Annotated in this window: 95 protein-coding genes, 2 tRNA genes and 1 pseudogene; 40 read left to right on the top strand and 58 right to left on the bottom strand. The window is 57.0% G+C overall.

Going from position 1 to position 108256, the window contains the following annotated elements:
* Positions 1 to 102: 102 nt before the first annotated feature.
* The 4 genes from purT to Q675_RS26375 are packed head-to-tail and all read right to left on the bottom strand — an operon-like array spanning position 103 to position 2611.
* A complete protein-coding gene (gene purT / locus Q675_RS26385) occupies positions 103 to 1305 on the bottom strand; it encodes a formate-dependent phosphoribosylglycinamide formyltransferase (RefSeq protein WP_023011033.1) in 1203 nt (400 codons plus the stop codon).
* 1 nt (position 1306) lies between these two features.
* The gene (locus Q675_RS0119135) at positions 1307 to 1489 is read right to left on the bottom strand and encodes a DUF1289 domain-containing protein (protein WP_011785938.1); all 183 of its coding nucleotides are present in this window, start codon (positions 1487 to 1489) and stop codon (positions 1307 to 1309) included.
* A complete protein-coding gene (locus tag Q675_RS26380) occupies positions 1486 to 2022 on the bottom strand; it encodes a gamma carbonic anhydrase family protein (protein ID WP_014421943.1) in 537 nt (178 codons plus the stop codon). The genes Q675_RS0119135 and Q675_RS26380 overlap by 4 nt, the downstream gene beginning before the upstream one ends.
* Before the next feature lies 1 nt (position 2023).
* Entirely contained in the window at positions 2024 to 2611 is a 588-nt protein-coding gene (locus Q675_RS26375) for an NUDIX hydrolase (RefSeq protein ID WP_011785940.1), read from the bottom strand.
* Positions 2612 to 2706: 95 nt separating this feature from the next.
* On the opposite strand from Q675_RS26375, the gene Q675_RS26370 reads away from it, so the two are divergent.
* A complete protein-coding gene (locus Q675_RS26370) occupies positions 2707 to 3255 on the top strand; it encodes an NUDIX hydrolase (protein WP_014421944.1) in 549 nt (182 codons plus the stop codon).
* 7 nt (positions 3256 to 3262) lie between these two features.
* Here the strand turns inward: Q675_RS26370 and Q675_RS26365 are convergent, their stop codons facing one another.
* On the bottom strand, positions 3263 to 3574 hold the full coding sequence (locus tag Q675_RS26365) for a YqfO family protein (RefSeq protein ID WP_014421945.1): 312 nt from the start codon (positions 3572 to 3574) through the stop codon (positions 3263 to 3265).
* Positions 3575 to 4025: 451 nt separating this feature from the next.
* Complete coding sequence (purL, locus tag Q675_RS26360; protein ID WP_023011032.1) at positions 4026 to 7931, bottom strand: phosphoribosylformylglycinamidine synthase; 3906 nt, start codon at positions 7929 to 7931, stop codon at positions 4026 to 4028.
* 270 nt (positions 7932 to 8201) lie between these two features.
* Here purL and mltF point away from each other — a divergent pair, with 270 nt between their 5' ends.
* Positions 8202 to 9710 carry a membrane-bound lytic murein transglycosylase MltF gene (gene mltF / locus Q675_RS26355; RefSeq protein WP_031211261.1) on the top strand — a complete coding sequence of 503 codons (1509 nt, stop codon included), beginning with the start codon at positions 8202 to 8204 and terminating at the stop codon, positions 9708 to 9710.
* Between the two features lies 1 nt (position 9711).
* Here the strand turns inward: mltF and Q675_RS0119130 are convergent, their stop codons facing one another.
* Positions 9712 to 10188: a regulatory protein RecX gene (locus tag Q675_RS0119130; protein WP_014421948.1), complete on the bottom strand. Its 477-nt coding sequence runs from the start codon at positions 10186 to 10188 to the stop codon at positions 9712 to 9714.
* Between the two features lie 154 nt (positions 10189 to 10342).
* Between Q675_RS0119130 and Q675_RS26350 the strand changes: the two genes are divergently transcribed.
* On the top strand, positions 10343 to 12790 hold the full coding sequence (locus Q675_RS26350; protein ID WP_023011030.1) for a DUF349 domain-containing protein: 2448 nt from the start codon (positions 10343 to 10345) through the stop codon (positions 12788 to 12790).
* A gap of 4 nt (positions 12791 to 12794) precedes the next feature.
* Here Q675_RS26350 and Q675_RS26345 read toward each other — a convergent pair whose 3' ends face one another.
* Positions 12795 to 13058, bottom strand: a complete 264-nt coding sequence (locus Q675_RS26345) for a late competence development ComFB family protein (protein WP_014421950.1) — start codon at positions 13056 to 13058, stop codon at positions 12795 to 12797.
* Between the two features lie 186 nt (positions 13059 to 13244).
* On the opposite strand from Q675_RS26345, the gene Q675_RS26340 reads away from it, so the two are divergent.
* From Q675_RS26340 to Q675_RS26325, 4 genes are all read left to right on the top strand, one after another.
* Positions 13245 to 14453, top strand: a complete 1209-nt coding sequence (locus tag Q675_RS26340; protein WP_014421951.1) for an acetyl-CoA C-acetyltransferase — start codon at positions 13245 to 13247, stop codon at positions 14451 to 14453.
* 29 nt (positions 14454 to 14482) lie between these two features.
* Positions 14483 to 16633: a 3-hydroxyacyl-CoA dehydrogenase NAD-binding domain-containing protein gene (locus Q675_RS26335; RefSeq protein ID WP_023011029.1), complete on the top strand. Its 2151-nt coding sequence runs from the start codon at positions 14483 to 14485 to the stop codon at positions 16631 to 16633.
* Positions 16634 to 16877: 244 nt separating this feature from the next.
* Positions 16878 to 19043, top strand: a complete 2166-nt coding sequence (locus Q675_RS26330; protein WP_023011028.1) for a carboxy terminal-processing peptidase — start codon at positions 16878 to 16880, stop codon at positions 19041 to 19043.
* A 3-nt stretch (positions 19044 to 19046) separates the two neighbouring features.
* A complete protein-coding gene (locus tag Q675_RS26325; RefSeq protein WP_011785951.1) occupies positions 19047 to 19829 on the top strand; it encodes a helix-turn-helix domain-containing protein in 783 nt (260 codons plus the stop codon).
* Here Q675_RS26325 and mtnA read toward each other — a convergent pair.
* Complete coding sequence (gene mtnA / locus Q675_RS26320) at positions 19822 to 20877, bottom strand: S-methyl-5-thioribose-1-phosphate isomerase (protein WP_011785952.1); 1056 nt, start codon at positions 20875 to 20877, stop codon at positions 19822 to 19824. The genes Q675_RS26325 and mtnA overlap by 8 nt on opposite strands.
* A 203-nt stretch (positions 20878 to 21080) precedes the next feature.
* On the opposite strand from mtnA, the gene Q675_RS26315 reads away from it, so the two are divergent.
* From Q675_RS26315 to rdgC, 8 genes are all read left to right on the top strand, one after another.
* Positions 21081 to 22409 carry a TRZ/ATZ family hydrolase gene (locus tag Q675_RS26315; RefSeq protein ID WP_023011026.1) on the top strand — a complete coding sequence of 443 codons (1329 nt, stop codon included), beginning with the start codon at positions 21081 to 21083 and terminating at the stop codon, positions 22407 to 22409.
* A 21-nt stretch (positions 22410 to 22430) separates the two neighbouring features.
* Positions 22431 to 23147 (top strand): bifunctional 2-polyprenyl-6-hydroxyphenol methylase/3-demethylubiquinol 3-O-methyltransferase UbiG, encoded by a 717-nt coding sequence (gene ubiG, locus Q675_RS26310; RefSeq protein ID WP_023011025.1) that lies wholly within the window; start codon positions 22431 to 22433, stop codon positions 23145 to 23147.
* Positions 23137 to 23802: a phosphoglycolate phosphatase gene (gene gph, locus Q675_RS26305; RefSeq protein ID WP_023011024.1), complete on the top strand. Its 666-nt coding sequence runs from the start codon at positions 23137 to 23139 to the stop codon at positions 23800 to 23802. Before ubiG ends, gph begins: the two co-directional genes overlap by 11 nt.
* Before the next feature lie 63 nt (positions 23803 to 23865).
* The gene (locus tag Q675_RS26300; RefSeq protein WP_022992897.1) at positions 23866 to 24618 is read left to right on the top strand and encodes a YciK family oxidoreductase; all 753 of its coding nucleotides are present in this window, start codon (positions 23866 to 23868) and stop codon (positions 24616 to 24618) included.
* Positions 24618 to 24851, top strand: coding sequence for a glutaredoxin family protein (locus Q675_RS26295; protein ID WP_022992896.1), 234 nt, complete (start codon positions 24618 to 24620; stop codon positions 24849 to 24851). Before Q675_RS26300 ends, Q675_RS26295 begins: the two co-directional genes overlap by 1 nt.
* Before the next feature lie 12 nt (positions 24852 to 24863).
* Positions 24864 to 25634 (top strand): peroxide stress protein YaaA, encoded by a 771-nt coding sequence (gene yaaA / locus Q675_RS26290; RefSeq protein ID WP_022992895.1) that lies wholly within the window; start codon positions 24864 to 24866, stop codon positions 25632 to 25634.
* A 60-nt stretch (positions 25635 to 25694) separates the two neighbouring features.
* Positions 25695 to 25895, top strand: a complete 201-nt coding sequence (locus Q675_RS26285; protein WP_011785959.1) for a DUF2788 domain-containing protein — start codon at positions 25695 to 25697, stop codon at positions 25893 to 25895.
* Positions 25896 to 25994: 99 nt separating this feature from the next.
* Positions 25995 to 26921, top strand: coding sequence for a recombination-associated protein RdgC (gene rdgC / locus Q675_RS26280; RefSeq protein WP_022992894.1), 927 nt, complete (start codon positions 25995 to 25997; stop codon positions 26919 to 26921).
* A gap of 12 nt (positions 26922 to 26933) precedes the next feature.
* Here rdgC and Q675_RS26275 read toward each other — a convergent pair whose 3' ends face one another.
* Entirely contained in the window at positions 26934 to 29681 is a 2748-nt protein-coding gene (locus Q675_RS26275) for a GNAT family N-acetyltransferase (RefSeq protein WP_014421963.1), read from the bottom strand.
* 203 nt (positions 29682 to 29884) lie between these two features.
* Here Q675_RS26275 and Q675_RS26270 point away from each other — a divergent pair, with 203 nt between their 5' ends.
* On the top strand, positions 29885 to 30811 hold the full coding sequence (locus Q675_RS26270) for a histone deacetylase family protein (protein ID WP_022992893.1): 927 nt from the start codon (positions 29885 to 29887) through the stop codon (positions 30809 to 30811).
* A gap of 22 nt (positions 30812 to 30833) precedes the next feature.
* Here Q675_RS26270 and Q675_RS26265 read toward each other — a convergent pair whose 3' ends face one another.
* A complete protein-coding gene (locus Q675_RS26265; protein ID WP_011785963.1) occupies positions 30834 to 31763 on the bottom strand; it encodes a flagellar protein MotY in 930 nt (309 codons plus the stop codon).
* A gap of 158 nt (positions 31764 to 31921) precedes the next feature.
* Here Q675_RS26265 and pyrC point away from each other — a divergent pair, with 158 nt between their 5' ends.
* Both pyrC and rnt read left to right on the top strand, forming a co-directional pair.
* On the top strand, positions 31922 to 32953 hold the full coding sequence (gene pyrC, locus Q675_RS26260) for a dihydroorotase (protein WP_022992892.1): 1032 nt from the start codon (positions 31922 to 31924) through the stop codon (positions 32951 to 32953).
* A gap of 37 nt (positions 32954 to 32990) precedes the next feature.
* Positions 32991 to 33656: a ribonuclease T gene (gene rnt / locus Q675_RS26255; protein ID WP_011785965.1), complete on the top strand. Its 666-nt coding sequence runs from the start codon at positions 32991 to 32993 to the stop codon at positions 33654 to 33656.
* A 60-nt stretch (positions 33657 to 33716) separates the two neighbouring features.
* On the opposite strand, the gene Q675_RS26250 is transcribed toward rnt, so the two are convergent.
* Positions 33717 to 35702 (bottom strand): SDR family oxidoreductase, encoded by a 1986-nt coding sequence (locus tag Q675_RS26250; RefSeq protein ID WP_014421967.1) that lies wholly within the window; start codon positions 35700 to 35702, stop codon positions 33717 to 33719.
* A 376-nt stretch (positions 35703 to 36078) separates the two neighbouring features.
* Between Q675_RS26250 and Q675_RS26245 the strand changes: the two genes are divergently transcribed.
* Together Q675_RS26245 and Q675_RS26240 are read left to right on the top strand one after the other, a co-directional pair.
* Complete coding sequence (locus Q675_RS26245) at positions 36079 to 36378, top strand: hypothetical protein (RefSeq protein ID WP_011785967.1); 300 nt, start codon at positions 36079 to 36081, stop codon at positions 36376 to 36378.
* A gap of 42 nt (positions 36379 to 36420) precedes the next feature.
* A complete protein-coding gene (locus Q675_RS26240) occupies positions 36421 to 39264 on the top strand; it encodes an insulinase family protein (protein ID WP_023011023.1) in 2844 nt (947 codons plus the stop codon).
* A 69-nt stretch (positions 39265 to 39333) separates the two neighbouring features.
* Here Q675_RS26240 and Q675_RS26235 read toward each other — a convergent pair whose 3' ends face one another.
* Positions 39334 to 39906 (bottom strand): hypothetical protein, encoded by a 573-nt coding sequence (locus Q675_RS26235; RefSeq protein ID WP_023011022.1) that lies wholly within the window; start codon positions 39904 to 39906, stop codon positions 39334 to 39336.
* Between the two features lie 193 nt (positions 39907 to 40099).
* On the opposite strand from Q675_RS26235, the gene Q675_RS26230 reads away from it, so the two are divergent.
* Positions 40100 to 40176, top strand: a tRNA-Arg gene (locus tag Q675_RS26230).
* Between the two features lie 25 nt (positions 40177 to 40201).
* Here the strand turns inward: Q675_RS26230 and Q675_RS26225 are convergent.
* The 3 genes from Q675_RS26225 to Q675_RS26215 all read right to left on the bottom strand — a co-directional run bounded on the left by Q675_RS26225 (position 40202) and on the right by Q675_RS26215 (position 42983).
* Positions 40202 to 41434, bottom strand: coding sequence for a permease (locus Q675_RS26225; protein WP_023011021.1), 1233 nt, complete (start codon positions 41432 to 41434; stop codon positions 40202 to 40204).
* Between the two features lie 168 nt (positions 41435 to 41602).
* A complete protein-coding gene (locus tag Q675_RS26220) occupies positions 41603 to 42172 on the bottom strand; it encodes a glutathione S-transferase family protein (protein ID WP_031211258.1) in 570 nt (189 codons plus the stop codon).
* Positions 42173 to 42194: 22 nt separating this feature from the next.
* Positions 42195 to 42983: an SDR family oxidoreductase gene (locus Q675_RS26215; RefSeq protein ID WP_031211255.1), complete on the bottom strand. Its 789-nt coding sequence runs from the start codon at positions 42981 to 42983 to the stop codon at positions 42195 to 42197.
* A gap of 131 nt (positions 42984 to 43114) precedes the next feature.
* Here Q675_RS26215 and Q675_RS26210 point away from each other — a divergent pair, with 131 nt between their 5' ends.
* Together Q675_RS26210 and Q675_RS26205 are read left to right on the top strand one after the other, a co-directional pair.
* On the top strand, positions 43115 to 43789 hold the full coding sequence (locus tag Q675_RS26210; protein ID WP_022992884.1) for a spermidine synthase: 675 nt from the start codon (positions 43115 to 43117) through the stop codon (positions 43787 to 43789).
* Between the two features lie 144 nt (positions 43790 to 43933).
* A complete protein-coding gene (locus tag Q675_RS26205; protein WP_022992883.1) occupies positions 43934 to 44467 on the top strand; it encodes a hypothetical protein in 534 nt (177 codons plus the stop codon).
* Here Q675_RS26205 and Q675_RS26200 read toward each other — a convergent pair.
* The gene (locus Q675_RS26200) at positions 44460 to 45503 is read right to left on the bottom strand and encodes a hypothetical protein (protein ID WP_023011018.1); all 1044 of its coding nucleotides are present in this window, start codon (positions 45501 to 45503) and stop codon (positions 44460 to 44462) included. The genes Q675_RS26205 and Q675_RS26200 overlap by 8 nt on opposite strands.
* A 161-nt stretch (positions 45504 to 45664) precedes the next feature.
* On the opposite strand from Q675_RS26200, the gene Q675_RS26195 reads away from it, so the two are divergent.
* The gene (locus Q675_RS26195) at positions 45665 to 47509 is read left to right on the top strand and encodes a sensor domain-containing diguanylate cyclase (protein ID WP_023011017.1); all 1845 of its coding nucleotides are present in this window, start codon (positions 45665 to 45667) and stop codon (positions 47507 to 47509) included.
* A 7-nt stretch (positions 47510 to 47516) separates the two neighbouring features.
* On the opposite strand, the gene Q675_RS26190 is transcribed toward Q675_RS26195, so the two are convergent.
* Genes Q675_RS26190 through Q675_RS26175 form a run of 4 tightly spaced genes read right to left on the bottom strand, consistent with a single transcriptional unit; the run spans position 47517 to position 53270 of the window.
* Positions 47517 to 48140, bottom strand: coding sequence for a condensin complex protein MksE (locus Q675_RS26190; protein WP_023011016.1), 624 nt, complete (start codon positions 48138 to 48140; stop codon positions 47517 to 47519).
* Entirely contained in the window at positions 48133 to 49560 is a 1428-nt protein-coding gene (locus Q675_RS26185) for a hypothetical protein (protein ID WP_023011015.1), read from the bottom strand. Before Q675_RS26185 ends, Q675_RS26190 begins: the two co-directional genes overlap by 8 nt.
* On the bottom strand, positions 49553 to 52495 hold the full coding sequence (locus tag Q675_RS26180; RefSeq protein WP_023011014.1) for a hypothetical protein: 2943 nt from the start codon (positions 52493 to 52495) through the stop codon (positions 49553 to 49555). Before Q675_RS26180 ends, Q675_RS26185 begins: the two co-directional genes overlap by 8 nt.
* Positions 52488 to 53270, bottom strand: a complete 783-nt coding sequence (locus Q675_RS26175; protein WP_023008801.1) for a Wadjet anti-phage system protein JetD domain-containing protein — start codon at positions 53268 to 53270, stop codon at positions 52488 to 52490. Before Q675_RS26175 ends, Q675_RS26180 begins: the two co-directional genes overlap by 8 nt.
* Positions 53271 to 53341: 71 nt before the next feature.
* Here Q675_RS26175 and Q675_RS26170 point away from each other — a divergent pair, with 71 nt between their 5' ends.
* From Q675_RS26170 to Q675_RS26160, 3 genes are read left to right on the top strand one after another with little or no spacing between them, the layout of a single operon-like run.
* Positions 53342 to 53602, top strand: coding sequence for a DUF4160 domain-containing protein (locus tag Q675_RS26170; RefSeq protein WP_022992877.1), 261 nt, complete (start codon positions 53342 to 53344; stop codon positions 53600 to 53602).
* Between the two features lie 5 nt (positions 53603 to 53607).
* Positions 53608 to 53865, top strand: coding sequence for a DUF2442 domain-containing protein (locus Q675_RS26165; protein WP_014421980.1), 258 nt, complete (start codon positions 53608 to 53610; stop codon positions 53863 to 53865).
* Positions 53856 to 54503: an MBL fold metallo-hydrolase gene (locus Q675_RS26160; RefSeq protein WP_014421981.1), complete on the top strand. Its 648-nt coding sequence runs from the start codon at positions 53856 to 53858 to the stop codon at positions 54501 to 54503. The genes Q675_RS26165 and Q675_RS26160 overlap by 10 nt, the downstream gene beginning before the upstream one ends.
* 22 nt (positions 54504 to 54525) lie before the next feature.
* On the opposite strand, the gene Q675_RS26155 is transcribed toward Q675_RS26160, so the two are convergent.
* Positions 54526 to 56142 (bottom strand): methyl-accepting chemotaxis protein, encoded by a 1617-nt coding sequence (locus tag Q675_RS26155; protein ID WP_023011013.1) that lies wholly within the window; start codon positions 56140 to 56142, stop codon positions 54526 to 54528.
* Positions 56143 to 56406: 264 nt separating this feature from the next.
* On the opposite strand from Q675_RS26155, the gene Q675_RS26145 reads away from it, so the two are divergent.
* The gene (locus Q675_RS26145; protein WP_023011011.1) at positions 56407 to 57063 is read left to right on the top strand and encodes a hypothetical protein; all 657 of its coding nucleotides are present in this window, start codon (positions 56407 to 56409) and stop codon (positions 57061 to 57063) included.
* A gap of 25 nt (positions 57064 to 57088) precedes the next feature.
* Here the strand turns inward: Q675_RS26145 and Q675_RS26140 are convergent, their stop codons facing one another.
* Both Q675_RS26140 and Q675_RS26135 read right to left on the bottom strand, forming a co-directional pair.
* Positions 57089 to 57712 carry an L-threonylcarbamoyladenylate synthase gene (locus Q675_RS26140; RefSeq protein WP_011785986.1) on the bottom strand — a complete coding sequence of 208 codons (624 nt, stop codon included), beginning with the start codon at positions 57710 to 57712 and terminating at the stop codon, positions 57089 to 57091.
* Positions 57709 to 58065 carry a BolA family protein gene (locus Q675_RS26135; RefSeq protein ID WP_023011010.1) on the bottom strand — a complete coding sequence of 119 codons (357 nt, stop codon included), beginning with the start codon at positions 58063 to 58065 and terminating at the stop codon, positions 57709 to 57711. Before Q675_RS26135 ends, Q675_RS26140 begins: the two co-directional genes overlap by 4 nt.
* 146 nt (positions 58066 to 58211) lie before the next feature.
* Here Q675_RS26135 and Q675_RS26130 point away from each other — a divergent pair, with 146 nt between their 5' ends.
* From Q675_RS26130 to Q675_RS26115, 4 genes are all read left to right on the top strand, one after another.
* A complete protein-coding gene (locus Q675_RS26130) occupies positions 58212 to 60380 on the top strand; it encodes a DNA topoisomerase 3 (protein WP_023011009.1) in 2169 nt (722 codons plus the stop codon).
* A 112-nt stretch (positions 60381 to 60492) separates the two neighbouring features.
* Complete coding sequence (locus Q675_RS26125) at positions 60493 to 61221, top strand: response regulator transcription factor (protein WP_011785989.1); 729 nt, start codon at positions 60493 to 60495, stop codon at positions 61219 to 61221.
* The gene (locus Q675_RS26120) at positions 61214 to 62848 is read left to right on the top strand and encodes a FecR domain-containing protein (RefSeq protein ID WP_023011008.1); all 1635 of its coding nucleotides are present in this window, start codon (positions 61214 to 61216) and stop codon (positions 62846 to 62848) included. The genes Q675_RS26125 and Q675_RS26120 overlap by 8 nt, the downstream gene beginning before the upstream one ends.
* A gap of 21 nt (positions 62849 to 62869) precedes the next feature.
* The gene (locus Q675_RS26115; RefSeq protein ID WP_031211249.1) at positions 62870 to 65434 is read left to right on the top strand and encodes a CHASE2 domain-containing protein; all 2565 of its coding nucleotides are present in this window, start codon (positions 62870 to 62872) and stop codon (positions 65432 to 65434) included.
* A 14-nt stretch (positions 65435 to 65448) separates the two neighbouring features.
* On the opposite strand, the gene Q675_RS38620 is transcribed toward Q675_RS26115, so the two are convergent.
* The 17 genes from Q675_RS38620 to rpsB all read right to left on the bottom strand — a co-directional run bounded on the left by Q675_RS38620 (position 65449) and on the right by rpsB (position 80944).
* Positions 65449 to 65838 carry a fibronectin type III domain-containing protein gene (locus Q675_RS38620; RefSeq protein ID WP_413771516.1) on the bottom strand — a complete coding sequence of 130 codons (390 nt, stop codon included), beginning with the start codon at positions 65836 to 65838 and terminating at the stop codon, positions 65449 to 65451.
* Positions 65839 to 66175: 337 nt separating this feature from the next.
* Positions 66176 to 66252, bottom strand: a tRNA-Met gene (locus Q675_RS26105).
* A 69-nt stretch (positions 66253 to 66321) separates the two neighbouring features.
* Positions 66322 to 67005: a ribonuclease HII gene (gene rnhB / locus Q675_RS26100; RefSeq protein WP_022991551.1), complete on the bottom strand. Its 684-nt coding sequence runs from the start codon at positions 67003 to 67005 to the stop codon at positions 66322 to 66324.
* Positions 67005 to 68183, bottom strand: coding sequence for a lipid-A-disaccharide synthase (gene lpxB / locus Q675_RS26095; RefSeq protein ID WP_022991550.1), 1179 nt, complete (start codon positions 68181 to 68183; stop codon positions 67005 to 67007). The genes rnhB and lpxB overlap by 1 nt, the downstream gene beginning before the upstream one ends.
* A gap of 18 nt (positions 68184 to 68201) precedes the next feature.
* Complete coding sequence (lpxA, locus tag Q675_RS26090; protein ID WP_011785995.1) at positions 68202 to 68993, bottom strand: acyl-ACP--UDP-N-acetylglucosamine O-acyltransferase; 792 nt, start codon at positions 68991 to 68993, stop codon at positions 68202 to 68204.
* Positions 68993 to 69430 (bottom strand): 3-hydroxyacyl-ACP dehydratase FabZ, encoded by a 438-nt coding sequence (gene fabZ, locus Q675_RS26085; RefSeq protein ID WP_011785996.1) that lies wholly within the window; start codon positions 69428 to 69430, stop codon positions 68993 to 68995. The genes lpxA and fabZ overlap by 1 nt, the downstream gene beginning before the upstream one ends.
* 11 nt (positions 69431 to 69441) lie before the next feature.
* Positions 69442 to 70467 carry a UDP-3-O-(3-hydroxymyristoyl)glucosamine N-acyltransferase gene (gene lpxD, locus Q675_RS26080; RefSeq protein ID WP_031211247.1) on the bottom strand — a complete coding sequence of 342 codons (1026 nt, stop codon included), beginning with the start codon at positions 70465 to 70467 and terminating at the stop codon, positions 69442 to 69444.
* A gap of 41 nt (positions 70468 to 70508) precedes the next feature.
* Positions 70509 to 71006: an OmpH family outer membrane protein gene (locus Q675_RS26075; RefSeq protein WP_023011004.1), complete on the bottom strand. Its 498-nt coding sequence runs from the start codon at positions 71004 to 71006 to the stop codon at positions 70509 to 70511.
* A gap of 43 nt (positions 71007 to 71049) precedes the next feature.
* Positions 71050 to 73368 (bottom strand): outer membrane protein assembly factor BamA, encoded by a 2319-nt coding sequence (gene bamA, locus Q675_RS26070; RefSeq protein ID WP_023011003.1) that lies wholly within the window; start codon positions 73366 to 73368, stop codon positions 71050 to 71052.
* Positions 73369 to 73413: 45 nt separating this feature from the next.
* Positions 73414 to 74763, bottom strand: a complete 1350-nt coding sequence (gene rseP / locus Q675_RS26065; RefSeq protein ID WP_022991548.1) for an RIP metalloprotease RseP — start codon at positions 74761 to 74763, stop codon at positions 73414 to 73416.
* Between the two features lie 49 nt (positions 74764 to 74812).
* A complete protein-coding gene (gene ispC, locus Q675_RS26060; RefSeq protein ID WP_023011002.1) occupies positions 74813 to 75997 on the bottom strand; it encodes a 1-deoxy-D-xylulose-5-phosphate reductoisomerase in 1185 nt (394 codons plus the stop codon).
* The gene (locus tag Q675_RS26055; RefSeq protein ID WP_031211245.1) at positions 75994 to 76839 is read right to left on the bottom strand and encodes a phosphatidate cytidylyltransferase; all 846 of its coding nucleotides are present in this window, start codon (positions 76837 to 76839) and stop codon (positions 75994 to 75996) included. Before Q675_RS26055 ends, ispC begins: the two co-directional genes overlap by 4 nt.
* Positions 76840 to 76858: 19 nt before the next feature.
* Positions 76859 to 77629, bottom strand: a complete 771-nt coding sequence (uppS, locus tag Q675_RS26050) for a polyprenyl diphosphate synthase (protein ID WP_023011000.1) — start codon at positions 77627 to 77629, stop codon at positions 76859 to 76861.
* 62 nt (positions 77630 to 77691) lie between these two features.
* Entirely contained in the window at positions 77692 to 78249 is a 558-nt protein-coding gene (gene frr, locus Q675_RS26045; RefSeq protein ID WP_031210096.1) for a ribosome recycling factor, read from the bottom strand.
* 69 nt (positions 78250 to 78318) lie between these two features.
* The gene (pyrH, locus tag Q675_RS26040) at positions 78319 to 79047 is read right to left on the bottom strand and encodes a UMP kinase (RefSeq protein WP_011786005.1); all 729 of its coding nucleotides are present in this window, start codon (positions 79045 to 79047) and stop codon (positions 78319 to 78321) included.
* 181 nt (positions 79048 to 79228) lie between these two features.
* A complete protein-coding gene (gene tsf / locus Q675_RS26035; protein WP_014421998.1) occupies positions 79229 to 80098 on the bottom strand; it encodes a translation elongation factor Ts in 870 nt (289 codons plus the stop codon).
* Between the two features lie 93 nt (positions 80099 to 80191).
* Positions 80192 to 80944, bottom strand: coding sequence for a 30S ribosomal protein S2 (gene rpsB / locus Q675_RS26030; RefSeq protein ID WP_011786007.1), 753 nt, complete (start codon positions 80942 to 80944; stop codon positions 80192 to 80194).
* Between the two features lie 273 nt (positions 80945 to 81217).
* Between rpsB and map the strand changes: the two genes are divergently transcribed.
* From map to dapE, 6 genes are all read left to right on the top strand, one after another.
* Positions 81218 to 81988: a type I methionyl aminopeptidase gene (map, locus tag Q675_RS26025; protein ID WP_011786008.1), complete on the top strand. Its 771-nt coding sequence runs from the start codon at positions 81218 to 81220 to the stop codon at positions 81986 to 81988.
* Positions 81989 to 84634: a [protein-PII] uridylyltransferase gene (locus tag Q675_RS26020; RefSeq protein ID WP_023010999.1), complete on the top strand. Its 2646-nt coding sequence runs from the start codon at positions 81989 to 81991 to the stop codon at positions 84632 to 84634.
* On the top strand, positions 84631 to 85833 hold the full coding sequence (gene dapC / locus Q675_RS26015; protein ID WP_023010998.1) for a succinyldiaminopimelate transaminase: 1203 nt from the start codon (positions 84631 to 84633) through the stop codon (positions 85831 to 85833). The genes Q675_RS26020 and dapC overlap by 4 nt, the downstream gene beginning before the upstream one ends.
* Entirely contained in the window at positions 85830 to 86171 is a 342-nt protein-coding gene (locus Q675_RS26010) for an ArsC family reductase (protein ID WP_011786011.1), read from the top strand. Before dapC ends, Q675_RS26010 begins: the two co-directional genes overlap by 4 nt.
* Before the next feature lie 40 nt (positions 86172 to 86211).
* The gene (gene dapD / locus Q675_RS26005; protein WP_014422003.1) at positions 86212 to 87240 is read left to right on the top strand and encodes a 2,3,4,5-tetrahydropyridine-2,6-dicarboxylate N-succinyltransferase; all 1029 of its coding nucleotides are present in this window, start codon (positions 86212 to 86214) and stop codon (positions 87238 to 87240) included.
* Positions 87241 to 87326: 86 nt separating this feature from the next.
* Entirely contained in the window at positions 87327 to 88457 is a 1131-nt protein-coding gene (gene dapE, locus Q675_RS26000; protein WP_023008783.1) for a succinyl-diaminopimelate desuccinylase, read from the top strand.
* Positions 88458 to 88491: 34 nt separating this feature from the next.
* Here the strand turns inward: dapE and Q675_RS25995 are convergent, their stop codons facing one another.
* On the bottom strand, positions 88492 to 88710 hold the full coding sequence (locus Q675_RS25995) for a SlyX family protein (protein WP_011786014.1): 219 nt from the start codon (positions 88708 to 88710) through the stop codon (positions 88492 to 88494).
* A gap of 168 nt (positions 88711 to 88878) precedes the next feature.
* Here Q675_RS25995 and Q675_RS38565 point away from each other — a divergent pair, with 168 nt between their 5' ends.
* Positions 88879 to 89418: a cold-shock protein gene (locus Q675_RS38565; protein WP_011786015.1), complete on the top strand. Its 540-nt coding sequence runs from the start codon at positions 88879 to 88881 to the stop codon at positions 89416 to 89418.
* 78 nt (positions 89419 to 89496) lie between these two features.
* Here Q675_RS38565 and Q675_RS25985 read toward each other — a convergent pair whose 3' ends face one another.
* From Q675_RS25985 to Q675_RS25975, 3 genes are all read right to left on the bottom strand, one after another.
* Positions 89497 to 89871, bottom strand: a complete 375-nt coding sequence (locus tag Q675_RS25985) for a hypothetical protein (RefSeq protein ID WP_011786016.1) — start codon at positions 89869 to 89871, stop codon at positions 89497 to 89499.
* Positions 89843 to 91246, bottom strand: a complete 1404-nt coding sequence (locus Q675_RS25980) for a hypothetical protein (RefSeq protein ID WP_023010997.1) — start codon at positions 91244 to 91246, stop codon at positions 89843 to 89845. Before Q675_RS25980 ends, Q675_RS25985 begins: the two co-directional genes overlap by 29 nt.
* Positions 91247 to 91379: 133 nt before the next feature.
* On the bottom strand, positions 91380 to 92291 hold the full coding sequence (locus Q675_RS25975; RefSeq protein WP_023010996.1) for a DUF1853 family protein: 912 nt from the start codon (positions 92289 to 92291) through the stop codon (positions 91380 to 91382).
* A 64-nt stretch (positions 92292 to 92355) separates the two neighbouring features.
* Between Q675_RS25975 and Q675_RS25970 the strand changes: the two genes are divergently transcribed.
* A complete protein-coding gene (locus Q675_RS25970) occupies positions 92356 to 92796 on the top strand; it encodes a VOC family protein (protein ID WP_023010995.1) in 441 nt (146 codons plus the stop codon).
* Between the two features lie 257 nt (positions 92797 to 93053).
* On the opposite strand, the gene Q675_RS25965 is transcribed toward Q675_RS25970, so the two are convergent.
* The 13 genes and pseudogenes from Q675_RS25965 to Q675_RS25910 all read right to left on the bottom strand — a co-directional run.
* Positions 93054 to 93275, bottom strand: a complete 222-nt coding sequence (locus tag Q675_RS25965) for a hypothetical protein (protein WP_023008779.1) — start codon at positions 93273 to 93275, stop codon at positions 93054 to 93056.
* A gap of 463 nt (positions 93276 to 93738) precedes the next feature.
* Positions 93739 to 95052, bottom strand: a pseudogene (locus tag Q675_RS25960) (RHS repeat domain-containing protein); the annotation flags it as partial.
* Between the two features lie 101 nt (positions 95053 to 95153).
* A complete protein-coding gene (locus Q675_RS25955; protein ID WP_023010993.1) occupies positions 95154 to 95531 on the bottom strand; it encodes a hypothetical protein in 378 nt (125 codons plus the stop codon).
* Complete coding sequence (locus tag Q675_RS25950) at positions 95524 to 96498, bottom strand: type VI immunity family protein (RefSeq protein WP_023010992.1); 975 nt, start codon at positions 96496 to 96498, stop codon at positions 95524 to 95526. Before Q675_RS25950 ends, Q675_RS25955 begins: the two co-directional genes overlap by 8 nt.
* 18 nt (positions 96499 to 96516) lie before the next feature.
* Positions 96517 to 96894 (bottom strand): hypothetical protein, encoded by a 378-nt coding sequence (locus Q675_RS25945; protein ID WP_023010991.1) that lies wholly within the window; start codon positions 96892 to 96894, stop codon positions 96517 to 96519.
* A complete protein-coding gene (locus Q675_RS25940; protein ID WP_023010990.1) occupies positions 96887 to 97852 on the bottom strand; it encodes a type VI immunity family protein in 966 nt (321 codons plus the stop codon). Before Q675_RS25940 ends, Q675_RS25945 begins: the two co-directional genes overlap by 8 nt.
* Positions 97853 to 97943: 91 nt before the next feature.
* Positions 97944 to 98156 carry a hypothetical protein gene (locus Q675_RS38100; protein WP_152525358.1) on the bottom strand — a complete coding sequence of 71 codons (213 nt, stop codon included), beginning with the start codon at positions 98154 to 98156 and terminating at the stop codon, positions 97944 to 97946.
* 72 nt (positions 98157 to 98228) lie between these two features.
* Entirely contained in the window at positions 98229 to 99179 is a 951-nt protein-coding gene (locus Q675_RS25935) for a hypothetical protein (RefSeq protein ID WP_200861834.1), read from the bottom strand.
* Between the two features lie 73 nt (positions 99180 to 99252).
* Positions 99253 to 101031, bottom strand: coding sequence for a hypothetical protein (locus tag Q675_RS25930; RefSeq protein WP_023010988.1), 1779 nt, complete (start codon positions 101029 to 101031; stop codon positions 99253 to 99255).
* 256 nt (positions 101032 to 101287) lie between these two features.
* Positions 101288 to 101554, bottom strand: coding sequence for a hypothetical protein (locus Q675_RS25925; protein WP_023010987.1), 267 nt, complete (start codon positions 101552 to 101554; stop codon positions 101288 to 101290).
* Positions 101551 to 106350 (bottom strand): RHS repeat-associated core domain-containing protein, encoded by a 4800-nt coding sequence (locus tag Q675_RS25920; RefSeq protein WP_227499522.1) that lies wholly within the window; start codon positions 106348 to 106350, stop codon positions 101551 to 101553. The genes Q675_RS25925 and Q675_RS25920 overlap by 4 nt, the downstream gene beginning before the upstream one ends.
* Before the next feature lie 11 nt (positions 106351 to 106361).
* Positions 106362 to 107147 (bottom strand): DUF4123 domain-containing protein, encoded by a 786-nt coding sequence (locus Q675_RS25915; RefSeq protein ID WP_023010985.1) that lies wholly within the window; start codon positions 107145 to 107147, stop codon positions 106362 to 106364.
* Positions 107140 to 108256, bottom strand: a 1117-nt coding sequence (locus Q675_RS25910; RefSeq protein WP_023010984.1) for a type VI secretion system Vgr family protein, incomplete at its 5' end; no start/stop codon positions are given. The genes Q675_RS25910 and Q675_RS25915, both read right to left, overlap by 8 nt.

The following is a 108256-nucleotide window of genomic DNA, read 5'->3' as shown; positions in this document are numbered from 1 at the left end:
CCGGGCTTCGGTTTCCACCTATCGAGCTGTTCAGAATACAACCAGAACGACCAAAAATCACCCGGATTTTCACCCCTCACCATGGATTCAGGGATCAGGCTTTCAGAATTCGACCTTTATAGAGCTTGCTGCAGTGCGGGCTTTCTCCCGGGCATCCTCTATGGAACTACCCACCGCCAGCGCTACCCCCATTCGCCTCCTGCCTTGTAATTCCGGTTTTCCGAACAGGCGTAGCTGGGTTCCCGGTTGTGCCAGGGCTTCTTCCAGGCCGGTATAGGAAACTTCTGTGGAGCTTCCCTCCGGCAGAATGACCGCCGACGCACTGGGACCATTCTGTCGAACAACAGGAACGGGAATACCCAGTATGGCCCTGGCGTGGATAGCAAACTCGGACAGGTCCTGGGATACAAGCGTGACTAGTCCCGTGTCATGAGGGCGAGGTGAGACCTCCGAGAACCAGACGTTCTCACCCTTCACAAACAGCTCAACACCATAGATGCCATAACCGCCGAGATCTTCCACCACAGCACGGGCGATCTCTTTTGAACGCTGTAATGCCAGGTCATTCATCGGCTGCGGCTGCCAGGATTCGCGATAATCACCATCTTCCTGCCTGTGACCAATGGGCTCGCAGAAGGTTACCCCCTCTTTATGCCCCACCGTCAGCAAAGTAATCTCATAGTCAAAATCGACAAAGCCTTCGACGATTACCCTGCCCTTTCCTGCTCGGCCTCCGGTTTGTGCGTACTCCCAGGCTCTTTCAATATCGGCTTCGGTCTTTACTGTACTTTGCCCCTTGCCAGACGAACTCATCACTGGTTTTACCACCAAGGGAATCCCGACTTCCGCAACCGCCTGCAAATATTCTTCCCGCGTACCCGCAAACCGATACGGTGACGTTGGCAACCCGAGCTCTTCCGCAGCCAACCGACGAATACCCTCACGATTCATCGTCAGGTTCACCGCCCGCGCACTGGGTATCACCCGATAACCTTCCTGCTCGAGCTTGACCAACTCCGGGGTGGCAATAGCTTCTATCTCCGGAACAATCAGGTTCGGGCGCTCTTTCTCGATGACGCTCCGCAAAGCCACAGGGTCAAGCATGTCGACAACATGGGAACGATGGGCCACCTGCATTGCCGGTGCATCGGCATATCGATCAATGGCGATCACCTCAACGCCGAAGCGCTGGAGCTCAATCACAACTTCCTTGCCCAATTCCCCGGAACCACAAAAAAGTACCCGGAACGAGTTGCTTTTAAGAGGTGTACCCAATCTGACGCTGGTCTTGGTGTTATCGGTCATCTTATAGAGCTACCTTTTGTTCACGTATTGCCACCAGTTTCAAAACTTCTCGGCGTTCATCGTCTGTCATGCGAGTCCAGTGAAGAATCTCGTCACTGGTACGATGGCACCCTATGCAAACATCGTTCTCGTCTAAGGCGCACACGCTTACGCAGGGTGAGCGCACCCGATCAGCCCTGTTCATTTCTGCTCCGGATCACACGCTTTAAGTTTCTCCAGGTAACGCGTGGCATTCTGAACATAATGCGCCGCGCTCATTTCCAACATTTTCTTCTGATTGTCGTTCAGTTCACGCTTGATCTTGCCAGGAGAGCCCACAACCATCGAACCATCCGGTACTTCCATACCTTCAGGAATCAGCGTATTGGCGCCAATCAGGCAATGTTTGCCGATCTTTGCCCCATTAAGCACCACCGCATTTATGCCAATCAGTGAATAATCGCCGATGTCACATCCGTGCAGCATCACCTTATGACCGACAGTAACACCCCGGCCGATGGTCAAAGGCAGCCCCGGATCGGTGTGCAACACCGATCCATCCTGAACGTTGGATTCAGGACCAACCGTGATGCACTCGTTGTCGCCCCGAATAACCACGTTAAACCAGACGCTACTTTTCTCCAGCAACCGGACATTGCCAATGATAACGGCGTTTTCAGCAACAAACTGACCATCGCCAACTACCTGGGGGCGCTTGTCTTCGAGCTCGTAAAACATATCAGCCTCCTTGAGGGGGTTCGAGCAGATCGATTCCGGCATCGTACACGGCGTTCATAAAGTCGACCAGAACAACCGCGGACAGCCCCCAGATCTGGTAACGCTCCCAGCGATAACAGGGCACATAAAAGGTGTGGTTCAGAAAACTGAGGGCATCGGTGCGCTCCCTCCTGTCTTCCAGAAAGAAGGAAAGCGGTACCCGGAACACGCTTTCTATTTCATAGGGATTGGGCACCACCGGATGATCGCCTGGAACAACCCCTACGTAGGGTGTTACAAGAATGCCGTAGCGTGACATGACCTGGCTTAATGGTGCGATGACGTCCACCTGGTCGGGAGGCAACCCGATTTCTTCATGGGTCTCTCTCAACGCAGTGGCCGCAAGCGACGAATCTTCGGGATCCCGCTTGCCGCCCGGATAAGACACCTGGCCACGATGGGTTTTCAGGTTGGCAGACCTCAGGGTGAAAATCATTTCCGGATTATTTTCATCATCCGTTACCGGCACCAGAATACCGGCTTCCGGATAATCCAGTGCCAGCTGTCGAGGGGCATAATTGGATAATTTTTTAGTTAATAGGTCTCGCACTCGCTACTCCAGTGGCATCCCGATTTTGCATGAGACACAGACAGCCGGGATCGTTAAACTGATCATCAACAGACACTCAGTATACGGGGAAACTAATGAAGTATTGCAGCACATGCGGCCATCCGGTCGAACAACGCATTCCGGAGGGTGACAACAGGCACCGCTACGTATGTGTCAGCTGCGAGACCATACATTACCAGAACCCGAGGATTGTGGCGGGTACAGTTCCGGTCTGGGAAGGCCAGATACTTTTATGCCGGCGCGCGATCGAGCCCCGTTACGGCTATTGGACCCTGCCCGCCGGTTTCATGGAAAATGCCGAGACAACCATTGAGGCTGCAGCGAGGGAAACGCTGGAAGAGGCCCTTGCCGACGTCACCATCGAAGGCCTTTACTCCATCATCGATGTGCCGCATATCAACCAGGTTCACATGTTCTATCGCGCCAGCCTTATAGACGGGCAATTCGGCGCCGGAGAAGAATCCCTGGAGTCCCGCCTTTTCTCCCCCGGCGAGATCCCATGGGACGAGATATCGTTTCCAACCGTACGCAAAACCCTTGAGCTTTTTCTTATCGATATGGAGACAGAGCGGTTTGGCGTTCACGTCAGTGATATCCGCCACCCAATGGGAAAAAAAGCCTGACCGGCCGTCAAAGATCAACCAGCCGAAAGATCTCATAAGCCGGCTCTTCATAAGGATGTGCTTCCTTCAATGCGGCTAGCGCATCTCTTATAAGGCTGTCGTCGCACACTAACTCCACTTTATATTCCCGCACCGTTTCTAATTGCCCCTGCTGCCCCAGAAACGGATCGCTTCCCGCCAGCGGTCGGAACTGTCCCTGGCCTTCACATTGCCAGGCGCAACTGTCGTATTCTCCAATTTTTCCGGCACCAACATCGAACAGTGCCTGCTTGGTTTGTTCCAGATGACTCTCGGGTACGAAGTAGCAAAATTTATACACGGACACCTCCCTGACTGATCAAATATCACCCAGCATTAGAGAATTCAAACTTACTCACAGATTCTGTGGATAACTCTGGGGAAAGTTTTTGGGAATCGCCCCCCAAGCCCCATGAATACTGGACTTCTCTTAAATTGCCGACATTTTCACCCATGATTTTATTTCCTTTAATATCAACAGGTTAAAGGTTTCGCACAAAAACTAAACTTAGTTCTCAATGTTTGCTCACAGAACGGTCATGGCGGCACCGGAAATGTGCATAAAGTTGTCTAGTCAAGCCCTGAGACAGCAAATTTACAGACTATTTTAGGGCATCAGGGGTTGAATTTGGGGTTGACATCAAAGGTACCGGCTTAACCAACCTACAATAAAAAAAGCCAGCCTCGACTCTCTTGGAAACAGAGACCGGAGGCTGGCTTTTCACTTCTCTTTTCAGCTGCGATTCAGCGAATCATCCAAACCACTTTCTGGCGTTGCGGAACATGCGTAACCAGGGACCATCTTCTTGCCAGCCATCCGGGCGCCAGGAGTGCTGAACGGCCCGGAACACCCGCTCCGGATGGGGCATCATGATGGTCACGCGACCATCCCTTGTGGTAATACCGGTAATACCAGACTCTGAACCGTTGGGGTTATAGGGGTAACGGGTCGTTTCCTGGCCACGGTTGTCGACATATCGGAGAGCAACCAATTCGTTATCCGACAGCGCCTTGGCTGACGTGCCGGAAGCGAACTCAACCCTCCCCTCACCGTGGGCAACCGCGATCGGCATACGGGAGCCAGTCATGCCATCCAGGAAGGCGGATGGTGAAGAAGTAACCTCAACCATTACCAGGCGCGCTTCAAACTGTTCGGACTGGTTTCGAACAAAGCGCGGCCAGCCTTCACTGCCCGGAATCAGCTCGTGCAGGTTGGAAAGCATCTGACAACCATTACAGACACCAAGGGCGAGGGTATCCTGGCGATTAAAGAACGCAGCAAACTGATCACGCACCCGGTCGTTGAACAGGATGGACTTGGCCCAGCCTTCACCAGCACCCAGCACATCACCGTAGGAGAAACCACCACAAGCCACCAGACTCTGGAACTTCTCCAGGCTGATGCGACCGGATAGCAGGTCACTCATGTGAACGTCCGTCGCTTCAAAGCCTGCGCGATCGAAGGCGGCCGCCATCTCAACCTGCCCGTTTACGCCCTGCTCCCGCAACACCGCCACTTTCGGCCGTTTGCCGGTATTGATAAATGGCGCCGCGACGTCTTCATTCAGATCAAAGGTCAGATCAGCACTCAGCCCCGGATCCTCGGCATCGAGCAGGTTCTCGAATTCTTCCCGGGCACAGTCGGCATTGTCGCGAAGAGACTGAATGCGGTAGCTGGTTTCTGCCCAGAGGCGCTGCAGATCTGTGCGCGCCTCATCCAGAACCGGCTCTCCGGCAAACAACAACCGAACCCGATCCTTGTCATTCAGAGTACCAATGACACTGGTGTGATCTCCCAGCCCGGCACCGGAGAATTGCTGGAGAACGAAATCAGTGTCTTCACGGCGCACCTGGATAACCGCACCCAGTTCCTCATTGAAGAGTTCGCGGGCAAATTGGGATTCGTCTTCCGCGAGGCCATCCAGCTTGATATCGACACCGGTTCTGCCAGCAAAGCTCATTTCCGCAAGGGTGACGAACAGACCACCATCGGAACGGTCATGATAGGCCAGCAACTTGCCATCGGCGTTGAGGCCCTGAATAACCGCGAAAAATGCCTTGATATCCTCGGGGTCGTCCAGATCCGGCGCCACAGCACCCACCTGACGATAAACCTGCGCCAGCGCAGATCCGCCAAGACGGTTCTGACCAGCGGCCAGGTCAACAAGAATAAGATCCGTTTCACCGGCATCCGTGCGCAGCTGAGGTGTCTGGGTGCGGGCAACGTCGGTCACCGGAGCAAAACCGCTGACGATCAGCGACAGCGGCGCAGTGACGCTCTTCTGCTCGCCATTATCTTCTTCCCAGGCGGTTTTCATGGACATGGAGTCCTTGCCCACTGGAATGGTAATACCCAGCGCCGGGCACAACTCCATACCCACAGCGCGAACGGTCTCGTAAAGGTTCTCGTCCTCGCCCGGATGACCTGCAGCAGCCATCCAGTTGGCGGAAAGCCGGATATCCGACAGCTTTGCGATCGGCGCCGCCGCGAGGTTGGTGATGGTTTCGCCCACAGCCATTCGGCCAGACGCCGGCGCATCAATCACCGCAAGCGGTGTGCGCTCACCCATCGCCATGGCTTCACCGGTGCGCACATCAAAAGATGCTGCGGTTACCGCCACATCACTGACAGGAACCTGCCAGGGGCCCACCATCTGGTCCCGGGCCACCAGCCCGGTGATAGTCCGGTCACCGATGGTAATCAGGAAACTCTTGGAACCAACCGAGGGCAGACGCAGAATCCGCCGAACGGCATCGTGAAGATCAATTTTCGTGGAATCGAAAATCGGCTTGGTAAAGGAGGAACGGCTAACACTGCGATGCATGCGTGGGGGCTTGCCGAAAAGCACTTCCATCGGCAGATCCACGGGCTTGTCGTTGAAGTAGGAATCACCCAGCTCCAGATGATGTTCCTCGGTCGCCTCACCAATCACTGCATACGGGCAGCGCTCGCGACGACACAGAGCATCGAAAAGATCCAGGTTTTCAGGCGCAACCGCCATAACGTAACGTTCCTGAGACTCGTTACACCAGATCTCCAGGGGCGACATGCCCGGTTCGTCACTGGGAATATCCCTAAGCTCAAATTTGCCGCCACGGCCACCGTCCTTGACCAGCTCCGGCATGGCATTGGACAAGCCGCCGGCCCCGACATCGTGAATGAAGCAGATCGGGTTTTTGTCGCCCATCTGCCAGCAACGGTCGATAACTTCCTGGCAACGCCGTTCCATTTCAGGGTTGTCGCGCTGTACCGAAGCGAAATCCAGATTCTCATTACTGGAACCGGAGTCCATGGAAGAGGCTGCGCCCCCGCCAAGGCCAATCAGCATGGACGGACCACCCAGCACGATCAGCTTGGCGCCGACCGGAATATTGCCCTTCTCTACGTCCTGCTCGCGAATGTTGCCCAGACCACCGGCAATCATGATCGGCTTATGATACCCACGGACCTCTTCACCGGCGGCGCCAGGCACCTTCTCTTCAAAGGTCCGGAAGTAACCGGCCAGGTTAGGACGGCCGAATTCGTTGTTAAAGGCCGCCCCACCAATGGGGCCTTCAATCATGATATCCAGGGGAGAGGCAATCCGATCCGGCTTGCCATAACCGATTTCCCAGGGTTGCTCGTCGCCGGGAATATTCAGGTTGGAAACGGTGAAACCGGTGAGACCGGCTTTCGGCTTGGAACCACGACCGGTCGCGCCTTCATCCCGGATTTCGCCACCAGAGCCTGTGGCCGCGCCGGAAAAGGGGGCAATCGCAGTCGGGTGGTTGTGGGTTTCCACCTTCATCAGGATATGCACCGGCTCCCGGTTATAGCCGTAGACACCCGTGTCCGGATTCGGGAAGAAGCGACCGGCTTCGCTGCCGGCGATCACCGCGGCGTTGTCCTTGTAGGCCGACAGCACGCCCTCGCTGTTCATCTCGAAGGTATTGCGAATCATCGCGAACAGGGACTTTTCCTGGCCTTCCCCATCGATATCCCAGGACGCGTTGAAAATCTTGTGGCGGCAGTGCTCAGAGTTGGCCTGAGCAAACATCATCAGCTCAACATCCGTCGGATCCCGCTCCAGGCCGACAAAGGATTTGACCAGGTAATCAATCTCATCGTCCGCCAGCGCCAGGCCCAACCGGCCATTGGCTTCCACCAGGGCATCCCGGCCACCAGACAACACCGGTACCCGTCCCAGAGAGCGAGGCTCTTCGTGGCTGAACAGAAGTTCTGCGCCGCCCATCTCGTGGAACACTTTCTGAGTCATACGATCGTGGAGAAGTGCTGCGATCTGCTCGCGCTGCTCCAGGCCAAGTTTCTTGCTGGCCTTTACATAGTAGGCAATGCCGCGCTCAATTCGGCGAATCTGCCGGAGGCCACAATTACGGGCGATATCCGTCGCCTTGCTGGACCATGGCGATAACGTGCCCGGCCTCGGAACCACCAGGAATAAAATCCCATCCGGCTGCTCAACCTGGACACTGGGACCATAGGTAAGCAGGCGATCCAGGATGGCCTGTTCCGAATCGGAAAGGTCGGCATCAAGATCCACAAAGTGCATGAACTCGGCATACACATGTTCTACACCCGGCACCATTTCCTGTATACGGGAATGCAGTTTGCGGGAACGAAAAGGCGAGAGCGCTGGCGCGCCGCGAAGTTCAAGCATGATATCAACCTGTATCGCGCGAATCGGGGGACGTCTGAAAGGCCGCAATGATACTTGAAACCGACTTCAGGTTACAGCGGAAGCTGGCCTCTTTCCGCAGTGTAAAATTGACATTCTTTTGCACAGTTATTAACCAGACCAATTGACCATTTCGCCCTCAGCAGTGATCATTGAGACTATGCATGGAAAGCAAGAAGCATCAAAAAGCAGGAGCATGGGAGCACCTCCCGGACCATCCTGACCATTGAGCGTGTAGCGGAGAGCAGGGATTTGTCACGATTTATCAGCACTTTCCGACGCAGTAGTGCGCAGTTGAGCATTGTATTGGCAGTTCTCCTTGCCACAGGCTGCTCGCAGCCCACAACGCTGCAGGAAATTCGGGAAGAAGGCGTTTTGCACGTCATCACCCGGGTTGCGCCTTCTATCTATTACCAGGATCGGGAACAGGACACCGGCTACGATTACGAGCTGGCCAGACTGTTTGCCGACGAACTCGGGGTTGAACTGCGGGTTCGGGTCGCCGACGATAATTCTGAGATCCTCTCTGTCCTGTCCAGAAACTACGCGCACATCGGTCTGGCCGGCCTGACACAACGGCCCGACTTTGGCGAGCAGTACCACTCGGTGCCCATAGGTGTCGCCGCGCAATCGGTTATCGTCTATAACAAAGAAGTTCCTGCACCGGAATCACTGGAAGATCTCGCTTCCGAAACCATCCATATGCTGGCCGACAGCAACCATGAGCACCTTGTTGCTGATCCCGGGAACGAGGCTGGCCCCATCATTCAGAAACACCCGGGGCTGGATGCTGCCGGTCTTCTGGCCCGGGTGGGAAGCGGGGAATTCGGCTATGCGGCGGTGGCTTCCAATGAGCTGGATCTGAACCACGTCTTCTTCCCAAAGGTTTACGAAGCGTTCGCACTGAACGAGCCCACTGATCTTGTCTGGCTGTTTCCAACCGCTCAGGACGATACCCTGGTGCAGGCCGCCGAAGCCTTCATGGAAAGGATGAACAACAACGGCACCATGGCCCAGCTCGCGGAACGGTTCTACGGCCACCTGGACAGACTGAATTACGTCGGCGCCCGAACCTTCATGCACCATGTTGAGAACCGCCTGCCCCGCTATCAGTCACTGTTCCAGGATTATGCCGAGGAATCCGGCATGGACTGGCGCCTGCTGGCCGCCATCGGATACCAGGAATCCCACTGGCGCCCCAACGCCGTCTCCCCCACCGGGGTTCGCGGTCTGATGATGCTCACCCGCACTACCGCCAATTACATCGGTATTAATAACCGACTGGATGCCGAGGAAAGTATTGAGGGCGGGGCCCGGTATTTCCGGATGGTGCACGGGCGCATCCCGGAACGAATTCCGGAGCCGGATCGCACCTGGTTTGCGCTTGCGTCCTACAACGTCGGCTTTGGACATCTTGAAGATGCCCGACGCCTGGCTGAATCCGCCGGAAAAGACCCGGACCGATGGATGGATGTGAAGGAATTTCTGCCGCTGCTGGCACAGAAAGAGTGGTACACCAAAACCCGGTTCGGGTACGCACGCGGGCACGAACCGGTGGTTTACGTGCAGAATATCCGACGGTATTACGACGTTCTGGTCCGGATTACCGAACCGGACGCACCTTCAGCGCCCGGGCTTGAAGATCAACTGGCCTGGCTTGGCGACAACGAAGCTGGCTCCGATGCCCCGGCCAGCGAGTCTCAGCCGGATCTTCGCGCTGATCTGCCTCCGGAACTACGGTTGATACCGCCGACACTCTGAATCAGTCATCATCCGGTCCCGCGCTCAAGGCATGCTCGGATTGAGATGATGAAAATCCACGCCGGGCCAGAAATCGGGCCTGGCGGAGCTTTTCAGGCAGATCCCCCTGCACATCAGCCAGTCCGAACCGTTTATCACGGGCCCGGACCGCTCTCCGGCACCACTCTTCTTCTGCGACGGACGACAGACACGCCGGAGTCTGATTCACTCCACGCTGCTGCAGTTCGGCCAGTATTCGCAGCGGCCCGTAACCCGCCTCGATGCGTTGGCGGGTATAGATCTCCGCGAACCGGTCGTCATCCAACCAGCCTTCACACTCATACTCATCCAGCACCGGGTCAAAAACATCCGGTGGAATCCTGCGCTGCCGCAGCTTGAGCGCCAGTTCATACCGGCTGTGCTCCCGGCGGGCCAGCAGGCGCAGCGCTACCGAACGAGCCTGGTATTCCGGATCGTCATGTTTTTGATCTTTTGCCATACAGGCCCTTTCCGCGATGACTTGCAAAACGATAGACTTAGCGTCCCGGGGCACCCCCGCAAACACACTACCCGAAACAGACACCTGATCGGGCCGGAAGGCGGAGATACTCTGCCGCCACCGCAAACTGGTTGCAATCCCAAGGATACCGTTTATGGCTGCATTCATTCAGAAATTGTTCAAGAACCGCAAAACCCTCTCATCCGTAAGCGACAAGGCATCCGAAAAACAGCAAAGCAACCAGCCAACCGAAGAAGACAACCGACAGCAGTTGCGCCAACAGCAGGAACGCCAGCTTGATGCCAGCCCTGAACAATCGGAACTCGCGGCTCTGGCAATAGAAGGTGTGACCTCCGCCATTCGATTGCAGGCAGCGAGCCAGATTAACCAGGAAGAGCACCTACAGGCGGTGCTGAAACAGGCAAAAGGCCGCGATAAAAGTGTTTACCAGACTGTCAAACAGTCACTTCAAACCCTGAAGGAACAACAGGCCAGCGAAGCGGCCATCCAGCATCGCATCACTGAACTGGTCAGCCAGGCACAGGAGCAGGCCAGAAGCGAAGACACCAAGCTCTACGAGGCCCGACTGAACGCTCTCCAGGACCACTGGCAAAGCGTTGAAAACAAGGCCAGCGCAGAGCAGACCCAACAATTCCTGCAAGCGGTCCACCAGATTCGTGAACGCCAGAAGCAACTGGATGAGACGCGCCAGGAAGAGCAGCGGCACCTTGATCAGAAGCAGCAACGGCAGGAAACGCTGGAACTGCTGCAGCAAACCCTGAACCAGCTTAAAGCCGCAGCGCCCTCTGGACTTCCCTCAGAATCTGCCCTCGATGCGTTGCAGAAAACCCAGGAAAACCGATGGCTCGAAGCCACGCGGGACACCCAGGTGGACAAACAGGAGCAGAAGCAATACGAACAGGCCATGCTGGCTCTGCGCAACTACCTTGGTGCGGTGCGGCGCCTGAATCTGGCACGACCACAAATCGGTGAGCTGGAAAGCAACGATATCGACAGCCCTCAGGCTGTCGCAAAAGCACTGCTTCAGGAAGTGGCCTGGCCGCAGGATTTCCCGCTACCCCAGGCCCTTGCAGAACTGCGGGCCCTGGCCGGCAAGCCGCGCGCCCAGCCCACGTCAGACGGAACCCGGGAACAGCAGCAAGCAAATGCGGCCGCTCTCAATACCACACTGCCCAAACTGGAAGCCGCCCTGGAAGCAAAACAGTTCCGTGAATCCCGCCAGCTCCTTAAAACAGCCCAGAACCAGTTTCAGGCGCTTGATGATCGCCACCGCAAGAACGTCCAGGCCAAGATGCAGTTACTTGCCGGCCAGTTCCGGGAACTGAGCGATTGGCAGGGATTCGCCACCGAGCCCAAGCAGGTCTCTCTGTGCGAACAGATGGAATATCTGGCGGAACAACCGATGGAGCCGGAGGCCAAGGCAGAGCGAATAAAAGAACTGCAGAACGAATGGCGAGAACTTGGTGGCTCGTCCGACCGAACCCTCTGGAATCGTTTCAAAGCGGCGTCCGATCAGGCCTATGAGCCCTGCAAAGCCTACTTCGAGGCAAAAGCCGATCTCAAACAGGCCAACCTGCACAAACGGGAAGCCATCTGCGAGGAACTCGAACGATTCCTCGCGAAGGCAGACTGGACCAGTATTGACTGGAAAGGTGCCGAACGGATTCATCAGACCGCCCGTCAGGAATGGAAAGCAGCCTGGCCGGTAGACTTCCGGGATAACCGGCAGGTACAGAAGCGGTTTGACGACCTGCTGAAGAACCTGGAGCGGCCCCTGGACGAGGAGCGACAGAAGAACGAGGCCGCCAAACAGGCGATTGTCGAGCGGGCTCAGGCGTTGATTGACCATGAGCCTCTTCAGGAGGCCATGGATCAGGCCAAAGCCCTGCAATCGGAATGGAAGCGTATCGGCATCACCCGGCACCGCGAAGATCGCAAGCTCTGGCAGGCGTTCCGCCAAGCCTGCGACCAGATCTTCGAGCGACGCGATGCCCAGCGGTCTGCACAGCAACAAGCGACTGAGAAGGCTGACGCCGACGCTCGCGCAGTGGTTGCCAAGTACCGCGATCTCGGAACAGAGGCTGACGATGCGTTGATCCATGAAGCCAAGACCGAGCTCAAGCCGTTAGCCGATATGCCGCTCTCACGACCGGTTAGGGGCGAAGTACAAGACCTCCGTCAGCATCTGACAGAGCTGGGGCAGCGCAAAAAGCTGAAAGCCAGACTCGATAACTGGAAGACACTGATCAAAGAGCGTGTGGGTGGCGCCCTTGCCCCGGAACAGGTTCCTTCAAACTGGCAGAATCTGGTTAACGGCGCGACCTCTCTTACAGGTAGAGACCTGGTGATCAGGGCGGAGATCGTTGCCGGCCAGGAGACTCCGGACTCAGACCAGGGACGGCGTATGGAAATCCAGGTTCAGCGTCTGGCCGAAGGTCTGGGTGGTGGCGATCAAACCACACCTGAGCAGGAACTGGAAAGGCTGATCGCACTCTGGTGCCTGCACCCGGAGATGAACGACCAGAGCGCAGAACATGCTGGTCGACTGGTTCAAGCTTTGGAAAGCCGCCTGCAGCACTAAAGCATCATTCTCTCTGATGCTGCCTTACAAAATCCCTGGCTTGCCTGACCGCAGCCAGGGATTTTTCTTTCATCTCCTTTAATTCCTCATCGGCAAGGTAGAACATCATATCGATGGTGTGCCGATAGTACCTGGCCGGCAAACGATTCAGAGCCACACACATCACGTCGGTCAGATAATCCGCTGTGTCCGACTCCTCCCGGGTTGCATCGATCGCATCCAGCACCAGCCTTTCGTAGAAATTATCGATAGCATCTCTCAGAGACATGGTTACACCTGCCTGCTTTATAGGATCAATCTTTATTCAAGATAGAAGTCACAAGCGTTTGTGTCATTGTCCCTGAGCAATTTCGCCAATGGGATTGGCAGCGGCTGTCATTACCGGGGACTACACTGAACCGCTATGGTTATCACTCTTTGAAAACAAGCCCGGATAACAATCAGAGGAACAGATATGACCACCGAGGCGTACATTTTCGATGCCGTTCGCACCCCCCGCGGCCGCGGCAAGAAAGATGGTTCACTGCACAGCGTTAAGCCGATCACGCTGCTCACTACCGTGCTCAAGGCTCTGGAAGAGCGTAACCGGCTCGACACTTCTCAGGTAGATGATGTCGTCATGGGCTGCGTCACCGCCGTGGGTGACCAGGGCGCGGATATCGCCAAGACGGCGGCACTGGCCGCTGATTGGGATGAGAAAGTCGCCGGCGTAACCCTGAACCGCTTCTGCGCCTCCGGCCTGGAAGCCGTGAACCTGGCCGCCATGAAAGTGCGCTCCGGGTGGGAAGACATGGTGGTTGCCGGTGGTGTAGAGGCAATGTCGCGCGTACCCATGGGTTCCGATGGAGGCGCCTGGGCGACCGACCCGGAAACCAACCTGCATACAGGTTTTATGCCTCAAGGTATCGGCGCCGACCTGATCGCTACTCTGGAAGGCTTCACTCGTGAAGATGTCGATGGCTTTGCCGTGAAGTCCCAGCAAAAAGCCGCCAACGCCTGGGAAAAGGGTTATTTCGCCAAATCCATCGTGCCGGTTACTGATCAGAACGGCGTGGTCATACTGGACCGGGACGAGCACGTGCGTGGCAACACGACCGTGGAATCCCTGGCAGGCCTCAAGCCCTCGTTCCAGATGATGGGCGAGATGGGCTTTGACGGAGTCGCCCGGGAAAAATACCACTACGTGGAGAAGATCAACCACGTGCACCACGCCGGCAACTCCTCCGGCATTGTCGACGGTGCCACCGCCATGCTGATTGGCAGCGAAGCCAAGGGCAAGGAGCTCGGCCTCAAGCCACGCGCCCGCATCGTTGCCACTGCGGTTACCAGCACAGACCCCACCATTATGCTCACCGGCCCTGCCCCGGCTGCCCGCAAGGCACTGGAGAAAGCCGGTATGACGGTGGACCAGATCGACCTGTTTGAAGTGAACGAAGCCTTCGCGTCAGTGGTGATGCGCTTCCAGAAAGAGTTGTCCGTTCCGGACGAGAAAGTGAATGTAAACGGCGGCGCCATCGCCATGGGCCACCCACTGGGTGCCACCGGCGCCATCATCCTCGGCACCCTGCTGGATGAACTGGAACGCCGTGAACTGCGCTACGGCCTGGCCACGTTGTGCGTGGGCGGCGGCATGGGCATTGCCACCATCATCGAGCGCGTCTGAACACCACTTTCATATAAAAGGAACCGACCATGAGTGCCATCAAATACGACCTGGGTTCAGACCAGATTCTGACCCTGACCATCGACATGCCGGGCCAGTCCGCCAACACCATGAATGGCGAGTTTCGAACTGCACTGACCGAAGCCGTCAATAAGGTCAAAAGCGACCTGGATAATGTCAAAGGCATTATCATTGCCTCCGCCAAGAAAAGCTTCTTTGCCGGCGGCGACCTGAATGAGCTATACACAGTGACCCGCGAACAGGCCAAAGAGTTTGAAGACATGGTCAACGGCCTGAAGGCCGACATGCGGGTGCTGGAAACCTGTGGCAAACCTGTGGTGGCGGCTATCAACGGCACCGCTCTGGGTGGTGGCCTGGAACTCGCCCTGGCCTGCCATCATCGCGTTGCCATTGATGATGACCGGACCCAACTGGGCTTGCCGGAAGTCACCCTGGGCCTGCTGCCCGGCGGTGGCGGTACCCAGCGACTGCCCCGGATGATTGGCCTGGAAGCCGCCTTCCCGTTCCTGATGGAGGGTAAGAAGGTAAATCCAAAAGCCGCTCTGAAGGCCGGTATCGTGGATGAGCTGGCCAGCTCACCGGAAGACATGATCGCCAAGGCCCGGGCCTTCATCGAAGCCAATCCCAGGTGCCAGCAACCCTGGGATCAGAAAGGCTTCCGCTTCCCCGGCGGAGCTCCGCATCATCCGGCCATGGCCCAGAAACTGGCCATTGCACCGGCCATGCTCAAACAGAAGACCAAAGGCTGCTATCCGGCACCGGAACGGATTCTGGCAGCAGCGGTGGAAGGCGCCCAGGTGGATTTCGACAATGGCAGCCTGATTGAAACCCGTTACTTTGCCGAGCTGGCCACCGGCCAGGTGGCCAAAAACATGACGGGCACTTTCTGGTTCCAGCTCAACGCCATCAAGGCCGGCGGCAGTCGCCCGGATGGCGTAGAAAAGGAAAGCTTCAAGAAAGTCGGCGTACTGGGTGCAGGCATGATGGGCGCTGGTATCGCCTACTCCACTGCCAGCCGCGGCATTGAGGTGGTGCTGAAGGATGTCTCGGTTGAAAACGCCGAGAAAGGCAAAAGCTATTCCGAAAATCTCCTGGCGAAGAAAGTCAGTCGCGGCCGCATGACCGAAGCCCAGAAAGACGAAGTGTTGGCCCGCATCAACGCCACCGCCTCTGCCGACGACCTGGAAGGTTGCGACCTGATCATCGAGGCAGTCTTTGAAGACAGCGATCTGAAGGCAAAGGTTACCCAGGAATCCGAGCCGAAAATGGTCGCTAACGGCATTTTTGCCTCCAACACCTCCACCATCCCCATCACCCAGTTGGCCCAGGCCTCTGCCAAGCCGGACAACTTTATCGGCCTGCACTTCTTCTCCCCGGTGGACAAGATGCAACTGGTGGAAATCATCGTCGGCGAGAAAACCTCCGATGACACCCTGGCCCGGGCGTTCGATTACGTGCAGCAGATAGGCAAGATTCCCATTGTGGTGAACGACAGCCGCGGCTTCTTTACCTCTCGGGTATTTGGCACCTTCGTGAACGAAGGTATCAGCATGCTGGCCGAGGGCATTCACCCCTCAAGCATCGAGAATGCCGGACTGCTGGCCGGCATGCCGGTAGGACCGCTGGCCATCTCTGACGAAGTCAGCATGACCCTGATGCAGCACATCCGCGCCCAAAGCAAGAAAGACACGGAAGCCGCCGGCGGCACCTGGCAGCCGCATCCAGCCGAAGCCGTCATCGATGCCATGGTGGATACCCACGGACGCAAGGGTAAAGCCGCCGGTGCCGGTTTCTACGAGTATCCGGAAAAGGGCAAAAAATACCTGTGGCCGGAACTGGAAAACCTGTTCGTGGACCAGGACAAGGCACGCCGTGTGAAGCTGCAGGATCTGAAAGATCGCATCCTGTTCATGCAGGCCATCGAGACCATCCGCTGTCTTGAGGAGGGAGTGCTGAGAACCGTAGAAGACGCCAACATTGGCAGCATCTTCGGTATTGGCTACGCGCCCTGGACCGGCGGTGCCACCCAGTTCGTCAACCAGTATGGCGTTCGGGCCTTTGCGGAGCGGGCAAAGCAGCTGGCAGATCAGTACGGTGAGCGATTCACACCACCATCCCTGTTGCTTCAGAAAGCCGAACGCAACGAAAACTTCAGCTGACCGTGCCGGCCGGAGGGCCCAAACCCTCCGGCCACCTCTACCCTCACACTGCCGACAGTTTACTTCCGGTCACACGCCCCCATAGTTAGCCTCAGGCTGAAACGTATATGGACATATTGTCACGAAGCTATACCCCTGGCCTATGGCAACAGGTGTAGCGGTTGCCTACAATAAATTGAACAGTCACGGGTATTCACCCCCATTGTCATTGGTGGCGATTCCCAGCAGCTTCAGGTATGCATTTATGACCATTGCGGAAAACTCCATGCAGCGCCCTTCCCTGACTTCCCTCACCCGGAAAGCAGGCGCGGTCACGGCTCTGGCCCTGGGCCTCCTTGTCTCCGGCGCCTACGCAAAGATTGATGACTCCGCCAGGTATGAGCCGGTTGCGCCCACTATTGACCAGGCCCGCGCCAACATTCTGATTGCCCGGCAGCTGCAGTTCACGCATTTCCGCAATCTCGGCATCAGCGACGAACTGTCCGGCGATGTTTTCGATGCCTACCTGAATTACCTGGACAGCCAGAGAATCTACCTGACCCAGGAAGACATTGACGCCCTCTCCCGGGTCAAGAAACACTTGGGGTCAGCGCTCAAAACCGGCCAACTCCAGCCGGGCTTTGATATTTACAACCTGGTTCAACAGCGGGTTATCGAACGCCTGAAGTTCGCCCTGGGGCTCATTGACAACGGTATTGAGCAACTGGACTTCGCTGCCGATGACAGGATTCGCGTCGACCGTTCCGAGGCGCCCTGGGAGGCAAACCAGGCCGCTCTGGACGAGCTCTGGACGAAGCGTATTAAAAACGCGGTTCTGGCCCAGAGACTGAACGGCGCTGACGATGAAGCGATCGAAGAGACGCTGCGCCGCCGCTATGAAGGGCAACTCAAACGCGCGTACCAGGCCCGCAGCGAAGATGCATTCCAGGCTTACATGAATGCCTTTACCGGTATGTGGGACCCTCACACGTCCTACTTTTCGCCCCGAACCTCTGAGAACTTCAATATCAACATGAGCCTCTCGCTGGAGGGCATCGGCGCGGTACTGCAATCCGATAACGAGTACACCAAGGTAGTGCGTCTGGTACCCGGTGGCCCGGCCTCCAAGCAAGGTCAGCTGCAGCCAGCCGACCGCATCGTCTCGGTTGCCCAGGGTGATGAAAAGCCTGTAAACGTGATCGGCTGGCGCCTGGACGAGGTGGTGGATCTGATCCGCGGCCCCCGTAATTCCACCGTAACCCTGGAAGTAATCCCGGCCAACGCCAGCGACGAGACCATCACGCGCACCATCGCCATCAAGCGCGACGAGGTGAAGCTGGAGGAGCAAAGCGCCAGCAAAGACGTGATTGAACTGGACCGAAACGGCGAGACCTATCGTATCGGAGTCATCAATATCCCCACCTTCTACGCCGATTTCCAGGCCATGCAGGCTGGCGATCCAAATTACAAAAGCACCACCCGCGACGTGCGTAAACTGATTGAGGAACTCAAGGCCAGCGGCGTGGATGGCGTGGTCATGGATCTTCGTAATAACGGCGGTGGCGCACTGCACGAAGCCAACGACCTGGTTGGCCTGTTTATCGACGAAGGCCCCACGGTCCAGATCCGTAACGCCAACAACGATGTTCAGGTACTGGAAGACGAGGATCCGTCCGTGGTCTACGACGGCCCTCTGGTGGTGCTGGTCAACCGGATGAGTGCCTCCGCCTCTGAAATTTTCGCCGGCGCTATCCAGGATTATGGTCGAGGCCTGGTGGTTGGCTCCCAAACCTTCGGCAAAGGCACGGTTCAGGCCGTTCGGCCACTGAACCACGGTCAATTGAAAATCACCCAGTCCAAGTTTTACCGGGTTTCCGGCGGTTCCACCCAGCACAAAGGGGTGATTCCAGACATCGAAATCCCGTCGCGCATCGATAAAACCCGAATTGGTGAGGACGCTCTGGACCACGCCCTGCCGTGGGACCAGATTGAGGCCGTTCCCCATACCCGCTATTTCGACTTTACCGGCGTGATTGACGAACTGCGGAATCGCCACGAAGAGCGGTTCGCCACCAACCCGGAGTTCAAGCTGCTGCAGAAGGAAATCGAGTTCCTTAATCGCCAGCGACAGATGGATTACGTCAGCCTTAACGTGGACGAGCGCAAGAACCAGCACAACCAGATCGAGCAGACCCGCCTGACCATCGCCAATGCCCGCAGGGAACTGAAAGGCGAAGAACCGTTTGAAGACCTGGAAGCTCTGGAAGACTGGCAGGATCAACAGGCGGCAGATCTGGACAACACCGACGAAGAACTGGATTTCGTCATCCAGGAAGGCGGACACATCATGGCCGACTTGCTGGAGCTGGATCAACGTATGGCGTCCATTCTGATGCCCACCCAGTTTGCGGCCAAGACTGAGGCACCATAAATCATGGCTGGGCAGCCGTCCGGGGAAAGCGGTCAGAGTACCCAACAGCGTGCCCGGGTGTTCAGGGACATGCTACTGGACGCCCTGCACGCCATGTATTCCATGGACGAAGCTGAGGGCCTGGAATCCTCTGGCCCGAAAGATAAAACCCCAGACGGTATGCTGGAACGTATAGCCGGGTTGACGGGTTCGGCACTTCGTCTGGGCGCCCGGGCAACCGACACCTCCCTGCGGGTCGGTCGGGCCCTGATTAACTCTCAGGATCAGTTGCGGGCCATGCTGACAGCCGGCCAATCGCTGAAAGACATACGGGAAGTTGCGGGCCTCACGCTCTCGGAAATGAGTGAAGCCCTGAACCTCAAAGACAAGTCTTTGCTGGAAGCCATTGAAAATGGCACCTCCACCCTCTCCTTCGAGCTGATCCTGAGACTCGCCGCCCTGGTGGCCCGCAACGATCCGATCCCGTTTATCATGCGCACCACCCGTAACTACAACCCCGAGGTGTGGCAGATACTCAACGATTGGGGCATAGGCCGGATTCCGCTCCAGTTCGAGCGGGAACGGGAATTCATTAACATCTTCCGCCGGCACGACGATGCCAGAAACCTGTCGGATGAAGGCTTCCGCAGAGTGCTGGAATTCACCCGCCAGAGCTTTGAAATGTCACTGCATTTTATAGAACAGCAGGAAAAGGAAGTGGCAGAACTGAAAGCTGGCATGAAGACCGCCGGGCCAGCGCCGGACAAGCCGGCAACCAGCTCCGGGGCAAAACGGAATATCAGGTAAACAGCGCGCGCATTCCGGTAATGTTGGGGTTACGCACTGCGCCCTTCTCGGTCACGATGGCATCAATCAGGCTGGCCGGTGTCACGTCGAACACCGGATTGAAGACCTGAACGCCGGCGGGCGCCAGGGGAATCCCGCGGATTTCACGAACCTCGGTGCCCTCCCGCTCTTCGATCGGAATATCCTTGCCGGACTCCAGCGACATATCGACAGTACTGGAGGGAGCCACCACCATAAACCCGATCTTGTGATGCCGCGCCAGAACCGCCAGGTTATAGGTACCAATCTTGTTCGCCACATCACCGTTGGCGGTTATCCGGTCGGCGCCCACCACAATCCATTTAACCTTGCCGGAAGCCATAATGGCCGCTGCCGCGCCATCGGCATTGAGCGTAACGGGAATATGGTCACGGGTCAGCTCCCAGGCGGTTAATCGGCTGCCCTGAAGCCAGGGCCGGGTTTCGTCGGCATAGACCCGCTTCAACAGTTTTTCCTCGTGCAAACGGCGAATCACCCCCAACGCGGTACCGTATCCTCCGGTGGCAAGTGCACCGGTGTTACAGTGAGTCAGCACTGCGATAGGCTTGTCGGGATTCATCACCTCCAGCGCATAATCCGCCATGGCCAGGTTGGCCGCCAGGTCATCCTCATGCAGACGAACAGCCTCTGCCGCCAGCCGATCAGTGGCTTCGTCCAGAGAATGGCAGGCGTGGAACACCTTTTCCATGCGCTCCAGCGCCCAGAACAGGTTCACCGCCGTAGGCCGGGATTTCGCCAACACTCGAATAGCCTGTTTGATCTCGGCCTGCCAATCGCCTCCGCCTGCGTGGCGGGCTGCCAGGGCCACCCCGTAGGCAGCACTGATGCCAATGGCTGGTGCCCCGCGCACCACCATATCCGTTATGCACTGGGCCACCGCCGACGCGCCATCCGCAACAATCCAGTGCTCCTCCGCCGGGAGCAGGCGTTGATCCAGCAATTCAAGCCGGTCTCCGTGCCAGCGCATTGCTACCGTCCCGATGGAACGATTGGAAGATCGACCTGCCATAAACAACTCCCGAACCAAAGAAAAACAGCGAGTATAGCCCTATCAAACCAGATTGACTGCCCTGATTTGAAGAGGCTTGATGAATGTCTGGAAAATCGCAGCGCAGCGGCCGCCACCGGGGTAGTTCTGCCTGACCGCGCTGGTTATACTTGCCCATTGAATTTCAAGGCGCCTCCGGTGCCCCGAACCCGCAAGGCAGGTTAATGACGGCAGAAACCATCACCGCAGCCGATACCCGAATCAACGCCCGCTGGCTGATTCCCGTCGAACCCTTCGGGGTTATCCTTGAACACCAGGCCGTGATCCTTCAAGGCAGCCGGATACTGGCGATCGTGCCACAGGCTGAGGCAGACCAGAGTTATCGCACCCGGGAAACCCTCGACCTGAACAATCATGTTGTCCTGCCCGGGCTGATCAACCTGCACGGCCACACCGCCATGTCCCTGTTCCGGGGCCTGGCTGACGACCTGCCATTAATGACCTGGCTGAATGATCATATCTGGCCTGCAGAGGGCAAGTTTGTCAGCGAGCAGTTCGTGGCAGACGGCACGCGCCTGGCCATGGCAGAGATGCTCCGCACCGGCACCACCACGTTTTCGGATATGTACTTCTTCCCGGAAGTGACTGCCCAGGCAGCCCACGACACCGGCATGCGTGCACAGATCTGCTTTCCTCTGATGGATATGCCAACGGTATGGGGTTCAGGGCCAGAAGAATACCTGCGCAAAGGTGCGGACCTAATTCAACAATGGCTGCGGGATGACTACATCATGCCAGCCATTGGGCCCCACGCCCCTTACACCGTTTCCGACGGTCCTCTGGGCGCCGCCGTGGAATTAGCGGAGCAAACCGGTACTGCCATTCAACTGCATTTGCACGAAACCGCCTTTGAAGTTGGGGAAGCGGTAAAAGCCAGCGGGCAGCGACCACTGGCGCGTATGGCAGACCTGGGTGTTCTCCGAGCCAATACGCAGTGTGTACACATGACCCAGATCGACGAATCCGACCTGACTCATCTGAAAAAGACCGGCGCCCATGTTGTCCATTGCCCGGAGTCCAACCTGAAACTGGCGAGCGGGTTCTGTCCGGTACAGAAACTGCTGGATCACGATATCAATGTCACCATCGGTACCGATGGGGCCGCCAGCAACAACGATCTGGATCTGTTTGGCGAGCTGAAAACCGCCGCAATGGTAGCCAAGGCTGTGGCCAACGATGCGGCTGCCCTGTCGGCTCACAAAGCGCTGGAGATGGCGACCCTCAGTGGTGCCCGTGCCCTGGGGCGAGATCATGACATCGGCTCCCTGGTGGCGGGCAAACTGGCAGATCTGATCGCCGTCGACTTGAGCGACCCCTATCTGCAGCCTGTCTACGATCCCGCTTCGCACCTGGTCTACAGCAACCACGGCCGGGCAGTAAGCCACAGCTGGATTCATGGCGTACCACAATTACAGGATGGCAGACTAACCCGCATCGACGTACCAGATCTGGTTCTGCGGGTGAACGAATGGCGCAAACAGATTCTCAGCTGATTATCCGGAGTAACCCCGAACATGAACAACCACAACGTAGACCAGAACGAGATTGCCAAATTCGAGGCGCTCGCCAGCCGCTGGTGGGACCCCACCAGCGAGTTCAAGCCACTGCACGACATCAACCCGTTGCGACTGAATTACATCGACGAGCGCGTCTCGCTGGCCGGCAAACGGGCTCTGGACGTTGGCTGCGGCGGCGGTCTGCTGTCCGAAGGCATGGCACTTCGGGGCGCCCATGTTACCGGTATCGACATGGGCGAGGCGCCATTATCGGTGGCCAAGCTCCATGGCCTGGAATCCGGCGTGAAGGTGGACTATCGCCAGACCACCATTGAGGAACTCGCGCGGGATACTGAACATGCCGGCCAGTATGACGTGGTTACCTGCCTGGAAATGCTCGAACATGTACCCGACCCGGCATCGGTTATTCGAGCCTGCGCCAGTATGCTGAAACCCGGCGGCCACCTGTTCGTGTCGACCATCAATCGCAACCCCAAGTCGTTCCTCTTTGCCATCGTCGGTGCCGAATACGTTCTGAACTTATTGCCCAAGGGCACCCATGAGTGGAAGAAGTTTATCCGCCCATCGGAGATGTCCGACCATCTTCGCCATGCCGGGCTGGAAGTCCGCGAGCTCACCGGCATGACCTACAACCCTATCACCAAGGTGTACAAGCTTGGGCGGGATGTCGACGTCAATTACCTGATGCATGCCCGGGATATCCGTGAAGACTGAACAGACACCGGCGGCGGTGCTCTTCGATCTGGACGGCACCCTGATTGACACCGCCCCGGATTTCATCCGCTGCCTGAACCAGCTCCGACAGCAACACGGCATGCCGGCACTGCCCGCAGAACAGATCCGGCGCTCGGTTTCCAATGGCGCCCGGGCGATGATTCGGGTGGGATTCGGGCTGGAACCCGAACACGAGGGTTATCCTGAAAAGCACACGGCCTTTCTCGATCTCTATGAAACCGGTGTGGCCGTTGAAACCAGCCTGTTCCCGGGCATGGACGTGTTGCTGAGCAGCCTTGAGAGCCGGGGCATTCCCTGGGGGATTGTCACTAACAAGCCCGCACGCTTCGCGGTGCCCCTGATCGAAGCCCTGGGCCTGGCGCAACGCTGTGCCGCCCTGATTTGCCCGGACCATGTGGCTGAACGCAAGCCGCACCCGGAGTCACTGCTACTGGCCTGCCGTCAGATTCAGGTGGAACCGATAAAATCTGTTTATGTCGGTGATCATGAACGGGACATTGAAGCCGGCCGGAACGCCGGAATGCACACCATCGCGGTGCGTTACGGCTACATAGAGCAACCTGAGACGGTTGACCTGTGGCAAGCCGACCGGATTGCCGATTCCGTCAGCGACCTCACAAAGCTGTTACAATAGCGCCCAATTATTTTCGACCGACCCGGCCAAGGCCTGGTCTGGCCTGATTTACGGAGACAGGTTATGCAAGATTACCAGGCACCCGCCGATCTTCTGAAAGACCGCATTGTCATGGTAACCGGTGCCGGCAGTGGTATCGGACGCGCTGCCGCCAAAGCCTATGCTGCCCATGGCGCCACCGTCATCCTGGTTGGGCGCACAGTCTCGCGGCTGGAGGAAGTCTACGACGAGATTGAAGCCGCCGGCCACCCCAAACCCGCGATCGTGCCTATGAACTTTGAAGGGGCGGCGGTCAAGGATTATGAAGAACTGGCCATGACCCTGGAAGACAATTTCGGTCGCCTGGATGGCCTCCTGCACAATGCCGGGATTCTGGGTGCTCGCAGCCCGGTTGAGCTGTACGATCCGGAAACCTGGAACAAGGTCATGCACGTGAACGCCACAGCGCCATTCCTGCTGAGCCGGGCGATGATTCCGCTGCTGCGCAAATCCGATGACGCCTCCATGATCTTCACCTCGTCCGGCGTTGGCCGGCAGGCACGGGCATACTGGGGCGCCTACGCCGTATCCAAGTTTGCCGTTGAGGGCCTGGCCCAGTTACTCGCCGACGAACTGGACGACGAGCGCCACAATATCCGGGTAAACAGCCTGAACCCGGGCGCGACTCGCACAGGCATGCGGGTGCTGGCCTACCCGGCGGAAGATCCGAAGAAAAACCCGGACCCGGAGCAGCTCATGCCCGTTTACCTGTATCTGATGGGCCGGGACAGCAAAGGCGTTAATGGCCAGCAAATTGACGCGCAGCCGAAAAAATAATGGAACTGCTTTTTTACACCACAGCCCAGTGCCATTTGTGCGAACTGGCAGAGGCGCTGCTGGTCAGCACCCCGATGCCCGAGCCCATTCCGGTGGATGTGGTGGACATCGCCCAGTCCGAAGCCCTGGTGGAGCGCTACGGCACCCGCATCCCGGTGCTGCGCCGCAACGACACCGGGGCGGAGCTGGACTGGCCGTTCACCAGGGACCAGTTACTCACGTTTCTGCAATGAGGATCCTCTGACATGCTGATGATCATCTCCCCTGCCAAGACTCTGGATTATGAGAGCCCCCTGGCAACGGAAACCCATACCCAACCGGACTTCCTGGACGATGCCTGTGAACTGATTGACCAGCTCAAGGAGCTGGAACCACATCAGGTCAGCAACCTGATGAGCATCAGCGACAAACTCGGGCAACTGAACGCCGAGCGCTTCCAGAGCTGGCGCACACCGTTTACGCCGGATAATGCCCGGCAGGCCGTTCTGGCGTTCAAGGGCGACGTCTATACCGGTCTGGATGCCGAGAGTTTCAGTAGTGAGGATTTCAGTTTTGCCCAGAAACACCTGCGGATTCTCTCCGGCCTCTACGGACTGCTGAAACCGCTGGACCTGATGCAGCCCTACCGACTGGAAATGGGCACCCGGTTTGAAAATACCCGGGGCAAAGACCTGTACGCGTTCTGGGGCAGCAAGATTACCGATGCCCTGAACCAGCTACTGGCCAGCGACGACAAGGTGCTGGTGAATCTGGCCTCCAACGAATACTTCAAGAGCGTGCAGAAAAAACACCTGGACGCCCGCCTCGTTACCCCCCAGTTCAAGGACTGGAAAAACGGCCAGTACAAGATGATCAGCTTCTACGCCAAGAAAGCCCGGGGGCTGATGTGCCGTTACGCCATCCAGAATCGAATTACCCAGGCTGATGATCTCAAAGGCTTCAACCTGGAGGGGTACTATTTCAGCGAAGACCAATCCGATAACAACAACTGGGTTTTCCTGCGGGACGAGCAGTAGTCAGGCGGTTTTCCGACCTGTGTTTAACACCTTCAGACATCTGTTGATATCGGAGTAGCAATGAACGAAGCAGTATTTTCCCAGATCGCCATGCTGGTGTTTCTGACCGGCCTTATTGCCTGGATGGGCTTCATTGTTTGGGATCTGGCCAAGAAATCCCAGGCCGGCAAATTTGGCACTATCGCGCTGTTTACCGTACTTGGCGCCGGCGTTGTCGGCTTTATCGTGAAAACCGTGTTGGTGGAGGTTATGCAGATCTGACCGGCCTGCCGTCACTTTACGGCTACCGCCTGGTAGCCGTATCATCCCTCCCCCTTTTTCGATTCGACAAGCTCCGACCTGACGCAAGGATTCAGACCCATGTGGTTTCGTAATGCCCGTGTTTTCCGTTTCACCAAACCTTTCGATATTTCCGCAGAAGCGCTGGAAGAGAAACTCCAGGCGGACGCGTTCAAACCCTGCGGCCCTCAGGAAACCAACCGCCAGGGCTGGGTTCCGCCCCTGGGTAAACACGGCGACCAACTGGTGCACAGCGCCAACGGTTATCACCTGATTGCCCTGAGAAAGGAAGAGAAGATCCTGCCCGGGCCGGTGGTGAAGGAGGCTGTGGAAGAGCGTGCCGAAGCCATTGAGCTGGAGCAGGGCCGAAAGGTGCGCCGGAAGGAAAAAGACGAACTGAAAGAACAGGTGATGCTGGAAATGCTGCCACAGGCATTTTCCCGCAACCGCCGTTGCTTTGCTTACCTGGCCCCTCAGGACGGCGTGCTGGTGGTTGATGCCGGCTCTGCGAAACAGGCCGAAGATCTAGCCTCGACCCTGCGCAAGAGCCTGGGATCACTGCCTGTGCGACCGCCGGCGGTTGAGCAATCCCCCGCCTTCACCTTCACCGGCTGGCTGAACGAAAGCATTGATCACCCTGCCAACATTACCCTGGGCAGCGAATGCGAACTGAAAGACCCGTCAGAAGATGGCGGCGTGGTACGCTGTAAAGGTCTTGATCTCAAAGCCGACGAGATCCGCAACCACCTGGAAGCTGGCATGCAGGTGACCAAGCTGGCCCTGACCTGGGACGACAATGTCTCGTTCGTACTGGACGAAGAGCTGGGCATACGCCGGCTGAAATTCGGTGAAACCCTGCAAGAGCAATTGGACGACGTCGATGTCGACGACGCCCTGGCCAAGTTTGATGCAGCTTTCACCATCATGACTCTGGAGCTGTCACGGCTGATTCCCGGGCTGCTGGAAGCCCTGGGCGGAGAAGATCGCTCCGCCATCGTCGAGGAGTAAAGGAACGGGGGGCTACAGATGCCCCCCTTTGCCCAGCCGTTCCTTCTGCCAGTCTTTCTGCGGCTCGTTCAGTACCAGTCGCAGATCCATCACTTCTTCCTCCGGGTTGTATTTGATTTCAAACCCCAGATGCTCGGCCAGCTGCAACATCGGCCGGTTGTCCGGCAACACATTGCCGATCATTTCCATGGTGCCCCGGGCACGGCAATAATCAATCATCTTCTGCATAAGGGCCACGCCCAGGCCTTCGCCTTTCATCCGGTCATCTACCATAACGGCGAACTCGCAACGCAGATTGTCGGCATCGGTCCAGGTACGCACCGTACCCAGGGTCTCCTCGCCTTCACCATCTTCACGGGGCGCATTGGCGATGAACACCATTTCCCGGTCATAGTCGATTTGCACCATCTGGGCCACGTCTTCCCGGGAAAAATGCTTGCGGTACTGGAAGAATCGGTAACGGATGGATTCCGGAGACTGATGCTCGTGAAACAGCCGATGAGCAGGCTCATCCTCCGCCAGCACCGGGCGAATAATCACGCGGCGACCGGATTTGGGCAATACCAGCCACTCCTCCAGCTCTCGCGGGTAGGGCTGGATAATGGGCTTGATCGGATGTTCATCCAGGTCAATAGCGATGTTTACAGCAACGGCGCCCTGCTCATTGAATAGCAATGGCGAGATTTCCAGGCCCTTGATCTCTGGTATATCGATCACAATCTGTGACAGCGTCACCAGGGTTTCGGACACCGCCCGGATATCCTCTTCCGGCTTCAGGCTGTGTTCTTTAAGCAGTTTGTACATGTAAGTACGCCGCAGCAGCTCGCGGGCCAGCACCATGTTCAGGGGCGGCAACGCAATCTGGCGATCGGTCATGATATTGATCTGGGCACCGGCTGCCCCGCAAACCACCAGCGGCCCGAACACCTCATCACGAGTGATCCCCACACTGAACTCGATGCCGCCAACATGCTGGTAGGAACGCTGGACGGCAAAACCCAGGAACCCGCTTTTCGGGAAATGCTCCCGATATTCGTCCATCAGGAAGCGGCAGCTGTCGATGATCACCTGTTCGCTGTTGAGCTTTTTGACCGTGCCCTTATAGCGGCGCTGGGTCGGGCTCAGATCCAGGAACGGATAACACACATCTTCGTGGATAACAGTTACATCAATGGGGCGGCGCTCGACTGCGAAGACCTCCAGCACCTCTTCCACGTCATCACAGTAGACGGTTTCAATGGTATTGATGCCATAGTCGCAAATCACCCGCCGGGCTTCCCGGTTGGACAGATGCCGCCGGCCATCCCGCAAGGCCCTGGCGACCAGTTTGCGGGTGTTGGCCCGGTCGGCGAAGTGGTCTGTAAACGATTCGGGCGTCTCGGTCAGCAGCCGCTGAATGCGCTGATGCCGAACATGCTGCATGAACGCCATCACCGCTTTTTCCGGGTTAAAGAACGATGGCAACCCCGCCCGGTAAAACTCTTCCCGGGAATCCATCACCGTGCTCTGCCCCAACCAGCAGGTAAAGATGTTCAAGCGGGTGCCCTTGGACGCCTGCACCACGGAATCGGCAATCTGCAGGCTGTCTTCGATCAGTGTGGGTGCGTACATCACCAGTACGTTAGCCACGTTAGGGTCCTTCGCCAGAATCTTGATAGCCTTGCCATATAGCTCGGGCGTGGCATCATAGTTAAGGTCAATGGGGTTCTTGCGGGTCCAGTACGGCGGCAGCAGTTCTCCCAGCTCCCTGACCGTATCTTCCGACAGCTCCGCCAGTTCACCGCCGAGATCCGCCAGCCGATCCACCGCCAATACGCCGGGGCCCACGCCGTTGGCCATGATGGCCAGGGATTCCCGACGCAGCGGGCGCATCCGGGTCAGGGTTTCCAGGGCATCAAACATCTGGCCAAGCCCGTCCACCCTCAACACACCGGCGCGCTGAAGCATGGCATCGTAGACCGGGTCACTGCGTTTGATACCAGCGGGCAAGGCATGGGTAAACCACTCGGATTCGGGCACCCGTCCGGATTTCACCGCAATCACGGGCTTGGTCCGGGAGGCCACCCGGACTGCCGACATGAAGCGCCTGGGGTTGGGGATGTTTTCAATGTGCAGCAGAATGGCTCGGGTCTGGGTGTCCTGGGCCAGATAATCGATCAGGTCGTCGTGATCGATGTCCATACCATCACCCAGGGTCAGGAAGTAGGAGAATCCCACCCCCCTGGCAAAGGCCCAGTCCAGCACCGAACTGGCAATGGTGCCGGACTGCCCCACGAAGGCCACCCGGCCGGGAATGGCCCCCATATGGGCATAGGTGGCGTTCAGATGCCGCGCCGGCACCATCAAACCGATAGTGTTGGGGCCCAGTACGCGGATGCCGGTCTCCCGGGCGGCATCGCGTACTGAATACATCAATGGCTGGCCGGTTTTACTGTGAGTCCGGGACATGCCCCCGGTCATTACAATGGCGGTACGCACGCCACATTCACCCAGCTTGCGGATCATTTTCGGCACCGTGTCCGGCGGGGTACAGATGATCGCCAGGTCCGGACTGAAATCCAGTTTGGACACTTTGCGCACACAGGGCACCCCGTGCACGTTTTCGTAGTCGCTCTGGTTGACCACCACGAGCCGGCCCGGATAGCCGCCGCCCAGCAGGTTCCGCAACACCATACCCCCGAGGTTGTCAGCGCGTTCCGAGGCGCCAATAACGGCAATGGATTCAGGATTGAACAGGCTTTCCAGATAGCGGGTACTCAACGCGGCTCTCCCAGTGGTGTGCGCGACAGGAATGTACAAACTTCAATAAAACGGCTTGCTTATCAGTGTATACCTTATCTTAGGTGGCGATTTCATGATGTAAATCGACTAACGAGTTATTAGACCAAAGAAATACGACAGGCTTCGGTTATCCCTGATAACATGAAAGCGATAATAAGCATACTCAGGTTCAGGCATTACCCATGACCACGGCATTTTTTTCCCACGACGACTGCAAGAAACACAACATGGGCCCGGAGCACCCGGAAAGCCCTGAGCGTCTTTCAAGCATTCTCGCCTACCTCGCGGATACCAACCTACAACAGGAACTGGACTGGGTTCGTCCGGAAGAAATCACCCGGGACCAACTGCTGACCGTGCATCCGGAAAGCTATCTGCACCAGCTGGACCTGATGCAGCCAACCCGGGGCCGGGTGTTCACCGACCCGGACACCGCGATGATGCCGGACACCCTGAGAGCGGCGAAGCTGGCCGCGGGGGGCAATGTGCAGGCTGTCGATATGGTGATGAGCAGCCAGGTAACCAACGCTTTTGTCTGCGCCCGGCCACCGGGACACCACGCCGAACGTGCCAAGTCGATGGGGTTCTGTTTCTATAACAATATCGCCCTGGCGGCGATGCGGGCGCTCACCTTCCATCACCTTGAGCGGGTGGCCATTGTCGATTTCGATGTGCATCAGGGTAACGGCACGGTAGATATTGTCAGTGGTGATGAACGCATACTGATGTGTTCCAGCTTTCAGCATCCGTTTTATCCGCATTCCCATGTGCACCGGCAGGCCGACAATATTGTCAATGCGCCGATTGCAGCCGACTGTTCAGCGGCTGAGTACCGCAAGACGGTTGAAGCCGCCTGGCTCAAGAAACTGCAGGATTTTCGTCCGCAACTGGTGTTGATCTCGGCAGGCTTTGACGGGCATCGGCTGGACCCCATGGCGGAGCTGAATCTGGAAACCGAGGATTATCGATGGTTAACGGAAATGCTGGTGAGTGTCGCCCATGACCACTCCAACGATCGCATCATCTCCACGCTGGAAGGCGGGTATCACCTGAAAGCCCTGGCAGAGGGTGTGGCCGCGCACCTGGAAGTCCTGAACGCAGTATATTGAAACTCGGGATGGCGTGTTCCGGCTATCCCGAAAACTCGCTCCCCATACCGTTAGCCTGCAGCAGTTCCGGGCGCTCACCCTGGCGTTGCAAACGAATGGTGGTGCGGCGGTTATCAGCCGGCCGGCGGGAAACCGGATACTGATCACCGTGGGCCCGGACCGTCAGCATAGTCTCATCGATTCCCCTGGATTTGAGATACTCGGCCACCACGTTGGCTCTTTCCTCCGACAGCGCGCGGTTATCAATCCGGCTACCAATACTGTCGGAATGGCCGTCCACGAAGATTCTTTCTACCGTGCTGTCGGCCATCACGTAGGTCACAATATTGTCGAGCAAGTTCATGTCTGCCTGTGACAGGCTGGTACTCCCGCTGGCAAACGGAACCCGGCTGCGCCGAACCTGGTCGAAGTTAACCGGCAGCAGACTGGCAACGCATTCACGATAGCCGGCGTACGGGCCGGAAAAATTCACATTCGACAACTGCACCCGCACGGGCTGGCCGCTGTATACCGCGGCTCGGGTTACTGTCGGCTGCATACCTCGGGACAACCCCTGGGCAATCAACACCGCTTCCCGATTCCCCAGGTTCACCGAGCGCGGACTATCCGTTACCTGCACAGCACCAATGGGGCTCGGTGGAACTCCTGGCCGCCAGGGCGGCGCTTCAACCACTAACTGGCCCTGGCCGGGGCGCATCACACTCAGATCCGATTCGAGATAGAAACGCAGGTCTTCCCCTGCCCGGTGCCTGAGCACGGCGCGGCCAAAGCCAGGAACCTCATGGACAAGGGAACACTCAAAGACCGACTCGGAGAGATACCACTGGCTGTTTTCAATACCGGCACCATAACTGGATGACAGCACAGGCGCAGAGGGCAATGACATCAACCCTGCCGTCGCCAGCAATTTCAGCAATCTGCTCTGCCTGAAGAACCAATTGGGTGAAACCATAGGAATGCCCCGTGGAGCCTTTAAACCAGTGAACTAACCGGTTAACGGCGACCCGACCGGGAACTTGAGCCGGATAACTTACGATCAGGTTAAAAACATCTGCTTTTCGCTTCTGATATAATCCGCGAAATTTTGCGCTCGCTTTCGGATACCTTCTCATGACCCGACAGATAACCATCACACGCCCGGACGACTGGCACCTGCACGTGCGCGACGGCGACATTCTGAACGATGTGGTGCCCGCCACCGCCGCCTGCTTCGGCCGCGCTATCATCATGCCTAACCTGGTGCCGCCGGTAACCGATGCCAGCGCAGCCATGGCGTACAGGGATCGCATTCTGGCCGCGGCCCGGGGAACGGACTTCCAGCCCCTGATGACCCTGTATCTGACCGAGAGCACCACTGCCGAGACCATTCGTGAAGCCAAAGCCGCCGGCGTAGTGGCAGCGAAACTGTACCCGGCTGGCGCCACCACCAACTCTGCCTCCGGCGTAACGGACATTCGCAATATCTACCCGGTGCTGGAGGCGATGGCGGATTGCGGCATGCTGTTGCTGGTACACGGCGAGGTGACCGACAGCGACATCGATATTTTCGATCGGGAAAAGGTGTTTCTGGAGCGGGTTCTGGCGCCCACGCTGACTGCGTTCCCGTCGCTCCGGGTGGTTCTTGAGCATATCACCACTGCCGATTCGGCCGAGTTTGTCCGTAACCATCAGGGCAATAACCTAGGGGCAACTCTCACACCGCAGCATCTGATGTATAACCGCAATCACATGCTGGTCGGCGGTATTCGCCCACACCTTTACTGCCTGCCCATCCTCAAGCGCAACAAGCATCAGGAAGCGCTAAGAGAGGTCGTGGCCAGCGGCGATCCCCGCTTCTTCCTGGGCACGGATTCTGCCCCACACGCGAAAGACAAGAAGGAAGCCGCCTGCGGCTGTGCTGGCTGTTACTCCGCCTACGGCGCCATCGGCCTGTATGCCGATATCTTCGAGGAACTGGGCATTCTGGACAAGCTGGAAGCCTTTGCCAGCTTCAACGGCGCCGATTTCTATGGCCTGCCCCGGAACACCGACACCGTGACGCTGGTGCGGGAACCCTGGACCATGCCGGAGAACCTGCCTCTGGCCGGCGGCGGAATTGTTCCGTTGAAGGCTGGCGAAACCGTTAACTGGCGCCTGGCGTAAACCCTATTCATTCACTACCACGAACATCGGAGTTCGAGTGTCAGACGAAAACAAACAGCCCCACCCCATGTCCCAGCGCTTTCGCGGCTTTCTGCCGGTGGTGGTCGACGTGGAAACCGCCGGCTTCAACCCGGAACGTGATGCTCTGCTGGAAATCGCTGCCGTAATGCTGACCATGGATGAGGATGGCTGGCTGCGCCGGGGCGAAACCCACGTGCAGCAGATCGACCCGTTCGAAGGCGCCAATCTGGAGCAGTCGGCCCTGGATTTCACCGGTATCGATCCCTGGAATCCGGAGCGGGAGGCGGTACCGGAACGGGAAGGCCTGAGCGAGATTTTTTCTCCCATCCGCAAGGCGGTAAAAGAACACGACTGCAAGCGAGCGGTACTGGTGGGCCACAATGCCACGTTTGACCATAATTTCGTTTTCGCGGCAGCGCTGCGGGCCGATATCAAACGCAACCCGTTCCATCCATTCTCGACATTTGATACCGCTACCCTGGCGGGCCTCGCCTACGGCCACACCGTGCTGGCCCAGGCCTGTAAACTGGCGGGCATTCCCTTCAGCAACAAGGAAGCCCACTCGGCGGCCTACGACGCGGAAAAGACAGCAGACCTGTTCTGCGGCATCGTCAATCGCTGGCGTGAACTGGGCGGGTTTCCGCCGCCGCCAATCGAAATTGCAGAAGAACCCCAGGAATGAAATCTCCAACCTGAAACGAAAAAACCCGCCGAGGCGGGTTTTTTTGGCTTATAACGACGATTACCAGTATATCCCCCGCATAATCGCCGCAAAGGCTACCTGCTCGGTAGAGACTTTCGGCTTTTCGCCGGACTTGCTGCCAGCGGCTGCTGGAGAATCCGGGAACATCCGGTAGCCAGTGTTCATAATGATCTCACCCATCTTCGGTGCCAGCGCATGCAGAACCTGCGCGAACACGCCAAGACGGGTGGCAATGCGCTTGGGCCGGTACACAATCGCATCCGCCACCATCTGCGCGGCTTCATCCGGTGTCAGCGTCGGCACGGAATCGTAGATCTTGGTGGGCGCGATCATCGGCGTTTTCACCAGCGGCATGTTGATGGTGGTGAAGGTCACGTTGCGATCCGACCATTCCGCAGCGGCACAGCGGCTGAACGCGTCCAGTGCGGATTTCGAGGCGACATAGGCCGAGAAACGCGGAGCGTTGGTAAGTACCCCGATGGAAGAAATATTCACCACGTGCCCGCGGCGACGCTCCAGCATGGCTGGCGCAAAGCCCATGATCAGCCGAACGGAGCCAAAGTAGTTCAGCTGCATGGTCCGCTCAAAATCGTGGAACCGGTCAAAAGACAACGCCAGCGAGCGGCGGATGGAGCGACCCGCGTTATTCACCAGTACATCCACGTGGCCGTGATTGTCGAGCACCGTCTTCACAAAGCGGTCGCAGTCGTCCATGTCCGAAAAGTCGCACTGGTACGCATGCACGTTGCCACCCTTGGCCTCCAGACTGGCCGCCACTTCATCCAGAGTTTCCTTGGTACGCGCACCAATGACCAGAATGGCACCGGCCTCTGCCAGTTTCTCTGCCGTTGCCAGGCCAATACCCGAAGTTGCTCCGGTGACCACGCAAACCTTACCTTCAACCGTGCCCTTGAGGGTGCGGTCCTTGAACAGGTCCGGGTCCAGATTGCGCTCCCAGTAGTCCCAGATCACCGGGGCATAGGACGGCAGACGCGGCACCTCAATGTCTGTGCCCTTCAGAACCCGCTCCAGCTCCCGGGTATCAAAACGGGTCGGGTAATTAATGAAGGACATCACCGAGGGCGGAATGCCCATGTCATCCAGAAGCGCACCAGTAATGCGCTTGACCGGAGGCAGATTCTTGATGCTCTGGCGAATAAACGGCGGAATAAAACCGAACATCCGGGAATCGATGCGCATACCCATGCGGGGGGCATGGCCGGCCTCGCAGAAAATATTGAGGATCTCACCCACCTTATACGGATCTGAGTCCACCAGATGGAAACAGTTGCCATCTTCGCCTTCCAGATGGGCAATGTGATCCAGTGCATCGACCACGAAATCCACCGGCACAATGTTCAGCCGGCCACCTTCAATACCGATGGTGGGTACCCACTGGGGCAACGCATGACGGATCTTCTGAATCATCTTGAAGAAGTAATAGGGCCCGTCCACCTTGTCCATTTCGCCGGTTTCCGAATGGCCAATGACCATGCCAGGGCGGTAGATGCGGAACGGAACCTTGCACTCTTCACGCACAACTTTTTCGGATTCGTGTTTGGTGCGCAGGTAAGGATGATCAAGCTTCTCGGCTTCTTCGAACATATCCTCCCGGAAGATACCCTTGAACAGACCCGCTGCCGCGATGGATGACACGTGATGGAAATGCTTGGCACCCATGGCTTCTGCAGCCTGAACAGCCGCCCTGGTGCCTTCGATATTGGTGGCGGCCTGGGCTTCTTCGTCTGCGCCCATGTCGTAGACCGCGGCAAGATGGAATACGTGGTCGATATTTCCTTTCAGTGATTTCAGCGTTTTCGCGTCAATACCAAGGTTTTTGCTGGTGAGGTCGCCGATCACAGCCTTCACTTGCTTGTCGTCTGCACCCCAGCGCTCCCGGAGCCGCTCCAGCTTGTCCTGGGACTGCTCGCGAACCAGAACATACACGGTGCCGCCGCGCGCCAAGAGTTTCTCAACCAGAAAACGACCGATAAAACCGGTGCCGCCTGTCAGGAAATAATTCATAGGTACTCCATTCTGCCTGTTGTGTTTTTTGTCTTTGACCGACACAGATACGACTAAAGTCGTAGCTGATTCCATCGGTCGGCAATTCTACTTAATTGCAACCCTCATGTATCGAACTTTTTTAGAGTTTTTACTCTGTAACCCATTGTTTTTGTTAGAGCCATTACTCTAAAAGCAGCCAACTCCACCTCACTCCCTGTCCGGTTTATCGACACAATGTGATTGAGATTAGCACAAGAAACCGCGACCACCGCATTGGGTCATTTAATTACGACCAGGCAATGCAAGAGGTTCTTACCAATGACATAATCGGGAACTTCCAGCGCCATCCGGCGTCACTAACCGAGCCAGACATCAAGGTTTAAAAGAAACTGCCATGCCGAAAAACAATCCGAACACCGAACGCTATATTGCCATCGCCCGTGCCTGCCTGAAGGCCATCAACGACACCGCCGCCGACAGTGGTTCCCGGGAAGACAAGATCCAGGCCGTATACCAGGCCATCGACAAGGCGTTTCAGGCCGAGTTTGCCGATTATCGACAGTCCGTTGCGATCATGGCGACGGTGCTGGAGCGGATCGCCTCTGGTGAACTCGACGCTGACCAGGCGGCCAAACTCGCGCGCCAAACCATAGAACAGAAGCCTGACAGCGCCAAAAACAACCAGATGCACTGATCCCTTTTCCGACCTGAACGCCATTCCGGAACCCGAGGCCCCATGACTTCGAAACATCCGTTACCTGTTCGATCTCGCTACGCTCTGCTGCAGAGGCTGTTGCTGGTCGTCACCGTGTTACTGGCTCCACTGGCGACAGCCAGTGTGTCACCCACCCAAAGTCCCAATGATCCGAACCAGTATCGGTTCATCGAACTCGACAATGGCTTGCGGGTGATCCTCGCTTCGGACCCGGAAACAGACAAAGCCGCCGCCTCCATGAACGTTGCCGTGGGCAGCGGAAACGACCCGAAAGAGCGGGCTGGCCTGGCGCACTTTCTCGAGCACATGCTGTTTTTGGGCACCGAGAAGTACCCGGAGGCAGGCGAATACCAGCAATTTATTCGCAGCCACGGCGGCACTCATAACGCGTTCACAGCGTTTGAGGACACCAACTATTTCTTTGATGTCGAAGCAGAGTTTCTGGAGCCGGCACTGGACCGGTTCGCCCAACAGTTTTCTCATCCGCTGTTCACGCCGGAACTGGTGGATCGTGAGCGCAATGCCGTCCACTCCGAGTACAGCTCCAAGCTTAAAGATGACGGCCGGCGCCTGCTTTCTGTCAGGAAGGCGGCGGGCAATCAGAAGCATGCCTTCAGCCAGTTTGCGGTCGGCAACCTGGAGACCCTGGAAAATACCGAAGGCAACCCGCTTCGGCCTGACCTGATTCGTTTCTGGGAAGAAAACTATTCGGCGAACATCATGACCCTGGCAGTCTACGGCCCACAGCCGCTGGATGAGCTGGAACGCATGGTGCAGGAGCGCTTTGGCGCCATCGCCAACCGTAACCTTGAACCCAAGGTTCACCCTCACCCGCTGTACGACACCTCCCGGTTGCCAGAGAAAGTGACAGCCGAGACGCTGAAAGACAATCGCAGCATGACGCTGTCTTTCCCGATCCCCTCTCAGCAGCGTTACTATAAAAGCAAACCCGCAGCCTACGTTGCCAACCTGCTGGGCCACGAAGGCCCCGGCAGCCTGTTTGACGTTCTGAAACGCGCAGGCATGGTAGAAAGCCTTTCCGCAGGCACAGGGATGGACACCGGCGAACACGCCACTCTCGACATCAGCATGTCGCTCACCCGGGAAGGCCTGGAACACCAGGATGAGATCATTGCCCTCACCTTTGAATATATAGATCGTATTCGTGACAACGGCATCAGCCAGCAACGCTTCAACGAGATGCGACAGCTGGCCATGATTGATTTCCGTTTCCGGGAACGCGCTGAAGCGCAAAGCGAGGCCATGCGACTGTCCAGACTCCTCAAGGACTATCCGCCTGAAGATGTTCTAAGCGCCCCCTGGCTGCTTGAGCGGTATGCCCCAGAGCAATACAGGGCGATCCTCGATCAGCTGAAACCAGCCAACCTTAAAGTCTGGATTGCTGCGCCCAACCTGGACGCGAGCGAGCCGAATCTCACGCGGTGGTATCAGACGCCCTGGTTCAGGACACCCCTGAACCTCGATAATCCGGCAGCTCCCAGCCTGGCTGAACAGCTTGCCCTGCCCGAATCCAACCCCTTTGTTCCAGAAGATCTCGAACTGGTGGGGGGGGGTAGCATGGCTCACCCGGAGAAAATTGCCGAACTGGACGGACTGGATATCTGGTACGCCCGGGATACCCGTTTCGCCACTCCGAAAGCCAATCTGTTTGTCAGCCTGAGAACGCCGGCAGCGCGGGAATCCGCCCGGAGTTCAGTGCTCACACAACTGCTGGTGGACGCCATTAACACCAACCTCAACGCCTGGGCCTATTCTGCCCGGCTGGCCGGGCTGGACTACAGCGTCTACCCCCATCTTCGTGGTGTTACCATACGTGTCGGCGGCTACAGCGACAAGCTGCACAAGCTGGCTAACCAGATACTGCTGGAGTTCGCCAATCCCGCCCTTACCGAACAGCGATTCAGGATCGCGCGACAGAACCTGATGGATGCTCTGGAAAACAAGAGCAAAGAACGGCCGGTGCAGCAGACTTCGGAATTTGTCCAAACCGCCTTGCTGGAAGGCACGTTTCCCGTGGAGGAGCGCCTGGCCGCTGCGCGCGACGTCACACTGAATGAGCTGAGGGGGTTTGCCGGCAGTTTCCTCGCCCGCACTGATCCCGTCTTGCTCGCCCATGGCAACCTGACACAGGCCAGTGCCCTGAATATGGCCAGACAGGTACAGGCTCTGGTGCTGAACGATCACCAGCGTACCAACGTGGATCGGGCGCGAATTCGCCAGCTGCCGTCGGGCCAGACCGCCGCGCATCTGGCGGTTGAGCACCCCGATACTGGTTACACCTTATACCTGCAGGGCAACAACACTTCCTACGCGGAGCGAGCCCGGTATCGGTTGCTGGCACAAATCATCAGTAGCCCGTTCTATGAGGAAATCCGGACCACGCGCCAGCTCGGATACATCGTCTACGCGACCGCGTTCGAGATTCTGGAAACGCCCGCGCTCGGGCTGGTTGTGCAATCCCCATCCGCTGATGCATCTGCCATCGACTCGGCCGTCAAGGAATTCAGCCAAATCTTTGCGCAACAACTGGCGGAGATGGATGACACCCGGCTTAAGCGGGAAAAACAGGCGGTGATCAGCCAACTGCTGGAGCGTGACCGGCAACTGAGCGAAGTCTCCAGCCGATACTGGCGGGAGATCGACCGGGAAAATGCCGAGTTTAACAGCCGACAAGCCCTGGCCGACGCTATTCGGAACGTATCGCTGGAGGAACTGAAAGAGACCTTCGAACAGGCCATGCTTGAACGACAACGTGCTCTGCTGGTCACCACCGGAGGCGATGCCGTGAATGATGAGGCGATCCTTCAGATCCTGCGGGACCTGGGCCCTGTACCGAAGGATTGACGAGAGATACTACGAACCTGCCCGGCGATCATTCGCCTGCCGGGCAGGTTGTCGGGTTAACAAAGCCGGTTACAGATCCACCGCAAACTGATTGAAATACACCACAGACCCAGTGCCGGCCCCCACATTCAGAATGCTGAATGCCACCTTGCCCTTCTCCTGAATAAAAGCAAACTTGTCGCTTTCATTCTTTACTTCGTAGTTCTCTGTGTCGTTTTTCTTCTCGTTATACACAGACAAGGCTCCGTCCTGGCTGCCATGACGAATCTGGGCCATGGAGACAATAATCTGGGGAATATCCTTTGCCTTGTTGAACGTCAAAATCCAGATGCCCGAGTCGTTGGTGGGCAACATCACCTGCACAAAGCCTTTCTCGGCGCCATCCTGGTATTTAGAGCTGGCCAGGTCGTTCATGCCAACCCAGTAGGAGTACCAGTTGCCTTCCAAAGCAACGTCAATGGTGTCAAATACCTTGACCTTCACACTGTTGTCGGGATCACTGACACCCAGCTGTTTCACAACGGTAGTCAGCAGGGATTTCGTGCCCTCGCCGTAGGAGTCAAAGCCACCAAAACTCTGAGCCAGACTGGCCTGGGAGAAAGACACGACCAGCAACAGCGCAAGCAACTTATAGAACTTCATGCAGATTTCCTTTTTATCCGGTACTTGATCCGACGGCTCCGCGCCATCCCCTGCCTGAAAACAGGCCGAGCCTATGATAGTCAGCGACTACCCACGTGATCTACCCGGAAACGGCAAGACAGTGTGAACAAATGAAAAATGACGCCCTTGAGCCCGCTGCCTCAGGCCGTTATCATACCGCCTCCTTTACGAAGCCCCCGTAGCTCATCTGGATAGAGCGTCCCCCTCCTAAGGGGAAGGTAGCAGGTTCGAGTCCTGCCGGGGGTACCATAAAGGCAGCCACCGAATGGCCCCGTCAGAACAATGGCACCACAACACCGCCCGCGAGCCATAGCAGCGCAACCACTACCAGAACACTCAGCACCTTATCTGTCAGCGAAGATCCGCCATGATCGTGATGATGGTGGTGGTCATGTGAATGCTGCTTCTGCCCTTGTCGCAAGAACCATAGCAGTATCGCTGTGGCGGTCAGAAACAGGATGTTCAAGACAGCCTGGTAATTCCACTTGAAGAACTCCCGCTCTCCCATTGAGGTCTGGCCGCTGAAGTCCGGCAACATACCCAGTAGGGCCAGGCTGTAGTGCATCAGCAATGACACAGTCACAATGCCGACCAGCATCAGTACGAGGATGTACAGCGCCATCTTCCAGCCATAATAGGAGGCGTTGATTCTGAGCACTGGCAGCACAACCAGATCGGAAAAGATAAAGGCCATGACGCCCGCAAAACTCACTCCCTGAGCAAACAACACGGCCGCGAGAGGAATATTCCCCATGGAACCGATGAAGGTGAAAAAGGCTGCAATTGGCCCAACAAGTGTCTGCGATAGTACAGCGAGGAAGCCAGGGTTGGCCGCGTTCTCGCCACCGGCGCCGATAAAGAGAGCTTCAAAGAAACTCTGAGGCACCATGGCGGAGATGATGCCGGCTACGGTGAAGCCGATAAGGACATCTTTCCAGACCATTTGCCACTCCATCACATAGGTCTGGGCGATCGCCTGCCATCCTTCTTTACTGGTTATTTTTTCCTTCCAGCTTTTGTCAGAGTTGCCGCCGTCCCCGTCGCCGTCATCCATCTTTCGGCGAGCCTGAGCTTCAAGCCGGCGCGGCCGGGTAAGTCGGATCAGCAGCCAGGTCACGAGAATCAGGAGTACACCACCCACATACTCGCCAACCACAAATTGCCAACCCAGAAAAACCGCGATCACGATACCGAGCTCAATCACCAGATTTGTGGAGGCCAGCATAAACGCCAGAGACGGCGCCAGACCGGCGCCCTTATTGAAGATTGCACGGGTGGTGGCCAGTGCGGAGAAGCTGCAAGAACTGGAAATGAAACCAAAAAACGTGCCCAGTGCGATACTGCGCGGTCCATCCTCCCCCATGGCCTGCTGCATCTTTCTGCGGGTAACCAGAACCTGAATCAGACTGCTTATGACGTAACCCAGAATAAACGCCCAAAGCGCCATCCAGAAAAAACCCAGGCTCGTGGTTGCCGCTTCATTCCATAGCGATAGAAAGTTGCTCAAAGCGTTCCTCCTTATCTGCCGAAGCATGCGAAGAGTCACCACCTACCCTAGCGCATAATACGACCAGTTGCTGAAACGCTTACTTGATGCCCGAACCCCTCGGCTATGCAGAGGGGTTTTGGCGGAGGGGGAGAAAAATGCAGATTGAGTTCCGGGCGTGGGGGAACCCTATTTGCGCGGATCGGTTACCGAAACCCACGAGTTGTCTGCGTGAGCATCCCGGAAAGCCAACAGGCTATCGACCCCGGAAAAATCCACCAGCTCACGGAAATCCAGCCAGTCCACCAGACAATAGAGACAGATGGCAGGATAGTTCCACTGCTTAAACTGCCCCGCTTCCACCATGGCGGACAGGGTTCGCAGCGTTGTCATGATGCGTTCGCGCTGAAGGTTATAGAACATTGCATCCTGGCTGGTATCGATTCCGGACCGCTCAGAAAGCAGCATGGTTACCGCAGAATCGTTGGCGCCATCAATCAGCGTTAACTGGTTTTCCTGGTCCCAGGTGAGTGTTTCCAGCCCAAGCTTCTGACCAAGATAACGGGCGATAACCCGCGAGTCATAGAGCTCCTGATCGCCATCAATCAGTACTGGGATTTTCAGGGTGGGATTGGTGCGCCGAAGCTCATCACGGCCTTCGCCATAAATGTCGAGATTTATGAACTCGTAAGGTTCGTCGTTCAGCAGAAGCCGAATGCGGCGTACGTAGGGCGACGTGGTAGATCCAACCAGTTTCATGATCTCCCCCATAATCAGGTTTTCATTCATGGTAAATCATCTTGCGCGTCATGCCTCCGTCCACCACAAAATTCTGCCCGGTGACGAAGCCAGCCTCGGAGGAAATAAGGTAAGCCACCAGTGAAGCGATGTCTTCGGGCCTGCCAACGCGACCGGCCGGATGCTGCTGGTGATCCGCTTCTGACAGAGGCTCGACAGCCTGCTCGCTTCCCTGCCAGTCACGGGTATCTATCCAGCCCGGGCTGATACAGTTCACCCGGATGTCTGGCCCCAGGCTAATGGCCAACGCATGGGTCAGTGCCACTAGGCCGCCCTTGGTGGCGGCGTAGGCTTCGGTATCCGGCTCTGATTGCAGCGCCCTTGTGGAAGCCATATTGACAATCACCCCGCGGGTTTTCCGAAGATGCGGTATCGCGTGCTTGCTCACCAGAAACGGCCCGGTCAGGTTGACATCCATCCGCCGCTGCCACTGTTCAAGGCCCAACGCCTCTATCGGGCCTGTGTGAGGGTCCGCAATGCCAGCGTTGTTAATAACGGCATTCAGGCCACCACCCCAGTGCACCGTTTGGGAAATGATATTCTCAACATCCGCTTCGCTGGCAACGTCGCCTGCCAGAAACACGACTTCACCCTCTGCGTTGGCAACCAACTGTTCACCTACGGCTTGGTCAGTATCACAGAATGCCACTTTCCAGCCCGCCGCCGCCAGGTGCAGCACTATGCCTCGGCCAATTCCCTTCGCGCCTCCTGTCACCAGGACTACCTTTTGCATTCGTTCCAAGTCTGCCTCCAACGGTTTCGGTTCCGTCATTACTATTCGGCGGGCTTTGCGCCGGACGGATTGATTGCTGCAGTTTAGCAGCAACTGATTGATACGGTTTTCGCCGAAGGCTGTATCAACAGGTTAGAATGCCCGCCTGCCCACACTACCGGAAACCAACCATGGCCCGCTTTAACGAAATTGGCACCGCAACCATCCCCGGCAACGGCACCTGCTTGCGACTGCTGCAACGTAATGACGAGTTTTCCATCAAGATTGCAGGCGCCCCGGGTGAACTGATGAACAGCCGCTTACATGGTTCGGAGGATGCACTCGCCACCCTCGCCTGTGAACGCCTGAGCCATCTGCCCGCGCCACGGATCCTGATTGGCGGGCTGGGTATGGGCTTTACCCTGGCGGCAGCGCTTTCGGCTACAGGCGATCAGGCTCAGGTGACGGTGGCAGAGCTGGTTCCCGAGGTAGAAACCTGGAATCGCGGACCATTGGGCGCAGCCGCCAGCTACCCTCTGGACGATCCCCGAGCCGCCGTTCACATTGGCGATGTGGCAGAACTTTTGCGGCAGGGCGATGGCAACTGGGACGCCATCTTGCTGGATGTGGATAACGGTCCGGAAGGTCTTACCCGTAAAGAAAACAACTGGATCTACTCTCCGGAAGGCATCGCCGCCGCCCAGAAATCCCTGAGCAACGACGGCATTCTCGCCTACTGGTCGGCCGGTCCGGAACAGGCCTTTACCGAACGCTTGCGGCGCGCTGGCTTTTCGGTGGAACCCGTTGTTGTGAGAGCCCTGCGTCCGGGTAAAGGCGCCCGTCACACAATCTGGCTGGCGTGGTAATTTAGGGGATGGCGGGCGATTCCCGATCGGTTTGTTGCCATACGGTCATTCGAAATACAGGTTCAGGTGTACTAGGGTTACTGATGAAGCCGCTATGTTTTGACGAGGATCTGGTCCTCGGCGAAACACTCAGGAGGTCTTTCCATGAAACCCTCAGTGAGTATTACCGGTGAACAGGAAGCCCATAAAGTAGCCGCAATATTCGAGACAGAAACCGATGCCAACGGCGTTGCAAGGGTGCTGTCGCAGGAAACCAGTCTGGATCACGAGCAAGTCATTGTTGTAAGCCCCCAGGACCAACACTCGGGTGAAGAGCTGGAGCCAGAGAATCAGGGCATATGGCAAACGCTGGTGCGTTCGCATCTCTGGCTCGGTATCGGCGGTGCAGTCGCAGGCTTTATTGTGTTCCTGATACTGAGCGCTATCGGCGTGGGGTTTATTGCCCAGAATGGCGTGGTTGCCGCAGCCGTTCTTGCGGCGCTCGGCCTGATACTTGGCCTGTTGGTGGCTGGAGGCGTTACGCTCCGGCCTGACCACACTCCCTATGTTGCCAAAGCGCAGTCGGCTCTGAAGGAGGGCAAGTATGTACTGACCGTGCATGCCTCCAGTTCTGAGCAACTCAAGGAGGCCACGACGGTCCTGAAAAACCGCAACGTCCGGTTAGTGCGCACTATCTGAGCCTCCGCCCCCGGAGCCACGTTATTGGGAGCAACCAGAGCACAGTGGCCAGTAGCCAGCGCGTAAGCAACAGCAGTGGCAGCATTACCAGGAACCATCCTGGTATCTGCACCATCCAGGCCGGCACGCCCAGTACCCGGGCAGCGCCGGCGAATACGTCGTTCAGTAAGGCGGGGTGTTTGACAACGACATAGACCAGAGCCACCGCAGCGGGCCACTTTGCGTTGCTAACCATGACCGAAGCCATTCGCCCGGCCCGCGCGAGGCGGGAAGAATAGGCCGCGGAACGGGCGGCGACACTCGAGGCTCTTGCAGTACCTGCTGCCGCCCGACCGGCTTTCAGGAATTTCACCGCACTGCCAATAATCAGCGCGTCTACGGCGGCCCAGCCGACATCTTCCATGCGGATCGGCTGATCGGTACGGTACCGGGATTCCAGAGTCCGGATGCCACTGGTGAAGAACTGCGTAATGCCCTCTGTAATCCGCTCCGTCCAGATCCACTCTATGTTATTGCCATCGGCCCCCACCACGAACTGGCCCGTGAAATCCTGCCCTTCTTTATTGGCGAAGTTGACGGCATACCAGGCACGCTGTTCCGGCGTCAGGACTTTACCGGTGCCGGCAACCCGGTTCATCATCTCAATCGAGCCAACCGGATTCTGATAAAAATGCATCACAGGAGGCATCAGATACTCGCCATGGGCTCGCAGGGCCTGCCGAAATTCCGGTTCTTCACCAAACAGATCCATTACAAACCTGGTCCACTCGGGGTATACCTGCAACGCGGCCTGAGCTTTCAGCAACAGCAGGCGGTCGTCCCGGTAATCCAGCAGGAGCGCCTGCAGAGCCAAGGCTTCGCCCAGCAGCGGTGATTCCGTACCGAATTCATTCTGGGCATGCAGGCGCACAAGCCGTTCTTCAACCGGTTGCGGTTGCAAGCGTACTGACACCAGAACGGCCACCACCAACGAGAAAAGCGCCAGCCACAATATCCGCCGTCTGGGCCGGGACTGGAACAGTGCGGGCTCTGTCATTCAGTACTCCTGCTATAAAAACCTCAGTCTACATGGAAAATCTCAAACATGAAGGCTGACACATGTCAACATCGGTTACAGAAAACAACTCTAGGTGGGTATACCCGTTGCAAAAAACGGATACCATGTCCTTATAACCTCGCTTTCGTCCGACGGCACCTATGGATATCTTCGAGCAGAAACGCCGCATTATCACCACTGCCATCGTTGCAGTTGTTCTCACTGGAATCAGTATTGCCGTGGTGGTCTCCACCCCCCTGATCAATCAGATCCATACCCAGGCCGCAGACACTGCGAGCCTGGTGGCCGATGCCAAGGCCGAGAGCGTTCGGGCGGTATTCGATCAGCATCAGGATCTGGCGCGACAAACCGCCAGTCGCTCTGAGCTCGCGCGGGTTATGGTCGAATACAACAGGGGAAACCTGGCACTCGCTGACTTGCGGACCTTTTCTCGCCCCAGGCTTGACGATGCCGCAAAAAACATCGACAACCTTGCCGCCATCGTCCGGTTTGATGCCAGTGGCGCCGAAGTTGTGCGCGTCGGGCCTCTGGACGATCAGCTTCCCGCTGACCTGCCTATGCCCTCCGGGCTTGATATCCAGTCTTACCCGGTAGGGGTAAGTAACGAAGCGAGGCCGTTACTGCACGTCATCGCTGCGATACGCGTGGATGAACAGATCGTAGGCTATGATCTTCTGCTGTTCGAACTCTCCTCACTGATTCCCATCTTTCGCGTGGATGCGGACTCCAGTCTGTGCCTGCTTGATGTCGAGAGAACGCGGCGACTGATCTGGACCGAGGGCAGTCATCAGTTTCAATTGACAACACCCAATGGTTGCCTGGCCGAACAGGAAGGTATCGATTACAAACCAGACCTCGACTTTTTCCAGGCTTCGCTTCCAGACGGCACCCGTGTGCTGGCATTCATAAGACTAGTGGAAGGATATGGCTGGGAAATCCATATGAATGCCAGGACTTCCAGTGTGTTCGGTAAAGTGATTGAAGACATTGTTATCAGTGTTGTGCTGATACTCATGCTCTCCGCCCTTGCCGGCACAATGGTCTGGCGTTCACTGATGCCGATTGTGCAAGCACTGGCCAACCAGGCCTCCCAGATTGCCCGGTCTACCGATGAGCTTCGGCTGGCCCAGCAGGTCTTTAACCACACCCACGAAGCCATCGTGATTTGTGACACCGGTTTACAGGTTATTCGTGCTAACCCGGCCTTCAACGAGATTACCGGCGCAACAACGAAGACACTTCGCAATACAAACCTGATGGCATTTATCGACAGTGACAGATGCAAGGAGATAGACCGGGAAGAAATCCACCGGCATCTTGTCGCGGAAAATGCCTGGCAAGGCGAGGTCTGGCTGACCGGGCCCGATAATGATCCGTTCCCCAACCTGCTGACGGTTTCGCCGGTACGCAATGCCCGGGGACAAATCCAGCAACTGATCCTGACCTTCAGCGATATTACCGCACGGGTACAGGCAGAAAAGCAGATGTTCCGGCTGGCACATTTCGACAAACTCACTGGCCTGCCAAATCGCACGGCCCTGGAAACCCACCTAGAACAAGCCATCGAGCAGGCACGGCGCCAGCATCATCACTTCGCCCTGATGTTCCTGGATCTGGACAAATTCAAACCGGTAAACGACACCATGGGCCACCAGGCTGGCGATGAGCTGCTACGGAATGTCGCGAGAAGGCTCAAGCACAGTATTCGGGCCAATGATGTGGTGGGGCGCCGGGGTGGGGATGAGTTCGTGATCATAACCGGGCCATTGACCAACGATGCCGATGCCCAACCCATTGCTCGCAAAATGATCCAGGTGCTGAATGAGCCGTTTCACATTCAGGGCCAGACTGTGCACATTGGTGCCTCGGTGGGAATCGCCTTGTACCCGGACAACGGCCAGACCGCTGAGCTTCTACTGGTCACCGCCGACAAGGCCATGTATTCCGTGAAAACCAGCGGCAGGAACAACCTGGCGTTTGCCTGACCGGCAACTAACTCTGCTCATACTCCTGTACCAACTGGTGCAGGAAATAGCTGCCGGCGGAACTGAGGAAATAGCGCCCCGCCCCGGAGCGAAACAGCAGGTTCCGTTTTTCCAGGTAATCCAGCGCTTCGCTCAACCCTTTCTCGAAACGGGCGGCCCGAAGGATGTCCTGATACTCCTCATCCGCCCCCAGATTTGCCAGATCCTGCTCGTTTAAACCGGCTTCCGGCCGCCCCAGGTAATCCAGATCTCTGCCGCTTCGGGCAAAGTAACGGCCGATCAGAAGCAATACCACCTGCACCCGGAAAGCGTTTTCATCGTGCTCTTCGCTTTCGTCGTCACTGCTATCTTTCAGGAAGAAAAAGGCGCCGGTTTCATTGAACACCAGGTCGCTACCCAGATGCTCATAGAAAGTACGGAAGTGAGACAGGTGGTTATACAGCAGGTTGTAGAGGGGGTTGGCACGAAGTTCCGAGCGGTTGTTGTCCCACACATCCCGGACAATCACCCGGCCAGCCTGGAACTCCCGGTAGATGGCGGCACTGTGAGCCGGCAGGATCTGCTCGAAGCTGGTCGCGCCCTGCTCGTTCAGGGGGCCCTCTGTATCCCGGGTTTCCACGAAATCAGGCATGGTCTGGCTCTTGTTCTGTATCAGTCGTATTGGTTTCAAGGCGTCGTTTGCGGTACACAAACTGTTCACAGTCCGGCGCCTGTTCCAGGGTGCGGAAACGGTTAGTGGTTGTCACCTGCATACCCTCCGGCGGCGAATTGACCAGCCGGTTCAGGGCTGCCAGCAGGTCCGCAAAACGGTAGCCCGGGATGAAGCCATCCAGCCGGCCGTGAAGCTCCCGCACCAGATCCGCCGTGGGCCGCAATTCCAGGGTTTCCAGCCACTTATACAATTGGTTGATGCGCTGAAGGTCTACCCGGCTTTCGCGGCCGCTTCCGGCCACTTCCTGCAGTACCGGCACTTCGGATTGGCGGCGCAGATCGCTCAGGCGCAGCTCCAGTTCGCTGAACAACAACTGGTAGTAGCTCGACGACTGGCCAAAGGCATAATGCTTGGGCCGCTGCTGTGCCCGCAGGCCCACCAGGAAGCCGGTGCTGCGGGCAAAATCGCCGCCTTCGAGCCATTTTCGGCGCAGGCTGAGGGTTTCGGTGTCGTCTTTGAGCGCACGCAGCTTGCCGTAGAAATGCTCCATGGCGTTGTACTGAGCCATACCCCGGCGGGTTTTGCGAAGGAAGTGTTCGACCTCCTGGGCCACCGCCTGAATGGGCTTGTACAGGGCGTTCAGGCTGATAGAGGAACGGAACAGCTGATCCGCCAGGCTGTGGTCATCGTGGCCCTCCAGCAGGCGGACCATGGCTTCCAGGGTTTCGAACAGATTGCTGCCGTCAGGCAGCCGGGTGTCCGGGTTCAGGAACACCAGCGTGGGTTTGATATGGCGTTCATAAAGGGTCACGATCTGCTCAAACAGATTCTGGCGGAACTCCAGGTACTTCTCCGGCGCCCGGCTGGCATCACCGGACAGGTCCGCCAGCTGGGCACTGATGGTCTGCATGCGCAATACGTTCTGGCGCAACAGGCCGATCAGTTGGCTGACCCGCTCGTTCAGATCGTCCCGCAGCTCGGTGTAATCCGGATCAGCATCACTGAAACTGCTGGTTTCCAGGCGATTGCGCACATCCCGAAGAGTCACCAGATGGCCGCGCAGGCGGGCGTCAGTAAGCTCCTGGTAGAGCGAGGCGTTACAGGCCCGCATCAGATTGATCAGTGCGTCCTGAAATACCAGCCGGCGTTCGCCGTCGGCCTTGATGATGTCGATGATCAGCCCACTGCGAAACAGATTGTCGGTGTTCAGGGCCAGCCGCACGCGCTCCCGATCGGCCTTGCCCAGGCCTCGAGTGTAATCCATCACCTCGGCCACCAGGTCGCTTTCCCGGATGAACCGGGCTTCATTGCGGTCCATGCGCTCGATCATCCGGAACAGGATTTTCGGGTGCTCAAACAGCAGCCGGGTGGTGTCCAGGGTGCTGAAGCGTTTACTCATCCACCGGCTCCAGCAAGCTGTTCTGGGTCTGGTCTGCCCAGTGGCTCAGCGGTTCACCACCAGTAAAACCTTCCGCGCCGCCCCAGAACACCAGAGTGCGTTCCTTGCTGTAGGGCCGCGCGGTGCGCATCTGCCCCACTTCCAGGTGCCGGCCAATCAGGTAGATCACTTCGGCGCTGGCGCTGTGGGTAGCGGCAGAGAACAGGTTGAATCCCTGCTTGCGCAGCCGTTCCAGCAACGACGGCATCTGGCTAATATCCACGCTGGCCAGTTCGTCGAGCACCATAGGGAATGACAGCTGCACGCCAGGGTACAGCACCCGCTTGAGCAGGCGGTAAACCAGCTCCAGGTTGATCAGCGCGGTAGTAGAGGTGGATTGGCCTTTCTTGTCCAGATTGGCGGCGTTCTCCTTGCGGGTGCGGTAGGAAATGCCGGTGATGACTTTATCCATGGTGAGGCGCTTGCTGCCGCCCTGCTCCCCGAAAAAGTCCGCTACAAACACCCTAAGGCGGTCGTAGAAAGCATCGGACTGAAGCTTATTGCCATACGGATCAATGTTGTTGGCTTCTTCCACCAAGTTACGGAATTTCGGATCGGTGTGAATATCCACCCGGATTTCCACCAGATCGTTGATGCGAACGCCGTCCAGCTCCCGATTGAGCTGGGCCTCAAAGCGGGCGATGTGTTCATGATTGGATTTCAGGGCCTGACGATAACTGGCCACAGTTTCGTTATGGATACCAACCTGCTGCTCCAGTACACTCCAGCGCTCGGCCATGCCGGCGAACAGATCTGAAAGGCTCTTGAAGGTGCTTCGGATAACAGATGATGCCGGGCTGTCTTTCTGCAATTCGCCTTCGGTGTCTTCATGGATACCCAGGTACACAAACTGGCGAAGGTGGTCGAGAATGTTGCGGCGCCGCTCTTCCAGATCATCCAGTTGGCTTTGCAGGTTGTCGAAGGCGGCCGCCGATACGCGATCAATGTTCAGCGGCTGCTCCGCTTCCACCGCTCTCAGGTGCGGGAAGCGGTGTTCCACAGTGCCGACACTTTTACTCAGGGCCGCCAGCTCGCGCTCCCGCTCTTCGATGCGATCTTTCTCCGCTTTTGCTTTCGTGGCTTTCGCCTGAACCGCGTCCTGTTTTTCCTGCTCCAGTCCGGCCTGCTCGTCGAGCTTGGCAAGCTGTTCTTCCGCCGCCTGTTTCTCCTCGGTGGCATCCCGCAGGGTGGTGGCCGCCGCCGGGTAGCGCTGGAGCGTTTCCAGATCTTTCTCGATAGACCGGATTTCTTTCTCCGTGCGCTCGATCAACTGAGGTCGGTCGTGTTCCTGGTTGGCGGTGTCGGCCAGCTCTGAGCGTTCTTTCTCCAGACCATGAAGTTCACCTTCAATATATTGGCGTTGCTCGGCAAAATTGGTGTGCCGGGCAGGCTGGCTCTGGTATTCAGTATCAAACCAGTCAAAGCCGCGATCGTTGGGGGCAAACAGGCGAGCGAAGGCTTCAATGGTGGCTTTGCTATCGGCATCCAGATCCTGTCCGGGGCTTGCCATCATCAGCCGGGGATCAACCGCCCGCAAAGGCGCGGCGGTCGTTTCGTCCAGCTGGTTCTGCAACTGCCACTGCTGCTTGCTTTCCCGGTCTTTCAGGGTTTCCAGCTTGCGCTCCAGATCCTGCTTTTTGCGCTGAATCTGCTCAAGTCGGATTTCCGCGTGGGCGGCGCTTTTCAGGGCAGCAAGATGGCCTTTCTTGCTTTCCAGCTCCTCTGTCTGGATCTCTGCAATTTCCTGCAGGGTCATATCGCCATACTGCGAGATCAGCAGCTCACCGTCTTTCTGGCTCTGTTCGGCCTGCTTGATACGCCGATCGGCGGAGCGAATCTCGCCCTTCAGGCCGCTGGCCTCCTGCTCCAGTTTTTTCAGGGTTTGCAGCACGTGGCGCAGGGTGTCGTTCTGTTCGTTGAAAGCCTCAAGCGCCGCCCCGCGTTTGGCAGCAATATCGGCCAAGGCGTTGGTCACCCCGTCCCGGAAGGCGGCAAACTCGTGCTGGCTGCGCAGCAGGGTCTGGTAGGCCTGGTAGTCCCGGTTCAGCTTCTCAAACCGGTGTCGCTCTTTCTCGATACGGTTGAGCTGGCTTTGCTGCTGCTTGAGCTGATCGTGGCGATTGAGGAAATCATCGATGTTGAAGTCAAAGGCATCGTCAGCAAACTTCTTGTCCGCTTCGATAATGCTGGCCACGGCGTTGGCCATGGCCTGATCGTCCGCCTTCATCTCGAACAGCAGCAGGATCAGGGTGCGCAGTGATTGCACCCGGCGTTCGTCCGATTCGCCCAGGGGCAGCACGGAGTAACGCACCGCGTCGGCGTTCATCAACTCACTGCTGTAGAGCATGGTTTTCAGTTTGGCCGGGTCGTTGACCAGCCTGGTCTCTTTCGAGAGCTTTTTCAGCGCCTCCGACAGCCGGGTGAATGAGAGCTCCGGCACCGCCTGGCCAATGCCATCTTCATCGTCGCCGTTCCAGAACAAAGGTCGCAACTGGTCGTAACTGACCGGTACAAAGGCCCGGCCGTAGCTAAGCTGGCTTGCGTTGTCGCGATACAGGATCTGGCAATGGCTGCCCGCCGGGTTTTCCGCTTCCATAATCAGGAAGCTGAACTGGCTGGGGAAGTAGTGCTGGAAGCTTTCTTCGTTGGTGTAGAAGCTGCCGGCGCTGGCGTTGCGGAAGGCAAATTTCTTGCGGCTGTTCTTGAAGTTATTCTCTGGCAACAGGAACAGGCGCAGGGAGTTCAGCAAGCTGGATTTACCCAGGTTGCCCGGCCCCAGAATCAGGCCGTGGTTGTCTACCGGAATTTCCACGTAACAGAAGCCGGCGGAGTCCACCAGCACCAGGCGGCGAATGCCGAAGGTGAACGTGCTCGCGCTCGCCTGTGAATCACTCATCCAGAATCATCTCCTGTTCCATGAATTTGCCGGTGGCCCGGAAGGCCTGCGCCAGCGACACAAACTCCAGATCTTCCGCCAGCGACAGGGCTTTTGTAAACCTTTCGGTGGAGTCCGGGGTTTTGCGGAAACGGCTCAGCCAAGGTTGCCAGTCAGCCGGCTGCAGATAGCAGGCCTTGTCGCCCAGTGCCGATCGCACCGATGAAAACATCTGCAGGCCGCCGGCATCGTAATCAAAGGCGCAGAGCACCTCATCGTAACCGGTCAGCCAGTTCAAATCCGCAGTACCGGTAATCCGATTGCCGCCACCGAGCACGACATCGCTGTTTGTGAGATCAACTGTCTGGCCCAGGCAGTCACCGGCAAAGGCCAGCATCTGTCGGTAGTAATAAAAATTTCGCTCATTCTCCACCACCAGCACCCGGGGCGCTGGCCGAAAACCGATATCCACCGAATCTCCGGTAATCACCACCGAATCCGGCCGGTTGCCTGTCAGGGCGTGATGATATACCAGCAGAAAACTCACATCGGTGCCGTGGCGGTGGGAATCGCCCTTCTTCGCCGCATCTACTCTGCTAACGGGTGAAGCGGCCTGTCGATGTAACTCCGCAAACGCAGCTTCATCAAGAATGGTTACCTGCCAGCGATTGGCGCCAACCTTCTCCGTTGCGAACAGCTCCCGATGCCGCCGACGCTGGGAATCCGGCAGCTTCTTCAGAAAGGCCTCGTAGTTAATCGCCTGGCCCTGAAGGATTTTCTGGAGGTAGTTCTTCAATAGCTCACCTGTCCGCAGATTGTTATTATCGGTCTACCAAAATATGACACCTTATGAGCCACGGAGGGCCCATGCCAACCATCAGTGAATTCTTCGGCATTCTGATACGGATGTATTACGATGACCATAATCCTCCCCATTTTCACGCTTATTATGGGGAACACGAGGCCATCATTCTGATCGAAACGCTGGAGATTGTTGAGGGCAAACTGCCCAAAAGAGCCAAAGCGATGGTTATCGAATGGGCCTTTGAACACCGGCAGGACCTTATCGCAGACTGGCGCCTTGCCGAGCTGCACCAGCCACTGAAGAAGATAGAGCCATTGGAATGAACAGCATGCCCAGAGTCACCCATGTGGAAGCCAAGGCCGATTACGTACTGGCCGTCACCTTCGATGATGGTACTCACGGCGAGATCAGCCTTGCAGATCGTTTGTTTGGCCCGATGTTCGAGCCCCTGAAAGACCCGGCATTCTTTGCTCAAGCAAAAGTTGATGAGTTCGGAGCCATCTGCTGGCCCAACGAAGCAGACATTGCCCCGGATGCTCTCTACCGCAAAATCAAATCTGAACAAACTGGAACAGTATGTCGCTGAAGTACAAGATCGTACCCGTCACACCCTTTGAACAAAACTGCACCCTGCTCTGGTGTACCGAAACCCACAAAGCAGCGGTGGTCGACCCTGGCGGGGACCTGGATCGCATTCTGGCGGCAGCCGAGGACGAAGGCGTGATTCTGGAAAAGATCCTTCTCACCCACGCCCACATAGATCACGCCGGCGGCACGGCGGAGCTAGCCAAATCAGCGGGGCTGCCCATTGAAGGCCCGCACAAGGACGACAACTTCTGGATTCAGGGCCTGGCCATGCAGGCACAGATGTTCGGGTTTCCGGCGCCGGAGGTGTTCACGCCCAATCGATGGCTGGAAGACGGGGATACAGTGACCGTTGGCAATGAAACCCTGGAAGTACTGCACACGCCGGGCCACACCCCTGGCCATGTGGTGTTTTTCCATCGAGGCTCAAAACTGGCCCAGGTGGGTGACGTGCTGTTCAATGGTTCCATTGGCCGCACGGATTTCCCGAAAGGCGATTACAACACCCTGATTCACTCTATCCGAGAAAAGCTGTTCCCGCTCGGGGATGACGTTAGCTTTATCTGTGGCCACGGCCCCATGTCTACGTTTGGCCAGGAACGCGCCACCAATCCGTTTGTGTCTGATCACCGGGGCTGAGTGCCCCGGTATATCGCCCATTTCAGCTCTGGGACAGGCGGAACTGCTCGATGGTTTTGCGCAGGGTTTCCGCCATGGCCAGCAGATCCCCTGCAATTCGCGCGGTCTCCTGGGCATCGCTGGAGGTCTGCTCGGCAGAGCGGCTGATTTCAATCACGTTCTGATTGATGGAGTCCGACACTTCGCTCTGCTCGTTAGCCGCACTCTCCATTTCCTCATTCAGCCCCGTGATTTCACGCACCGCTGCAGCAATGGTTTGCAGCTCGGTTTCCACTTTCAGAATTGAATCCACCTGATGCTGGGCAAGTTCCGAGGCATGGCGCATGGTACCGACACAATCCACCACCTCTTTTTTCAGCCCCTCAATGGTTTGGCGAATCTCCTCAGTGGACGCCTGAGTGCGCGAGGCAAGCGCCCGGACTTCGTCTGCGACCACGGCAAATCCCCGGCCATGCTCACCAGCTCTGGCCGCTTCAATCGCCGCGTTCAGGGCCAACAGGTTGGTCTGGTCGGCAATCTCGGAAATCAGCTCCAGCCGTGAGGCCATTTCCGTTGTCCGCTGATCCAACTGCTCAATGCGCTGCGCACCGTTCTGGACTTCCGCGTTCAGAGACTCAATACCCTGAACCGCATTTCTAGCCAGATGCTCTCCGGTTTCTGCCGATTTGGTGGTATCGGCCGATTTCCGTGCGGTAGTCACCGCATTCTCTCGAACCTGCACCGCGGAAGCGGCCATCTCGGTGGTGGCACTGGCCACCTGGTCGGTATTGTCTTTCTGGGCCAGCACTTCCTGCTCGGTGGTCTCTGCCTTACCGGCAATGGTGCGGGCCGCCGCTTCAACCTGTTCTGCGTTGTCCATCACCGTATGCATGCTGGCGCGGATCTTGGCGACCATCCGATTGAACGCACGAGAGACCGAGCCGATCTCGTCGTTTCGGGTTACGTCTAGTTCAATGGAGAGATCCGAATTACGGGAAATTTCATCCATTCGGTCGTGCAGCCGACGTAAGCGGGAAAACACCAGGCGCCCCAACACTACGGTAGTCAGTATGAAAATAACCACAAAGATCAGAATCTGGATACCGCCACTCACCATTAACTGCTGCTGCAGGCGCGCGTCGCTCTCCGCCAAAGAATAGTCGACCCGAATAGCGCCAAGCACGTCCCCTTCCTGGGCCTGGTGACAGCCGAGGCAGTTCACGCCCTGATAGTTTTCGCTGGCAATAACCGGCTCGATCAACGTGTAGACACGACCCGCGTCGTTCTCCGAATAGTGCTCTACCCGTTCACCATCCAGCGCTTTCATGTCCAGCGGCTCACGGCGTTGTTCGGCAGCATTCCCAGCACCGTACATGGCATTCAGCTGATCGCTGCGGATCACCCGAACATCCAGTACGTCCTCGGGAGCCATCACCTTCTCGCGCAGAACATCACGGTTATTAATGGTGCCCGTCACCATCATGGTGTTCAGGCCATCGAAAAAGGACTTTGCCAGACCATCCACGTATTTGTGGCTGTATTCTTCGAGGTGGGCTCGCTGGGACTGCGCGCTGTAAACAACCGTAAACACGAGAATGACGGTGAAAGCCGCAGCCAGTGCTGCCAATAACAGGAAACGGATTGAGTATTGTTTTTTCATGTGACCCCGACAACGGAAGATGATCTGGACATCCAAGAGTAATGACGGCGAATTGGCGCATAACTTTATAGATATGCATCAATTTTTTTATGACGCAGATCATCCGGACGCGCCCGCTATGTCATTCCTTGCAATGTTTTACATTCGTCCCGGCACACTCAAACCAGAAGGCAAGGCATGTTGGCCCGAAACCTGCAGGGTCTGGTGCGACACGGACTAATTCCGTGGTATCCGGCAGAGATTTTCCGTACAGGGGAGATAACCATGTCATTGCTGACATCACTGTTACAGGCCAGCACGCGCTTTCAGCAAGCCATGGACAACCGTGCGCCACGCACTGACGTACCCGCCGGTAAAAGCAATGAAGGCGCCACCGCAAACGAACCCCAGAGCAGCACTGACGACCGCTTCACACCATCCCAATGGCAGAATCGCAACCCGGCCAGCCAGAAAACCCGGCAATTGCCACTGACCCAGTACAAACAGACGGTAGCCCAGGATTTGTCCTACGTTCGCGAAACTCTGCGGCACAAACTTGCCGAATACAACGTACACCCGGCAACGGCGCTGTGCGTGAGCAAAACCGAGCAAGGCAGCATTCAGCTGGACGGCAAAATTCCCGACCAGGTGCGGGAGAGGATACAACAGGATCTCAACAACAACCGGGGATTTGGTGAGGCGTTAAGCCGCTTGAGCGTGACCGAACCCACCCTGCACTTTATGGATAATGCGCTCAAGCTTAATCAGGCTTATGGCGTGAATAATTCCCTGCTGGATTCACTGCTCAGCGAAAACCAGCAGTTCAATGGACTGCAAGATGTCATCCACCGCTATGACAGCCTTCGACGCACCGCCACACCCGCCGAGACGGGTATCACAGCGCAGCAACGCTACGCCTTCAGCCTGAATACCCGGGCCTGAAGCCCGGGGGTAACTGCTAATCAGATCAAACCTGAAACGGGGCCGGATCACCCTTACCCACCCGCGTAACTTCAGGCACATCACCGGTAAAGTTGACCACCGTGGTAGCCTCCATACCGCAGAAGCCGCCATCAATAATCAGATCAAGCTCATGCCCGAGGGTCTCGCGAATATCGTAAGGATCGGTCAACGGCTCGGTTTCACCCGGCAGAATCAAAGTGCTGCTCATAATCGGCTCACCCAGCTCACCCAGCAATTCCCGAACAATCTCGTTGTCCGGAACCCGGATGCCGATAGACCGCCGTTTGGGATGCAGCAACCGGCGAGGCACCTCGCTGGTCGCGTCCAGAATAAAGGTGTACGGGCCCGGCGTGAAATTCTTCAGTAACCGATACTGGGTATTGTCCACCTTGGCATAAACCCCGATGTCTGACAGGTCACGACACACCAGGGTGAAGTTGTGCTTGTCGTCCAGGCGCCGAATTCGCTTGATACGGTCTGCCGCCTGCTTGTCACCAAGGTGACAGCCCAGTGCGTAGCCTGAATCTGTGGGATAGACAATCACCCCACCCTTGCGCAAAATCTCCACCGCCTGCTTGATCAGACGCTTTTGCGGCGTTTCCGGGTGAATCTGAAAAAACTGGCTCATCCATTAGCTCCTTGTTGAAGCTTCTTGTCCATTGATGCATCACCTTTCGACCCGCCCATACAGTTGGGCGAAGCCGGAGATGCCTGACCACTGGCCGTCCACTCTTCCGGCGTATACAGATGCAATGCCAGAGCATGCACCGGCCCCGCCAGTTCATCCGCCAGAACCTTGTAAATTGCCTGGTGGCGGCGCACCTTCATCTGCCCTTCAAAATCCGCTGATACCAGCGTTACCTTGAAATGAGTTTCAGAGTTGGGTGGCACCGAATGCATATGGCTTTCGTTCTCCACAGAAATCACGCTGGCGTTAAAGCCCGCGACCAGCTTTTCCTCTATGCTTTTCTGTACTTTCATAAAACACCTACTCCGGACTTTAAGCATCAATGTCCCGACCTGCTGTGTAAACAGTCTACTACAGTACGCCTCGGAACCCCGAAGCCCTTGACACAAAAGCGCCAAAGCGACACATTCCCCTGCCAGCAACCAACCCCCAGATACCCATGCACCTGTACATCGCCGAAAAGCCAAGCCTGGCCCGAGCCATTGCCGCCGCACTTCCCGGCCCCCACGAGAAAGGCCAGGGCTGGATACGCTGCGGTAAAGGACCGGACGCTGCCACGGTAAGCTGGTGTATAGGCCACCTGCTGGAGCCCGCCGAGCCGGCCCGCTATAACCCGGCCTGGAAAAAATGGCGCATTGAAGACCTGCCCATGTTCCCCGAACCCTGGCAACTGGTGCCCAAAGACAGCGTGCGCCTGCAATTCAAAGTGCTCGAAGCTCTGATTCGCAAGGCCGATCTCATTACCCACGCCGGTGATCCCGACCGTGAAGGCCAGCTACTGGTCGACGAAGTCCTGCGCTATCTCGGCACCAAGGCACCGGTAAAACGGATACTGATCAACGACCTTACCCCCAAGGCGGTAGCCCGCGCCATACAGAACCCCCGAGACAACCGGGAGTTCCGCCCACTGTCCCATTCTGCGCTGGCGAGACAGCGGGCCGACTGGCTCTATGGCATCAATCTCACCCGATTCTATACCCTCAGATATCAAACCCGGGGCGAACAGGGCGTCTTCTCCGTGGGTCGGGTGCAAACTCCGGTGTTGGGCCTGGTGGTGGATCGAGACAACACCATCGAGCACTTCCAGCCCAGGCCCTGGTACCGGGTCGAAGCCACCTTCCGGGCCAGCGAGCCGGAGGCCGACCAGCGACCATTCATTGCTCGCTGGTTACCCGGTGACGAATTTCAGGATCATCTGGATGAAGAAAACCGGCTGCTGGACAAGTCGGTAGCCGAACAGATTGTCGCCGCCAGCAACGGTCGACCCGGCAGAATTGATGAAGCCCGGTTTCGCGATCGCCCGGAACCGCCGCCGTTACCTCTGTCGTTGTCTGCACTCCAGATAGAGGCCGGCCGACTATACCGGATGGGCGCGAAAGACGTGCTCGACACCGCCCAAAACCTGTACGAACGCCATCAGCTGATTACCTACCCAAGGTCAGACAGCCGCTACCTGCCAGAGGAGCATTTCAGCCAACGGGAGGCGGTGATTCGTGCCATCGCCCGTGTCGCCCCGGATTTGTCCGGATTCTGCGAGAAAACCGGGACAGACCGCCGCTCTGCCGCCTGGAATGACCAAAAAGTGGATGCTCACCACGCAATCATTCCCACAGTGCGGCCCGCACCAAACGGCAAGCTGTCTTCGGCCGAACAGAAAATCTACGATCTGATCAGTCGATTCTATCTGATGCAGTTTGCACCTGACGCCGTGCATCGGGAAGGCCGGCTGACGGTCGCGATTCAGGACTATCGCTTTCGCGCCACCGAGACAGCCGTGATCGAGCCAGGCTGGAAAACGCTGGAAATCCGCAAGCGGGAACCCGGGCAAGAGCCGGAAAAAGCTCCGTTGCCAAGACTGGAAAAAAACGAGCCGGTCCTTTGCACTGATCCCCAGACTAACGAGCGCAAAACCCAGCCGCCACAATACTTCACCGATGCCACGCTGCTATCGGCCATGACCAATATCGCCCGTTTTGTCGCCGACAACGAGCTGAGAAAAACGCTGCGGGAAACCGATGGCCTTGGCACCGAAGCGACTCGCGCAGCCATTATCGATACGCTGTTCCGGCGCGATTACCTGTTCCGGGAAAAACGCTTCATCCGCGCCACCGACAAGGGGAAATCCCTGATCGCTGCGCTACCGGAATCGATTCGTACGCCGGATCGCACGGCTGTCTGGGAGGCCACTCTCGAAGGCGTTCGCCGGGGCGAAGAGGACCCAAGAGCGTTTCTGGAATCCCTCAAAGATGAAATCCGCGGATTCATGGCGCAAGCGCCCGCTGCGGGTTTGGCGAATACAGAGACACCAGACACCGCCATTCATTGCCCGAAATGCCGGGCACCGATGGTTGAACGGGAGGGCAAGTTCGGTGCGTTTTTTGCGTGCACCCGATACCCCGCCTGCAAGGGCACCCGCCCCCTGGAAGACGATCAACCCGAGGACGGAACCAGCCAGAAACCGGTACCCTGCCCCCACTGTTTCTCGCCCCTGGTGCGGCGCAAAAGCAAAAAAGGCTGGTTCTGGGGCTGCAGCAATTTCCCCGGCTGCCGACAAACAGTTGATGACCACAACGGCCGGCCTGCGGTGGACTTACGGAATTCTACATAACGATACTGAACGGGAACTCATTTTTTGGGATAATCCCCGACACTGCAGGGTCTGACCAAGGGCTCTGCGCTACGGTATATAAACCAGGCAACACGATCGAGGGCCAGGCTTAATGCGCATTGCTCTGCTGGAAGACGAACACGAACAGGCGCAGCACATCCAGTCCATCCTTTCAGAGAAAGGACATCACTGTGACAGCTTTCCGACCGGCCAATCGTTTCTCGGTGCCGTTTTGCACCGCAGTTATGATCTGATCATTCTGGACTGGCAGATCCCGGACATGACCGGAATTGAGGTACTGGAGAACATCCGGGCACAGCTGAACTGGCCTGTGCCGGCCGTTTTCCTGACCCAGCGTGACAGTGAAACCGACATCGTTCGTGCCCTGGATGCCGGCGCCGACGACTATATCGCCAAACCGGCACGAGCGGCTGAACTGGTCGCACGCATCAATGCACTGGCCCGCCGCAGCAACCCGGAAATCGAAAAGGAGGTTCTGGTCTACGGACCCTTCGAGATCAACACCAACCAACGCATAATTCTCCTGCACGGGGAGCCACTAACGCTCACCGACAAGGACTTCGACCTGACCCTGTTCCTGTTCCAGAACCAGGGCCGCCTGCTCACCCGCGAAATGCTGCTGGAGCGGGTGTGGGGATTGACCAGGGACATCAATACCCGCACGGTGGATACGCATATGAGCCGCCTTCGCAGAAGGCTCGGGCTCAACCCTGAAAACGGATTTCGCATCAAGACCATCTACCAGCGAGGCTATCGTCTCGAAGCCATCAAGCCCGGTGACGCAAACGAAATTCGGAACGATGACACTGCAAATGCCTGACGCTCTGAGCAAGCACCTGAAAACCCTGGCCTTCCTTGCACTGGCATTCATGGTACCAGCGACCACTGTCGCGGAGCTGTCAATCGCACGGGGTTCTGCGGTATCCGGCAGCCAACAACGGGACAATGCCCCGGAGTGGGTTTATACCTTACGCCAGGGTGATACGGTTGCGAGCATAACCCAGACGCTGCTTTCCCAGCAGACCACACAGCAACGACTGCTGGAGCATAATGGCCTGGCCAGCAACGCCAAACTCGGCGCCGGGGATACCCTGCGCATTCCCGTAAACTGGCTGAAACGTCAGCCCGAACCGGCCCGGGTGATTGCGGTCACCGGCAACGTGCAACAGATCTCCGGAATGGATGGGCGAAAACTCCCTCTGTCCGAAGATTCGATTGTCCGGGTTGGCGACGAAATTCTCTCCGGTGCCGGATCGGCAACCATTGAACTGGCCGACGGCTCGGAACTCCGGATCTCCCCGAACTCCCGCCTCATGCTCAATCGCCTGACCCAGTTTGGCAAATCGGGCATGGTCGACACCCGGCTTCGCCTGCAACGGGGCGAGGTTCACACCCGTGTTCGCCCGGTCATTGAGGGCGGAGCCCGTTTCGAAATCGAAACACCATCCGCTGTCGCCGCGGTCCGGGGTACGGTATTTGCCATTCAAGCCACCACCAACGGCAGCAGCGTGCAGGTTACCGAAGGTGTGGTGGACTTCGGCCAGCCAGGCAACACCCGCCGCATTCCAGCCGGCTATGGCGCGAGTGTTTCCACCGCCAACGGAGGCGCCCTGAATATTCGACAGCTTCCGCCAGCGCCAACCATGAATCCCTTGCCATCGGTGCTTACTCAGCTTCCGGCCGAACTGTCCTGGCAGGCAGGCGGTTACCCGGCCTACCGGCTGGACATTTTTGACCAGGCATCAGGCACCTGGGTACAGAGTCGTGATGTGTCTGGCACCCGTTTCGACATCGCCCAACTTGACAATGGCCGCTACGAAATCCAGCTCGCCGCGATTGATCAGCGCGGTATTGCCGGAATGCCCGGTACCGCGGAACTTGAGGTAGACCTTCAGGCAAAAAAGCCGGACCTCACCGCACCGGCTGATGGCGAGAGCGTGAACGACGACATGCCGGAATTCCGCTGGCAGCTTAATGGCGCCAACGAAGTTGCCCGGGTGGAGATCGCCGAGGATGACAGTTTCCGGCAGTTGGTGACAACCAGCGAGTGGGCGCCGGAAAGCCAGGCGCTTCCTTCGCGCCCCCTGAGCCCCGGCCAGTATTACTGGCGCGTGGTTACGGAGGCAGGAGGCAGCTCTGTTGCCACCTCCGAGCCGCGCAAGATCGTTGTTAACGGCACTCTGCCGCCAGTTCGGATTATCAGCGTGAACTATCTGGACAGCCAGGTTCGGGTGTTCTGGGAAAACATCGACACCGCCACGGATTACCGTCTGCAACTGGCTGAAGAGCCGGCGTTTCGCAATATCATCAAGGAAGCCGATATCGCCGATACCACTGCGGCCTTGCGCCTGATTCCCGGAAGAAGGTATTTTGTCCGCGTCAAAGCGCTTTCTGACGGCCCTCTTGCCAGTCGCTGGGGCCCGGGCAGGGAGCTGTATCTCGACTAACCTTCTACGACAAAAAGGCCGATGCGAAGGGACTGGTTACCGATAACAACAACACCGTGGTCCTTGGGCCTGCTACTCGTCACCACCCTGCTACTGATTCAGGCAACGGAGCTGCCGAGTCGAATCAACGACTGGATGTATGACAGGGCGATCACAACCTGGCCAGCGCCCATGGATGATTCGGTGGCCATCATCGCCATTGATGAGTTCAGCCTGGAACAGGTTGGCCGATGGCCCTGGGACCGAAGTCTTCATGCCTCGCTGATCGACACCTTGCGGCAAGCCGGCGCAGAAACCATTGTGCTCGACATCCTGTTTCCGGAAGCCGGGCCGGGCGATGAGGAACTGGCTAGCGCCATGGCCCGCCATGGCAACGTTGTTCTACCAGCCTATCTTACCGCTCCAACCCGGGAACGGCTGATCAGTGAACAACTCCCCACACCCAGCCTGGCAGGTGCCGCAGGGGCAATCGGGCATGCCCATATCGAGCTGGACACAGATGGCGTCGCCCGCGGGCTCTATCTGTACAACGGCCTTGCCGGCCGATTATGGCCGACCCTGTCACTCGCCGCTCACCTGCCAATGTCGAATCAGATGCAGGCGCAATTGCCGAACTACATCAACGTCCGGGAGGATTATCGGCTGGTGCCCCTGGCAGGCGGGGCCGGCACCTTACCCACCTACTCCTACGCGAGCGTGCTGAGCCACCCGCCCTCACCGCAGGAGTTTGCCGGCAAAACCGTCCTGGTCGGCGCTACCGCTGCGGGGTTTGGCGACATACTGCCCACGCCGTTTTCCGGTCTGAGCCGGCCAATGTCCGGGGTGGAATTCCATGCCAATGTCTATTCCGCGAGCAAGCAGAATATACTGATCGTGCCGGCGGAGCCCTGGGCAGCACCCGCACTGAACCTGCTCGTACTGTTGTTGCTAGCTCTGCTTTTGCCTCGCCTGCGCCCTGCTGCCACCTTGCTGGCATGTGCGACCATTGCCGCAGGGCTGGTAGCCGGTTACGTGTTGGTGCTGATAGGGGCCCGGGTTCAGCTGTCAGTAGCGAACGCCCTGATTCTGCCGATGGCCGCGATGCCCATTGCCAGCGCACTCCGGCTTGCCATGACCAATCGCTTTCTCAACCGGCAACTGGACGAGATGACCAGAACGCCTCGGCTATCCCTGCCTGAACCTTCGAACCGGCATCCTCACCAGCTGCTGATGCACTTGCGTGCGCTGTTCCACCCACCCGGATGGCTGCTGGCCGCAGAGGATGACCTGCTGGAAGTACAGGAAATGACCCTTGCCCAGGCCCCGCCCACGGAAACGCCAGGACGGTGGGAGCACCAGCAGAACCAAAGCTGGATAACGCTGATTCGTGGCGGCACCAGCTACCTGCTCGGCCTGACACTGCCGAACGACCTCAGTCGGGAGGTCATCCAGCGCTATCTGAACCAGCTGGAGCTGGAGCCCCATGCAGACAGTGAACGCCAGAAGGGGCCCCGGGAAAACATTTCGGCCCGGATCGAGAAAGTGCGCATTGCCACCCAGAAGCTGGCAGAAATGCAGGCGTTTATTCGCCACAGCTTCGAGCACATGCCCGATGGCATCATCGTGACCGATGAATTAGGCGTTATACGGTTTACCAACCGTCACATTGAAGACTGGTTTTGCGAGCCTATGCCAAGCCTCAGCGGCATGCCCCTGGCCACCCTCCTTGATGGCCACGACCCCCGGGACTTGCCGCCCTGGTTCGAAACCATTTCAGAGGCGCTGACCCTGAGACAAAGCCGAACCGTAGACCTGACATTGAACGGTAAAGATTTTCTCATCCACCTGGCACCTTTTGCCCTGCAAAACAGTCGCCAGTTTGGCATTATTGCCAACATCTCAGACATCTCCGAACTTCGGGAGCAGCAACGCCAGCATCGTGAAGCGATCGACTTTATCTCCCACGATGTCCGCTCACCACTGGTCTCTCAGTTGGCCCTGATCGAGCAACTGAAACGGGACCCCAACCATATCGATGCCCAACAACTCGACCAGCTAGGGCGGCTGGCACGGCGCAGCTATCATCTGGCAGAAGAGTTTGTGCAATTGGCTCGTGCCGACCAATTAACCGAAACCCGGTTCTACGAGTGCGAATTTCTGGCGATTGTTGAGAATGCTCGGGACAGTGTGTGCGAGCAGGCCCAGGAAAAGGGCATTTCGATCCTGCTGAACGGCACCGAGGATCTGTGGCTAAAAGGCAACGCAGAGCTTCTGGAACGGGCCGTCATCAATCTTTTGACCAACGCCGTGCAATACAGCCCCCCGGACTCCGCAGTCAGCGTTCACGTCTATCAGGCAGCGCATCTGGCCTGTCTGGCCATATCGGACGAGGGCTATGGCATTGATCCGGAGGAGCTGCCCTTACTGTTCGACCGCTATCATCGACAGAAGCGCAGCGAGATAGCCGGAGCGCACGGCACCGGCCTGGGGCTTTCATTCGTTAAAACGGTGGTGGAAAAACACCGAGGCGAGATCAGCGTAGACTCACGGCCAGGTGAAGGCACCACTTTCACCCTGAAGCTACCAATCGCAGACCCGATGTTCTGAACCGGCATGCCTGCTCAAGACTGGATGGTCTTGCTGACCGGCTCAGAGGGCTCACTCAGAAGACCGGCAGTGTCCTGAACCTGAATCGTGAAATACCAGGTACCAGAGTCAAGGTTATCGACCACATAGGACATCTCTGCCTCACCACTGGCACCATCTACGGTGATCTCTCTGGACAGATCATCAGCATCCTGCCCGTAACGAATCACGTATCTGTCCAGCTCTCCCATCGCGATCGACTCACCGTTTACACGAGTCATAGGCGCAGACCAGCTCAATACAGCAGAGCGCTCTGCAACCGGCTGAGCACTGCCAACACTACTTCCGGTATTGGGTAGGCTGCCAGATTGAGTCGCGGATTCACTACCCCCGGAACCACCGCCGCCGCACCCCGCGAGCACCATCCCTACCAACAACGCGGCAATCCATGCCTTTGACATATAAATGACGCGTTTCACGGTTATTCACCACCATATTTCCGTCGATTTTGTGAAATTCTATAAAATCGACGCCGATGATGATGCGATAAATGTCATTTTTATAGATAAAAAATCGTCATTTTTCCGTCACCATAATGCAAGACGGAAATCGAAAGGAATTGAGGGGACACCGGCACATCGCAGAGAAGCGGAAACAAAAAAGGCAGACCAGTAAAACTGGCCTGCCTTGCAAGAATCAGGGCCAGAACAAAACACTGGCCCCGGAAACGAGAAAAGCCAGCAAAAGCTGGCTTTTCTGGATTGGTAGCGGGGGCTGGATTCGAACCAACGACCTTCGGGTTATGAGCCCGACGAGCTACCAGACTGCTCCACCCCGCATCAAACTGTTTGTTAACTGGGTTGCCCCTGTCAACGTGGCGCGTATACTACCGCCGGCCCCGCACCCTGTCAATCGATATTTTCAAATAAATCGGCAGGATAGTTCAACTCCTGAACAGACGCGGACGAACCTCCATAAACCCCGACGGCATCCAGCGCCATTTTTACCGGCCGAAAGGATCGGCGATGCTCCGGGGTCACCCCAAGGCGATTGAGCGCCTCGAGATGCACAGGCGTGGGGTACCCTTTGTGCTGGGCGAGCCCAAAACCCGGAAACCGGACATCCAGCGCCTCCATCTCGCGATCTCGCGTCACCTTTGCCAGGATGGAGGCAGCACTGATCGCCTCAACCCGACTATCACCTTTGATCACGGGCTCGGATGGCCAGCGCCACTTCGGGCAACGGTTCCCGTCCACAAGAACGTACTCCGGGGCTATCGAGAGCCCCTCAACGGCACGCTTCATGGCCAGCATTGTCGCCTGGTAAATGTTCAGCTCGTCGATTTCACTGGCCTCGCATCGGCCCAGGCTCCAGGCAGCCGCGTTTTCCAGAATATCGTCATATAATCGCAGGCGTTTCTTTTCGGTAAGCTTTTTGGAATCCGCCAGCCCGGGGATAGGCCGCACTGGATCAAGAATCACAGCGGCCGTCACAACCGCCCCGATGAGCGGGCCACGCCCCACTTCGTCCACACCCGCCAATAGCGAGCCGCGATAGGAACACTGAAAAGGAGGAAGTGCCTTGGCCACCATCAGCTTCGAGACTCCAGCAGCTCAGACACCGCTGCCGCCGCACGTTCGTCGGCGCCCTGGCGCAGCACCTGGTGCAACTCCAGAAACGCCTGGTGCAGCCTGTCGCGTTCCTGTTCGTTTTCCAGCCTTTCCAGAACCGCCGCCCCCAACTTCTCCGGCGTTGCGTCGTCCTGTAACAACTCGGGCACCAGCTGCTCCTGGGCCAACAAATTAGGAAGCGCCACCCAGGGAACCTTGACCAACCTGGACAATATCTTGTAACTGAAATCGCTGAGCCGGTAACCTACCACCATCGGTTTTTTCAGTAACATCGCCTCCAGTGTCGCGGTACCTGATGCCAGCAGCACCACATCGCTGGCAGCCATCACATCCCTCGACCGACCACGAACCAGCGTGACCGGCAAGCTCACCTCCAGGGATTCAACCAGATCACGCACCTGCCGCTCACGGTCCCGATTGACGCAGGGAATAACCAGCTGCAGATCCGGGCGACGAGCCTGGAGCCAACGGGACGCCTCGATAAACAGAGTGCCGAGGCGCTCAACCTCACCACCCCGACTACCCGGCAATACCGCCAGCACGGGTTTGTCCACCTCAAGACCGAGGCTCTCACGCGCAGCCAGAGTATCCGGTTCCAGCGCTATCCTGTCAGCCAGGGGGTGCCCCACAAACGACACGGGCACATGGTGCTCCTCATAAAACCGGGCCTCAAAGGGGAACAACGTCAGCATAAGGTCGACAGACTTGGCAATCTTGAAGATACGCTTCTGGCGCCAGGCCCAAACTGAAGGACTCACGTAGTGTGCAGAGGGAATGCCTGCTTCCCGGCACCGACGTTCGATGGCCAACGTAAAATCCGGTGAATCGATTCCAATCACAACATCCGGAGGGGTAGTAAACAGATAATCCAGCAAGCGCGCACGGATACTGAACAGCTCACGGATCCGGCCAAGCACTTCCACCAGACCCATCACGGAAAGCCGTTCCATTGGCACCAGCGAGTGAAAACCCTCAGCGATCATTTCATCACCGCCGATGCCGACAAAACGAGCCTTCGGGTAACGCTTTCGTAGCGCACGAATCAGTCCGGCACCGAGAATATCTCCCGATGCCTCGCCGGCAATGATGGCGATGGTTCGCCCTGAGAATGTGGCCGAATTGGCCTTTAGCTGTGTCACCAGCGGCCTCCGGCTGGCTTAACGGATGATGCCGCGATCCGCTCCCTTGAGCGAGTCAATCAGCGGGAGAACCTCAGGGACATCGGCAAAGTTGCGCTCAAGCTCTTCGATGGCCTGCTCCGTCGTCAGACCCTGGCGGTAGACCACCTTATAGGCTCTGCGGAGACTCAGGAGCGTATCCTTGGCAAAACCACGACGCTTCAGCCCTTCCACATTCATTCCATGAGGTTGGGCAGACTGGCCGCTGGCCATGACATAGGCGGGAATATCCTTGAGCACGATACTGCCCCCGGCAGCCATGCTGTGGGGCCCGATATGGCAGAACTGATGCACCATCGTACCGCCGCCCAGAATGGCATGATCTCCTACCGATACATGCCCTGCCAGCGTGGCACAGTTGGCCAGAATGGTATGGTTGCCGACAATACAGTCGTGAGCCACGTGCACATAAGCCATCAGCAAATTGCCATTACCGATCCTGGTCTCACCCCGGTCCTGAATGGTGCCACGATGAATAGTGCAATTCTCGCGGATAACATTGTCATCACCAATGACCAGCGTGGTCGGCTCACCAGCGTATTTCTTGTCCTGGCACTCTTCGCCGATGCTGGAGAACTGGAAGATTCGGTTGTTACGGCCAATTACCGTCGGCCCCTTGATGACCACGTGAGAGAGAATCTCGGTGCCTTCACCAATCTCCACCCCCGGACCAATATAGCTCCAGGGGCCAACCGTCACGTTATCCGCCAGTTTGGCTGACGGGTCCACAATCGCTTGAGGATGGACACCCGACCAGTCATTTGTCGCCATCAAACTTCTCTCTCAGCGGTAAGTATTTCTGCCACGCATACTACCTCGCCATCTACGAGGGCACGGCAATCAAACTTCCAGATACCGCGCTTGCCAGAGATAAACTCAGACTCCATATCCAAGCGATCACCCGGTAAAACGGGGCGCTTGAAACGCGCTTTACTGGATCCAGCCAGATATTGTACCACGCCGTCCGACGGTTTCCGTTCCACAGTCACAAAACCAAGAATCCCCGACAATTGCGCCATGGCTTCAATGATCAGGACACCCGGCATAATCGGATTGTCCGGAAAATGACCAGTAAAAAAGGGCTCATTGAACGATACATTCTTGTACCCCTTGATCGACTTCCCTTTTTCGACCTCAGTTACCCGATCCACCAGCAAAAAGGGGTAACGGTGCGGCAGGTACTCCAGAATTTCATCGATGTGCATCATCTTGATCGGCCTCAGCCCTCTAATTTCTTTTCCAGTTCTTTGATCCGTCGCGCCAGAGCATCCAGTTGGCGAAAACGGACGGCATTTTTCCGCCATTGGCGATTGGTATCCGCACTGGTGCCGGAGGAGTAGACCCCCGATTCACGAATATCACCCGTTACCAGGGTCATGCCGGTGAGGTGAACCTGATCGGCTATCTCAAGGTGGCCAGCCACGCCAGAGGCGCCACCAAACACGCAGTGATTGCCAATCCGGGTGCTACCTGCAATTCCGACTTTGGCCGCCATTGCGCTGTGATCACCAATCTGTACGTTGTGGGCAATCTGAATCAGGTTGTCCAGCTTTACGCCGTTGCCTATTGTGGTGTCGTCCAGGGCGCCACGGTCTATGGTGGTATTGGCGCCAACCTCCACGTCATCGCCCAGCACCACGGCACCAAGCTGCGCGATGCGGTGCCAGACGCCTTTTTCGTTGGCAAAGCCGAAGCCGTCGGAACCAACCACCGCACCACTGAGAATGTGACAGCGCTTACCGACTACCACATCATGTGCAAGCGTGACCCGGGGCCGAAGGATACTGTCGTCCCCGATACTCGCTCTCGCACCGACAAAACCACCTGCACCGATCGCTACGCGCTCACCAATACAAACCCCGGCCTCAATCACAACATGCGGGCCTATGGATGCAGATTCAGGAATACTGGCAGACTCATCAACCACGGCAGTTGGATGAATGCCCGGGGAAGCCTTGGGAGCCGGATCAAACCAATGACTGAGGTGAGCATAGCCCAGGTAGGGATTGTCCAGTAACAGGACATTGGTCGGAACATCCTCCGCCGCAGCCGAGGACACAATCACCGCTGACGCCCGGGTATCTTTCAGGTATTTGGCATAGGAGGGATTTGCCAGAAAACTGATCTGGCCCGGAACCGCCGCCTGCAAGGTGGCAAGCCCGGTAATACGGATATCGGGGTCTCCCCGGAGGCTCGCTCCCAATGCCTCGGCAATCTCCTGCAGCCGATAGGACTTCTGTGTCATCGTTTTCTCCAAACACAGGGGCCGGGGAGCCCCTTTCTGCATCACTGGTTCAGTTTTTCAAGCAGTTGTGTGGTCAGATTCATCTCCGGCTTAACGTAAACCACCGCTTCGCTGGGCAGAATCAGATCAAGGTCATTTTCTTCCAGGAGTTCCTTCACAGCGACGTCTACCTCAGGGCGCGCACCTTCCAGAAACTGCTGCTTGCGCTGGTTAACGGTGGCGTCGAGGCGCTGCTTGAGGAAATTAAACTCCTTTACCTTTTCCTGAAACTCGGCGGCCAACTGATTACGCTCGCTCTCGTTCATCATGGCGCCGTCCTTCTCCAGCCGATCCTTTAACTTGCGAGCGGCCTCCTGAGCTTCACGCACCTGGGCTTCGTCGCCGGCAAAATCCTGCTGGAGTTTTTCGCTGAAGGCCTGGGCATCATTGGAAGAGAACAGGGCCTGGCGCAGATCCACCACACCAATACGGGTCTCCGCCGCCACCTGGGCCGAGAAGGCCATGAGAGCGGCGGCAAGGATAATCATCAAACGGGTCATCAATCTTCTCCTTTGTTTCATTCTTTCTTTTTTTATAGCCCGGTCAGAACGTCTGCCCCAGTGAGAACTGGAAGACCTGGGTATCGTCACCGGATTTATCGTTCAGCGGCTTGGCCAGACTGAAAGCCAAGGGACCTACCGCGGTGATCCACTGGAAACTGATACCGGCTGAAGTCCGTACCTCACCCAACTCAGGGTCAAAACCTCTTTCGGTATCAAACACCTGACCGGCATCGACAAAGAACGACGTGCGCATCGAACGCGAATCTCCTGCAAAAGGCGTCGGGAAGATCAACTCCAGCCCGCCTTCTGTCAGAACGTTACCACCGAACGGATCGGGATCCGAGAAGTCGCCTGCTGCACGCTCCGCCTTGTTACCCAAAGAGTTTGCTTCATATCCCCGAACAGAGCCATAGCCCCCGGAATAGAAATGCTCGAAGAACGGCATCTGACTGCGGTCACCGTAGCCGTCCCCATACCCGATCTCCGATCGCGCTCTGAAGACCCAGTTGGCGGAATCCGTCAGCGGGAAATAGAAATCCGTTTTGTGGGTCGCCTTGTAGAAGGTCAGGTCACTGCCTGGAACAGCGACATCCAGCGACAGGGAATGACTGTAACCCTTGGTTGGCAGTACACCTCGGTTGAGAGTACTCCGCCGCCAGCTACCAAACAGGAAGTAATTGGTAAACGAATCTCCTTCGTCGGCGATAAAATCGCGAACTTCCTGGGCTGAGAATACACCCGGCTTAATGTTTGATTGGGTAACGCCAGCACCGAAATTCAACCGCGTAATGGAATCTGTCGGATACCCGAACGTTACCCGGCCACCGTACTCATCGAGCAGGTAAGAGGAAATGTCTTCTTCCTCGTAATCGGTTTCACGGGCAAATAAACTGAAGCCCCGGCTTACCCCATCCACCGTGTAGTATGGATCCAGGTAGGAAACGTTGGCGCTCTTTACCGAATCACTGAAGTTCACACCAAACGAGACACGCTTGCCGGTACCGAAGAAATTATTCTCGGACACAGACGCGCCCAGAATCACGCCCGAGTTTTGCGAGAAACCCACCGATGCGGACAAGCTGCCCGTTGGTTGTTCCTGCACGCTGTAGTTCACATCGACCAGGTCATCGGTGCCGGGTACCGGGACCGTTTCAACATCCACAGTCTGGAAGAAACCCAGGCGCTCAAGACGGGTCTTGGAGAACTCAATGCGGTCGGACGAGGCTACCCCGCCCTCCATCTGGGTCATCTCCTGGCGCAGCACCTCGTCCTTAGTGGACACGTTGCCGTCGAAGTTCACCCGGCGTACATAGGCCCGCTTGCCGGGCTCCACGAAGAAGGTAACCGCAGCTGTATTGTCTTCACCCGGCTCCGGTACCGCATTGACGTTGGCAAACGCATAGCCTTCGCGGCCGAGCCGGAACGAGAGCGCTTCGGAAATCGCCGTCATCTGTGCACGGGAGAATACATCGCCTTCTTTAACCGGAATGAATTTCCGTAGCTCTTCCTCACCGACAATCAGCTCACCGCGCAAGCGAATGTCGGAGATGGTGTACTGGGGGCCTTCATTAACGGCGATGGCGATAAAGACTTCCTGCTTGTCCGGCGAGATGGACACCTGGCTGGATTCAACGTTGAAGTCCAGATAGCCGCGATCAAGATAAAACGAACGCAGAGACTCCAGATCCCCGCTCAGACGTTCCCGGGCGTATTTATCTTTGTTGGTCAGCGAGTTCCACCAGCTACTGGTACGCAACTCGAAGAGGCCGATGAGTTCTTCATCACTGAAATCTTCGTTCCCAACAATATTGATGTGCTGAATGGCAGCGACAGAACCCTCGTTGATGTCCAGGCGAATGGCAACACGGTTCCTGGGTAACTCTTCCGCGGTAGCTTTTACTCTTGCGTTGTAGCGGCCCTGGGCGATGTAGGAGCGAAGGATCTCCAGTTCCAGTTTCTCCAGGGTAGCACGCCGAAATACCTGACCTTCCTCCAGGCCCGCACCGGCCAGGGCATCCATCAGCATCTCGGTTTCGATATTCTTGTTACCCTCGATCTCAATGGAGGAAATCGACGGGCGTTCACGCACCGACAGAATCAGCACGCCTTCATCACGACTGGCCTGAATATCCGTAAACAATCCGGTCCGGAACAGATCCTTGATGGCGTCGGCCAACCGGGTCTCGTCCATACGCTCGCCGATGTTCACCGGAAAAGCCGAAAACACAGAACCCGCTGAAACCCGCTGAAGGCCCTCTACCTCGATATCCGCAACCGTGAATTCATCCGCCAGCGCTGGCTTTATACCGGTTGCGGTAATTGCTAGGCCAACGGCTACAGCTAGAAGGGAACGTCTCATTCAGTTATTTCGCCTGGTTAATGTGCGGTAAGGAGCCCGCAATTCTCACAACCGCATCAGGTCGTTGTAAAGAGCAAACACCATTAAAGTCAGTATCAAAGCCATACCGATTCGTAATCCAAAGGCCTGGGCCTGCTCGGAAAGTGGCTTCCGGCGAATGGCTTCGATGGTGTAGTACACAATGTGCCCACCATCCAGAACCGGAACGGGGAGCAGGTTAAGCACGCCAAGACTGACACTCAGATACGCCAGAAAGCGCACAAAGTCTTCGAACCCCGAGCTGACACTCGCCTCGGCAACCCGGGCAATGGTAATCGGTCCACTGAGATTGGTCGGAGACAGCAGCCCGGTGACCATCTTTTTAATCGCCACCAGTGTCAGGCGGGTGTCGGCCCAGGTTTCATTCACAGCATTCGGTATCGCCGCCAACGGCCCGTAGCGGACCTCCCGCAACAGTTCATCAGGCCAGTTCACTGCGCTTACGCCGGCACCTACGAAACCAACGACCTGACCATCCTCAAGCGTTCTCGAAGCAGGTGTTACCGGAACATTCAATTCATCGCCAGAGCGCTCGATGGTCAGTTCCAGAGTCTGTTCCGGGGCATTCCGAATATGCTCCACCAGAGCGAACCAGTCCGGTACCGGCTCGCCATCAACAGCCAATATGCGGTCACCGCCTTGCAGCCCGGCCGCATTTGCCCGACCATCGGCAGTCACCTCACCCAGCACCGCGGGCACATCCGGACGCCAGGGGGATATCCCGAACTCCGCCAGCGGGTTCGGAGTATCATCACTCAGGCGCCAGCCGTCCAATGGACCCGCCACAGTGCCCCTGGAACCATCCCGGGAAATCTCCAGCGAAACCTGACCGTACTCCCCCGCCCTCTCGAGCAGCCGCATGTTGACGTCTCGCCAGGAGGTCACCCTATGGCCGTCAACGGTATGGATTTCCATCCCGCTTTCCAGCCCTGCCCGTTCCGCAACGCTGCCCTGGGCCACCTCGCCAACCACTGGAGCGACGGTGGTAACGCCAACAACACTCAACACCCAGTAAGCGAGAATCGCGAACAGAAAATTGGCAATTGGGCCGGCAGCCGCAATGGCGATGCGCTGGGAAGGAGGTTTCGAGGTAAACGCCTGATCACGCAGCTCTTCCGGTACCGGGCCTTCCCGCTCATCCAGCATTTTCACGTATCCCCCCAGGGGGATAGCCGCTACCGCATATTCGGTTCCGTGACGGTCATACCACGAAAACAGAGGCTTGCCGAACCCCACTGAAAAACGAAGCACCTTCACACCGAATCGGCGTGCCACCCAGAAATGGCCGTATTCGTGCAGCGTTACCAGAATTCCGAGGGTAAGCGCCAGTGCCAGTACGGTTTGAATGATCTGCATAGACGTTCCGGTTTATGGCTGAATGAGCGGCCTGTCAGGCCCAGGGACGTCAGACAGCCAGCAGGCTGATCTGTTCCATGGCCCGGCGGCGAGCCTCGGCATCTTTCGCGAAAATAGTGTCAAAGCTGTCCGCCGGCACAACGTCTGTGGCCGTCAGTGTTCGCTCTATAATAACGGGGATATCGGCAAAGCACAGCCGGCCTTCCAGAAACGCCGCCACTGCAACCTCGTTCGCGGCATTGAGTACCGCAGGCGCTGTACCGCCTGCAGCAAAGGCTTCGGCCGCAAGGCGCAAACAGGGGAAACGCTGCAAATCCGGGCGTTCAAAGTGAAAACGGCCAATGGCGAACAAATCCAGGGGCGCGACACCAGCCTCAATACGCTCAGGCCAGGCCAGACCATTGGCAATGGGGGTGCGCATATCCGGGCTTCCCAACTGGGCAAGCACCGAGCCGTCGGCATATTCAACCATGGAGTGAATGATGCTTTCGGGGTGGACATGAACCTGCACGTTTGCCGGCGTGGTATTGAACAGCCAGCAGGCTTCAATCAACTCCAGGCCTTTGTTCATCAGGGTTGCAGAGTCCACAGAAATCTTCTGGCCCATTGACCAGTTAGGGTGGGCGCAGGCCTGGGCCGGCGTCACCGCCCGTAAGTCCTCAGCCGCATACTCCCGGAAAGGTCCACCGGAGGCGGTCAGAAGGATACGGGTAATACCCGCGCCGCGAGGGTCTCGCACCTTGTCTGCCGGCATACACTGAAAAATGGCATTATGTTCAGAATCAATAGGCAGCAGCTCGGCACCGTGGCGCTCAACCGCATCCATAAACAGTTTGCCGGACATCACCAACGCTTCTTTGTTGGCGAGAAGAACGCGTTTGCCGGCCCGGACTGCGGCCAGCGTTGGCGCCAGGCCGGCAGCGCCGACAATGGCAGCCATCACGGTGTCCGACTCCGCTGAAGCCGCCACCTCACAGAGCCCCGTTTCTCCCGCCAGCACTCGGGTCTCGGGCATATCCGCCAACAGCGCCTTCAGGCGTTCAGCAGCTTCTGAATCGACCATCACCGCAACGGCCGGTCGAAATTCACGGCACAGGGTTGCTAATTCATCCGCCCGGGTTCCTGCGGTCAGGGCATACACTGAAAAGCGGTCCGGATGCCTGCGAATAACATCCAGGGTACTCAAGCCGATGGAGCCGGTTGCGCCAAGAACCGTAATCGAGCGTTTCGTCATGCCACGACCTGGCCGGCGGTCAACCAGCCCAACAGAGTAATCATCAGGGCAAATACCGGAATGGCCGCAGTGAGGCTGTCGATACGATCCATAATGCCGCCATGCCCGGGCAGCAGCTGACTGCTGTCCTTGATGCCTCGAAAGCGCTTCAGCATACTTTCAAGTAAATCGCCAAGAACCGAGACAAAACCGGTCACCAGACTTGCCACCACCAGCAGCATGGCTTCCGCGACACCTGCGCTGGCCAGAAGGCTGGCCAAAATGGCGAGCAAGGCCACGGCAGCCAATCCCCCCCAGACGCCAGCCCAGGATTTGCCGGGACTGACGCGGGGTGCCAGCTTGGCTTTACCAAAGGCACGGCCGGCAAAATAGGCGCCGATATCAGCCACCCACACCACCAGAAAAATATACAGAATAACCACCAGATTATTGGCCACGTCGCCAAACTGGAAGCCGCCATTGCGAAGGTGATTCAGGCCCACCCACGCGGGCACCAGCACCATGAACCCCATCAGCGCCCTGACCGGGATAGCGCCCCAGCGTTCGGATCCAGCGGGATACCGTCTGACCAGCCAGAAACAGACCAGCCACCAGGCAATCGCCAGCCAAAGCACCAACAGTGCTGGCAGGCCGCCCAGGGCATAGAGAAGTGCCGCCATAACCAGTGCATACCCGACGCGTCCGGGCTGGCTTTCGATTCCGGACATATTGGCCCATTCCCAGGCCCCTAACGTGATGATGGCGCCGGTAAACAGGGCGAACCCCAGAGGCGGAAGGAAAAAAATACCACCGATTGCAATCGGCGCCAGGATGAGTGCGGTAATGATTCGGGTTTTAAGCACGGTATTGGTCGCTTGGTCGTTATTGTTGTGCAGCGCGAGCAGCAATCTGGTCGTCGGTCTGACCGAAACGGCGCTGTCGATGGGCATAGGCATCAAGCGCCTTGAGCATTTGCTCGCTCTTGAAATCCGGCCAGAATACCTCGGAAAAGTAGAATTCGGTGTAGGCCAGGTGCCATAACAGGAAATTGCTGATGCGCTGTTCGCCTGCTGTCCGGATAAGGAGATCCGGCATGGGAAGATCACCGATACTCAGGTGCTCCTGGATCAGGTCGTCGGTGATATCTGACGGTTCCAGCTGGCCCGCCTTCACTTGCTCCGCCACCTTACGGGTCGCCTGGGTGATGTCCCAGTGGCCACCGTAATTGGCCGCAATCACCACCGTCATACGGGTATTGTCACGGGTCAGCGCCTCGGCTTTCTCCATGTGCTCCTGGAGCGCCGGATTGAAGGCTGAACGATCACCGATAATCCGTAGGCGGATATTGTTGCGATGCAGTTTGCGGACTTCCCGCTCCAATGCGATCAGGAACAGACGCATAAGAGCTGATACTTCGTCCTTGGGCCGGCGCCAGTTCTCGCTGGAAAAGGCAAACAGGGTCAATACCTCCACGCCCTCTTTGGCGCAGGTTTCCACCACCGCCTTGACCGCATCCACCCCGGCCTTGTGGCCCGCCACTCCCTTAAGCCGGTGCGCTTTGGCCCAGCGGTTATTGCCATCCATGATAATGGCGACATGCCGGGGGCAGTTATCTGCTGCCACCGGAATTTCTGCGGTAACTTTTGCCGTCATGAAATCCTCTGTGCGGCGGGACTCCCCCGCCGCTGATCCTGCTCCTGAATGAACCCGGGCGCTTAAACCGCCATCAGGTCCTCTTCCTTCGACTTCAACATCTTTTCAACTTCGGCGATGTATTTGTCGGTGAGCTTCTGAATTTCATCTTCGCCACGGTGCTGATCGTCTTCGCTGATTTCCTTTTCCTTAACCAGCTCTTTGATCATGTGGTTGGCATCGCGACGAGCGTTACGAATAGACACCCGACCATGCTCCGCATCCGCCTTTGCCTGCTTGACCATTTCTTTACGGGTCTCTTCGGTCAGCATCGGCATGGGCACGCGGATGATGTCGCCACTGGTGGCCGGATTCAGGCCAAGGTCAGACGTCATGATCGCCTTTTCAATCGTGGGCACCAGATTCTTTTCCCAGGGCGCAACGGTCAACGTCCGGTTATCTTCCACGTTCACGCTGGCCACCTGCTTCAGCGGTGTTTCCTGACCGTAGTAGTTCACCATTACGCTGTCCAGGATCGCCGGATGGGCACGTCCGGTACGGATTTTATTGAAAGCCGAGTGCAGAGCTTCCAGGCTCTTTTTCATTTTCTTTTCGGCTTCAGCTTTGATGTCGTTAATCACGTCAGCTTCCTCAATTCGTTCGTCTGGTTCCATGCAGGAAGCCGGCACTTCAGGCGCCGGCAGCCTTATTCATTCAATCAGTGTGCCTTCCCGTTCCCCGGTCACAATGCGCGTCAGCACACCGGGGCGGTTCATGTCGAAGACCCGCAGCGGCATGCCGTGATCCCGCGCCAGGCAGATGGCCGTGAGATCCATCACGCCCAGCTTCTTGTCCAGAACCTCATCATAGGTCAGGTGGTCGTATTTTACTGCGGTAGGATCAAGATGGGGATCGGCCGAGTAAACGCCATCCACCTTGGTTGCCTTCAGAACAGCGTCAGCTTCAATTTCAATGCCACGCAGACAGGCCGCGGAGTCCGTGGTGAAGAACGGGTTGCCGGTACCCGCACTGAAGATAACCACATCACCTTCCTTGAGATCCCGCACCGCACGGCGACGGTCATAATGCTCGACAATACCGCTCATGGGGATAGCAGACATCACGCGGGTACGGATGTTCGAACGCTCCAGCGCATCACGCATGGCCAGGCCGTTCATGACCGTGGCCAGCATCCCCATGTGGTCTCCGGTCACGCGATCAAGGCCTGCCGCATTGAGGGCTGCTCCGCGAAACAGGTTGCCACCGCCAATGACCAGCCCCACTTGAACACCAATGCCAATAAGGGCACCGATTTCCAGGGCCATACGATCAAGAACTTTGGGATCAATACCGAAATCGTGCTCTCCCATCAGGGCTTCGCCACTGAGCTTGAGCAGAACACGCTTGTATCTGGGCTGGTTTTTCGAAGATGTCGGCATGGTGGTCCCCTTCTCGTCTGTTGGCTATCCGGCGCAAACCCGTTGCAGGCTTGTATCTGACATACTCCTCAAAAAAAGGGGTATCTCAGATACAAGCCCGCCACGAAAGCCGGGCGAACCCGGCTGACGTGGCAGACTCAGGTGGCACTGCCATGTTGCACGGCAGTGCCTCGAAGAGGAATCAGGCCTTGCCTGTGCCAGCGGCAGCAGCCACTTCAGCAGCAAAATCCACTTCTTCTTTCTCGATGCCTTCACCCACTTCCAGGCGAATGAAACCAACCAGGTCGCCACCGGCCGACTTGATCAGGTCACCCACTTTCTGGTCCGGGTTTTTGACGAACGGCTGCTCAACCAGGCTGTTTTCAGCCAGGAACTTCTTGATGCGGCCACCCATCATCTTCTCAACGATCTCAGCAGGCTTGCCTTCCATATCCGGCTGGGCCTTGATGATCTCTTTCTCTTTTTCCAGCTCTTCAGCCGGCATGTCGTCAGGCTTGCCAACGCGCGGGTTAACAGCAGCAACGTGCATGGCGATGTCGCGAGCCAGCTCTTCGTTACCTGCAGTCAGGGCAACAACGGAAGCGATCTTGTTGTTGCTGTGCACGTAACCACCCACAACCGGGCCTTCAACCTTGATGATGCGACGAACGGTGATGTTTTCACCGATCTTCTGAACCAGCGCCTCACGCTTGGCTTCCAGGTCGCCTTCCATCAGCTTGGCAACGTCAGTTTCGCCCTTCTCGAAGGCAACATTCAGAACGTCGTTGGCAAAGTTCATGAAGTTGTCGTCGCGAGCAACGAAGTCAGTTTCGGAGTTCACTTCCAGAATGAAGGCCACGGTGTTGTCGTCAGACACCTTGACCAGAGACACGCCTTCAGCGGCAGTACGGCCGGCCTTCTTGGCGGCTTTCAGACCGGAAGACTTGCGCAGCTCTTCAATCGCAGTTTCAACATTGCCTTCAGCTTCAACCAGTGCTTTTTTGCACTCCATCATGCCAAGGCCAGTACGCTCACGCAGCTCTTTGACCATTGCAGCGGTAATTGCAGCCATGTTCAATCCTCTTGTCTTTTCCGAATTCGGTGGGGAGGTATACCCGCATAAACAGGCGGGCATACCTTACAACTCAAACGTTAAGCCTGGATGTTACTCGGCGGCCGGAGCAGCGCCTGCAGCATCTTCGCTGACTTCAACAAACTCGTCAGCGCCAGCGCCGGCAGACTGGGAAGCTTCCAGACAGGTATCGGCAACGGCTTTCACGTAGATCTGGATAGCACGGATGGCGTCATCGTTACCCGGGATCACGTAATCAACACCATCGGGATCGCTGTTGGTATCAACAACACCGATAACAGGAATACCCAGCTTATTGGCTTCCTTGATGGCGATACGCTCGTGGTCTACGTCGATAACGAACAGGGCATCCGGCAGGCCACCCATATCCTTGATACCACCGATGGAGCGCTCGAGCTTATCCATCTCACGGGTACGCTCAAGGGCTTCTTTCTTGGTCAGCTTGTCGAAAGTACCGTCCTGGCTCTGGGCTTCCAGATCACGGTAGCGACGGATAGACTGACGGATGGTCTTGTAGTTGGTCAGCATACCACCCAACCAGCGGTGGTTAACGTAAGGCTGACCGGAACGCTGAGCTTCTTCCTTGATGATCTTGGAAGCCGCGCGCTTGGTACCAACAAACAGGATCTTGTTCTTGTTCTCAGCCAGAGACTGAATGAAGTTCAGCGCTTCATTCATGGCCGGAACAGTCTGCTCCAGGTTGATGATATGAATCTTGTTACGGGCGCCGAAGATGAACTTCGACATTTTCGGGTTCCAGTAGCGAGTCTGGTGACCGAAGTGAGCACCTGCCTTGAGCAGGTCACGCATATTTACCTGAGCCATGATATTTACCTTTTAGCTTCGGGTTAGTCCTCCACGCGTCCGATTGCCCCAACCAGCCTCCTTTAAACAGGAGCCGGCACCCTGGGACAACGTGCTGACACGTGTGTGAATTTGCCGGATTCGTTTCCGGCGGGCGCGTTTATACCATATCTGCCAGGCCAAACGCCATTATTTTTAGCCCCGGACTATGGCCAGCATAGCCTGCTCCCCGCCTTGTACCTTATGTCGCCGCCCCTTAAAATGCCGGTTTGATACAAATCAACAGGAAGCCCGATGCAGGTAACTATCAAGACCCCCGAAGAGATTGAAAAGATGCGCGTGGCCGGTCGCCTGGCTGCCGAAGTTCTGGAAATGCTCGACGAACATGTCAAACCCGGCATCACCACGGAAGAGCTGGATCGTATTGCGCACGACTATATCGTCAACACACAGCAGGCAATTCCCGCGCCCCTGAACTACAAGGGCTTCCCCAAGTCTATCTGCACATCCGTCAACCACGTAATCTGTCACGGCATCCCGTCCGAGAAGAAGGTGCTGAAGGAAGGCGACATCATCAATATTGATGTCACTGTCATCAAAGACAGTTACCACGGCGACACCAGCAAGATGTGGATTGTGGGTAAACCCAAGCCCGGCACCGAACGTCTGATCCAGATCACCCAGGAGTGCCTATATAAAGGCATTGAACTGGTGAAACCCGGAACTCGCCTGGGTGATATTGGCCACGTAATACAGCAGTATGCCGAGAAACACCGTTACTCCGTTGTCAGAGACTATTGCGGCCACGGCATTGGCAAAGTGTTTCATGAGGAGCCTCAGGTAATGCACTACGGCAAGCCCGGCACCGGCATGGAACTTAAAGAAGGCATGACCTTTACCATCGAGCCGATGATCAACCAAGGCAAATACCAGACCAAGCTACTGGCAGATGGCTGGACGGTGGTCACCAAGGATCACAAACTGTCGGCACAGTGGGAGCACACCATTCTGGTAACTGCGGATGGCTATGAGGTGCTGACCCGCCGATCGGAAGAGTCATTCTAAGTGGACCGAAGCGAGCTGGAATCCCGAATCAGTAACGACACCTCACCGGTGTTTGCCGCACGCGAACTCTTGCGGGAAAGTTATAACGCTGATGCCGAGGCATTTCAGCAAGGCGCCGATGTCCGCGCCCTGGTTCTTGCCAGGGCCAACACCATCGATAAGGTACTCCGGCTGATCTGGAACAGATACCCGTTCTCCCGCTCCGCTGACATTGCACTGGTGGCCGTGGGGGGGTATGGCCGGGGCGAGCTGCACCCTCATTCCGATATTGACCTGCTGATCCTGACCCGCAATGGCATAGAAGAGGACTGGCAGGAAGACCTGGGAGCGTTTGTCACCCTGCTCTGGGACCTCAAACTGGATATTGGCCACAGCGTTCGCAGCCTGGCGGAATCCATCCAGGCCGCCCGGGAAGACATCACCATTCTGACCAATCTGCTGGAAACACGCACGATCGCAGGCCCGGATAGTTTACGGGCCGAACTCAGTGAGATGGTGTATTCGGACGACGTCAGCTCCGATCGGGACTACTTCCTCGCCAAACGTGAAGAGCAGCAGCAACGTCACAAGAAGTACGGCGACACGGAGTACAATCTGGAGCCCAACGTCAAAGGCTCTCCTGGCGCCCTTCGGGATATCCAGACCATCGGTTGGATCACCAAGCGCCATTTCGGCCTGCAGAATATTGCCGACCTCACCCGCTTCAGCATCCTGACCGAAGAAGAGCACCAGATTCTGTACCAGGGGGAGACCTTCCTCTGGCGGCTCCGATTTGGTCTTCAACTGCTGGCCGACCGCAATGAAAATCGACTGTTATTTGACCACCAGCGCGCCCTGGCACAAATGCTCGGTTACCAGGACGAAGGTAAACGTCTGGGCGTAGAGCTGATGATGCAGCATTACTACCGCACTGTGCTTGCACTGGCGGAGCTGGCCGACGTGATCCTGCAGTATTATGACGAAGCCATCATTGGCAGCGGCGGCGAAGATGAAATCCGCCCCCTGAACAAACGTTTCCAGGTTCGCAACCTTTACATTGAAGCGGTAAACAATCAGGTGTTCGCCTACGCCCCGTATGCGATCATGGAAATCTTCGTGCTGATGGCGCAACACCCGGAGATCAAAGGTATCCGGGCCACCACGATTCGTTCGCTCCGGGCCCATAGGCATCTGATTGATGACGCGTTCCGGTCTGACCTGGCCGTCACCACGCTGTTTATGGAGCTGCTACGCACGCCCCATGCCCTGGACCAGACCCTGTCGGCCATGAAGAAGTACAACGTGCTGGGCCGCTACCTGCCGGAGTTCGGCCAGATCATTGGCCAGATGCAGCACGACCTTTTCCATATCTATACGGTAGACGCCCACACCATGCGGGTGATCCGCAACATGGTGAGGCTCAACAGCACCGAGGCCAGAACCGAATACCCGCTGGCCTCGCGCCTGATACACCGGCTACCCAAACTGGAAACCTTGTTTATTGCCGGCCTCTACCACGACGTGGCGAAAGGCCGGGGCGGCGACCATTCCGAGCTCGGCGCCATCGATGCCGAAGCCTTTTGCGAGCGACACCATCTCAGTGAGCGGGACACCCAGCTGGTGTCCTGGCTGGTGGAAAACCACCTGCTGATGTCCATGACTGCCCAGCGCAAGGATATTTCCGACCCGGACATCATTCAGGCCTTTGCCCGCGCGGTACCCAGCCTGGCCCACCTGGACTATCTCTACATCCTCACGGTTTGCGATATCAGTGCCACCAATCCCAAACTGTGGAACACCTGGCGCGCGTCGTTGTTGCGCCAGCTTTATATAGAAACCAAACGGGCGCTGCGCCGCGGCACTGACAATCCGGTAGACCGGCAGTCCTGGATCCGGGCCACCCAGGAGGAAGCCAGGGAAATCCTCCACGCCCAGAATATGACCGACGAACAGATCGACCAGATCTGGAATACCGTGGACGACGAATACTTCCTGCAGGATTCCACTGTCGATATCGCCTGGCAAACAGCCGCCATCATTCGCCACGGCGACAACCCGGATCCTCTGGTGCTGATCCGGGACACCCGGGGTGGCCCGACTGACGGCTATTCCCAGATCATCATCTACATGAAAGATCGCGTCGCCCTGTTTGCCGCCACCACCGCTGTTCTGGAACAGCTGAACCTGAACATTGTGGATGCCCGCATCAATTCCACCGAAGGCCCCTATTCCATCAGCTCCTATGTGGTTCTGGATGACAAGGGGCAGCCGCTGGGTATCGACCCGGCCCGGAAGGAGCGCGTACGCAAGCGACTGATTGAAGAACTGGACGACCCTGAAGACTATCCGGACATCATCCATCGCAGAACGCCAAGGCAGTTGAAACACTTTGCGTTCCCGACCGAGGTGACCTTCTCCAACGACACCATCAATCAGCGCACGGTGATGGAACTGATCACGCCGGACCGCCCCGGTCTGCTGGCGCGGATTGGCCAGGTGTTGCTGGAACACCGTGTGCGGCTGACCAACGCCAAGATTGCCACTCTGGGAGAGCGGGTTGAAGACGTGTTCTTCATCACCGACGAACAGGGCGAACCCCTGCGCGACCCGGGCGTGTGCCAGGCCCTGCAACAGGACCTCTGTAAAATGCTGGACGAGATTCAATGAACCCCAATCTGGAAAGACTTCACCCCTATCCCTTCGAGAAACTGGCCAAACTGAAGGCCGGCATTTCGGTGCCAGAACATCTGGCGCCCATCTCCCTGGGAATTGGTGAGCCCAAGCACCCATCGCCAGCCTTCGTAAAGGACGTTATTGCCGATAATCTGGATAAACTGGCGAATTACCCCACGACCAAAGGCACTGACGAACTTCGTAGCGCGATTGCCGCATGGGCAACCCACCGGTTTGATCTTGCACCGGCGTCATTGGATCCGAACCGCCACGTGGTGCCCGTAAACGGAACCCGCGAAGCCATCTTCGCCCTGGTTCAGGCGGTTGTGGATGCTGGCAAACCCGCCACCGTGGTCAGCCCCAATCCTTTCTATCAGATCTACGAAGGCGCAGCCTTCCTGGCCGGCGCCACACCGGTTTATCTGCCCTGCGATGGCGGCAATGGCTTCATCCCGGACTTCGACGCCGTGCCCGAGTCGGTCTGGGAGAACTGCCAGATCCTGTTCCTGTGCTCGCCCGGCAATCCGAGTGGAGCGGTGATTCCGAGGGAAACCCTGATAAAAGTGATTGAACTGGCCGACCGGCACGATTTCCTGATTGCCTCGGACGAGTGCTATTCAGAGCTCTACCCGGACGAAGCCAACCCGCCGGAAGGCTTGCTGCAAACCTGCGCCGCCATCGGCCGCCACGATTTCAAGCGCTGTGTGGTGTTCCACAGCCTGTCCAAACGCAGCAACCTGCCGGGCCTGCGGTCCGGCTTTGTGGCCGGCGACGCCGAGGTACTGGCCGGCTACCTGAAATACCGCACCTACCATGGCTGTGCCATGCCTATACATAATCAGCTGGCCAGTATCGCCGCCTGGAACGATGAAGACCATGTGCGCGAAAACCGCGCCGCCTACCGGGCCAAGTTCGAGGCAGTCGTGCCCATTCTGCGTGAAGTGATGAACGTCGACTTCCCGGATGCCGGCTTCTACCTCTGGCCGGAGACGCCCATGGACGACGAAACATTCGCCCGGGAGCTGTCCGCCCGACAGAACGTACACGTATTGCCGGGCCGATATCTGTCGCGCACGGTAAACGGCCACAACCCGGGTGAAAACCGCGTGCGCATGGCGCTGGTGGCTCCCCTGGAGGAATGCGTTGAGGCCGCGAAACGTATCGTTGAGTTCGTAAAAGGTTTTAAACAATGAAGTTATATGGCATCCGCAACTGCGACACCGTCAAAAAGGCCCGGAAGTGGCTGGATGAACACGGCGTGGACTATGAGTTCCATGATTTCAAGAAAGACGGCCTGAGCAGCGAGAAGCTCAGCCAGTGGGAGCAGGCCGTTGGCTGGGAAACGCTCCTGAACAAACGCGGGACCACCTGGCGAAAACTTCCCGACGAGGTTCGTGATACCATTAGCGCCCAAAGTGCCCACCAGATCATGCTGGACAACCCCTCCATCATCAAACGCCCTGTCGTCGAGCGCGGAGACGGCGTAAGCGTGGGGTTCAACGCAGACGACTGGTCTGCGTGGCTGGGCTGAATTTTTCTGACTATTTAATGACAACAGGAGCAACCACCAGATGAGTTTTGCATTCGGTATCGGAATCGGCACCCAGAACAACCAGGGCGAATGGCTGGAGGTGTACTACCAGCAGCCGATCATGACACCCGACAGAGACCTGATCGACGTGGTTGAGTCTGCGCTGGACTATAAGGGTGGCAACCAGGCCATCAGCGTGAAAGCAGAACAACTGGCACAGTTTGCCAACGCCCTTCGCCAACTGGGCCGGACAGACCAGGCCAAACTGGCCGAGAAAGCGGCTGAGAGCAAGCGCCCCGTGGTAGTCACCGTACTGGCAACGGACGATACCGCTTCCAGCACGCCGGAGGTGTACCTGAAACTGCACCTGATCTCACACCGCCTGGCCAAGCCCCACAGCCTGAAGCTGGACGGCATTTTTGGTCTGCTGCCCAACCTGGCCTGGACTAACGAAGGCGCCATTGACCTGAATGAGCTGCCGGAGCGGCAACTGCAGGCACGCCTGGAAGGCCGCATTCTGGAAGTGAAGTCGGTCGACAAATTCCCGCAGATGACCGATTACGTGGTGCCCAAGGGTGTACGTATTGCCGACACCGCCCGAGTACGTCTGGGTGCCTACGTAGGCGAAGGTACCACCGTCATGCATGAAGGCTTTATCAACTTCAACGCCGGTACCGAAGGCACCAGCATGATCGAAGGGCGCATCTCCGCCGGCGTGGTGATCGGGAAAGGCTCCGACCTGGGCGGCGGCTGTTCCACCATGGGCACGCTTTCCGGCGGCGGCAACATCATTATTTCCGTGGGCGAGAACTGCCTGCTGGGCGCCAATGCCGGCATCGGCATCCCGCTGGGCGATCGCTGCACCGTTGAAGCTGGCCTGTACATCACCTCAGGCACCAAGGTGGCCCTGCTGGATGACCACAACAAACTGGTGGAAGTGGTAAAAGCCCGCGATCTGGCCAGCAAAAACGATCTGCTGTTCCGTCGCAACAGCCAGACCGGTGCGGTTGAGTGCAAAACCAACAAGACCGCTATTGAACTGAACGAAGAACTGCACGCCAACAACTAAGGCTGCAGCCCGCCACAGAACCCACGAACACCGGGGGTTCTGTGGTGTTATTCCCTCTACTCTTTTCTTATCGAACAGGTTTCCCTATGTCGCTCTCCCCCACCCTGGAACTTGCCAAGGACCTTATCCGCCGCCAATCCGTAACGCCGGACGACGCGGGCTGCCAGGAACTCATGATGTCACGCCTGGCGCCGCTGGGTTTCAGTGGGGAAAACCTGCGCTTTGGCGAAACCGACAACCTGTGGGCAAGAAAGGGCAACAATGGGCCTGTTCTGGCATTTGCCGGCCACACCGACGTGGTACCCACCGGCCCCGAGAAAAACTGGGCTCACCCGCCGTTTGACCCGATCATCAAGGACGGCTATCTGCACGGTCGGGGCGCTGCGGACATGAAGGGAAGCCTGGCGGCCTTCATCACCGCCTGTGAACGCTTTGTGGCCAACCACCCGAATCATCGGGGCTCGATTGCCCTGCTGATCACCAGCGATGAGGAAGGCCCGGCCCAGGATGGCACCGTGAAAGTGGTAGAAACCCTCGAAGCCCGCAATGAGAAAATGGACTGGTGCCTGATTGGCGAACCTTCCAGCACCCATCAGGTAGGGGATGTCATCAAGAATGGCCGGCGCGGCTCCCTTCACGGATACCTCACCGTTCACGGCGTTCAGGGCCACGTGGCCTACCCGCATCTGGCCGAGAATGCCGTCCACAACGTTGCACCGGCACTGGACGCGTTGGCCAAGGAATTCTGGGACAACGGCAACGACTTCTTCCCGCCCACCACCTTCCAGATAACTCGTGTCGAGGCCGGCGTCGGCAGCAATATTGTGCCCGGGGAGTGCCTGGTGCACTTCAACTTCCGTTACTGCACCGAGAACACCGCGGAAAGCCTGGAAGAGAGAGTGGTCGCTATCCTGGACCGGCACAACCTGAAATACGATCTGCAATGGCACCTCAGTGGCCGGCCATTCCTGACCGACAAAGGCGCGCTGGTATCGGCCGCACAGAATGCCATTCGAACCGTGACTGGCCGTGAGACAGAACTGTCTACGTCCGGCGGCACCTCAGACGGTCGCTTCATTGCGCCCACCGGTGCCCAGGTGGTCGAACTTGGCCCGATCAACGCCACCATTCACAAGGTGGACGAGTGTGTGAAGGCTGAGGACCTGGACACACTATCCGAGATCTACGAACAGATTCTGGTCGAGCTGCTGGCCTAAGGAATCGAACCAGAGGCTCACAATGAGCCTCTGATCAATAATGCGGCGGGGGTGTTTCCTCTTCTTCCCGCCGGATATTGGACGGCGAGATATCCTTGAGTTGCTTGTGCAGCATTTTCTTGGCGTCCCACAGTTCCCGAATGTCCATCTCCTGCTTGGCGACCTGATCACTCAACGTGTTGATCAGCTCATCCTGGAACGCAAGTCGCATTTCCAGTTCTGCCAGTCGTTCTTCCAGGGAGTTTTTGCTCATGAGGTTTGGTCAGCCCTTTCTGTAATCTGGTATCATGCCGCCTTTTACCGCCTGCGGCCGGGATAATCAGTTTTCCCGGGGTTGGCGGCGTTCACCGGCCAGACATGCCATGTTACCCGATGTCCGGCTTTTTATCGTCAGTGTTAAACCATGGAGAATAACCAACCAATGCGTAATCCAGCCAAAGCGATCCTTGTTGCCATTCTGATCGCGATTCCGGCACCGTTTGTACTCGGCCTTCTGCTTACCACCACTCCGGAACCCCTGAAAATCCTGGCGTTGGGCCAGGGCCTGGAAGCTCTGGGCAGCCAGGGTGGCATAGCGGCCTATCTGTTCGCGTTTGTTGTCTTTGCCGTTGCCGCCTTTGTTGCGATTGCACTCGCCGGCAAGCAGCCTGCCGCCAGGAACTCAGCCGCGCGCAAGGCAGCACCTCGCAGTGCCCAGCCCAGCAATCAGTATGACGACGACGAAGACGATTTTGACGACAGCACTCCGGAAGGTAACGAGGAAGGCACCGTCAAGTGGTTCAACGTCAAGAAAGGCTTCGGCTTTATCGTTCGTGACAGTGGCGACGAGATCTTTGTGCACTTCCGCGCCATCCGTGGCCGTGGTCGCCGCGTGCTTCGCCAGGGCCAACTGGTGCGCTTCAACGTGGTTGAGGCAGACAAAGGCCTGCAGGCAGACAACGTGTCTATCCTGAGCGACTGAGACAGCTCCCGCACGCGCCAATAAAAAAGCAGCCTCTCGGGGCTGCTTTTTTGTTTCAAGCCGAAAACCTTGTGACTGTCAATTCCAGACCACCAACTGCTCGCCGCGATGATCCAGCCGCCACCACTTATCGTCCTCCACCGGGTCCCCTTCTTTCCAGTCTCCCGGGCTGCAGCGGATTTCAGTATCCATTGCCCGCCAGGCACTACGAGCGCAATCCAGGTCGCTGTTCCAGGGCAGCTCATCGCCTTCCATCACCAGTGAAGTGAAACGCTTGCCGAAAGCGCCCGGATACAGCGTGATGCGCACCCGCGCGCCGCTATACCTGGCCATGCCCTTCACCACGGAACTGACGTCGGTATCGTCCAACTGTAATTCGTCCAGTTGGCCTTCCAGCCAGTTGGAGACCGCGGCCGGTTCAAGGTCACGAATGTAGATTTCCAGATCCTGCACCCAAGGATTCTCCCTGCAGTTGTTCGCAATGTCGCACATAGTGAACCGGCCCGGGCCTCGCTGCAACCCATCGCTCCAGTTCCTCGCGCAGATCGTCCACCAGCAATCGTCGCAGCGTGCCGGCCCGCTTGCGCTCGTGCCAGAGAACATCGGCCGCCGCCTGTTCAATCATCAGGACCTCCGCCTTCTGCTCCGGGAGATGGCAATCTTCTCCCCGCGCCAGTGCAACCAGAGACTGCCGGTGCCACACCTCTTTTTCGCCCTCCAGTGCCGCCGCCGACACCGAGCCACGACTGGCAAACAAATCCAGCCGGGCGGCAGCTCGCCGTACCCACTGCAGCATGCCACCAGGAGTGCTGACACAGCTGCTTTGTCGGGAAGCCGCATATTCGAGAGCTGCCTGGGAAACCTGGATATTCCAACGCTTTTCGATTGCCGGTTGATGTGCGGTGAGTACCGCCCTCCGCTGACGGACGCTCACCGGAGGCAACTCCAGAACCTCGGGTTCACGACCCAGCAACTGACCCAGCCGAACGACACCGCTGGAATCCGTCATCGAATCACGACCAATCAGCAGGATTGGCCCAGACCAGCCGGAAACCAGATCCCGGATCAGCCCCAGCGGCTCGGCTATCAACGTCAGCAAATCGGCGGGGCTGACATTGTCCAATACCAGCGCAGGCCAATGCTCAGAGGACGAATCACCTGACGGTAAAACCGGTTGATCACAGGCCAGCACTTCCGACTCCCGGCGAGGATCAACCTGAACCCAGGCCAGGCCGGGAGTGCTCAGGAGCGAGTGCAGCCAGGCCGACTTGCCGGCACCCCTCGGCCCTCGAACCCAAATCAGTGCTTCGGGATTGGCCGCCAGGGCAACCGCAACATCTTCCGCCAGCGCGAGCCATTCTGGTTCAGCAATCGATACCGGCGCAACGAAACGGGCATCGGAGGTGGGCACAGGCACGTCATGTGCCGAGGGCCAGTAGGTCACAAGCTCGAGTACAGCCACATAGGCTTTATCCTGAAGCCGCTCACACTGGGACGTCAGGGCTTTCAGAAGCACCGGCCAATCGAGCCAGGGGACCTCTGCCGACTCGCGGGCAGAGGCAATCCAATAGATCAACTGGGAGGACAGATCACCGTCTCCGACCACCTCGGTCACGATGGGCTGCTCACCCTGAATGGTGCGAACGAGTTCGTCCAGATCGATACTCTGGCGTTGCAAAAACGGGGGAATCGCGGGGATGGCATCGAGCAATGCCAGCAGAAAATCTTCGGCAGTAATCACAGAACCGCCCCGGCGCCCAACATTTTCTCGGGCCATCAACAGCGCGGTCTGACACTCCGGAGACAGACATCCTTGCCAATCTTCCATCGGGGCATCTCCTTCCTTGGCTTACGGGCATCGTCCTGATGCCACCTGAACAGCCCGGAATTCTAGAACCGTGTCACGAATGTGACAACGACCAAGGCCCGTTTCTGTGAACCGAACAGCCCCTACAATGGTCTTAGGCGCCCGCACCCGGCCACTGAGGCGGCATAATGAACACCCGACTAGTTTCTACCCAACGATCAGATTCCGTCCGCCTGTTCAAAACGGCAAACATCTGGGGTATCCCGGCGCTCTCCACCCGATCAAGCGCCGCCCTCGCCGATGCTGTATCCGGCGCAGCCGATTGAGCCCAGGGGCCGATCCAGTCCGGCTTGAACAGGGGCACCCAGCCAGAGATATTCTCCTGCCGAGCCTGATCAAGCCTCATCCAGTAACCTTTCAGATGCTCCCTCGGCACCTGTGCCGGCGCTTCAGGCAGCGTTTGAGCAACCGTATAGAACAGATAGCCTGGCATGAAAATTCGTGGCTTTACCGTTTCGCAGACGCCAACACTGGCCAGCAAGCCCTGGGTTTCTGGTCGCTGGCACAAGCGGCTTTGGTGATTCAGCAGACGCTCAGTCTTCAGATCCAGCCGATCCCGGGCATTGGGTCCGTACCACCGGACCTGATTTGCCTCGGTTACGAAGCCGAGATAGAACTTGATGGCAATTTCGTGGTGCTCCAGTTGGCCGGAGCAGCGGTTGCGAACCAGAAAATCCAGCTCACCCAGCGTTCGCCCCTCGGCCTGAACCTGCTGATTCTGCAGTACAATGTCCCAACCCAACAGATCCCGCAGTAACACCTCATACAGGCGCTCGAAATAGTGGCCAAGCCGACCCTCCGGCGTTTCCGTCAACCGCGCAGGCAGGGTATCAGGGTTCCGCTCCCACCGTTTCAACGTCTCCAGGAATTCCGGGGGCAGATGGGCGGCAGGATCGAAACTGAGCTCATGCCTTAACAGCTGAGGCGACAGACACAACCAGGCCAGATGCCGGACCGCCGGCACCTCGAACGCCCGCAACGTCTCGGTAATCTCGTTTTTAGTCATAGCCGAAGAATACCGTAAACTGTGGGGTACACAATTCAGAACCTGACCAGCCAAGGAGCACCTTATGCAATACCTGCACACCATGATCCGGGTGAGCAACCTGGACGACACGCTGCACTTCTTCTGCGATTTGCTGGGCATGGTAGAAATCAGTCGTAAAAGCAACGAAAAAGGTCGCTTCACCCTGGTGTTCCTCGCCGCCCCGGACGATGAAGCCCGGGCCCGGGAAGACAAGGCGCCCATGATCGAACTGACCTACAACTGGGACCCAGAGGAATACACAGGCGGCCGCAACTTCGGCCATCTGGCCTACCGCGTGGACGATATCTACGCCCTGTGCGAGAAACTCCAGGCCAGCGGCGTCACCATCAATCGCCCGCCCCGGGATGGCCATATGGCGTTCATCAAGACGCCGGACGGGATTTCCATTGAGTTGCTGCAGAAAGGCGATGCGCTCCCGGCACGGGAGCCTTGGGCGAGTATGGAGAATGTGGGGAGTTGGTAAAGTGACTTCGATTCTGTAATGGCGCCGGTTTTCGGTCCAGCCATTACAGAATCGCGCCGGAAGTGAGGGTTGCGGCCGGTGCGACGGCATGTTCAGCGGTGACGGCATCTAGTGTCGAATGGTTCCAGCCTCGGTACATCATGCAAGTGCTGCGCGGTATCCAAGTAGCGCTGAGGCTGGCCCGATAACGCCACCAACTCCTCCTTCTTATGGCTCCCCCTCCTCAACGAGGTCTGGCTCAATTGCTCAGTAGCACTCTAATCCCCTAGCGCTATACTGACTATGTAACGAACACCACTCTTTTCCTCAAATCTAACCAAAAAAGAACGGTTAGTAGCCAATTGGTCATAAATTAAAGGGCTCAGGCCAGAGACGCGACACACGTCTTCATCAAGATAGTAGTTTTCCTTTTCTTCATCTTGGAAAACAAAACAGAACTTTTTATCCTGCGTTTCGCCAACGAACTGCACAGTTTTCATATCAACTAGCGCACCTTTTCCGACTTCATATAAATAACTTTCCCCGAGTTTTCGGGCAGCCAATGTTGAGTTAGAATCTGCGTCCCCCCCCGGAATAAAGCCTATCTGCCCTAGATTGCTGAGGTGCCACCTCGCCGATCAAAACTTTCGCAGCTTTCTGAATACGAACATCTACCAGATTATCCATTGTGTTATAAACGGATCGGCCCGAAGCATCATAGAACGGACTAAGCGCCAAATGCTGACGTGCATGCTGTAAGTTATTCGGAATTTTTCCTACGGCAACGAAAGCACCTTCTTTTGCAGCATCGCCTCCGTAGAATCTTACTCCGTCGACGTCCTGCAGCAATTCGATTTCAAGCGCCCTATTGTTGGCAAACCCGAGTTTTTCCGGCGTATCAACCTGATTTATCACCCTATAGCTGCCCTCAGGCAGTGAACGAAGGCTAGCCTGAAGTTCAGTGTTTATGGAACTATCAGGTGAACGTTTCTCGTGTGCCGCCAACCCCAACGGATCCACCCACCCCGTCGGATTAGGCACATACTGATAATTATTCAACCCACCCGCAAGGCCAATCGGATCCGGCGTAATGAACCGACCGGTATTCGGGTTGTAGTATCGATGCCGGTTGTAGTGCAGGCCGGTTTCCGGGTCGTGGTACTGGCCCTGGAAGCGGAGCGGGTTGTCGATTTCTGAGACTTGTTGCTGGACCACATTCCCGTAGGCGCGGTAGGTGACTGACCAAACGAGCCTGCCATGCTGGCTGGTCAGTTCCTGGGGCGTTCCCAAATGGTCCAGGTGGTAGTAATAGACTTCAGCTTGTTCCGGGCCGTGGCCATCTACCAGCGCCAGGGGTTTGAAGCTGTCAGGTTCGTACAGGTAGGTGCGGTACTGATCCCCGGTTTCTTCAGCAATGAGGCGGTCGCCCTGCCAGAGGAATTCGGTTCGGGTCAGGCCGTTGGTTTTGGCGATACGGCGGCCGAAGGCATCGTACTCGTAGTGCCAGATGCTGCAATCCGGTGTGGTGACGCTCGTGAGCCGGTGCTCGCAGTCGTATGTATACCGGGTGACCAGTTTCTGGCCTTTACCTCGACGCTCCTCAATCAGGTTGCCGAATTCGTCGTACTCGTAATGGCTGTCACCGTGCATGGTAAGCCGGTTACCGCGCACATTGGCAGATTGACCGCTTGAAGCCCCCAGGTTTTGCTCCAGGAGGTTGCCAGCCGGGTCATGTATGAGTTGCTCATAGAGATCGCCCCGCACGCCCACCAAACGATCCATCGGGTCGTAGACGTATTGTCTGAGCCCTTTGCGGCTGTCCTGGATGCTTTTGAGGTTGCCGATGGGATCGTACTGGTAGTCGCGCTGGGCGCTGATGTCTTTAAGGCGACCCTGATGAATCCGGTGCTGGGTCAGGCGACCTTCGTCATCGTATACATAGGCACTCAACAGCTCACCCTGTTGCCGTTCGACTTCCTCGCCGGTGGACGCCATTCGGTGGCGAGTCAGCGGTTGGCCATTCAGGTCGATGCCTGACAACAACCCGGCTGTGTCCCGGTGGTAAGCCAGCGCCTGGCCGTCCGGCAGTACCATTTCGTGCAGGCGATCAAATTCATCATAACGATAACGAAGGCTCGCCCAGCCCTGATGTTCGGTTTTCAACAAACCGAATTCGTCGTACTCGAAAGCCAACGGCCAGTGGCCATCATCAACCCCGATCAGTTTGCCGTCCGCGTTATAGCCGTACTGAATCTCGCGGCCATCGGGTAGCGTCTTTTACAGAGTCTAACATCAGGTGAGGTTCCAACTACCTTGACAGAGGGGGGGGGATCGATCAGTTAAATCGTCCTGACCACACGTATAGATGTGGCTCGACCCTATGAAACCGGGCACCACTCCACACCGTTGAGAATACCCGTCAGCCGAATCTTGGCCTGCTTGTCCCCCGCACGAGCATTGACCACGACCTCGCCGCTCGCCCGGTCGTATTGGAGGTGAGTGACGGTCGTCGCATGCTCCAGAAAATCTTCGGGGAGCACCTGCCAGGTTTCGCCATTCCAGATTTCAATCCTTGGTGCTTCCGTCAACGAAAGACGCAGGGTACCTTTGCCCTCAAACAGCAACAGATCTCCCTGCAAGGCCCACTCGCCGGCACCAACGATGTCAATGCTGCTCTCGCCTACGGCAAGCTCGGACAGTTCTATGTCTGGAAACCACTGTGCAGGCAACAGATCCATTGCCAGGGTGTCAGTCATGACTCACCTCCGGCTCGCCGTCAAAACGGGACAGCCATTCGCGGAATTCCTGAGTATGGAACACAGTCTGACCGTCCACGCGGCCCTTGGCTATTCCACCATGCTTGGTTGAACGAATCGGACGTAAGGCCTGGGCGGCTTGTCGATAGGGGGCGACATCCAGACCCTGCTCCCGGTCACCCAGCAGAGGCTTGGGTCCAGCCTGGATAATCACACCGCCGTCATACGGTGACACCCAACCATCCGGTAACGCCTCCTGCAACGCAGCCTCTCCACCAAGTTGATTCACATAGGGCTGGCAGATGGCAGTGAGCCATGCCGGCGATTTGATGCTGCTCAGCAAATACAGAGAGTGTGTTGTTCCTTTGCCGACATTAAGGCCAGGGAAACGCTGCCCCAACTGATAGACCAAAGGGTCTACACGAGTTTCATAACCGTGAGATATAGCTAATCCAAATCCCGCATATGCTTGCTCAGCGTTTAACAAGCTACACCAACGTTTAAAAATATCTGGTAGTTTTTCGTCGCGGTCGATAAAGAAATCTATCGGAAAATGGCAATAGAGATATGACAACGATCGTTGGTTGGAGAGAGGATGGTCTTCTATGGTTCTTGCCTTCCCGCCTCCCAATGAGACGAAGTCTATGTCCGAAGCATCTGTCTTCTTTTCGCCACCATGAAAAACAAACTCCCACTCCTCGTCCTGTGGCACATCCAACAGCCACTCGCCCGGGTACGGGTAAGGTGTCTTCTTCAGACTTTTCCAACGGCCGGTATTTGGATTGGTAGTCCAATTGAATTCCTGGCCGAAGTACTCCCGGTATTCATTGAAAACCGCCAGTACCGCCTCCCGGACATCCGTACGCCAAGCATTACGGAAGTAAATTTCCACGTTCAGGCAGAGCTTGAGCATGACGCCGTCTGCGTTTTCTACCCTGATGTCATTGCTCACATCCATGTAACCCATGCCCCTTTTGATTCCGGTCTACGACGCCGGCAACCACTCCACACCGGTGAGCATACCCGCCAGCCGAATCTTGGCCTGCTTGTCCCCCGCACGAGCATTGACCACAACCTCGCCGCTCGCCCGGTCATATTGGAGGTGAGTGACGGTCGTCGCATGCTCCAGAAAATCCTCGGGGAGCACCTGCCAGGTTTCGCCATTCCAGATTTCAATCCTTGGTGCTTCCGTCAACGAAAGACGCAGGGTACCTTTGCCCTCAAACAGCACCAGATCTCCCTGCAAGGCCCACTCGCCGGCACCAACGATATCAATGCTGCGCTCGCCTACGGCAAGCCGAGTCAACTCAATGTCTGGAAACCACTGTGCAGGCATCAGATCCATTGCGAGGGTGTCAGTCATGACTCACCTCCGGCTCTCCATCGAAGCGGGACAGCCACTCCTGATACTCAGGGGCATTGAAAACTTTCGCACCATCCACCCGCCCCATAGCTATCCCATCATGATCAGTGGAACGAATCGGTCGCAAAACTTGCGCTGCCTTTCGATAGGGGGCCACATCCAGGCTCTGCTCTCGATCTCCAAGAAGAGGCTTGGAACCGGCTTGTATTATCACGCCGCCGTCGTAGGATGACATCCAACCATCTGGCAGCGTTTCCTGCAATACAGCCTCACCACCGAGTTGATCCACATAGGGTTGGCAGATAGCCGTAAGCCAATTGGGGGTTTTAATGTTGCAAACCAAATCATCGGAATGAGATATCCGATCACTGATATTCAGTCCAGGGAAACGCTGACCTAACTGATACACCAAGGGGTCTACCCGGGTTTCATAACCATGAGAAATAGCCAAACCAAATCCCGCATAGGCTTGTTCTGCGTTCAGCAAGCTACACCAACGATTGAATACAGATGGCAGTTTTTCCTCACGATCCATGAAGAAGTCGATGGGGAAATGCATATAGATATACGACAAGAAACTATCAAGGGACGCAGCCCCTTCATCCCCTTTATTTACTCTCCTACCAAGTGACACCACATCCACATCGGAGGCGTCGGTCTTCTTTTCCCCACCATGGAAAACAAACTCCCACTGTTCGTCCTGCGGTACATCCAACAACCACTCATCCGGGTATGGGTAAGGCGTTTTCTTCAGGCTTTTCCAGCGACCGGTATTCGGGTTGGTGGTCCACTTGAATTCCTGGCCGAAATACTCCCGGTATTCATTGAAGACCGCCAGTACCGCCTCCCGAATATCCGTACGCCAGGCATTACGGAAGTATATTTCCACGTTCAGGCTAAGTTTAAGCATGACACCATCGGCGTCTTCCACAGTCATCAGTTCTTTCAGTTCATCCACGGTATGTTTTCCCTATCTCGAAACTCAGAATGCAGCCCCGACTCGCTCCGGGTTTGGCCGCAATGACGACATCCGCTGAACTGACCCCGTATTAGGTCCAACCAGAGTTGGAAAAATCCGGCTCCTGGAGTACGTCAACGCCCTCAGTGGTCCCAAGATAAGGGATAATGCCTGCACAAGTGCCGACAGGCTGAAGCTCCTCACCAACACGCATCCATTCTTTTGAGGCTTTCGGCAGTGGACCTATCTCCATCGCCCGAAAGGCGGTGTTCGAAAAAACAGTGCCTTGCAGCAGTTCAGTCACGCAGATCCCTCAAGCAACACAAAAAACGAAGTCGCTGAGCGACATGTGGCTGCGCCGACGCTATCAAGCCTCTCAAATCGGCCATGCATCAGCCGGACGCAGCTTTCGGTACTCCGCCATCGAGATCTTGCCCAACTGCGGTGTAAGCCTGCATTTACGTTTATCCCATGGGTATTCCATCTGCCGCTTCAACCATTCCTTGCCCTCCCCTTGATTCCAGGCTTCCAAATCCAGATCACGCCAGAAGCGAGGGTTGCGGCCGGTGCGCCGGTCATGCTCTGCGGTAACTGGGTCCAGATGTCTGAATGGTTCCAGCCTTGGCACATCCGGCAGGGGCTGAGAGGTATCCATGTAGCGTTGAAGCATGTCCCACAGCGCCATTACCTCTTCTTTCGTGGGTTCGACCCGGCTCAGGGACGTCTGGCTGAATTGTTTTGCAGTGTAGCGATGCACGAACATCAAGCGGTAGAAGATACCGCCGGCTTCTATCACTCGCTCAACATAGGCATCGAACTCCCCAAAGGGCGCCGTCAGTTTCTTGCCGCCAGGCATAGCGAAACTCACCTGGCCGGTTTCTCGGCTGAAGTAGCTTTCGCCCGCTTTAAGGCTGCGATCCATTATCCTAGAAAGGCCTTTTTCGAACGGTTTTAATAGAAAGGCAGCGGCGCTCATAACCCAAGGTAAGGTTTTTATGATTAGAAACATAGATAGAGCTATCCAACCCAAAACCACTCCGAGGCCTAAAAGTGATTTTAGTTCGTCAGGGAGCTCAACCTGGGAAGCATAATGTAAGAGCATCATCCCTCCACCAACCAAGACAAGCCCGCCCCAAAGATATGGGATTAGCAGCTGTGCGGCTGAAAGACCAATGAAGGCCTTGCCGTTCAGAAAACGAATTTGACCCTGACTCCACCACCAATCACCGGACTGAAATGCCTCTGGGCCACATTTGTCCTGGTGGTGAACAGCTTGCACATCCTCACAAACGCGGTAATAAGGTTGAATACCTGCGTAGTCACCCACTGGCTGCAAATCTTGGCCGAGACGTCGCCTGTTGTTTCTAGGCTCAGGGAGCAACGGAGACTCCTCCATCCCCTCAACTGCTCTCGACATCGTCACCAACCGTGTTTTTTCTGGCTGCCGGCGCAATGAATGTCATATCTTTGGTGCGAGTGCTCATGTAATTGAATCTGAACCGGTCTGGCAAAGGAGCTGATGTGCGACTGAACTCAAAGATAAAGTCGCCGTTTCTCTCGTGGGGAGGCATTGCTTCAAGCCCCTGCATCAGTGTAGCTGCCATCGCTTTTGCGCCGCGGGGCGGGTTCTTCATGGCACCCAGAACGGACTCAAAAGCGGAATGGGTCATGCGCAGACCAAACTGAGCTACCGGCTCTCCCGATTCGTCGACGGGATAGCCCATGAGCATGGGGCGAGCCCCTGGCGGTGTTCCGCCGGTCTCGGATACCCGAATACGTACCATTTCATCGCGCCACTCTTCAATAATCAGTTTGAGCCCGGCGTTCTCTAGTTCAATCGCCTTATCCTTCTTATCAAGAAGGACCGAGTACTCTTGGTCTGGTACGGTTACTTGAGCATCGAATTCAATCACATCAATCGACCTCAACTGTTCATCGGTCATTCCCATACGAAGGAAGGGCATTCTCGCGCTGGCAGCGTTGCCACCGATCGAAGGTTTGAGGACTCTGAAGTCCGGATTCGGCATTGTGTTTTCCACTACCGGCTCGCCATCAGCATCCAGCAACCGAACACTGTTTACCGGATGAATCGTTGCGGTTTGAAGATTGGAGGAATTCAGCTTTGACTCAACCCCAACGGCTCGTCCATAGCGGTAATCAACCGGTTCCGTACCAAACCAAAGCAGGGTTTGCTGGATCTCATTGAGGGAGGTCTCCACCGGTTCCGGGCTGAAGGGGGGTGTGAAGTAGTCATTAAAGACGGTGTTCGAGGTATCGACGGGGCGAGCCTGCATCGATATTTTCGCCATAGACAGCAGTCTGTCGGTGTCTGGCCCTGGATCAACCTCTGACTGCCTGACCTTCCAGCGACTGGTAATCTGAAAGGTTACCCCTTGATGCTCCTCTTCAGTACTAATCTGAACACTAGCCTGCCTCGGCCAGCCTGCTGCACGTTCAAGTTCGAGGTAGCCAGTAGCACTAAAGCTATTTGGGGTTGCATCCTCATCTGCCGGCTGGTCTTGCTCTCCGACGGGTCCAAACTCTAGGGTTACCGTCTGACTATCCAACTGAGTAACCTCGAACTGCATTCCCTCAAGGATTCCGCCACTCCATTCTTGATTCTCAGTCTGCCAGGATAATCCAATCGCCAGATCTTCATTCGGAAACTGGCCAGGATACCAAGGAAAAACACTCAAGCTGCGAAGAAGTAGAGTCTGCAGAGAGTCTGGCCGATCACTAATGCTCTTCAGGGCATCCGGGTTCTGGTAAGTACTCTCTTTGAGCACGCCATGAACACTTACCTGCTCAACAACTCCAGACCGCAGAAAATCGACCAGAAGTTTTTCACCACTGCTTTGTGGCTCGCCCGACTCGGTATCTACAAGTGTCCTTCCACGTCCTCGTTCCACAACTTTCAAGGCGGCGGACTGAAGCTCAACCATGCCAGCCTCCACACCAAGGACTTCGCTACGCAGAACGCTGGTCATCCTGTTAACCGACCCACCTCTGCCAGACACCCCAATTTCTGTGGTCTGATCAACCGCAAAATATCGGACATCTCCCACTGGGGGATTAAACAGCAGGACCTCCTTGTTAATCGCCGGAGGCGCTTCAGAGAACCAGAAATAGCTGGCAACAGCCAGAATGAGAGCGCAGACCAGCGCACCAATGAGTTTCATCGTTTTGCTCCTTTCCTTGGATTTTTAAACCCCTTGAGAGCGGATTACTCATTTATAAATGAGCCTGCAGATTGCTCTGGGTAATATAAATGATGCTAGATTCAGCCGTCGTCAACTCGGTCGCCCGCAACAAAGAATCTTTAATAACCCGAATGCGCCTCCAAGACGACCTGCATTTTAAAAACTACTGGTGGTAGGCAATCGAGAAATTTATCAATTAGCCATAAAACGGAAAACTATGCTCTATTAGTGAGACTCAGCCAAACCCCATTTTCTCCAAAGTTATAATAGCTCTCTGGCAAACCCGCCTCATTTCATGCTCGTCAATCAGTTGATCACCTCCCCCAGGACTAAAAATAGCCAAGTTGTCTTGGAGGTATTCAAGTATAGGCGCGAGAGCGGCATCAACTCCATCGTCTTCAAGCTGGTCAAGCAACGTTTCCGCGTCCTTTGCCCACTGAATCGATATATTCTCACCATCAATAAATCTTTGAAGATGTGCTACCAAAGATTCAACCGTCATTTCTTTTTCCTTGGATTGATTACCGTAATAATTCTATTACCATCAACAACTACTTGAGCTTTTGGGTATTTTGAATTCATAAGCGTCACCGAAGTCCCTCTGTTGTCAATCTTTATCTTTTTGATTTTGTCTGCCGTATCTATAAAATCCTCGACCTGTGTGATTGACATTGGCTCTCTTCCTTTGGGAGGGTTAACCATGCGGTCAGCAGCATGGAAATTTATTTGCTTCCCTCCTGGTGTTTTCGTAGCACCCAGTAATTGCTTTGTAGCAAATTCGCCATCAAACAGAGCCAGCTCGGTTCCAGTGAACTTTGTAACTGGTTCACTTTCCGGTATATCGGGCTCCTCATTCAGAACACTGTTAGATCCGCCATCAGATTCGCCCTTCCCAGTCGACTCAGGCTCATTTTTTGGCTGTGCCGCCAACCCCAACGGATCCACCCACCCCGTAGGATTTGGCACATACTGATAATTATTCAACCCACCCGCAAGGCCAATCGGATCCGGCGTAATGAATCGACCGGTATTCGGGTTGTAGTATCGATGCCGGTTGTAATGCAGGCCGGTTTCCGGGTCGTGGTACTGGCCCTGGAACCGGAGCGGGTTGTCTATTTCTGACACTTGTTGCTGAACCACATTCCCGTAGGCGCGGTAGGTGACTGACCAGACGAGTTTGCCCTGCTGGTTGGTCAGTTCCTGGGGCGTTCCCAAATGGTCCAGGTGGTAGTAATAGACTTCAGCTTGTTCGGGGCCGTGGCCATCTACCAGCGCCAGGGGTTTGAAGCTGTCAGGTTCGTACAGGTAGGTGCGGTACTGATCCCCGGTTTCTTCAGCAATGAGGCGGTCGCCCTGCCAGAGGAATTCGGTTCGGGTCAGGCCGTTGGTTTTGGCGATACGGCGGCCGAAGGCGTCGTATTCGTAGTGCCAGGTGCTGCCATCCGGTGTGGTGACGCTCGTGAGTCGGTGCTCGCAGTCGTAGCTATACCGGGTGGCCAGTTTCTGGCCTTTACCTCGACGTTCCTCAATCAGGTTGCCGAATTCGTCGTACTCGTAGTGGCAGTCGCCGTGCATGGTGAGGCGGTTGCCACGTACATTGGCAGATTGACTGCTCGAAGCCCCCTGGTTTTGCTCCAGAAGGTTGCCGGCCGGGTCATGTATGAGTTGCTCATAGAGATCGCCCCGCACGCCCACCAAACGATCCATCGGGTCGTAGACGTATTGTCTGAGTCCTTTGCGGCTGTCCTGGATGCTTTTGAGGTTGCCGTTGGGATCGTACTGGTAGTCGCGCTGAGCGCTGATGTCTTTGAGGCGGCCCTGATGAATCCGGTGCTGGGTCAGGCGGCCTTCGTCGTCATAGACATAGGCACTCAGCAGCTCACCCTGTTGCCGTTCGACTTCCTCGCCGGTGGACGCCATTTGGTGGCGGGTCAGCGGTTGGCCATTCAGGTCGATGCCCGACAACAACCCGGCTGCGTCCCGATGGTAAGCCAGCGCCTGGCCGTCCGGCAGCACCACTTCGTTCAGGCGATCAAATTCATCATAACGATAACGAAGGCTGGCCCAGCCCTGATGTTCGGTTTTCAACAAACCGAATTCGTCGTACTCGAAAGCCAACGGCCAGTGGCCATCATCAACCCCGATCAATTTGCCGTCCGCGTTATAGCCGTACTGAATCTCGCGGCCATCGGGTAGTGTCTTCTTCAGCAACTGGCCGAGTTCATCCCGCTCATAGGTGGTGGTTTGCAGGACCTCACTGGAAGTGCCGTACTCAGCCTTCTCTGTCAGATGGCCATTCAGGTCATACTGGTAAGCGGTGCGACGGCCATCAAACGCAGTCTCCTGTTTGACCAACCCGTTCGGGTAATAGTCGATGCGGTAGGCTTCACCCCGCTCATTTTCGATGTGAGTCAGCAGGAACCGGTGATGATCATAACGGTAACGAAGCTCGCTGCCGTCCGGGTTGATGCGATGAGTAAGCAGGTGAAGGTTGTTGTCATACTCGTAACGGGTTTCCCGCCCTTGCTCATCAACGAAACGGGTGACCTTGTTGTAGGCATTGTACTGATAACGACGAGACCGGTTGCCTGAGAGGACTTCCTCTATAACTCGTCCAAGGCCATCGTATCGGTATCGGGTAATGGCACCCCGGGCGTCCTTCTTGGCCAGAAGCTGGCCAAACTCATCGTAACGATATTGGTAGAACGCCCCGGTGGGAGTGGTTTCCTCAATGAGCTGGCCCTGGCTGTTCCAGCCCCACTTGTGAGCGCGACCGTCCGGCAGATCAACCTGCGTGAGCTGGCCCTGAGCGTTGTATGTGTACCGGGTAATTCGTCCTTTTGGATCGGCTTCGCAGGCCAGGTCACCATGCCGGGTGTAATCAAACTTCCAGGTCTGGCCATTGCGATGGATTTCAGCAATGCGCCCCTTTCGATAGGTAAACAAAATGGGCTGGCCGTCCGGGCCGGTTTTGCTCTGGAGCCGCCCACTCTTGTCGTACTGGTATTCTGTCCGGGCCCCCATGGGGTCGATGGTGACTTTTAACCGCCCCTGTTCGTCGTATTCACTCAGGTGTTTGGCGCCGTCCGGGTCTACTTTCTCCTGCAGTTGTGCAGTGCCATCGTAACGCCAGATTTCCCGGCTACCGTCGACGTAGCTAACGGTACAGGTGTGGTTTTCATCATCCCACTCAAAGCGGGTATCGACCTGGGCACTATCCCCCCACTGATGAACACAGCGACCGGTTGGCAGGTTTTCGTCCCACGCGAGATAAAAGCTGTAACCGCCGGCAAGCTGCCGGTGAGTAAGCATATGGTTTTCATAGCCATAACGCTCAGTGCCGCCCTCAGCGTCCTCAGCGCCGATCAGGTCATCGCTGTCGTCGTAGGTGTAGCTGCGCTCAGTCCGCAGTGACTGCCACTGGTAGCCAGTATCGGTCAGCTCCCTGCGCAACAGGCGAACCGATGTGAGGCGGCTACCCTCGAAATCAAATGCCAGCGCATTGCCCGAGTCGTTGCTCAGGCGCTCAAGCTGGCCGTGCAGGTTGTAACCAACCTTGAGCGTGTTGCCATATCGGTCGGATATCCGAACAAGCTGGCCCGAGCTTCCCGACCGGAGAAAGTGATAGCGAAGCGATTTTTCACCCGCGCAGACAACAACCTCTTCGCCGTCCCGCCAGGCCGCCATGCCAGCTCGGGAATTGATACCAACAGGTGCGCTCTCCAATTCCGGAAGGCGGGTGTTTTTGCCCTCGTGGTCATGCCAGGTGATGCCACCATCGTCGAAAGTCAGGGCGTGATTCAGGCTATGGCGCCAACCATAGCCCATATCCAGGCGCCGGTCGCTGCTACCGGATCGGTATACCCGCTTGAACTCGAATGGCAGAGCACCAACCAGACGCGCGTCCGTCAGTTCCAGTACTTCCTCGCCGGTGACGGTACTGATTGGGTCGGCGACATTTTCGGTGGATTCGTTATCCTGGGTGGCACGGCCCTGGTCCGTCTGGGAGGGTGTTGATTCGTCGCGTACTGGCTGAGCCTCACTCTCACTCGTAGCCCCGTGATCACGCCCCGAAGACTGGATGTTGGCGACATCGTCAGTGTCCGCCATTTCCTGATAGGCATTGTGACGGTTTCGGACACCCGCCCCGGACTGTGTATTGGATGAATCAATATGGCCGGAACCCGCAAACTGAATCTTCCGATGGTTGGTTCCGATGTTCTCCATGAATTCCTGGAACTCTCTGGCGAACTGGCCAAGAAACTCGCCGAGTATGTTCTTGGTTACGCGAACGTCCTCCGCCACATTCATGGCGCCCGCCACGGCTTTGCTGCCAATTCGAGCACCGTATTTGGCTGCGAGCCCGGCGCCACCGGTAATGATCAGGCCGACCACCACATCGAACAGAATCTGGCCAACCAGCTCCCCGGAGACTTCAGCCACCTGGGTCGGAGACAGTAAACGGAAGTACTGTCTGACCGTGTACATCACCAGGAAAAGGAAAACCTCGTCATTGGCCACAAGGCACGCCTTGAGATAGGCGTCGTCGGCCTTTTTAAGGTTTTCCATCTGCTCACGCAGATCGTCTGGCAGATTGCTGAAATCGTGATCCAGCAAGCCACAAATCACATCGTAGATTCGACGGATGTCGTCCAGAACAGCGGTGAATCCGTCCGCAATCCCCTCCTGAAACCGAGCATATACAGCAGCAGCCTGAACAGCTGAGCTCATGCTCAGATAGCTTTCCCACTCCTGACGAGCACCGTTATTCCAGGTGTTTTCAAGCAATGAACAACATCGCTCGATAAAGCTCTCGTAGGTTTGGTACAGCGCATCCATGTCCGCACGGGAAACGTCCGGCGCCAGAACCACCCGATACTCTTTGCCCGGCGCAACGGGAACTTCCGCAATACCATTCACATCAGTGGTGCCGCTGTGAACGGTCTCCCAGTCATCGAAGATCCAGCCGGTGTTCTCCTGGATCTGAAACCGCGTGGAGGGAATCGGCGTCTTGCTTACGTTCTCATGGAAGTGAGCAATTTTGATTGTCCGCAACTCCTCACACGGGGCTACAGTTGCCGAGACAACTTCATCATCACTGACACTTTCCCGGCTGGCTTCACCATTCACCTCAAGGACCTGTTCATGCCCCATGAAGATCGATGAAAACCAGCCTTCGCGCCAATCTTCGTAAGTCTTGGCCAACGATTCCCGCAGCTCACGGGTGATCGCATTGATGTCGGGCAATCCATCAGACGCCTGTTGAGACTCTCGAAGAGCCGTCCTTGACTCGATCATTGATTCATCCTTTATCTACGAGAGCCCATTGACGCTTCTTGCATCAGGGCCTGGTGTATCGATTGAAGTTGTGATGGCGCCAGCTCGGTAGGCACATTACTCTGGCATAGCCGCCTCACATGGCGTTCGACTTTCCGGCGGGCAATCGGCTCCGGGTATCGGCTCAACGGAGATGGCCTGGTTTTAGCCAAGACGGCCATCGTATTGCCGACCAATTGATCCCAGCACAGGCCCGCTACCCGTTTCTGGACCTCCGATGGCAGCGAGAACCATGGAAACGACGGCACCGGGCTGGCTACTTCGGGAACTCCGGGATGATGAATGGTTTCCCCCGAGGGCAGAACAATGGCCTCAATGGGCCCCATCAGGTTCGCACGGCCGGCTTCATCAAGACTTTGCAGAATCTGGCCGAAGAACCGGGCCGCCCAGTAGCGGAAGAACACTTCGTGCCCATCCGCCAGCGTTATCTTGGTGAGACTTCGAATATGGCCGAACACATCATCAAACGGAGCTCGGCTTATCAGTCCCCAGCCCCAATCCTCACTGTGGGACTCTTCAACCCAATCTATAAATGCACTGGCCGTGTTGATTTGCGCAAGGAACGGCATTACGTCATGCCACGCTGCGTATGGTGTTCCCATGAACAGCGGCAACGCCGTAAGCCCATCGGTGCGGAAGAAATTCTGAACCGGCTTCGACTCGCTGGTGCCACTGAGGACGACGTAAGCGCTTCCTGTTTCACCAGGCTGTTGCGTAAGAGCATCCAGTGCCGCCCGGAATCCCTTGGCCTCAGACATTGCACACGCCATCCTGGCAGGCGACGCACTCTTCACAGAACGGCGCATCCGTCATCAGGTTCTGATACTGGGCTCTGGTCAGTGGCACTTCTGCCAGTTCAACAGGATCAATCACCTTGGCAGGCTCTGCTTCCAGCACCTGAGGAACCCCTGGCATTACCGCTCCCTGCCCCGAACCACTGCCCGGACTGCCCCCGGAATTAATCTTGATCCCCGGCCCACTCAAGGTCACGCCGCTGGGGTCCAGCTTGATAAAACTTCCACCCCCGGAAATTGTCAGCTCTGCCCCGGCATCCAGCACCACCTTGGCACCGGCCTTGTGATGCACTTCGGTGCCGGCTTCCGAGGCCATGGTGCGGGCGGTTTTCTGGTGGTAGGTGCCGCCCACGGTCTGGCTGCAGTCTGCGCCAACGGACAGCCGGTTTTCGCCGTCGGTGGTGCAATGGTCCGCCGCTTTGATGTGGCTGAACTGGTGGTTCTCCACCGTCAGGTGGCTGTCGTTCCTGATGACTTCGGTGCGGTTGTTTTCCGTCAGCAGGTCCAGGTCTTTCTGGGCGTGCACGTAGATCTGTTCTTCGCCGGCTTCGTCTTCAAACCGCAGTTCGTTGCTGCCCTCGCCCTTGTGGGTTTTGGTCTTCAGGGTGGTCCGGGTTTTGTGTTCCGGCAGCGCGTACGGCGGTGTGTTGGTGGCGTGGTAGGTTCGTCCGGTGATGATGGGCTGGTCCGGGTCGCCGTCCAGGAAGCTGACGATGACCTCGTGGCCAATTCTGGGCAAGGCCATGAAGCCGTACTGGCCACCGGCCCAGCCCTGGGCCACGCGCAGCCAGGCGCTTGAGTGTTCGTCGTTCTTGGAATAGCGGTCCCAAGGGAATCTTACTTTTACCCGGCCGTACTGGTCGCAGTGGATTTCTTCACCCTCGGGGCCGGTGACCAGAGCCATCTGGGGGCCGTCCATCACGGGTTTGTGGTTGCACAGCGGGCGCCAGGTTTTGTCGGCCGGGATGGCGCTGAAGGTGTTGTGGTAGCTGGTGGGCTCGCTGCCACCCTCTTCTTCCAGAGCCTGGGGCTGTTTGCCGGTGTGGGTGATGGCGGTGAGCAGCCATTCCCGG

It is taken from the genome of Marinobacter sp. EN3 (assembly GCF_000475315.1).
Taxonomy (GTDB): Bacteria; Pseudomonadota; Gammaproteobacteria; order Pseudomonadales; family Oleiphilaceae; genus Marinobacter; species Marinobacter nauticus.
The sequence above is the reverse complement of the archived record's forward strand: the minus strand, read 5'-3'. Positions and strand labels throughout refer to the sequence as shown.

What these genes read in the sequence shown, in the direction of transcription:
- purT (WP_023011033.1), bottom strand. Translation starts at nt 1,305, where the DNA reads ATGACCGATAACACCAAGACCAGCGTCAGATTGGGTACACCTCTTAAA.
- Q675_RS0119135 (WP_011785938.1), bottom strand. Translation starts at nt 1,489, where the DNA reads ATGAACAGGGCTGATCGGGTGCGCTCACCCTGCGTAAGCGTGTGCGCC.
- Q675_RS26380 (WP_014421943.1), bottom strand. Translation starts at nt 2,022, where the DNA reads ATGTTTTACGAGCTCGAAGACAAGCGCCCCCAGGTAGTTGGCGATGGT.
- Q675_RS26370 (WP_014421944.1), top strand. Translation starts at nt 2,707, where the DNA reads ATGAAGTATTGCAGCACATGCGGCCATCCGGTCGAACAACGCATTCCG.
- purL (WP_023011032.1), bottom strand. Translation starts at nt 7,931, where the DNA reads ATGCTTGAACTTCGCGGCGCGCCAGCGCTCTCGCCTTTTCGTTCCCGC.
- Q675_RS0119130 (WP_014421948.1), bottom strand. Translation starts at nt 10,188, where the DNA reads ATGGCAAAAGATCAAAAACATGACGATCCGGAATACCAGGCTCGTTCG.
- Q675_RS26350 (WP_023011030.1), top strand. Translation starts at nt 10,343, where the DNA reads ATGGCTGCATTCATTCAGAAATTGTTCAAGAACCGCAAAACCCTCTCA.
- Q675_RS26345 (WP_014421950.1), bottom strand. Translation starts at nt 13,058, where the DNA reads ATGTCTCTGAGAGATGCTATCGATAATTTCTACGAAAGGCTGGTGCTG.
- Q675_RS26340 (WP_014421951.1), top strand. Translation starts at nt 13,245, where the DNA reads ATGACCACCGAGGCGTACATTTTCGATGCCGTTCGCACCCCCCGCGGC.
- Q675_RS26335 (WP_023011029.1), top strand. Translation starts at nt 14,483, where the DNA reads ATGAGTGCCATCAAATACGACCTGGGTTCAGACCAGATTCTGACCCTG.
- Q675_RS26330 (WP_023011028.1), top strand. Translation starts at nt 16,878, where the DNA reads ATGACCATTGCGGAAAACTCCATGCAGCGCCCTTCCCTGACTTCCCTC.
- Q675_RS26325 (WP_011785951.1), top strand. Translation starts at nt 19,047, where the DNA reads ATGGCTGGGCAGCCGTCCGGGGAAAGCGGTCAGAGTACCCAACAGCGT.
- mtnA (WP_011785952.1), bottom strand. Translation starts at nt 20,877, where the DNA reads ATGGCAGGTCGATCTTCCAATCGTTCCATCGGGACGGTAGCAATGCGC.
- Q675_RS26315 (WP_023011026.1), top strand. Translation starts at nt 21,081, where the DNA reads ATGACGGCAGAAACCATCACCGCAGCCGATACCCGAATCAACGCCCGC.
- ubiG (WP_023011025.1), top strand. Translation starts at nt 22,431, where the DNA reads ATGAACAACCACAACGTAGACCAGAACGAGATTGCCAAATTCGAGGCG.
- Q675_RS26300 (WP_022992897.1), top strand. Translation starts at nt 23,866, where the DNA reads ATGCAAGATTACCAGGCACCCGCCGATCTTCTGAAAGACCGCATTGTC.
- Q675_RS26295 (WP_022992896.1), top strand. Translation starts at nt 24,618, where the DNA reads ATGGAACTGCTTTTTTACACCACAGCCCAGTGCCATTTGTGCGAACTG.
- yaaA (WP_022992895.1), top strand. Translation starts at nt 24,864, where the DNA reads ATGCTGATGATCATCTCCCCTGCCAAGACTCTGGATTATGAGAGCCCC.
- Q675_RS26285 (WP_011785959.1), top strand. Translation starts at nt 25,695, where the DNA reads ATGAACGAAGCAGTATTTTCCCAGATCGCCATGCTGGTGTTTCTGACC.
- rdgC (WP_022992894.1), top strand. Translation starts at nt 25,995, where the DNA reads ATGTGGTTTCGTAATGCCCGTGTTTTCCGTTTCACCAAACCTTTCGAT.
- Q675_RS26270 (WP_022992893.1), top strand. Translation starts at nt 29,885, where the DNA reads ATGACCACGGCATTTTTTTCCCACGACGACTGCAAGAAACACAACATG.
- Q675_RS26265 (WP_011785963.1), bottom strand. Translation starts at nt 31,763, where the DNA reads ATGGTTTCACCCAATTGGTTCTTCAGGCAGAGCAGATTGCTGAAATTG.
- pyrC (WP_022992892.1), top strand. Translation starts at nt 31,922, where the DNA reads ATGACCCGACAGATAACCATCACACGCCCGGACGACTGGCACCTGCAC.
- Q675_RS26250 (WP_014421967.1), bottom strand. Translation starts at nt 35,702, where the DNA reads ATGAATTATTTCCTGACAGGCGGCACCGGTTTTATCGGTCGTTTTCTG.
- Q675_RS26245 (WP_011785967.1), top strand. Translation starts at nt 36,079, where the DNA reads ATGCCGAAAAACAATCCGAACACCGAACGCTATATTGCCATCGCCCGT.
- Q675_RS26240 (WP_023011023.1), top strand. Translation starts at nt 36,421, where the DNA reads ATGACTTCGAAACATCCGTTACCTGTTCGATCTCGCTACGCTCTGCTG.
- Q675_RS26235 (WP_023011022.1), bottom strand. Translation starts at nt 39,906, where the DNA reads ATGAAGTTCTATAAGTTGCTTGCGCTGTTGCTGGTCGTGTCTTTCTCC.
- Q675_RS26220 (WP_031211258.1), bottom strand. Translation starts at nt 42,172, where the DNA reads ATGAAACTGGTTGGATCTACCACGTCGCCCTACGTACGCCGCATTCGG.
- Q675_RS26215 (WP_031211255.1), bottom strand. Translation starts at nt 42,983, where the DNA reads ATGACGGAACCGAAACCGTTGGAGGCAGACTTGGAACGAATGCAAAAG.
- Q675_RS26210 (WP_022992884.1), top strand. Translation starts at nt 43,115, where the DNA reads ATGGCCCGCTTTAACGAAATTGGCACCGCAACCATCCCCGGCAACGGC.
- Q675_RS26205 (WP_022992883.1), top strand. Translation starts at nt 43,934, where the DNA reads ATGAAACCCTCAGTGAGTATTACCGGTGAACAGGAAGCCCATAAAGTA.
- Q675_RS26200 (WP_023011018.1), bottom strand. Translation starts at nt 45,503, where the DNA reads ATGACAGAGCCCGCACTGTTCCAGTCCCGGCCCAGACGGCGGATATTG.
- Q675_RS26195 (WP_023011017.1), top strand. Translation starts at nt 45,665, where the DNA reads ATGGATATCTTCGAGCAGAAACGCCGCATTATCACCACTGCCATCGTT.
- Q675_RS26190 (WP_023011016.1), bottom strand. Translation starts at nt 48,140, where the DNA reads ATGCCTGATTTCGTGGAAACCCGGGATACAGAGGGCCCCCTGAACGAG.
- Q675_RS26185 (WP_023011015.1), bottom strand. Translation starts at nt 49,560, where the DNA reads ATGAGTAAACGCTTCAGCACCCTGGACACCACCCGGCTGCTGTTTGAG.
- Q675_RS26180 (WP_023011014.1), bottom strand. Translation starts at nt 52,495, where the DNA reads ATGAGTGATTCACAGGCGAGCGCGAGCACGTTCACCTTCGGCATTCGC.
- Q675_RS26170 (WP_022992877.1), top strand. Translation starts at nt 53,342, where the DNA reads ATGCCAACCATCAGTGAATTCTTCGGCATTCTGATACGGATGTATTAC.
- Q675_RS26165 (WP_014421980.1), top strand. Translation starts at nt 53,608, where the DNA reads ATGCCCAGAGTCACCCATGTGGAAGCCAAGGCCGATTACGTACTGGCC.
- Q675_RS26160 (WP_014421981.1), top strand. Translation starts at nt 53,856, where the DNA reads ATGTCGCTGAAGTACAAGATCGTACCCGTCACACCCTTTGAACAAAAC.
- Q675_RS26155 (WP_023011013.1), bottom strand. Translation starts at nt 56,142, where the DNA reads ATGAAAAAACAATACTCAATCCGTTTCCTGTTATTGGCAGCACTGGCT.
- Q675_RS26145 (WP_023011011.1), top strand. Translation starts at nt 56,407, where the DNA reads ATGTCATTGCTGACATCACTGTTACAGGCCAGCACGCGCTTTCAGCAA.
- Q675_RS26140 (WP_011785986.1), bottom strand. Translation starts at nt 57,712, where the DNA reads ATGAGCCAGTTTTTTCAGATTCACCCGGAAACGCCGCAAAAGCGTCTG.
- Q675_RS26135 (WP_023011010.1), bottom strand. Translation starts at nt 58,065, where the DNA reads ATGAAAGTACAGAAAAGCATAGAGGAAAAGCTGGTCGCGGGCTTTAAC.
- Q675_RS26130 (WP_023011009.1), top strand. Translation starts at nt 58,212, where the DNA reads ATGCACCTGTACATCGCCGAAAAGCCAAGCCTGGCCCGAGCCATTGCC.
- Q675_RS26125 (WP_011785989.1), top strand. Translation starts at nt 60,493, where the DNA reads ATGCGCATTGCTCTGCTGGAAGACGAACACGAACAGGCGCAGCACATC.
- Q675_RS26120 (WP_023011008.1), top strand. Translation starts at nt 61,214, where the DNA reads ATGCCTGACGCTCTGAGCAAGCACCTGAAAACCCTGGCCTTCCTTGCA.
- Q675_RS26115 (WP_031211249.1), top strand. Translation starts at nt 62,870, where the DNA reads ATGCGAAGGGACTGGTTACCGATAACAACAACACCGTGGTCCTTGGGC.
- Q675_RS38620 (WP_413771516.1), bottom strand. Translation starts at nt 65,838, where the DNA reads ATGGTGCTCGCGGGGTGCGGCGGCGGTGGTTCCGGGGGTAGTGAATCC.
- rnhB (WP_022991551.1), bottom strand. Translation starts at nt 67,005, where the DNA reads ATGGTGGCCAAGGCACTTCCTCCTTTTCAGTGTTCCTATCGCGGCTCG.
- lpxA (WP_011785995.1), bottom strand. Translation starts at nt 68,993, where the DNA reads ATGGCGACAAATGACTGGTCGGGTGTCCATCCTCAAGCGATTGTGGAC.
- fabZ (WP_011785996.1), bottom strand. Translation starts at nt 69,430, where the DNA reads ATGATGCACATCGATGAAATTCTGGAGTACCTGCCGCACCGTTACCCC.
- lpxD (WP_031211247.1), bottom strand. Translation starts at nt 70,467, where the DNA reads ATGACACAGAAGTCCTATCGGCTGCAGGAGATTGCCGAGGCATTGGGA.
- Q675_RS26075 (WP_023011004.1), bottom strand. Translation starts at nt 71,006, where the DNA reads ATGACCCGTTTGATGATTATCCTTGCCGCCGCTCTCATGGCCTTCTCG.
- bamA (WP_023011003.1), bottom strand. Translation starts at nt 73,368, where the DNA reads ATGAGACGTTCCCTTCTAGCTGTAGCCGTTGGCCTAGCAATTACCGCA.
- rseP (WP_022991548.1), bottom strand. Translation starts at nt 74,763, where the DNA reads ATGCAGATCATTCAAACCGTACTGGCACTGGCGCTTACCCTCGGAATT.
- ispC (WP_023011002.1), bottom strand. Translation starts at nt 75,997, where the DNA reads ATGACGAAACGCTCGATTACGGTTCTTGGCGCAACCGGCTCCATCGGC.
- uppS (WP_023011000.1), bottom strand. Translation starts at nt 77,629, where the DNA reads ATGACGGCAAAAGTTACCGCAGAAATTCCGGTGGCAGCAGATAACTGC.
- pyrH (WP_011786005.1), bottom strand. Translation starts at nt 79,047, where the DNA reads ATGCCGACATCTTCGAAAAACCAGCCCAGATACAAGCGTGTTCTGCTC.
- tsf (WP_014421998.1), bottom strand. Translation starts at nt 80,098, where the DNA reads ATGGCTGCAATTACCGCTGCAATGGTCAAAGAGCTGCGTGAGCGTACT.
- rpsB (WP_011786007.1), bottom strand. Translation starts at nt 80,944, where the DNA reads ATGGCTCAGGTAAATATGCGTGACCTGCTCAAGGCAGGTGCTCACTTC.
- map (WP_011786008.1), top strand. Translation starts at nt 81,218, where the DNA reads ATGCAGGTAACTATCAAGACCCCCGAAGAGATTGAAAAGATGCGCGTG.
- dapC (WP_023010998.1), top strand. Translation starts at nt 84,631, where the DNA reads ATGAACCCCAATCTGGAAAGACTTCACCCCTATCCCTTCGAGAAACTG.
- Q675_RS26010 (WP_011786011.1), top strand. Translation starts at nt 85,830, where the DNA reads ATGAAGTTATATGGCATCCGCAACTGCGACACCGTCAAAAAGGCCCGG.
- dapD (WP_014422003.1), top strand. Translation starts at nt 86,212, where the DNA reads ATGAGTTTTGCATTCGGTATCGGAATCGGCACCCAGAACAACCAGGGC.
- dapE (WP_023008783.1), top strand. Translation starts at nt 87,327, where the DNA reads ATGTCGCTCTCCCCCACCCTGGAACTTGCCAAGGACCTTATCCGCCGC.
- Q675_RS25995 (WP_011786014.1), bottom strand. Translation starts at nt 88,710, where the DNA reads ATGAGCAAAAACTCCCTGGAAGAACGACTGGCAGAACTGGAAATGCGA.
- Q675_RS38565 (WP_011786015.1), top strand. Translation starts at nt 88,879, where the DNA reads ATGCGTAATCCAGCCAAAGCGATCCTTGTTGCCATTCTGATCGCGATT.
- Q675_RS25980 (WP_023010997.1), bottom strand. Translation starts at nt 91,246, where the DNA reads ATGGAAGATTGGCAAGGATGTCTGTCTCCGGAGTGTCAGACCGCGCTG.
- Q675_RS25975 (WP_023010996.1), bottom strand. Translation starts at nt 92,291, where the DNA reads ATGACTAAAAACGAGATTACCGAGACGTTGCGGGCGTTCGAGGTGCCG.
- Q675_RS25970 (WP_023010995.1), top strand. Translation starts at nt 92,356, where the DNA reads ATGCAATACCTGCACACCATGATCCGGGTGAGCAACCTGGACGACACG.
- Q675_RS25965 (WP_023008779.1), bottom strand. Translation starts at nt 93,275, where the DNA reads ATGAAAACTGTGCAGTTCGTTGGCGAAACGCAGGATAAAAAGTTCTGT.
- Q675_RS25955 (WP_023010993.1), bottom strand. Translation starts at nt 95,531, where the DNA reads ATGACTGACACCCTGGCAATGGATCTGTTGCCTGCACAGTGGTTTCCA.
- Q675_RS25950 (WP_023010992.1), bottom strand. Translation starts at nt 96,498, where the DNA reads ATGGGTTACATGGATGTGAGCAATGACATCAGGGTAGAAAACGCAGAC.
- Q675_RS25945 (WP_023010991.1), bottom strand. Translation starts at nt 96,894, where the DNA reads ATGACTGACACCCTCGCAATGGATCTGATGCCTGCACAGTGGTTTCCA.
- Q675_RS25930 (WP_023010988.1), bottom strand. Translation starts at nt 101,031, where the DNA reads ATGAAACTCATTGGTGCGCTGGTCTGCGCTCTCATTCTGGCTGTTGCC.
- Q675_RS25925 (WP_023010987.1), bottom strand. Translation starts at nt 101,554, where the DNA reads ATGACGGTTGAATCTTTGGTAGCACATCTTCAAAGATTTATTGATGGT.
- Q675_RS25920 (WP_227499522.1), bottom strand. Translation starts at nt 106,350, where the DNA reads ATGATCGAGTCAAGGACGGCTCTTCGAGAGTCTCAACAGGCGTCTGAT.
- Q675_RS25915 (WP_023010985.1), bottom strand. Translation starts at nt 107,147, where the DNA reads ATGTCTGAGGCCAAGGGATTCCGGGCGGCACTGGATGCTCTTACGCAA.